Here is a 113,961-nt window from a genome sequence, read left to right as displayed (position 1 = left end):
AACGAGTGGGTCAAGTGGAGCGACCGCACGCCGTCGTCGCCGTTCTACGGCAAGGACCTGCGCAAGATCTGGAAGGACCTGCTCGCCAAGGCCGCCCGCGGTGAGCTGAAGGACTCGAACGGCAACGTCATCACCGCCGAGCGCCTCGGTGCCAACGTGGTCGGCATGGGTTACGGCCCGGCCTTCAAGCCGTTCGCCGACTACATCGCGACGCTCGTTCAGGGTGCGCCGGTGGCCGCCGGTGCGTTCGCGGAGGGTGAGACGTTCGAGAACCCGTTCGCGGGCATCTTCTGCAACGACTACAACCTCCGCGTCAGCTCGTGGGGCGAGTACCAGGCGCTGAACGCCATGGAGAAGCGTGTCGCGCCGGACACCCTCGGCTCGTCGATCGGCCACGGCGCCATGATGGGTTGCGTCGGGTTCCCGAAGGCCACGAACCCCCAGCACCCGCTGAAGATCAAGAACGCGCCGAAGATCCTGCTCACCAACTCCAGGTACGACACGGCGACGGTCTACGAGTGGGCCGTCAACGCGCACAAGCAGTCCCGTGACACCACCGTCTTCGTGACCTACGAGGGCTGGGGCCACGGCGTCTACGACCGCAGCGAGTGCACGCTGAAGATCAACAACGAGTACATGGTGTCGTTGAAGCTGCCGCGCAATGGCACGTCCTGTGCCGCGGTGGAGCCTCCTGTCGAGGCGTCGGTGCTGTCGGCGAAGCCGAAGATCGCTGGACCGTTCTAAGTTCACAGGTCACTGACCCTGCCCCCCGATGTACACGCCGGGGGGCAGGGTCAGTTCGTCGCTAGCACCGTTCGCCCGGGCGCCACTGCCGGTCGCACCACACCCAGTGCCCGTCGGCGCCTGACGCGGGAACGCACCCTCGACGGAGTACACGGTCTCCTTGCTCGCGTCGACCCGCACACGGGTGGCGGTGGGCTCGGCGGGACCGGCGCAGTGGTACAGGTACCGCGCCTTCCGGTACAGGGGTGTGACGGCGTCCACTCGCAGCCGGATCGCGTTGATGACGAGCTGCGGCTGCGGCTGCGGCCGGACTTCCAGGGTCATCCTGGTGCGGCTGGAGTGCGGGACCACCTTCATCGCCCTGAACGGATCGGCGCAGGTGCCGGTCTCCTGCCGGACCTCGCCCACCACCTGCTCTCCCTGCGTGATCACGTCGAATCCGTGCGCGCCCGCGACCGTCACCTTCAGCTCCTGGAACATGTAGACGGCGAACGCGACGAACGCCGAACACGTGACGACGACCAGCGGCACGGCGAAGGCGCGCATCAGCCCACGGTATCCAGCGGGCGTGGGCGGGATGGTCGATTGCCTCGGAAGAGGGACGGCGCGGGCTACAGCTCGTCACCGGGTCGCCGCCGTGAGGTGGCCGAATCGTGACCGTGAACGCCGTGAAACGTGGACGTAACACGTCCAGGTCGACAGTTCACCTGCGCGAAACGTTCCACGTAAGCGGGTGAAACAGGACATCCCGATGCTCCCTGCAACCGACGTGCAGTGGAGGTCGAAGTGGATACAGGGGACACCGCCTGGGTGCTCATCAGCGCCGCCCTGGTGCTGCTGATGACGCCGGGCCTTGCCTTCTTCTACGGAGGTATGGTCCGTTCGAAGAGCGTGCTCAACATGATGATGATGAGCTTGGGCGCGATGGCCGTTGTCGGTGTCCTCTGGGTGCTGTTCGGGTACTCGACGGCATTCGGTGCGGACGTCGGCGCTGGCCTGCTGGGCAAGCCGTTCGAGTTCTTCGGTCTCAGCGGACTGCTGGCGCCCGAGTCGCTCGCGCTGCCCGCCAAGATCCCGAGTACCGTGTTCGTGGCGTTCCAGGCGATGTTCGCGATCATCACGGTCGCGCTGATCTCCGGTGCGATCGCGGACCGCGCCCGGTTCGGCCCGTGGCTGCTGTTCGCCGGCCTGTGGGCGACGGTCGTGTACTTCCCGGTCGCGCACTGGGTCTTCGACTTCGACGGCAAGGACGAGGCCGGCAACGTCGTCGACCCCGGTGGCTGGATCGCCAACAAGCTCCTCGCGATCGACTTCGCCGGTGGTACCGCGGTGCACATCAACGCCGGTGCGGCTGGTCTCGCCCTGGCTCTGGTGCTCGGCAAGCGCGTCGGCTGGCCGAAGGAGCCCATGAAGCCGCACAGCCTGCCGCTGGTCGTGCTCGGCGCCGGTCTGCTGTGGTTCGGCTGGTTCGGCTTCAACGCCGGTTCGGCCCTGGGCGCGAACGCCACCGCCGGTGTCACGTTCATCAACACGCTCGTCGCCACCTGCGCCGCGATGCTCGGCTGGATGCTGACCGAGCGGATCCGTGACGGCAAGGCCACCACGCTCGGTGCGGCCTCAGGTGTCATCGCCGGTCTGGTCGCGATCACGCCCGCCTGTTCCTCGGTCACCCCGATCGGCGCCATCGCGATCGGCGCGATCACCGGTGTGCTGTGCGCGCTGGCCGTGAGCCTCAAGTACCGCCTCGGTTTCGACGACTCGCTCGACGTCGTCGGCGTGCACCTAGTCGGTGGTCTGTCCGGCACGATCCTGATCGGTCTCTTCGCCAGCGACGCGGCCCCGGCCAAGATCAACGGTCTCTTCTACGGCGGCGGCGTCGACCAGCTGTGGCGTCAGGCCGTCGGTGCGTTCGCGGTGCTCGCCTACTCGTTCGTGCTGAGCCTGCTGCTCGGTTACCTGGTGAAGTTCACCGTCGGGTTCCGCGCGTCGGAGGAGGCGGAGGTCGCCAGCATCGACGAGGCTGAGCACGCTGAGCGCGCCTACGAGTACGGCAGCCTCACCAGCGCGCGTGGTACCGGCAAGGCGAGCGTGGCCGCGGGTGCGACCGCGGTTCTCGAGGGGAGCAACAAGAAATGAAGCTGGTCACCGCGATCATCAAGCCGTTCACGCTCGACGACGTGAAGAGCTCCCTGGAACAGCTCGGGGTGCTGGGCATGACCGTCAGCGAGGTGCAGGGCTACGGCCGCCAGAAGGGCCACACCGAGGTCTACCGGGGTGCCGAGTACTCCGTGGACTTCGTCCCCAAGATCAAGGTCGAGGTCGTCGTGGACGACAACGCCGTGGAGAAGGTGCTGGAAGCGGTGGTCGAGGCCGCCCGCACCGGCAAGATCGGCGACGGCAAGGTCTGGGTGACTCCGGTCGACACGGTGGTGCGGGTCCGCACCGGCGAACGTGGATCGGACGCGCTGTAAACAACTGAGGAGACGGCCCGTGGAGAACAACGAAACGGCCGTCGTCACGGCTGACGACCTGGTGCGAGCACGCGAAAGGCTGCTCGCACCAGGTCGTCGTCGCTTGGCCGCCGAACCTCTGCGCGAAGCACTCGTGGACCTGCACGAGTTCTGGTTGACCAAACACGCGGGGGGAGCGGGGATATCCGGATCGGGTATTGCGCTCGTGGCGGTCGGCGGGCTGGGGCGGCGTGAGCTCGTGCCCTACTCCGACCTCGACCTGGTGCTGGTGCACAACGGTGTCAAGAACATCGACCAGATCGCCGAGAAGCTCTGGTACCCGCTGTGGAACTCCGGCATCGGCCTCGACCACTCGGTCCGCACCGTAGGGGAGGCGCTCAGGGTCGCCGCCGGTGACCTGCGGACCGCCTTGGGACTGCTGGACATCCGGCACATCGCCGGCGACCAGGAGGTCTCGCAGAAGCTCGCCGACGGTGCTCGGCAGGCGTGGCGCGGCAACGTGCGCAACCGCCTGGACGAGATCGCCGAGTCGTCGCAGAAGCGCTGGGGCCGCGGTGGCGAGATCGCGCACCGCGTCGAACCCGATCTGAAGCACGGCCGCGGTGGCCTGCGCGATCTCACGATCCTGGACGCGCTGTCGTTGGCACAGCTCGTGGATCGGCCCTCCGCCGACGTCGGCGAGGCCCGCAAACTGCTGCTGGACGTGCGCACCGAACTTCGTCGCGTGGCGCGCAAACCCCGTGATGTGCTGCGGGCGCAGGACGGTGACGAGGTCGCCTCGGCGCTGGGGCTGGCCGACCGGTTCGCTTTGGCCCGTTCGCTTTCTTCTGCCGCACGGACGGTCGTCTACGCGTTCGACGTCGCGATGCGGACGGCTCGTGCCGCCGCGCCGAAGCGCGGGCTCGGCGCGTTCCTGAGAGGACAGCCGCCACGCAGACCGCTGGACGAAGGCGTTGTGCTGCACGGATCCGAGGTCTCTCTCGCCCGTGACGCGGTTCCCAGCCGCGACCCCGCACTGTTGTTGCGCGTGGCCACGGCTGCCGCTCGCAGCAAGCACCCGATCGCGTCCGGCACGCTGACCCGGCTCGCGGACTCGGCGCCGGAGCTGCGCCAGCCGTGGCCGCGTGAGGCCCGTGAGGAGCTGCTGGCGTTGCTGGGCAGCGGAAGCGGGCTCGTGGACGTCGTGGAAGCGTTGGACCGCACGGGGTTGTGGGGCCGGCTGTTCCCCGAGTGGGGCGCGGTCCGGGACCTTCCGCCGCGCGACGCCGCGCACATGTGGACGGTCGACCGGCATCTCGTGCAGACGGTCGCGCACGCCGCCCGGCTGGCGACCACGGTGGCGCGGCCCGACCTGTTGCTGCTGGGCGCGTTGATCCACGACATCGGCAAGGGCCGGCAGCAGGACCACTCCGAGGTGGGTGCCGCGCTGGCGACCCAGATCGGTGAGCGGATCGGGTTGTGGCCGCAGGACGTCGAGACGTTGTCCGCGATGGTCCGGCACCACCTCCTGCTGCCGCACACCGCGACCCGGCGTGACGTCGAGGACGAGGCGACCGTGCACCGGGTGGTGGAGACGCTCGGTGGCGACGCGGTGCTGCTGGAACTGCTGCACGCCTTGGCGGAGTCGGACTCCCTCGCGACCGGACCGGGTGTGTGGACGGACTGGAAGGCCGCGCTGATGGCCGACCTGGTTGCACGCTGCCGCACGGCGATGGCCGGGGAGGCGTTGCCCAAACCGGAACCGCTCGACCCCGCGCACGTGACGATGGCGGAACGTGTCGCGGCGTCGGGGAAGCCGGAAGTGCTGCTGGAGAAGCAGGATCACGCGGCGATCGTGACGGTGCTCGCGCCGGACCGTCCTGGCATGCTGTCCAAGGCGGCCGGCGTGCTCGCGCTGAACTCGCTGGAGGTCCACGCGGCGACGTTGCGCTCGCACGGCGGCGCGACGGTGGACACGTTCACCGTGTCACCGCGCTTCGGCTCGTTGCCGGACGCGAAGCTGCTGCGCGAACAGCTGTCCAGGGCGATCGAGGGCTCGTTGCCGCTGGCGGACAAGCTCGCCGCGAAGGAACGCGACTACGGCGGCCCGCCGCTCGACCCGCCGCCCGCGAAGGTGCTGTGGTTCGACGACGAGGCGACCGGTGCGGTGGTGCTCGAACTGCGTGCGGCCGACCGGATCGGGCTGCTGCACAAGGTGGCCGGTGCGCTGGAGCAGTGCGGTGTCGACGTGCAGTGGGCGCGCGTGTCCACGTTGGGCGCGACCGTCGTCGACTCGTTCAGCATCGCGGGCGCGGAACTGGACCGGCGGCGAATCGAACGGGCCGTGCTCGAGGCGGCCAGGTAGCAGTTGAGTAGCTCTACGCACAACCTCTCCGGGTGCTCACGCTCCTGAGCGGTTCCGGCACGCGGCAGTCTTGTGGTGTCCGGAAAGCGTCCTCGAGGGGTGGAACACTTTCTGGACGGTGGACCCGGCCGGGGCAGGCCGGCGGTGATCGTTCGCGGAGCTGGGGGAGGCACCGTGCAATGACACCGCCGGACTCTCCGGCCGGTGTTTCCCTTCCCCCATGCGGTCCCCTGGCACTGACAACGAGACAGCTTCCTGGACAACGGCGGCGCGGCCGGGGCAGGGTGGCGGGTAGGGGATTCGCGACGCTGGGGGTTGCATCGTGAAGAACAAACTGTCATTGGTCTCGGTCGTGGCCGTCGCCGCGACGTTCCTGACCACTCCTTCCGCTCAAGCCGCCGTGGCGGTCGAGGACCTCGGCACGCTGCCGGGTCATCAGCTGAGCATCGCCACCGACATCAACGAGTTCGGCACCGTCACCGGTGTCTCGATGAGCTCGGACGGCCGTTCGGCGAACGCGGTCCGGTGGGACCGCTACTCACCCATCTCGAAACTCGACGATCTCGGCTTCGGTTCGTGGGCGACCGCGGTCAACGGCGCGAGCAACGTCGTCGGCTATGTCGCCGACTCCACGAACCGCGCACGAGCCGCGCGCTGGGACGACCGCGGCCGGCTGACCGTGCTGACCGTGCCCGGCGCGGACTCCTCGGTCGCCTGGGACATCAACGACAACCGCACCGTCGTCGGCGACGCGACGATCAACGGCGTCAGCCACGCGGTCGTCTGGGACCGCGACGGGGTGGCGTTCGTGGTCGGTGAGGGCCGGGCGTCACACGTGACCAGCGATGACACGGTGATCGGGTACTCGGGGACCGCGCCCGCGCGGTGGACCAACGCCGGCCAGGGCAGCCTTTACGTGTACGACAACGCCGGCGCGCAGCTGCACGGCCACAACCAGGCCGCCGACGCGGTGGGCCGGGTCGGCGACGAAGGTGTGCTGTGGCCGGGCCGCAGGCGCGTGTCGCTGGGTGTGGGCGCCTTCCCGCGCGACATCTCCGACAACGGCTTCGCCGTCGGTACCTCGGGCACGCGGGCGGTCCGCTGGACGGTGACCGAGCCGCCCACCGCCGTACCGCTCGCCCCGTCGCCGTCGGTCGCCGCCGCGATCAACAACGCCGGTGTGGTGGCCGGCACCGCCGGTTCGTGGGCGGTGACGTGGGACGCCGCCGGCGTGCAGACGGCGCTGCCCGTGCTCGCCGGTTCGACCAGCAGCGTCGTGACGGGACTGGCCGAGAACGGACAGATCATCGGCCGCGCGGGTTTCGCGGGCGGCGTGTACCGGGCAGTCGTCTGGCGTTGAACTTCTGTGCATTTCCTCAGAATTCGGACCAAACTGAACGAGAGGGAAGGTCAACACGTCTTCTAGGACATGACCGCCGTGTTGAACACGCAGACCACCGCCGTCCGAGTGCAGCCACGCTCACTCGTCGTCCTCGCCGGCATCCCCGGCGCGGGCAAGACGACGCTGCTCACCCGCCTGGACGCGGAGGAGCCGGTCACCGTGCTCGACTCCGACCAAGTGCGCATGTGGCTCGAACCGCGCATGCCCCTGCCGTACAAGTACTGGCGCGTCTTCGTGCACCTCACGCACCGGCTCCGCGTGTTCTGGGCGGCGTTGTTCCGCACGGGCCTGCTGGTGGTGCACGAGCCGTCCACCCGTCCCGGCACCCGTTTCATGCTGGTCCTGGCCGGTCTGCTGTCGGGGCGTTCCCGCCACTTCCTGTGGCTGGACGCCTCGGCGGCCCAGGCCCTGGACGGCCAGATCGCCCGCCGCCGCGTGGTGCGGACCCACGCCTTCGAACGGCACGTCCGCCGCGGGATGGAGATGCGCGCCCGGTTCGAGGCGGGCTGGGTCCCTGCCGGCTTCGGCAGCGTGACGCTGCTCACCCGTGCGGGAACCTCGGGTGGTCTGCGCATCATTGTGTCGTGATCAAGGCGGTTCTCTTCGACTTCGCAGGCACCCTCTTCGGGCGTCCCACCCACCGATGGCTCTCGCCGGCCCACCTCTCCGTCCTGCGCGCGCCCGCCCCCTACGTGGCACGCATGAACGCCGCCGAACGCGCCGTGTGGGAAGCCAGGGACCTCACGGCGCTGGCGAACCGGTCGGCCTACTGGACCCTGTTCCGGCTGGCGGGCCTCTCCATGCCCGACGACGTGTTCCAGCGGCTGCACAACCCGGCGTTCTGGGTGCCCTATCCCGACGCGCCGGCCGCTCTGGCCGCCGCGCGCCCGTTGAAGGTCGGGGTGCTGAGCAACATCTCGTGGGACATCCGGCCGGTGTTCGCGCGGGAGTCGCTGGTGGTGGACGCCTTCGCGCTGTCGTTCGAGATCGGCTTCGCCAAGCCTTCCGCGCGGGCCTTCGAGGCGGCGTGCGTCCGGCTCGACGTGGAGCCTTCCGAGTGCCTGTACGTGGGCGACGATCCCGTGGCGGACGGGGCGGCGGTGGCGGCCGGTCTGCGGTTCGCGCAGATCTCCACGGCTCCCGTGGGACGGCGGCCACCGGTGCTGCTGGAGGCCTTGGCCAGTCACGGCATCGCGGTTAGCTAGTCTGGACGGCGTGTTCTCCACGCTTTCCGACCGGCTGACCACGGTCCTCCAGGGCCTCCGCGGCAAGGGCAGGCTCAGCGACGCCGACATCGACGCCACCGCGCGCGAGATCAGGGTCGCCCTGCTCGAGGCCGACGTTGCGCTGCCAGTTGTGCGCAACTTCATCGGCAAGGTGAAGGAGCGCGCCAAGGGTGCCGAGGTCCACCAGGCGCTGAACCCGGCGCAGCAGGTCGTGAAGATCGTCAACGAGGAGCTGGTCAACGTCCTCGGTGGCGAGACGCGCCGCCTGAACCTCGCGAAGAACCCGCCGTCGGTGATCATGCTGGCGGGTCTGCAGGGTGCTGGTAAGACGACGCTCGCGGGCAAGCTCGCCAAGTGGCTGAAGGGGCAGGGCCACACGCCGCTGCTCGTCGCGGCCGACCTGCAGCGCCCCAACGCCGTCACGCAGCTCCAGGTCGTCGGTGAGCGCGCGGGCGTGCCCGTCTTCGCTCCCGAGCCGGGCAACGGCGTGGGCGACCCGGTCGCGGTGTCGCGCCGCGGCATCGAGGAAGCCAGGGCGAAGCAGCACGACATCGTCCTCGTCGACACGGCCGGCCGGCTGGGTGTCGACGAGGAGATGATGAAGCAGGCCATCGACATCCGGGCCGCGGTCAACCCGGACGAGGTCCTGTTCGTGGTCGACGCCATGGTCGGTCAGGACGCGGTCAACACGGCCACGGCGTTCCGCGACGGCGTCGGTTTCACCGGCGTGGTGCTGACGAAGCTCGACGGTGACGCCCGCGGTGGTGCCGCGCTGTCGGTCCGCGAGGTCACCGGCCAGCCGATCCTGTTCGCGTCCAACGGCGAGAAGCTCGAGGACTTCGATGTCTTCCACCCCGACCGGATGGCCTCGCGCATCCTCGGCATGGGTGACGTCCTCACGCTGATCGAGCAGGCCGAGCAGCACTTCGACCAGCAGCAGGCCGAGAAGGCCGCGCAGAAGCTGCACTCCGGCCAGCTGACGCTCGAGGACTTCCTGGAGCAGATGCTCGCGATCCGCAAGATGGGCCCGATCGCGAACCTGCTCGGCATGCTCCCCGGTGCCGGTCAGATGAAGGACCAGCTCGCGATGCTGGACGAGAAGCACCTCGACCGCATCCAGGCCATCATCCGCGGCATGACCCCGGCGGAGCGCGACGACCCCAAGATCATCAACGCCTCCCGCCGGCTGCGCATCGCCAACGGTTCGGGCGTCAAGGTCAGCGACGTCAACGACCTGGTCAACCGCTTCTTCGAGGCTCGCAAGATGATGTCGGCCATGGCCGGCCGGATGGGCTTCGGCGGTGGTGGCGGCGGCAAGAAGGGCAAGGGCAAGAAGGGGAAGAAGGGCAAGGGCCGCGGCCCGACGCCGCCCAAGATCAAGGGCGGTTTCCCCGGCATGTTCCCCGGTGGCATGCCCGCCGGCATGCCAGGTATGCCCGGCCTGCCTCCCGGTGGCGGTCTGCCCGACCTCGGCGGCAACCTGAACGAGCTTCCGCCCGGCTTCGACCCGTCGAAGTTCAAGTTCGACGGGGACGACAAGAAGAAGTGACCATGCACCTGCGCGGCGTCGTCCTTCCCGACGGCGAACCGCGAGACCTGTGGGTCGTCAACGGGCGGGTCCGCACCCGGCCGGTGCCGGGTGCTCAGACCGTTGTCGACGGCGGGTTCCTGGTGCCCGGCCTGGTCGACGCGCACTGCCACGTCGGCCTGGGCCCGCAGGGTGGCGTGGAGCTGCCGGAAGCGGTGGAACAGGCAGTGACGGACCGCGACGCGGGCACGTTGCTGATCCGCGACTGCGGTTCGCCGATCGACACGACGCCGCTGCAGGAGCGCCTGGACCTGCCGCGGATCATCCGGGCGGGCCGCCACATCGCCCGCCCGAAGCGCTACCTCCCGCACATCGGCGTGGAGATCGAGTCGGACCTGCCCACCGCGGTCGCCGAGCAGGCCGCGTACGGCGACGGCTGGGTGAAGCTCGTCGGCGACTGGATCGACCGCGGCGTGGGCGACCTCGCTCCACTGTGGACGGACGAGGAGCTGGCCCAGGCGATCAAGGTCGCCCACGACGCTGGTGCGAAGGTGACGGCGCACGTGTTCGGCGAGGACGCGTTGCCCGGCCTGATCAACGCGGGCATCGACTGCATCGAGCACGGCACCGGCCTGACCGACGACACGATCTCGCTGATGGCCGCGCGGGGCACCGCGCTGGTGCCGACGCTGATCAACATCGAGACGTTCCCCGGCATCGCGGACAGGGCGGCCAAGTACCCGGCGTACGCGAACCACATGCGCGCCCTGCACGCCCGCGTCTCCACGACCGTGGCGTCGGCGATCGAGGCCGGTGTGCCGGTCTACGCGGGCACCGACGCGGGCGGCGGCATCCAGCACGGCCGCATCGTCGACGAGATCGCCGCACTGCACCGCGTGGGTATGAGCGCCGCCGACGCCATCGGCGCAGCGTCGTGGAACGCACGCGAGTGGCTCGGTTTCCCCTCGCTGACCGAAGGCGCGGCCGCGGACATCGTGGTCTACGACGAGGACCCTCGCGAGAACCTCGACGTCCTGCGGTCGCCGCGCATGATCATGCTCAGGGGCAGGATCCACTAGCTCTCGAACTGGGCCAGCATCCCGGTCTGGTACGAGCCGCCCTTCTGGTGCGTGATCACGGCCATCCGGTTGGCGGCGTTGATCAGCCCGAGCAGGCAGACGAGCGATGCGACCTGCTCGTCGTCGTAGTGCTTGCGCAGGTTCGCCCAGGTCTCGTCGGTCACGCCCTCGTGCGTGAGCCGCGTGCCCTCTTCCGCGAACGCCAGCGCGGCCTGCTCGGCCTCGGTGAACACGGTCGTCTCGCGCCAGCCGGCGACCAGGTGCAGCCGCAGCGGGTCCTCGCCCGCCGCCACGGCCTCCTTGACGTGCATGTCGATGCAGAAGCCGCAGCCGTTCATCTGGCTGGCCCGCAGGTTGACGAGCTCGGCCGTGATCTTCGGCAGCGGTGACTGGTGCAGCGCCATGCCGAGGCCTGCGAACCGCTTGGCGATCTTGGCGCCGGTTTCGGTGGCGAAGAGGTCGAAGCGCGATTCCATGATTTCCTCCCTCGTGGGCCTTGCCTGACGACCACGAGATGCCGCTCGCTCTTCGGCTGTGACACGGCGGATTTGTGACTCACGCCACTGTCACAAACCCTCGTCGGCCGGTGTCTTGTGGAGAGACCCGTGTCAGGAGGAGACCAATGCCGGACGTCGCGACCGACACGTTCGTGAGCCACCGCAACCTGCTCTTCACGATCGCCTACGAGATGCTCGGCTCCGCCGCCGACGCCGAGGACGTGCTGCAGGAGACGTGGCTCAAGTGGGCCGGCGTCGAGCACGACATCGTCGAGAACCATCGCGCCTACCTGGTCCGCATCGTCACCCGCCAGGCGTTGTCGAGGTTGCGGACCCTGGGCCGTCGCAAGGAGTCCTACGTGGGTTCCTGGCTCCCCGAACCGCTGCTCACCGCGCCGGACGTCGCCGACGACGTGGAACTGGCCGACAGCGTCTCGATGGCGATGATGCTGGTCCTCGAAACGCTCACCCCGACCGAACGCGCCGTCTTCGTCCTGCGCGAGGTCTTCGACCTGGACTACGAGGAGATCGCCTCGGCCGTCGACAAGAACCCCGCCGCCGTCCGCCAGATCGCGCACCGGGCCCGCTCCCACGTGGCCGCCCGCCGCCCGCGCGAGGTGGTGACCCAGGCGGAGACCCGCAAGGTGCTGGCCGCCTTCCAGCGCGCCACCGAAACCGGTGATCTGCAGGCGCTTCTGAACCTGCTGGCGCCGGACGTCGTATTCCTCGGTGACGGTGGCGGTGTGAAGCAGGCGGTCGCACGTCCCGTCGTGGGTGCTTCGAAGGTGGCGCGCATGCTGCTCGGTGGCCTGATGAAGGTGACCGACTGGGAGATGGAGGCGGCCCAGGTCAACGGCTACCCGGCGTTGATCTTCAAGTTCGAGGGCGAGTTGGACACCGTGGTTGCTCTGCGCATCGACAACGGCCTGATCAGCGGGTTGTACGCGGTGCGCAACCCGGCGAAACTCTCGCACATGGCGCAGGAGACGACTCTGCGCCGTTGAGGTTTAGTACCAGCCGTTGTGCGCCGATTCGTTCACCAGGAGAGAGGACATCCGGCGGGGACCCGATCTGACCATCTTTTGGCCAGATGCTTGGCCCGGTTTCCGTCGGTGCCGCACAGTAACCTCGGATTCGGGGGCGGCAGCATTCCCCCAAGGGGGCTCGCGGTCCCCACTCCAAGCGTATCGCGAGGCACCGACAGTGCATCGGTGCTTCACAAGCCGTCGAGCGCGAGGTGAGCCGATCATGAGGGTGTCCCAGGCCGCTGCACAGCCGCGGGTAGTCGCGGCGTGACTAGATTGCAGAGCGTGAGTGAGCCGGAGTCCCTGAAGCCGAAGCGAGGCTTCATCGAGAGCGTGCGGGACATCAGTCGCAACCCGGAGCCCGAGCGGGTCGGCCAGCGCTGGGGCTTCGGCGCGTTCCTGCTGGTGGAAGCCGTCTTCATCCTCAGCGCCGTGTTCATCACCGCGGTGGGGAACAGCTTCGGCGCGACGCTGGAGAGTTCGACCGCGCTGGTGCTGATCGGCTCGCTGGTGCCGATCATGCTCGCGGCCACGCTCGCCGTCGTGATCACCTACGTACGTGGCAACGGGCCCGTCGTGGACCTGAGACTCAAGACCACCAAGGCGGACGTCGTCACCGGTCTCAAGATCGGTGTCGTGGGCCTGGTCTTCACCTACGCCGCCGCAACCGTGTGGGCGAAGATCGTCGGCAAGGAGAACGCCACGAGCTCCGTCGGCGAGCTCTTCAGCCAGGCGAACCTGCCGCTCGCCGCCGCGATTACGATGTTCGTGTACATGAGCTTCATCGGGCCGATCTGCGAGGAGATCATCTTCCGCGGGCTGCTCTGGGGCGCCGTGGAGCGGCAGGGCTGGAGCCGGTGGGCCGCTTTCGTGCTGACCACAGTGATCTTCGCGGTCAGTCACCTCGAACCGCAGCGCACGTGGCTGCTCCTCGTGATCGCCATCCCCATCGGCGTGGCCCGCCTGATCACCCGCAGCCTCGGGGCGAGCATGGTGGCGCACGTGATGAACAACTTCCTCCCCGGACTGTCTCTCCTCCTCCTGTCGGCCGGTGTCATCTGATGGATCTGAACAGCGACCTCGGCGAGGGCTTCGGCATCTGGAAGCTCGGAGACGACGACGCGCTCCTGGGCATCATCACCAGCGCGAACGTCGCGTGCGGCTTCCACGCCGGCGATCCCTCGACGATGCGCAAGGTGTGCGAGGAGGCCGCGAAGAACGGCGTCAAGATCGGCGCGCAGGTCTCCTACCGCGACCTCGCGGGCTTCGGCAGGCGGTTCATCGACGCCGACCCCGTCGAGCTGGCCGACGAGGTCCTGTACCAAATCGGCGCGCTCGACGCGTGCGCACGAGCAGCAGGCACCGAGGTCGTGTACGTGAAGCCGCACGGCGCCCTCTACAACGCCACGGTGCACCACGAGAAGCAGGCGGAAGCCGTGGTCAACGGCGCCAAGGCGTTCAAGGACCTCCCGATCCTCGGCCTGCCCGGCTCCCAGCTGCTGAAGAAGGCCGTGGCAGCGGGCCTGAGGCCCGTTCAGGAGGCGTTCGCCGACCGCGGCTACACCCCGCAGGGCACGCTGGTGCCGCGCAGCGAACCGAACGCCCTGCTCACGAACACCGCGCAGATCGTCGAGCGCGCCACCAGGCTGCGGGACGGCGAGATCGTCGCGGTCGACGGCACGATCATCAAAACCCAGGCGGAGTCGCTGTGCGTGCACGGCGACACGCCTGGCGCGGTCGAGCACGCGCGAGCCGTGAGAGACGCGCTGGGGGCCGTCAGGTCGTTCGTGTAGAGACCCGATTCGGATCCACCAGCCCCCATCTGGCACAATTGCCGTCTGTTCCGCCGCGGTCGGCCCCTCTGCCCGGGCCGCGGCCGTGTGCATCACCAACACAGAGTTCAAGGAGTACCAGGCCAGTGGCCGTCAAGATCAAGCTTCAGCGTCTCGGCAAGATCCGCCAGCCGTACTACCGCATCGTGGTCGCCGACGCGCGCACCCGTCGCGACGGCAAGGCCATCGAGACGATCGGCAAGTACCACCCGAAGGAAGAGCCGTCGTTCATCGCGGTCGACTCGGAGCGCGCGCAGTACTGGCTGGGTGTCGGCGCGCAGCCGACCGAGTCGGTCCAGCGTCTTCTCGAGATCACCGGTGACTGGCAGAAGTTCAAGGGCCTGCCGGGCGCCGAGGGCACCCTGAAGGTCAAGGAGCCGAAGCCGGCGAAGGCCGACCTGTTCGCCGCCGCTCTGGCCGCCGCGAACGAGGAGCCGATGACCGAGGCCACCACGCCGAAGGCGAAGAAGGCCAAGAAGGCCGAAGAGGCCCCCAAGGCTGACGCCGAGGCGCCCAAGGACGAGGCGTGAGTTTGTTGGCTGACGCCCTCGAACACCTCGTTCGCGGCATCGTCGACCACCCGGACGACGTCCGGGTGAATCTCGTCACGACCCGCCGCGGCCGCACCCTCGAGGTCCACGTCCACCCGGACGACCTCGGCAAGGTGATCGGCCGCGGTGGTCGCACCGCGACGGCTCTGCGCACCGTGATGGCCGGCATCGGCGGTCGTGGTGTGCGGGTCGACGTCGTCGACACCGATCGCTGAGAACGAGTTTTCAGGGCAAATGGACGTTGTTGTCGGCCGTGTGGCCAAGGCGCACGGGATCACCGGCGAGCTCGCCGTTGACGTGCGCACTGACTCTCCCGAGATGCGTTTCGCGATCGGGGCGACGATGCAGGCCAGGCTGCGTGACGGCACGTCTCGAAGCCTCACCGTGTCAGCCGCCCGGCCTCATGCCGGGCGGCTGCTCGTGCGTTTCGAGGAAGTCGTCACGCGCGATGTCGCCGAGGCGTTGCGCGGCACGTTGCTGCTGGGCAGCACCGACGACCTGCCGCCGACCGACGATCCCGACGAGTTCTACGACCACGAGCTCGAAGGGCTCACGGCCGAACTGGTCGACGGTACGAAGATCGGCACGGTCAAGGAGATCGTCCACGGTCCCGGTGGCGAGCTGCTCGTGATCATCCGTGATCGCGGGGAGGCGCTGGTGCCGTTCGTGCGCGAGATCGTGCCCACCGTGGACGTGCGCGGCGGCCGTGTCGTGATCGACCCGCCAGAGGGTCTGCTCGATGCGGATTGACGTCGTCACGATCTTCCCGGAGTACCTCACGCCGCTGCGTGCCGCGTTGCTCGGGAAGGCGATCGACAAGGGCCTGATCAGCGTCGGTGTGCACGACCTGCGCGACTGGACGCACGACGTGCACAAGGCCGTCGACGACAGCCCGTACGGCGGTGGGCCCGGCATGGTCATGAAGGCCGACATCTGGGGTCCCGCGCTCGATGACGTGTGCACCGAGCAGACGCGCCTCATCGTGCCGACGCCGGCTGGCCGTCCGTTCACGCAGGCGGTGGCGCACGAGTACGCGTCCGAGTCGCACCTCGTGTTCGCGTGTGGCCGTTACGAGGGCATTGACCAGCGCGTTGTCGATGACGCGTCACGGCGCATGCGCGTCGACGAGGTGTCGATCGGCGACTACGTGCTGGTCGGTGGCGAGGTGGCCGTGCTCGCGATCGTGGAAGCGGTCGCGCGGCTGCTGCCCGGCGTGCTCGGCAACCCGAAGTCGCACGCAGAGGACTCGTTCCAGGACGGGCTGCTCGAAGGCCCGAGCTACACGCGGCCGGAGGTGTGGCGGGATCTCGCCGTGCCGGACGTGCTGCGGTCCGGCAACCACAAGCTGATCAACCGCTGGCGGCGTGACCAATCACTCGTGCGGACCTTCCAGAGGCGCCCTGACCTGCTGGAATCGCTGCCAGAGGACGCGTTCGACAAGCATGACCGTGCACTGCTCGCGCGCCTGCGCGAGGGGGAGCAGTAGGCCCGATTTCTCGTGCACGGACCTGCGTGGCAAAATAGAACAGTTGCCGCAGCCGGTGGTCGTACCGGCGCGCGCTCCAAGCCGACCCCCAACATGTCGTGCACTGTCATGGAACATGCTCTGGGGAGTTCACAGACACACGTGAGGACCACCGATGAACATCCTGGACGCAATTGACGCCCAGTCGCTGCGCTCCGACATCCCGAGCTTCCGCGCGGGTGACACGCTGAAGGTTCACGTCCGCGTCATCGAGGGCTCGCGCGAGCGCGTCCAGGTGTTCCAGGGCGTCGTGATCCGTCGCCAGGGTGGCGGCATCCGTGAGACCTTCACCGTCCGCAAGGTCTCGTTCGGCGTTGGCGTCGAGCGCACCTTCCCGGTGCACTCGCCGAACATCTCCGAGATCGAGGTCGTGACCCGCGGTGATGTGCGTCGCGCCAAGCTGTACTACCTGCGCGACCTGCGCGGCAAGGCTGCGAAGATCAAGGAGAAGCGCGAGGCCAAGCCGGTCTCCTGATCGGTGGCTTCGAGCCCAGAAGACTTCGAGGACGCCTCCGCACCGGACGAACCGGAGCGGGGGCGTACTCCTGTCTGGAGAGAAATCCTCTACGTCGTCGTGACGGCCGTCGTGCTGACGGTGCTGATCCAGGCGTTCGTGGCGCGGGTCTACGTGATCCCCTCGGCGTCGATGGAGCGCACGCTGCACGGCTGCACCGGCTGCGAGAACGACCGCGTGCTGGTCGACAAGGTCGCCTACCGCTTCGGCGACGTCGAGGCGGGTGAGGTGGTCGTGTTCCGCGGCCCCGAGGCGTGGACCACGAACGACTTCCGCGTTGCGCCGTCGACGAACCCCGTCGCGCGCGCTGTGCAGAACATCGGTTCGTTGCTGGGCATCGCGCCCGCGAACGAGCGCGACTTCGTGAAGCGCGTCATCGCGTTGCCTGGTCAGACGGTGATGTGCTGCGACGAACAGCATCGTGTTGTCGTGGACGGCAAACCGCTCGATGAGCCGTACATCTACTGGCAGCCCGGTACTTCGTCGGCGAACCACGAGCCGTTCGCTCCCGTGCGCGTGCCAGAGGGCCGGTTGTTCGTCATGGGGGACAACCGGATGAACTCCACGGACTCGCGCAAACAGGGCGGCGGCGGCGTAGCGGGCACGATCCCGATCGAGAACGTCATCGGGAAGGCGCGGTACATCGTTTTCCCGAAGGATCGTTGGAGTGTTGTGTCGGATCACAACCCGCAGCCCCTAGGCTGATCTCGTGGTTGACGTCGATCCAGAGCAGACCCCGTCCAGCGACGAGCCGACTTCGGACGCTTCGGATGAAACATCGAAGAAGAAGAAAAAGGGCAACTTCTGGAAGGAACTGCCTGTCCTCATCCTGGTCGCGTTCGGCCTCGCGATCGGCATCCAGATCTTCCTCGGCCGCGTCTACATGATCCCGTCGGAGTCGATGGAGACGACGCTGCACGGGTGCACCGACTGCTACGGCGACCGTGTGCTGGTGGACAAGGTCACCTACCGCTTCACCGAACCGTCGCCCGGCGACGTGATCGTGTTCCGGGGGCCGCCGTCGTGGCAGAACGACTTCATCACCGACGAGCCGGCCAACCCGATCTCGCAGGGGCTGTCGTGGCTCGGGTCGCTGATCGGGCTGCCGTCGGCGAACGAGGAGGACTTCGTCAAACGCGTGATCGCCGTCGGCGGGCAGACCGTGAAGTGCTGCGACGAGCAGAACCGCGTGACGGTCGACGGCAAGCCGCTGGACGAGCCGTACAAGCACTTCGACGAGGGCACGCCGGCCGAGCAGGAGTCGTTCGAGGAGCTCAAGATCCCGGACGGCATGCTGTTCGTGCTCGGTGACAACCGCAACCACTCGTGCGACTCGCGGTGCCAGGGCCAGGGCGGGATCAACGGGCTCGTGCCGGTGGACAACGTGATCGGCAAGGCGCGCGTGATCGTGCTGCCTCCGTCGAGGTGGGGCGGGGTGTCGGACCACAACCCCCAGGTCGTTTCGATGGGTGCGCCGGGATGGCAGCAGAGCGTCCCGATGGGCGTGGGTATCGTCGCGGCGTGGCCGCTTCTGCTGCTCGGACGTCGAGTGCGAGACCGATTCCGCCGATGACCATGCTGTTACCGCCTCGCGCGGTGGTGCGGGGCTCGTCGGGGAACTGGGCGCTGCAGAGCACGCTGGAGCGCCGGGGGCTGGGGCCTGTCGCCGGTGTCGACGAGGCAGGACGCGGGCCCTGCGCGGGGCCGTTGGTGATCGCGGCGTGCGTGCTGCGCCCTGGTGACGCGGCGCGGTTCGAGGGCTTGAACGACTCGAAGCTGATGACCGCGCTGGCGCGCGAACGGATGTACGACCTCGTGCTGAAGCGTGCCGTGGATCACTCCGTGGTCGTCGTGTCGCCCGCAGAGATCGACTGGCTGGGCATTCACGTCATGAACATCGAGGGCATGCGGCGAGCGGTCGCGCAGATGTCGACACATCCTGGGTACGTGCTGACCGACGGCTTCAAGGTGCCGGGGATGCCCGCTCCGAGCGTCGCCGTGCTGAAGGGCGACCAGGCGGCGGCGTGCGTGGCGGCGGCATCCGTGCTGGCCAAGGTCACGCGAGACCGGATCATGGCCGATCTGCACTCGCGTTACCCGGAGTACGGGTTCAACGTGCACAAGGGCTACTGCACGCCGGAGCACACCGCGGCGTTGATGGAGCACGGCCCGTGTGCTGAGCATCGCTGGTCGTATGTAAATGTGGCAGCGGCGGCCGCGAAGCACGGTCTCGCCGCGCCGCACAAGGTGGCGCGCGGCACGACTGCCGCGGCCGTGGTCCAGAATGATGCAGCCCCGGTTGACGCCGGGGAGCTCGCGACGAGGGAGGGCGCGGAGCAGATGACCCGCGCGGAGGCGTAATGAGTGCAGAGGATCTCGAGAAGTACGAGACCGAGATGGAGTTGTCGCTGTACAAGGAGTACCGCGACATCGTCAGCCAGTTCTCGTTCGTCGTGGAGACCGAACGGCGTTTTTACCTGGCCAACTCGGTGGATGTGCAGGTGCGCAACGCCGATGGCGAGGTGTACTTCGAGGTGCGCATGTCGGACGCGTGGGTGTGGGACATGTACCGCCCCGCGCGGTTCGTGAAGAACGTCCGTGTCATCACGTTCAAGGACGTGAACGTGGAGGAGCTGGACAAACCGGACCTTCGCCTGCCGGAAAGCGGGCCGTTCCCCACATAGCACACCCCACCGACATTCCCGCCGTTTCAACATCGACAACGGCCGACCTGTCCACAGCCGCCGAGTTGTCCACAGATTCCCGTCAGCCCGGCCACCCACCCCGCCCCACCCTGCAAGGTCGTACCCAACGACCCGCAGGGAGGCGAGGGCAGTGGTGGTACGGGCACTGGTCGAGACCAGGCAGCAGGAGCTGGGCCGTCAGGGTGAGGACCTGGCGTGCAGGTACCTGGAGGGGCAGGGCCTGGTGGTCCTGTCCCGCAACTGGACGTGCCGCGACGGCGAGCTCGACGTCGTGGCCGTGGAGGGCGGCCGCCTGGTCGTCTGCGAGGTCAAAACCCGGTCCGGCCCCGCCTGGGGCCGCCCGGACGAGGCCGTGGACCAGCGCAAGCTCTCCCGCCTGCGCAGAACGGCCCTGCGCTGGCTCGCCGCGCACGGCGTCGGCTGGTGTCAGGTCCGCGTTGACCTGATCTCGGTCACCTGGCCACCAGGCGGAGAACCGCGTCTGCAACACCTGCGGGGAGCCTGACGTGGGCCTGGCGCAGGCGTGGTCCGTCGCGCTCTACGGCGTCGACGGCCTGGCGGTCGAGATCGAGGCCGACGTGGGCGTGGGCCAGCCCCGCATCCACCTCCTGGGCCTGCCCGATGCCTCCTTGCACGAGTCCAAGGAGCGCGTGAAGGCCGCCGTCCGCAACAGCGACGAGGAATGGCCCAAGCAACGCATAGTCCTGGGCCTCTCCCCGGCCAACCTGCCCAAGGGCGGCAGCAGCTACGACCTGGCCATAGCCTGTGCCACCCTGGCCGCCGGCGGCTCGGTGCCGGCCGAGCGCCTGGCCACCACGGTGCTCCTGGGCGAACTGGCCCTGGACGGCCGGGTCCGCCCGGTCCGCGGCGTCCTTCCCGCCCTGCTGGCGGCCCGCAGAGCAGGCCTTCGCACCGCCATCGTGCCGGTGGACGCACTGCCAGAAGCGGCGCTGGTCGACGGCATTGAGGTCCACGGCGCGCTGACGCTCTCCGAAGTCCTCTCCTGGCTGCGCTCCGAAGACGTGACCCTGCAACCACCTCCGGAGTCAGCGCCGCCACGCACGCCGGAGTTCCCGGACCTGGCCGACGTCGTGGGCCAGCCAGAAGCCCGCTGGGCCTTGGAGGTGGCCGCCGCGGGCGCCCACCACCTGCTCCTGACGGGGCCGCCGGGCACGGGCAAGACGATGCTGGCCGAACGCCTGCCAGGCCTGCTCCCACCGCTGACCCGCGAAGACGCCCTGGCGGTGACAGCGGTCCACTCGGTGGCCGGCACGTTGTCCTCCGACTGCCCGCTGGTCGCCAGCCCGCCGTTCGTGGACGTCCACCACACGACGTCGATCGCCGCCCTGATCGGCGGAGGCAGCGGCATGGCCAAACCAGGCGCCGCGTCCCGAGCCCACAAGGGTGTTCTCTTCCTGGACGAGGCCTGCGAGTTCGGCCAGAAGACGATCGACACCCTCCGCACGGCCCTGGAATCCGGCGAAGTCCGCATCCCCCGCCGCGACGGCATAGCCCGCTACCCGGCCCGCTTCCAGCTGATCCTCGCCACCAACCCCTGCCCGTGCGCGCCGCCGAAGGAAATCGACTGCATCTGCACCGCCACAGTCCGCCGCCGCTACCAGGCCCGCCTCTCCGGCCCCTTGCTGGACCGCGTGGACCTCCGCGTCCGAATGAGAGCCACCACCGCCATGACCACCGCCGACGCTGCCCCACCCGAACCCACAGCCACGGTCCGCGAGCGAGTCCTGAAAGCCAGAGCGAGAGCCGCCACCCGCTGGTCCTCCCACGGCCACACCTGGCCGGCCAACGCACTGGTCCCAGGCCCAGCCCTGCGCCGGGAGTTCGCCCTCCCCCGCCAAACCACAACCCTCCTCGACCGAGCCCTGGCCACCGGCGCCCTGACCGGCCGAGGCGCCGACCGCTGCCTGCGCGTCGCCTGGACCCTGGCCGACCTGGCCGAGTCCGACCGCCCCACCGCCGACCACGTAGCAGCAGCCCTCCAATTCCGAGAACGCCGAGCAACCTGACCCCCGCCCGCCGGCCCCCACCCGCCGGCCCTCAATCCGCCGGTCGCGGAGGCCCCAAGCCCCGACTCCGCGACCGGCCCACCCAAGCGGCCGCACCTGCCCACCCCAGCAGGCGCCCCGCCCACCCACTAAGTCCAGCCATCGACCGGCACCTGGCCTAAACAATCCCCAAAGCCGCCAGGCGCGCAGCCACTCCCACCGCTCCGCGCCTGGCACCCAGCCACCGGACGCACCGCCTCGAGCCTCGGCTCGCGTCCGGTCCCCGAGCGGGTCGCCCGCCCCACCCCCAGCGGGCGGCCCGCTCCACCACCCCGAGCCACCGGGCGTGGAGTGCTACTCCGCTCCGCGCCTGGCACCTGACCCCGGATGCGCTGCTTCGAGCCTTGGCTCGCGTCCGGTTCCGGAGTGGGTCGCTCGCCTCATCCCCGGTGGGCGGCCTGCTCCACCACCTCGAATTACTGGGCGTGGAGTGCTACTCCGCTCCGCGCCTGGCACCTGACCACCGGATGCGCTGCTTCGAGCCTTGGCTCGCGTCCGGTTCCGGAGCGGGTCGCCCGCCTCATCCCCGGTGGGCGGCCTGCTCCACCACTCTCGAGCCAGCAGGTGTGGAGCGCTCTACTTCCATTCCGGGCCTGGCACAGCTACCGGGCGCGCTGCCTTGAGCCTTGGCTCGCGTCCGGTCCCGGAGTGGGTCGTCCGCCCCATCCCCAGCGAGCGGCCTGCTCCACCACCTCCGAGATACGGGCATGGAGCGCTACTCCGCTCTGCGCGTGGCACTTGGCTACCGGACGCGCTGCCTCAAGCCTCGGCTCGCGTCCGGTCCCGAGTGGGTCGCCCCCTCTACCCCCAGTGGGCGGCCCACTCGTCCCGAAGCCGTCAGGCGCGGAGCCACTCCCACCGCTCCGTGCCTGGCACCTGGTCACCGGACGCGCTGCCTCAAGCCTCGGCTCGCGTCCGGTCCCGAGTGGGTCGCCCGCTCTACCCCCAGTGGGCGGCCCACTCGTCCCGAAGCCGTCAGGCGCGGAGCCACTCCCACCGCTCCGCGCCTGGCACCCGGCCACCGGATGCACCTCCTCGAGCCTCGGCTCGCGTCCGGTCCAACACCCCTCATCCGAACAGGAGCCCCGACCATGACCCCATTCCTCGCACCAGCCACCTCCACCGCAGCAATGGCCGTGCCCACACTTCTCCAGCTGCCGTGCACAGTCCGAAGGCGAATTTTCGGCGCCAGCCCGCCGAGCCCGTGGCATCCCGAACCCTGGCACCGGTGGCTGCCCTGGTGGTGGTTCCGGTGACCGCGCGACCGACCGACGCCGTCCGCCTCGCGAGGGCCTACCTGTCCCGCGTCGCAGAGCCCTTCCCCGCCGCGCTGGCAGCGCTCGTTGCCGAGGTTGGGCCGATCACCGCGGCCGAGCTGGTGCGCGACGGTGACGTGTCGCCGTCGGTCGCCAGCCAGACTTCGGCTCGGCGGGCCGAGGAGCGGGTCCACGAAGACCTTGAGCTCATCGGCAAGCGCGGTGGGCGGCTGGTGGTTCCCGAGGACGACGAGTGGCCGCGGTGGCCGTTCGTGGCGCTCGGTGGCGCGGCGGCGCAGCGGTGCGGGGGTGAGCCGCTGGCGTTGTGGGTGCGCGGGCCGCACGACCTTGCCGACGTCACGGACAAGGCTGTGGCGATCGTGGGCTCGCGGGCTGCCAGCGGGTACGGCGAGCACGTGGCCGGCGAGTTCGCCTACGGGCTGGCTGAGGCGGGCGTGACCGTCGTATCCGGTGCGGCGTATGGGATTGACGGTGCCGCACATCGCGGAGCTTTGGGCGCCGGCGGGCTGACCGTCGCGGTGCTGGCGTGCGGGGTGGACTTCGCTTATCCCGCTGGGCACCAAGGCTTGCTCGGCAGGATCGCTCGTGAAGGGCTGATCGTCAGCGAGTACCCGCCCGGTATGACGCCTGCGCGGCATCGGTTTCTCACGCGCAACCGGCTCATCGCCGCGTTGGGCGGCGGCACCGTTGTGGTGGAGGCCGGGCGGCGCAGCGGGGCCAAGAACACGGCGGCGATCACGTTGGCGTTGGGGCGGCCGTTGATGGTGGTGCCTGGGCCCGTCACGTCGGCCAGTTCGTCGGGATGCCACGACCTGTTGCGCGACGGGCAGGCGGTTTCGGTCAGTTCGGTGGCCGAGATCGTGGAGTCGGTGGGGCGGTTCGGCGACGACCTCGCCACCGAGCCCGCCGAGAAGGAAAGCGAACTCGGGGCGCCGCAAGGTGAGGCCATGCGGGTGTACGAGGCCTTGGGGAAGCGGTGCGGGGTCAGCGACGAGGTCGTGTCGGTCGAGTCCGGGGTGCCGTTGGAGCGGGTGCGGGCGTTGTTGCCCGAGCTGGAGCTCGCGCGGCTCGCCTCACAGGTCGACGGTGGCTGGCAGAAGCTGGAGGTCCGGTGATCAGTTGCCCTGGATGGCGTCCGCGACCTTCCTGGCCTGGTCGAGGCTCGTGAACGGGCCTGGCAACTGGGCCGTGCCGCCCGTCAGCGGCTGGCGGATCTCGGGGGCGGAGAGCAGTTCGCCGTCGACGAGGAACGCGAGGCGCTTGCCGACGTTCGTCCGCGTCAGGTCTGTCCAGCGTTGCCTGCCCTCGGCGGTGAACTCCAGGCGGATGGCGTAGCCCGTCGTGGTTTGCTCGGCCGCGGCGTCGGCGATGTCCACTGTGGACATCGCTGCCGGCCCCAGAGTCAGCCTTTCGCTCCCGTCAGCGGAGCACCTCACCAGCGGAAGCGTGTTGTCCGTCAATGGTTTTGTGCAGTCGCTCGCGTCCGCGGTCGCTGTTTCCAGCACCGGCCGGAACTCAGCTCGTGCCCGGTTGAGCGGTGCGGTGGAGCGTGTCGTCCACAACGCCGCCAGCACGACCAGCACTGCTGCCGAAGCGAACGCTGCCGGCCGGAGCGTTCGGGTGCGGAGGTGATGCGGGACGACGAGTGTCGCCGCGATGACGAGGAGGGTGAGGATCGACCAGAACGTGAAGCCGAAGTCCGCGGCCACTTTGAGGGCGATGTCGGACTGGGGTGTGGACGACTGGCAGATCGGAGTTGATTTGGCTTCCTCCAGCGGGCAGGCGAGGTGGACGCCGCGCAGCCGGGCCGACCACGTCCACAGGACGGCGAACAACCAGCCGCCGGCCAGGCAGGCCGACGGGACCGCGAACCTGAGGAAGACCGGCATCCGGGAGGCGCTCGGGTCGGACTTGCGCCATGACGTGCTCAGTGCGTCGAGCCACCAGCACAGGCCGGAGGTTCCCAGCGCGAACACCAGAAGCACGGACGGCGCGATCGGAATGCCGATCGGAGCCTGGTCGAAGATCCGGGTGTAGAGCGGGAGGTGGCTGCCGATCACCAGGCCGGCGAGCAGTGCCGCTGCCGTCAGGAGCGGGCGCAAGCGGTTGCGGTCTTCTTGCCAGGAAGCGCGCCACAGGTAGAAGGCGGCGAACAGGGTCAGCGGGATGCCGATCACCACGCCGGTGATGATCGGGGTCGCTCTGTCGTCGGTGCTGCCGCTGAGAAGGAGATCCTGCAACGTTACGAAGGCGGCGCCTGCTGCTGCGCCGCCCAGGAGGACCTGGCCGATCGGTGAGGCCAGCAGGCGCATCGGGTTCGTCAGGGCCTGAGATCGTTCGTCGGCACCGGGGTGGCGGCGCAGCCAGGTGCGGACGACCGAGCGCGTCTGCTCGGTCTGGTGTGCCTGGACGGCCGCCAGGAGGCCTTCCACGCCGAACTCCGCCGCGTGCTGGTCGGCGGCGTGCTCGCGGGCGCGCAGGAAGGCGCGGGCGATCAGCTCGGTCAGCAGGGTCAGCGCTGCCAGGCGCAGCGTGCTCACGAGGAAGGAGGTGATGTCGCCGCGGTCGAGCAGGACGTCCAGCCACAGCACCAGCAGGGCGAAGAAAGCCGTGGAGAGGTTGGCCATCCGCAGCACGGTGGCCAGTTGGTACCACCAGAGGTCGCCTGCGTGCACGTGGGCGAGCTCGTGCCGCACCACGGCGTCGAACACGGCTTTGCGTTGGCCGGGCATCGCGTGCAGCGCCAGGAGTTCCGGGCCGAGCACGATGATCGGCTTGCGCGGCGGGCCCGTCACGTAGGCGCGGCCGCCCAGGCGCTTGCCGAGGCGGACGTCCACGCGGCGAGGCGGGTTGACCTCCAGCACGAGGTCTGCGACGGCCTTGTCGGCCTCGCGGAGGCCGGTCTCGCTGAGCCGTGTGGAGCGGCGGATGCGGATCGCCGCGTAGATGCCGTAGACGGCGAGGCCCGGCGTCAGGAGCATCTGCAGTTTCTGCAGGAAGGTGCCTGCGCCGCCGCGTTCGAGGCCGGACAGCCAGTTCGCGACGAAGAGGACGTTCAGCAGCACCGTCACTGCGAGGAGGAGAAGCAGAAGGATCATTTCGGACGGTAAGGCCCTGGGGCTGACCTGCGGCTTCGGTTCCGTCATCTGGTGGCTTCACCCGGCTCGCGGCCTGTGTCCTGGTCGTTTTCGCGCAGCACGAGGGCGGCGACGACGGCGTCGGCCAGGGCTTCGGCCTTCTGCTGCTTCATGCCGAGCGAGAGGGCGCGCTGCAGGGCGATCTGGCGCACCTCGGCCAGCTGGGCGGCGGTGAGCGGGGTGGACGGCAGTTCCAGCGGCTGTTCGGGCTTGCCGCGGACCTTGCGCCACGCCTTGCGCACGGCGTTGGCGGTGCCGTCGCGCACTGCCCGGCCGACGCTGTCGGAGACCGCGGTGATCACGCTGCCGGAGACGAGCGCGATCACGGGCGTCGCCATGGCCACGATGTCGCCCAGGCCGAAGCCCAGCGGGTCGTCGTGGGCCTGTCGCAGCCTGCGTTCGGCCTGCCTGGGGTTCTCCAGGTACGGGGCAGCGACCAGGTCGAACGAGGGCAGCTCCTCGGGAGCGATCTTGCGCACTACTCGACGGGCTAGTTCATCGGCTGTCCGGACGGTGGTGCTGGCTACCATCGCTACTCCGAAAGGTGATCTGTGCGTGCCGCCAAGTCCCTGGTCGTCACAGGGAGTTGAAACGTTATCGTGCTCGCGATCATGAGAGCGCTCTCAAATGGCGCGAGGGTGTGGCGATACTTGACCAAACGCCCCGACTGGCGCAGCGTCTTGGCCTATGTCCCCGCCGCCGCATGGTCGGACACGCCGTGTCGATCTCGTTCGCCTGCGCGAAAAACTGCCGGCGTCCGTTGCAGACGTGTTGCGGCAGTACGAACGGCACTTGACTTTGGAGCGCGACCTGTCGCCGCACACCGTGCGCGCGTACATCGGTGATGCGGTTGCGCTGCTGGGCCATGTCGCGGGGAATAGCCCGGAAAACGCCGACGTCGGGCGCGTTGACCTGGCGAATTTGCGGTCATGGCTCGCCGCGCAACGCACGGCAGGGGCCAGCCGCACGACGCTTGCCCGACGTGCTGCTGCCGCGCGCACGTTCACCGCGTGGGCGCATCGTGCTGGGCATTTGGCCGCGGATCCGGGGCCGCGCCTCGCCGCGCCGCGACCGCACCGGACGTTGCCGTCCGTGTTGCGCGCGGACCAGGCGAAGGACGCGATGGCCGCCGTATCCTCTGGCGCTTCCGAAGGCGAGCCGGTTGCGCTGCGTGATCAGGCCGTGGTGGAGTTGCTGTACGCCACAGGTATCCGCGTGGCCGAACTCTGTGGTCTTGATCTCGACGACGTGGACTACTCCCTAAGGGTGATTCGAGTTCTGGGCAAAGGTGGACGCGAGCGCAGCACGCCGTTCGGCGTGCCGGCGGAGCGAGCGCTGCGGCGGTGGGTGGAGGAAGGGCGAAACGCCCTGGTAGCACCGGATTCGCCACCGGCCCTGTTCCTCGGTGCCCGCGGTGGCCGGCTGAACCAGCGCGCCGTTCGCACTCTGGTGCACGAGGTGGTCGCGGTGGTACCGGATGCGCCGGACATCGGGCCGCACGGGTTGCGCCACTCCGCTGCGACCCATTTGCTGGAAGGAGGAGCGGACCTGCGCACCGTCCAAGAACTGCTTGGTCACGCTACGCTCGCAACGACTCAGCTTTACACACACGTCACTGTCGAACGGCTGAAGGCGATCCATGACCGAACCCACCCCCGTTCCTGACGCCGCAGGGGGAGGATCGCGTACGGCGACCGTGCCCCCTGAACCCGTCCTGCCCGCACCAGCTTCGAAGCAGGCGAGCAACGGGCACCGTCAGAACGGCGCGCCGCGCACCGAGGCGACCTCCGAGCCCGGTGCCGAGACGCATGTCAACGGCACGCCCGCTGCCGTCCCGACTGCGGTGACGCGCGCGGACGTCAGGTCAGGTGACGACGTCGAGGCCGGCATCGTCGCGCTGTGGCGCAGCTACGGCGAGTCCCGTGAGCAGTGTCAGCGCGATCGTCTGGTGCTGCACTACGCACCGCTGGTCAAGTACGTCGCCGGTCGTGTCGGCACGGGCCTGCCGGCCCACGTGGACGTGGCCGACCTGATCCAGTCCGGCATCTTCGGCCTGGTCGACGCGATCGAGAAGTTCGAGCCGGAACGCGGCCTCAAGTTCGAGACCTACGCCATGCAGCGCATCCGCGGCGCGATCCTCGACGACCTCCGCTCCCAGGACTGGGTGCCGCGCTCGGTCCGCAGCCGCGCCCGCGACGTCGAACGAGCCCTGGAACGCCTCGGCGCCAAGCTGCAGCGCACGCCCACCGACCGCGAGCTCGCCGCAGAGCTCAAGATCGGCCTGGCCGAGCTGCGCGAGCTGTACGGCCAGCTCCAGCTCACCAGCGTCGTCGCCCTGGACGAGCTGATCGCCCCGAACAAGGGCGGCTCCTCCCTGGCCGAGTCACTGCCGGACGACGCCGCGGAAGACCCGGTGGCGAGCCTCGTCGACCAGGACAGCCGCCGTCAGCTGGCCGACGCCATCGCCCAGCTCGCCGAACGCGACCGCGTGGTCGTGACCCTCTACTACTTCGAGAATCTGACCCTCGCCGAGATCGGCAAGGTCCTCGGCGTCACCGAGTCCAGGGTCTGCCAGCTGCACACCCGTGCCGTCCTGCGCCTGCGGACCAAGCTCAACGAGCAGTCCGAGGCCTGACCGCACCTCCTTCCCCGCCCGCAACCCGGCCGTAGCCGGGCTGCCGGACTGCGGTACCGGCACGCCGCCGCACATCCGGATCGCTCCGCGCGGGTGCGTCGAGAAGCCGTACGAGCCTCACGAACATCGCCTCAAACCTCTTTCCGCCCGTTGCCAGGGCTAATTCACTCGAACGGGTGGGTCCTGGAGCTGCTCCAAGCACGCCGCGTACCCGTGGACCAGCGGGCCCGGAGGTGTGCCGGAGTGCGACGCGCGGCTGGCCTCCGACACGTGCAGGCACGTGCCACGTGCCACGGAGACGCGCCGCTGGGCAAGGACGCGCCGCTGGGCAAGCGCGGGAAGAGCCCGTCGGGCCCTGTCGGACCGTCGGGACGGTCCGCTTGCCGCGTGCACGCCGGACGGCGAGGGCAGCTCGACGCGTGCCCGTGGACGGGCGGGCCGGGAGGCGGAGCGGAGGGAGTGGGCGCGTCCGCCTCCCGGCATCTGCAGGGCACCTGCGGCGCGCAACGGGGACGCGCCGCTGCCGGCCGCCGGGGGAGCGGCGGGGAGGGCCCTGCCGAGCCGCTGCGGGCGGGACAGCTCGCCCGCGCGGCGGAGGTTCGGCTGCTAGCCGCCTCGCGGCGGCGCGTTCAGCGGGAGCAGGCGGACGCGGCCCTGCACGACCAGGCGCAGCGGGTCCAGGTACTCGTCACCTCGCCGGACGCCCCAGTGCAGGCAGGGCGAAGGGCAGTGGCCCTCCTGGAGGTGGCCGATCACTTCTCCGCGCCGCACCTGTCGGCCTGCTGCCACGTTCGGTGCCACCGGTTCGTAGGTCGTCCGCAGGCCGTTGCGGTGCTGCACGGAGACCAGCGTGCGAGCTGCCACGGCTCCGGCGTAGACCACCACTCCGTCTCCGGCGGCCAGGACTGCTGTGCCTGCCGGGGCCGCGAGGTCCACGCCGCGGTGGCCGGGGCCGAACGGCGAGGCCGGAGCCTGGAAAGCGCGTACCACCGGGTGCGGTGGCGGCAGGGGCCAGGAGAAGGAGGACGGGGCCAGCAGGGTCGTCAGCACGAGGGCGGTGGAGAGAAGGGGCATGGGTCATACGGTCGGCTAAAGGGGGTCTGGGGGACCACCGGCTAGCTGGGAACTGTGGACAACTCGCCGGTTGTGGACAACTGCCCGCTGCAGGATGGGGGCGATTCGAAGTTTGTCGGGGGTGGGGAGTAGACTTTTGGGTGCGTCCCGTCTGTGCGCGGGACGACTTCGCGTGCCAACGCAGATCCGACCAGCTGATCCCAGCCGGGTCGAGTCACGACGTCCGACGGTCCTGACGGTGGAGAAGTCCTCCGCAGGTGCGGGCGCCGGCATCGGCACCAGGGCACCGAGCCACCCGGCTCGGGGCGTCAACCACCACGACGCGTGAGGCGAGACCGAACGCGTCCGACAGATGAGGTGCGAACCGGCCATGGCCGTCGTAACCATGAAGCAGCTGCTCGACAGCGGCGTGCACTTCGGGCACCAGACTCGGCGCTGGAACCCGAAGATGAAGCGCTACATCTTCACCGAGCGCAACGGCATCTACATCATCGACCTGCAGCAGACGCTGACCTACATCGACCGGGCTTACGAGTTCGTCAAGGAAACGGTCGCGCACGGCGGGTCGATCCTGTTCATCGGCACCAAGAAGCAGGCGCAGGAGGCCATCGCCAACGAGGCCCTCCGCGTCGGCATGCCCTACGTGAACCAGCGCTGGCTGGGCGGCATGCTCACCAACTTCTCGACGGTCCACAAGAGGCTTCAGCGGCTCAAGGAGCTGGAGTCGATGGAGCAGACCGGCGGCTTCCAGGGTTTCACCAAGAAGGAAATCCTGATGATGAACCGCGAGAAGGACAAGCTGGAGCGCACGCTCGGCGGTATCCGCGACATGTCCAAGGTGCCCAGCGCCGTGTGGATCGTGGACACCAAGAAGGAGCACATCGCGGTCGGTGAGGCTCGCAAGCTGAACATCCCGATCGTGGCGATCCTCGACACGAACTGCGACCCGGACGAGGTCGACTACCCGATCCCGGGCAACGACGACGCGATCCGCTCGGCCGCCCTGCTGACCAAGGTCGTGGCCGAGGCCGCCGCCGCCGGTCTCATGCAGCGCTCCGGCGCCCGCCGCGATGCCGCCGAGGGCCAGGACAAGCCCGAGGTCGCCGCTGACGAGCCGCTGGCGGAGTGGGAGCAGGAGCTCCTGACCAACTCGTCGGCCGAGGCCCCGGCCGAGCAGCCCGTCCAGTCCTGATCTCCCCCACGAGGTGCCCGCGACCAGCGGGCACCTCGTGACTCAAGCGCGTACATCGCAGAAGGAAAACGATGGCGAACTACACCACCGCGGACGTCAAGAAGCTCCGCGAGCTGACCGCCGCCGGCATGATGGACTGCAAGAAGGCGCTGGACGAGGCTGACGGCGACTTCGACAAGGCCGTCGAGATCCTGCGCATCAAGGGCGCCAAGGACGTCGGCAAGCGCGCCGAGCGCACCACGTCCAACGGCCTCGTCGCGGTCAAGGACGGCGCGATGGTCGAGCTGCGCTGCGAGACCGACTTCGTGGCCAAGAACGCCGACTTCATCGCCCTCGCGGACGAGATCGTCGCGATCGCCAAGGCCAACAAGGTCGCCGACGTCGACGCCCTCAAGGCCGTCGAGGTCGACGGCAAGACGGTCGACGCGCTGGTCCAGGAGTTCTCCGCCAAGATCGGCGAGAAGCTCGAGCTGGCCAAGGCCGTCGACTTCGACGGCACCGTCTCGACCTACCTGCACAAGCGTGCCGCCGACCTGCCGCCGGCCGTCGGCGTGCTGGTCGAGTACACCGGTGACAACGCCGAGGTCGCCAAGGGCGCTGCCATGCAGATCGCCGCGATGCGTCCGAAGTACGTCACCCGTGAGGACGTCCCGGAGGAGCTCGTCGCGAACGAGCGCCGCATCGCCGAGGAGACCGCTCGCGAGGAGGGCAAGCCGGAAGGCGCGCTGCCCAAGATCGTCGAGGGTCGCGTCAACGGCTTCTTCAAGGACGTCGTGCTCCTCGAGCAGGCTTCCGTGACCGACAGCAAGAAGACGGTCAAGGCTCTTCTGGACGAGGCCGGCGTGACGGTGACCCGTTTCGCTCGGTTCGAGGTCGGCCAGAGCTGATTCGCGTGAGGGCGGGGTTGCAGGTACCAGCGACCCCGCCCTTGGCGTGTCCAAAGAAGTTCCCCAGGCCAAAGGCGCGAGGAGAGGACCTGTGAGCGAAGAAGGTAGCCACGGCTACAACCGGGTGATGCTCAAGCTCGGTGGCGAGATGTTCGGCGGTGGTGGTGTCGGGGTCGATCCCGACGTCGTCCAGACAGTCGCCCGGCAGATCGCGGCCGTCCACAAGTCCGGCGTGCAGGTGGCCGTCGTGATCGGTGGTGGCAACTTCTTCCGCGGGTCGGAGCTCCAGCAACGCGGCATGGACCGCTCGCGTGCCGACTACATGGGCATGCTCGGCACGGTCATGAACTGCTTGGCGCTGCAGGACTTCCTCGAGCGCGAGCACGGCATCGACACCCGCGTGCAGACGTCCATCCAGATGACGCAGGTCGCCGAGTCGTACATCCCCCGCCGCGCGATGCGTCACCTCGAGAAGAAGCGTGTCGTGATCTTCGGCGGCGGTGCGGGGCTCCCGTACTTCTCCACGGACACGACCGCCGCCCAGCGCGCCCTGGAGATCGGCTGCGAGATCGTCCTCATGGCCAAGGCAGTCGACGGCGTCTACACGGCCGACCCCAAGATCGACCCCGACGCGTTGATGTTCGACAACATCACCCACCGCGAGGTGCTGGAGCGAGGCCTCAACGTCGCCGATGCCACAGCCTTCAGCCTCTGCATGGACAACAACATGCCGATACTGGTCTTCAACCTCCTCACCGAGGGGAACATCGCGCGCGCGGTGCGTGGTGAGAAGATCGGCACCCTGGTCAGCACCCCCGGTGGCCGCCCGGCCTTCTAGACCTGCTGGGATCTGACAGGAACCGGGAAGAAGAACACGCAGAGCAAGGAGCAGTCGTGATCGACGAGACCCTCCTCGACGCCGAGGAGAAGATGGAAAAGGCGGTCTCGGTGGCGAAGGAGAACCTCGCCTCCGTTCGGACCGGTCGTGCGACTCCCTCGATGTTCAACCGCATCCACGTCGACTACTACGGGGCGCCGACGCCGTTGAACCAGATGGCGAGCATCTCGGTGCCCGAGGCGCGCATGGCGGTCGTCAAGCCGTACGACGCTAGCCAGCTGAACGCGATCGAGAAGGCCATCCGGGACTCCGACCTGGGCGTCAACCCCGGCAACGACGGCAACATCATCCGCGTCGTCATCCCGCAGCTCTCCGAGGAGCGCCGGCGGGAGATGGTGAAGGTCGCCAAGCAGAAGGGCGAGGACGCGCGCGTCTCCGTCCGCGGTGTCCGCCGCAAGGCGAAGGAAGAGATCGACCGCCTCGTCAAGGACGGCGAGATCGGCGAGGACGACGGCGCGCGTGGTGAGAAGGAGCTCGACGCTCTCACCCACAAGTACACCGCGCAGGTCGACGAGCTCGTGAAGCACAAGGAAGCCGAGCTTCTCGAAGTCTGATGTTCCTGATGGTTTCGCCCGGCCGAGTCGGCGCTGGCGTATTAGCTCTGGCCGGGCGGAGGTCGTGATGGGAGCACAGGTGGCAGGCAGTCCCGCGGACGTGCCCGCGTCGAAACCGTCGCGCGCGGGGCGTGACCTGCGGGCGGCGATCCTGGTCGGCGTCGGGCTCGGCGCTGTGATCATCTTGTCGCTGCTCACCGTGCGGCAGACCTTCATCGGCATCGTCGCGGCTGCCGCGGCGGTGTCGACGTGGGAGCTCGCGCAGGCCTTCAAGAAGGGCGGCATCAACGTCGCCCTGTGGCCCGTGCTCATCGGCGGCCAGGCGATGATCTGGCTTTCCTGGCCGCTGGAACGCTCCGGCATGATGACCGCCTTCGTGATCACCGTCCTGGTGTGCATGATCTGGCGGTTCCGCGCCGGTTCGGACGGTTACCTGCGCGACCTCAGTGCGTCCGTGTTCACGGTCGCGTACGTGCCGCTGTTCGCGTCGTTCGCGGCCATGCTCGTCGTTCCCGAGGACGGCGCGGGCCGCGCGTTCGCGTTCCTCATCGGCGTCGTGCTGTCCGACGTCGGCGGCTACGCGGCCGGTGTCTTCCTCGGCAAGCACCCGATGGCGCCGACGATCAGCCCGAAGAAGTCCTGGGAGGGCTTCGCAGGTTCGCTGGTCGCCGGCATGGTCGGTGGCGCGATCACGGTGACCACGTTCCTCGACGGCCAGTGGTGGCAGGGCGTGCTGTTCGGCGCCGCGCTCGTCGTCACGGCCACGGCGGGCGACCTCGTCGAGTCGCTGATCAAGCGCGACCTCGGCATCAAGGACATGGGCAGCCTGCTGCCGGGCCACGGCGGCCTGATGGACCGGATGGACTCGCTGCTCCCGTCCGCCGTCGCCTCCTGGTTGATGTTGCACCTCTTCGTGCAGTGACGTTTCGCGCGCAACGCCGCAAGTAGTGGTTGTGAGAGACCACGAGACACTGGCGGCGTTCGAGCGGATCTACCGCGACAACGTTGGCGCGATCAGCCGGTTCTTCGCGCGACGGTGCGTGGACCCGCAGCTCGTCGGCGACCTGACCGCGGACACCTTCGTCCGCGCCATCACGTCGTTCGCCACGTTCGACGCCGCCAGGGGTCCGCGTCGAGCTGGTTGTTCGGCATCGCCAGACACACCTTCGCCGCGCACGCCGAGCAGTCCGCGAAGGGCGGCGACGTGGCGCGCAGGGCCGGCGGCAGACGCGAGCTCGACCGCGACGAACTGGCAGAGCTCGAAGCCCGCATCGACGCCGAACGGCCTGGTCGCGCGCTGCTGGAACGGCTCGCGCAACTGCCGGAGCTGGACCGGGAAGCGATCGAGCTCGTGCACCTCGGTGGTCTCTCTCCCAAGGAAGCGGCCGAAGCGCTCGACGTGCCCAAGGGCGCGATGCGCACCAGGTTGTATCGCGCCATGGCACGCCTCCGCAGGGTCGTCGACGACGAAGAGGAGGCACGAGCCGATGAGCAGGTTTGAGGACAACCTCTGGGCCGAGCTGGAACGCGAGCACGCTCCCGCACTGCTGGAGTCCGTTGCCACGCAACGACGTGCGCGCATGCGCCGATGGATGGGCGCAGCAGCAGGTGTGGTCGTACTGGGTGCCGCAGCCGTCATCGCACCCGTTTACTTCGGCGGCACGCCACCCGCTTACGCCGTGGTAGACAACCCGGACGGTTCGGTGACGCTGACGATCCGGGAGGTGCAGCGGTTCAAGGAGGCCACGGCGAAGCTGCGCGAGCGGGGCATCCCTGCGATCGCGGTGCCGTTGCGGACGGGCTGTGTGGAGACGGGGCGCAGGCTCGACGTCCCGGTGGCCGCGGTGGACTTCGAGCTCACCCGCGGGGCGCCCAAGATCACGATCACGCCCGGCCGCGTTCCGGCGGGCACCACGGTCGTGCTCGCGACCGACCGGACCGCCGATGACACCTGGATCGTCACCGGCGGTCTCTATGCGAATGACCAGCGGCCGGCGTGCCTGCCCAACCGCTCGCGCTAGTCGTCGTACGGGTCGTCCGCCTCGATGCGCGGCTCGGTCTCGATCACGCGGGACTGGTCGATCACCGAGAACGCCATTCCCGCGTGGTCCTCGACGACGGTGATGCGCCCGTACGGGGTGTCGTAGGGCTCGACGGTCACCCGGCCGCCGAGCTCCAGCACCCGGTACGCCACCGAGTCGGTGCCGATCTCCGGCGCGGCGTTGAAGTACACCATCCAGTGCGAACGCTCCGCGTACGGGAACTCCCGCCCCATCTTCTGTCGGCCGATCACCTCGGTGCCGTCGACGGACCACGTCGCGTAGTCCAGCCGGTGCCCGTCACCGATCTGCGTGATGTCGTAGTGGCACAACTCACCGAAGAACTCGTCGGCCGCAGCACCGTCCCGGGTGTTGAGCTCGGCCCACGCGTAGGCTCCGTGCCCGCCCATGCCGAAGCGCCAGTCGGGTGGCACGTGCCGGAACCCGACGGCGGCACCGGTCGGGTCGGCGATCACGGTGCTCTGCGTGTGGTCGGCGCCGTCCTCGGGGTTGCGCAGCACGGATCCGCCGAGGTGGAAGGCCTTCTCCGCGGTGGCCCGCGCGTGCGGCGTGACCAGGTACAACCGCCACGGTTCAGGCTCACCCTGCGGCAGTCCGGCGACGGGAACGCCGTCGAGCATCGCCACGGTGTAGCCGCCGTCGTCGGCGTAGTGCCAACCGAAGAGGCCGGTGTAGAACTCGATCGCGGCCTTGAGGTCGTCGACGGTTCTCTCGACCCAGCACGGGCTTCCTCCGAGCAACGGCGCGAGCTGGGGCGTGTTGGGCGCGATGGACACTGCCGCCTCCTGCAGGGAAGAGATGCGGTCACGCTACGCCGTAGTTGAACGAATTCGTACGGTCACCGGGAAATCGAGGCCCTACAGTGTCTTCGTGAGGGGATTCGTGCGGGCGGCGCTCAACGCGGTGCGTCCGGTAGATGTCGTACCAAGCCCGAACATCTGGCATTGGCCTGACGTGTACGAGGTGGAAAACCGCGCACAGGACGCACACGGCGCGATTTGGTTGGCGTTAAGCGAAGAATGTCCGTTTTCTGACGCGGACGTCGTGGACATCGGCTGTGGCGACGGCTTCCACCTGCCGATCTTCGCGTCCTCCGCGCGATCGGTCGTCGGAGTCGAACCGCATCCACCGCTCGTCGTGCGCGCCAAGCACCGGGTGGCGTCTCTGCCGAACGTGCGTGTCGTTTCCGGCCCCGCGCAACGGTTGCCGCTCGACGACGCCTCGTGCGACCTGGTGCACGCGCGCACCGCGTACTTCTTCGGGCCGGGCTGTGAACCGGGGCTGAGGGAGGCGGACCGGGTGCTGCGGCCGGGTGGCGCGCTCGCGATCGTGGACCTGGACGGCGCGGCCGAACCGTACGGGCCGTGGTTGTGCGCCGACGAACCGCGCTACGACCCGCGCGCTGTCGAGAAGTTCTTCGCGGACAACGGTTTCTCGTTGCGGCGCATCACCGCGGAGTGGCGGTTTGAGCGTCGTGAGGATCTGGAAGCGGTGCTGCGGATCGAGTTTTCCGCGAAGGTGGCCGAATGGGCCATTGCATCCATTGATGGGCTGAGCTTTCCGGTGGGGTACCGGTTGCACGTGCGCCGCAAGCCCACCGGTCTCATCCTGTAGGCGACGGGGGAGCCTGGCTCAGGCTCCCCCGTTCTCGTTGGATCAGCGCTTCCTGGGCTTCGGCGAAGGGCCGCCGATGAACTGCTGGGCAGGTGCCGCCGCGGATCGGCTGGCGACACCCGTCGCGGCGCTCGTTTCGAATGCGAAAGTCACCTCGTCGGCGCTGCGGTACATCACCACGATCTTGCCCGTGCTCAGCGCGACCATGGACGGGTCGGTGTCCGAGGGCCACGCGTTGCCGGTGCGCGAGTCGGTGAGCTTGGTCCAGCCGGTGAACGGACCGTCCACAACGGACTGAATGTTGGTGTAGATGAAGCCGTCCACCCCGCGGGCCGCGACCTTGATCTTCCCGTCGCTGATCACCGCAGCGGGCGAACCGACCGTGCTCAGGCCGTCGAGCGCGGTCCACGCCGTTTCGAAGCCAGACGTGGTGTCTCTCAGCGTGTGGACCTTGCCGTCGCTGCGACGGGCGAAGAGCTGCACCTTGTCGTTCTTCATCACACCTGCGGGATTCCCCGTGACGTGGCCTGCCTGCACCCCTCGAACGTTCGTGAGCACGCCGTTCACATACCTCGAGGTCACGACCAGCCCATCGGCGTAGGTCACCACCACTTCGAGGTCGTTGCCAACGGGCAGTGCGGTCACCTGGCCACCGAGGCCGGAGAAGCCGATCGTCCACCACGGCGATACGTGAGAGCCCACCGTCTCCTGGCTGCGGGCCATCAGCGCGCCCTGCGCGTTGATGGTGAAGAACTGCATCCGGTTGTCCGCGTACTTGACGGCCTCGGTCGGGCTGATGGACCACCCACCGAACGATGACGGCACAGGCCAGGTGACACCGTTGAGGGCACGGGTGGTCTCATAGGTGACCGTGTCCGTGCCGAGTGCGAAGACGTTCGGTCGGCCGTCCTGAGACATCAATGCGCTCGGTGTTGTGCTGATCTGCGAGGGGGTGTCGATCGCTGCGATGTCGAGGAAGTCGATCGGGGAGCCCTCGCGTTGGGTGGCGCTCTTCAACGTGCCCCAGGAGTCGACGTAGAAGCCTTGAACCAGACCGTTGCTGCTCTCGATCAGCTCGCTTCTCTCGAGCTCCATCACCGGTCGGGGTCCGGGACGCGTCGGCGCGGGGAGTCCGCTCAACGAGCAGGCATCGGTCATGGCGCCGACCTGCCAGTCCGTCTGCCATCCCGAGCCGACGGCAGTCGGTGTGCTCCAACTGCTGGTGCTGTCCGCCCAGCGATACCACCACAACGTGCCGTTAGGCTCGATCGCGTACAGCACATCACCGCCGGGGGAGAACACCCTGTGGTGCATGTTCCAGCCCGCCTCGCCCACGAGCTTCAGGTATTGCATCCACTGTTGGGAATCAGCGTGGTACTGGAACCGGTAGAGGGCGCCGTTGGCGATACCGGCGTCACGCGCGTAGAACACGCCCTTGTCGGCCGCGATGATCGTGTTGAATCTAGAGAATCCGGTGGCCAGCACCCGCTTCGACCATTTCGAGGCCTGTTCGTCATAGCGCGACCACGTGAGTTTTCCGGCGCTGTCGATGGCGTAGATGTCGCCCAGGGAATCGACGGTGATGCGGTTGATGTAGGCGGGGTCTCGCCATTGTCCCCATCCCGTGTCGATGGTCGTGTGCCAGCCGCCGCCAGGGCGCTCCCATTCGATTCCGTTATGACGGAAGCGGCGTAGTTCGCCATTATTGGGAATTTGGTAGACGCGGCCGTCTGCGCCGGTGATGATGGTCACCTGAGACCATTCGTGTCCGATTGTGCGCTGCGGCTTCCAGTCGTATGTTCCAGATTCTGGAGTGTTGTGAAAGTATTCGAGCAACGTCCCGCTGCCGGTGGCGGCATAAATTGAAACCGACTCGCGGCACTGGATCTGCTCGGCCGCCGCAGCGTGCTGATCTGGCAGTACGAGTGTGGCAACGGTCGCTGCGACCGCCACCACGGCGACATTGCGCAGGCTGGATCTACCGAATCTCTTCGGCTTCTGGTACACGCTGTTCCCCCCAAAGGTCGTGGCTGTGGCAGGGCCTTCCATCGCGGAGAGGCTGGCGAACGTTACCCCCTCCGTGGTCACTTGTTGTGTTGTCCTCAACCCCTTGCGTAATCGTTGTCCATGGCTCACTCTGGGGCGCCGCATGAGCGAAGGGAGTCGTCTCATGTGGGCTGGAGACTCTTGTGGGGGAAGCTGTGCCAAAAAATCGGGGGACCAGTCTGCCCTGCGTAGGAGTGGGCAGGCGTGCTTCGGTCCTGTTGGCCGTCATCATCGTGGCGGTCGGATTGTTCGGACCTGCGGCATCGCAGCTGATGCCACAGATGGCGGGTCTGCGCGAACTCGCGGAGGCGATGGAGCAGTCGCCCCGGCAGCAGTGGGGCAGCGCCGATGGCCTGTCACACGAGACGACCGACAACTTTCCGAACCAGGACAAGCCGGCGTCCCTCCAGAGCAAGTACCCCCGCATCGACGGCCAGCAGGCGGGTGCGGCGCGCAACGACGCCGAGGTCAAGTCCACGTTGGCGGACGTGCGCGGCTTCGACACCGCCACCAGCAAGGAAGTGCCTGAACAGCGCCGTGAACGGGAGCGCACGTATCGCAATGCCGACGGCACGCTGACCACTGAGTTCAGCCAGAGCGCCATCAACTACCGCAAGACGGACGGCAGCTGGGCGCCGATCGACACCACGTTCGTCGGCACGCCCGACGGCTGGCGCAACGCGGCTGACCAGGTCGACCTGCGCCTGTCCAGCCGAGCCAACCCGAACTCGTTGGTACGGCTCAAGTTCGACGACCAGCACGAGGTCGCGTTCGGCCTCCAGGGAACCGCAGCGTCGACCGGGGTCGCGAATGGCAGCTCGGTCACGTACGCGAAGGTGCTACCCGGCGTCGACCTGAGGTTCGAGGCACAGCCGGGTGGCGTCAAGGAAGTCATGGTCCTGGAGTCGGCCGACGCGCCGAACTCGTGGACTTTCCCGTTGCACCTCAAGGGATTGACCGCCAAGGTCATGGACGAGCAGGTAGTGCTCTCCGACCGCGACGGCAAGGAGCGCGGCCGCTTCCCGCGCGGCTTCATGACCGACTCGAACGTCGATCCGCGCACCGGTGACCCGGCGATCTCCTACGGCGTGAAGTACCGGATCGACGGTCAGAACCTGATCGTCGAGGCAGATTCGACGTGGTTGCGTGATCCTGCGCGCAAGTATCCAGTGCTGGTCGACCCCACGATCGAGAACCGCGGCACCTCGGACGCCCGCTTCTACCAGGGCTCCTGGAACACCTATGCGGGCTCGGACCTGAAGGTCGGCAACAGCGGTGGTCTGAACTCCGCTGGTTATCTGGCGTTCGCGGGCGTCGAGAGCGCCCTGCAGAACCACAAGATTCACGGCGCCGCGCTGTCGATCACCAACTACTGGTCCTGGTCGTGCAGCCCGCGTCCGGTCAGCGTGCATGCAGTGCTGTCGCCATGGGGCGGAGGTGGCTATCCCGGTCCCGCCATCAGTGGAGCGCTCAGCGAGTCGAGGTTTGCGCACGGTTACATCGCCCCTGGTCAAACGCGCTCCAATTGCCCGACTGCGGTGGAGCAGATCAACCTCGGTACCGCCGGCCGCGACCTGATCCAGCGCTGGGTGACCGGTGCGCAGGCGAACCACGGCCTCAGTGTGCGCGCGTCGGAATCCGACAACTACGGATGGAAGAAGTTCACCGGCCGCGACACCGCGAACCCACCGCGCCTCTACATCACGCACACCCCGTACGACGCGGAGTACCGCATCGATCGCGGTGTCCCGGAACCTCCTGTGCACGCACAGCAGGGCGGCAAGGTCAAGATCACGGTGACCAACCGCGGTGCGCAGACCTGGACGCCGTCGACGTTCGCGTTGGGCTACCGGGCCTTCACCGACCGGGGCAGTCCGGTCCGGACCGTCGAGGCAGCTCAGTTGCCGCACGACGTGCCACGCGGCTCTTCGGTGACGCTGGACGTGCAGATCGACCCGCTCGGCGCCGGTGCCTACCTGCTCGACTTCTCCATGCTGCGCAAGGGCGGCTCCTGGTTCACCGACGAGCAGATCCCGCCGGCCAGGTTGTCGTTCCGCGTCTACGACATCCCGCCGGTGGTCAAGGCCCAGTATCCGCCGAACGGCTACTCCTCGCCGACGCTTAGGCCACAACTGTGGGTGGAGGCGGTCGACATCGACTCGCCGCCGAACCAGGCGCTGCAGTACCGGTTCCAGATCTGCGAGTTCGCCAACGGTACGGAGACGAACTGCTTCGACTCCGGGTACGTCAACACTCGCATGTGGACGGTTCCGGCCGACAAGCTGTACTGGGGCCGTGACTACGTCTGGCGTTCGTTCGCCTACGACGGCAAGTCGGAGAACCCGGCGTTGCCGTGGAGCCACCTGCTGACCTCGGTTCCGCAGCCGAGCATCACCACGCATCTCGCAAACGCCCCCTACAACGGCGCCAACGCCGCGTTCGACCCGCAGAACGGCAACTACTTCTCCAGCGCGATCGACGTCTCGCTGGCTGGCGCCGGCCCAGAGCTCTCAGTCGCCCGCACCTACAACAGCCTCGACCCACGCCGTGATCTCGTGTTCGGTGCCGGCTGGTCGACCCGCTGGGACATGAAGGTGACGCCGGACAACGACGGATCCGGCAACGTCCTCGTCACCTACCCGGACGGGCAGCAGGTGCGGTTCGGTCGCAACCCGGGTGGTGGATTCGCGCCGGCACCGGGTAGGCAAGCCGACTTGAGCGCCCAGCCCGCGGAGTTCGGCGGCGGCTGGATCATGGTCGACACCAGTTCCACGTCCTACCGGTTCACGCCGGACGGCAAGCTGACCAGGATCGCGGATCAGACCGGCCAGCACCTCGAGGTCAAGTACGACCAGGCGACGGGCAGGCTGGCGGAGGTCATCAACCCGCGAAACGAGCGCAAGCTGAGCTTCGCCTGGGCCGACGCGCAGTCACCCGAGCACAAGCCGCACGTGCGGTCCGTGACGGTCGACGCGGGCAACAACCAGCTGCTCACGTGGAACTACGAGTACACCGGCGACAAGCTGACGAAGGTGTGCGACCCGAAGTCCGGGTGCACGCAGTACCAGTACGACCAGGGCTCGCACTACCGCAGCGCGGTGATCGACTCGAACCCCGGCTCGTACTGGCGTCTCGGCGACCCGGCCGGAGCCAAGATCGAGAGTCAGGTCCGCACCAACCTCGGCAAGGACGACGGCATCGCGAACGACGTGACCTGGGTACCAGGTGCCGTCGCGGGATCTCCCGATGGTGCACGCCAGTTCAACGGCTCATCGTCGTACGTGAAGCTGCCGGGCGGCTTGATCAAGAAGAACCGCGATCTCGCCGTGGAGATGTGGTTCAAGACCACGTCGAGCGGTCCGTTGCTCGGCATGCAGCACTACGAGTTCGCGCAGGACGCCACCCCGTCGGCGCCGCACCTGCCGGTGCTGTGGGTGGGCACGGACGGCAAGCTGCGAGGCAACTTCTGGAACAACAAGGTCGAACCGATCACGACGGCCGGCACGGTCAACAACGACCTCTGGCACCACGTCGTGCTGTCCGGATCCGTCGGGACGCAGTCGTTGTTCCTCGACGGTGAGCTCGTCGGCACCACGCACGGCGAGATCGACCACCTCACCATGACGCACAACCAGATCGGTGCGGCCAGTTCGGAGGGCTGGCCGGGTCTGGCGGCCGGCAAGCAGTACTTCTCCGGTGCGATCGACGAGGTGGCGTTCTACGAGCACGCCATCGGCTCCACCTCGGCCAAACAGCACTTCGACATGGTCAAGGCAGCTGACCAGCTCACGAAGATCACGCTGCCGAGCGGCCGAGTCGCCGCGACGATGAGCTACGACGTGGTCAACGACCGGCTGCGCGAGTACACCGACCGCAACGGCGGACTGTGGAAGATCGCCGCGCCCGCCGTGACCGGCACCGAACAGAACCTGGTGCGCACCACCATGGTCACGGATCCGGGAAACCGGTTCCACTACGCCGATTACGACCCCTCGCGTGGTCGCATCCTGCGCTCCCTGACGCCGCTCGGCCAGGGCGTGCGGCCAGAGGACATGGCCATCGGCGGCCCGGTGCCACCTGGCGGCGATCCCTGGAGCGGCGGCCCGAACCGCGGTCAGGGCGTGCGGACGTTCGACTACGACGACCGCGGCTTCCTGAACAAGATCACGGACGAGAACGGCAACCAGGTCCACCTGACCAACGACTCCCGTGGCAACCCGGTGTCGCGCAAGACCTGCCGCACGTCCTCCACGGATTGTCAGACCTCGTACTTCACCTACTACAACAACCCGAGCGATCTCACCGACCCGCGCAATGGCAAGCTGCTCACGTCGGCGGACGGCCGCTCGTCCGGTCCGGACGACACCACGTACCGCACGACCAACACCTACACGGGCGTCGGTCTGCGCGGATTGTTCGAATCGCAGAGCCTGCCGGACGGCTCGATCGTCCGGCACACGTACACGACGTCGTCCTCAGTCGCCCCTCCCGGCTTGGTGGAGACCACGACCGACGGCCGTGGCGCCAAGACGACTTACACCTACTACCGGTCCGGCGATCTGGAGTCGGTGAGGAACGCAGCCGGTCTGCTCACGCGGTTCACGTACGACAAGCTCGGCCGCAAGATCACTCAGACTGAGCTGTCCCCGGCGTACCCGCAAGGCCTCGCGACGAGGTTCACCTACGACGAGCTCTCGAGGCAGAAGACGATCACGCGCCCGGCGACCACGAACAAGGTCACCGGTGTCAAACACACGCAGCAGACCGAGTACTCCTACGACGCGGACGGCAACATCACCACGGCCAAGGTCAGCGACCTGACCGGCGGCGACCAGCCGCGTCAGGTGACGACCGAGTACGACGGCCACGGCCGGGCGGCACGGATAACCGACGCCGAGGGCAACGCGACCACCAACGGTTACGACAACTTCGGCAACCTCGCGTGGACTGTCGACGCGGTCGGCACCAAGCACGAGTTCCTGTACACGGCCCGCAACAAGATCGCCGAGGTGCGCCTGCGCTCCTGGCACGGTGACCCGATAGGTCCCGGTGGACCCGGTGGTGACGACGAGGGCGACCGCACCGTGCTCGACACGCTGGTCCTGAAGTCGTACGCCTACGACGTCGCGGGCAGGTTGACCCGCGAGACCGATGCGATGGGCCGCGCCAAGCGGTACGAGTACTACAAGGACGACTCGCTCCGCCGGGTCATCGCTTCGAAGATCCGCGACCCGTTCGACCCTTCCGGCGCGACTCGCGACCTGGTGCTGCAGGAGCACTTCTACGACAACGCGGGCAACGTGATCCGCACTGTCAACGCGGGCGGCCTCGTCGTCGAGAAGACCTATGACGTTCTCAACCGGGTCAAGACGGAGAAGGCCGACCCTGCCGGCCTCGCACGCGCCACGTCGTACGACTACGACGCAGGTGGCAACGTCACCCGTGTCGCGATCACCGGCAAGCCGTCGAACAACGTGCACCAGGAGGTGTCGCGCACATTCGCCGTCGAGTACGGCTACGACGCCGCGGGTCGCCGCACCAGTGAGACCTCCTTCAACGGCACTGAACGCCTGACCACGTCGAGCGTCTTCGACCAGCGCGGCCTGCTGAACTCGATCACCGACCCGCGCGGCACCGCTGCTGGCGCCGATCCAGTCGCGTTCACGACCAACTACACCTACGACGAGGCCGGCCGGCTGGTTTCCGTTGCCGCGCCCACGGTTCAAGTGGAGACGAACGGCGTCGCGGTCTCCTCACGGCCGATCGTCCACACCGGATTCGACACGTTCGGTGGTGTGACCGAGCACAAGGACGCCAACGGCAACATCAGCAAGCAGGCGTACGACAAGCTCGGTCGCACGATCCGGGTGGAGTCGCCCGAGTACACCAAGCCGGGTTCTTCGTCGGCTTCGCGCGCCGTCACGCTGACCGAGTACACCCCGCTCGGTGACGTCCGCAAGATCACCAATCCGCGTGGCGCTGTCACGGAGTTCAGCTACGACCAACAGCGCCGTCTGCTCGCCGCCTACCAGGCCGATGCCTCCGTCGCCGGCCGCACGTCCGGCTCGTGGCTCTACAGCTACACCCGCACCGGTGAGCGCCTCTCGGTCACCGACCCGACCGGTGCCCGCGTGGAGACGACCTACGACGACCTCGGTCGCGCCGTCACCTCCACGCAGCTGGAGCGTTACCCGACGCCGTCCGCCTTCACGACGAAGATGACCTACGACGACGGCGGCCGTCTCACGACGGTGACCTCGCCGTCGAACGAGGTCACGACGTTCGGCTACGACACGCTCGGCCAGCGGGTCTCCTCGACCGACCCGGCAGGCGTCGTCACGAAGCTCGGCTATGACAGCATCGGCCGCCAGAACCGCGTGTCCGATGGTTTGAACCGCACCACGTTCCAGACCTTCGACACGGCCGGCCGTCCGGCCACCCAGTACTCACTCGACGCGAGCGAAACGCTGCTGCGCTCGACTCGCAACCACTACGACCGCGCGGGCAACGTCGTGAAGACGACCGACCCGCTCAACCGGGCCACGACCTTCACCTACGACGCCATGAACCGCGTCATCGGCCAGGTCGAACCGGTCGCCGAAGGTCGTTCGATCACCACGTCGTTCGGCTACGACGCCATGGGCAACCTGAGCCGGTTCACCGACGGCCGTGGCAACGCGATGACCTACCGGACAAACAGCCTCGGCCTGCCCGAATCCGTGATCGAGCCGCCGACCGAGGCACACCCGGATGCCGCCGACCGCACCTGGACGACGGCGTACGACCTGGCTGGCAACGCGGAGCGCGTGGTGCAGCCGGGTGGTGTCACCCGCACGCTCACCTATGACTATCTCAACCGCGTGACCGCGGAGACCGGTGAGGGCGCGGAGGCCTCGACGGCGTCGAAAGCGCTCGGCTACGACGCGGCAGGGAGGCTGACAAGCTTCAACGCACCGGGGGGCACCAACACCCTCACGTACAACGACCGTGGCGCACTGCTCTCTGCCACGGGCCCGTCCGGCGGCTCCCAGTTCGTCTACGACGAGACAGGACGCCTGACCCAGCAGGTGGACGCGTCCGGCACCGCCAGATACACCTACCACCAGGGCAGACTCGCAACCGTCCAGGATGGACTGACGGGCGCCGCTCAGGCTTTCGGCTACAACGAGGCCGGTCAGGTGAAGACCGTCACCTTCGCCGGCAAGGTGCGCTCGTACGAGTACGACGTTTATGGCAGGCAGGCCTCTGACGTTCTGCGTGACGGTGCCACCACGCTGTCGTCCATCACTTACGGCTACGAGCTCAACGACCTGATCAAGTCGAAGACGATGACCGGGCTCGCGGGCTCGGGTGAACACACCTACGGCTACGACTATGCGGGCCGGATGACGTCCTGGACTTACGGCGGCAAGGCGACGTCGTACGAATGGGACGACACGGGCAACCGCGTGAAGGCCGACGGCAAGGTTTCGATCTACGACGCCCGCAACCGCCTGACGTCCGACGGCGACAAGTCCTACAGCTGGTCCGCACGTGGAACCCTGCAGACCGCCGGCTCCGACCGTTATGAGTTCGACGCGTTCGGCCGCGCAGTGAAGCGCGGTGCCAACACCTACGCCTACGACGCCTTGGACCGCATGGTGACCCGCGGCGCACGGACGTTCTCCTACGTGGGTGCCGGACTGGACCTGGCATCGGACGGTAGCGAGAAGTTCAGCCGTGGACCTGGCGGCGAGCTGCTCGCCACGCAGCGAGGCCTGGTGATGGCCGACCAGCGAGGCGACGTCCTCGCCGAGTTCTCTCCGTCTGGTCAGAACGCAGGTGCCACTACGACGTACGACCCGTTCGGCAAGGTCCTGGCGGGGGCGCGCACGGGAGTCGGTTACCAGGGCGACTGGACGGATCCGGATTCCGGTGAAGTCGACATGGGCGCACGCTGGTACTCACCGTCGACTGGTGGATTCACAGCTCGCGACAGCATTCCGCTGCCGACGAGCCCGTCCGGCCTCGCCAACCGGTATGCCTACGGTCGCGGCGCTCCCACGACCTACGTCGATCCAGATGGTCATGAGAACACCAGCGTCCTCGCACCGGGCAATGACCGGTACGTCAGGGACAAGGAGATTCAGCGCCAGAGTCGGATCGTCCGAGGCTTCGGCACCACGGCGATGCGGTTCGGCAAGATCGTCCCTGGCATCGGGTGGATTGCCTCAGGCGCGGACATCGTCATGGGCTTCTCCGAGAAGCCCGAAATGCATGCGACGGAAAACGTCCCGAGGGTTCAGCGTCCTAGCCAGACGACGACCGCGGGCAACCCGGTTTCGTTCTCCAACCTGCTTCGCGGCTTGTACAACCAGCTCGTCAGTCTCGGGCTTCAGCTGCGTGACCTGCTCGCCAGCATCAGATGGCCCGGTGGCTACGGGGTGGTCAACAGTCCTCAGCCGGTCTGGGATCCGTCGATCGTCGCGAGGGCGGAGGCGGAGAAGGCCGCCAAGAACGTCGCGCTGAGTCCGCCGCTCGCGGCGACGCAGCCGATCGTCGAGGGTGGGGTTGTCTCGAGCAATCCCCAGACGCCCGCGTCGAGGGTTGCTGTCGAGCTGGGTAACGTCCAGGACGCGAACGAGGTCGTCCGCAAGGTGCGAGATGCCGTGCTGGGCACCGACAACCCGGTGATCCAGAACGTTGCCGAGCAGGACCCGTCCGGGCTGTCGGGCTCGAGTAGCAGCACGAACGTCTACACCGAGGAGGGAATATTCCGGGTTAAGCGCGATGACAACGGTGTGTCGACCCAGGTTCATCAGATTACTTGGACCCGCCCTGGCAGTGAACTCAGCGAGTCGAGCGACAACGGTATATCCTTACTCAAGGGTAGCGGGCCCACACCTGGCGTCCTGGAAGTGAGTTCGCGTGTGAAATCAATTCGTGCGTTTCGCAACTACTCTCCGAGTGGACGCCTTGGTATCGAGTATGTCTTTGACCCGATTAGGGAAATTATGCTCGTAGGGGTTCCGCGGAGTGATTTATTCCCGCTCGGGAGTCCGCATCAGCGCCTTGCTCGGTCTGGCGGGATGGATGAGCGAGTGGTCCTTGGCGGCATGTTCAGTCGCGGCCCGGATGGCACTGCTTCGTTCAATGAGCACAGCGGGCACTATGGTGAACGGTGGACGCGTGAAACACAGAAACAGTTCGACAGATTCCTTGCTAGGCACAATATTGAGTTCGACTACACGAAGTGGAATGATTAGTCGTGTGGAAGCCTCTGATTCAACGTTGCGATGACGACTGGATTGGCGTTGCCGATCGGCCTGGAATATGGGTTGGCGGAGTAGACGGACCGAGGTCTGTGGTGAACATGGCCAATCCGGTGTGGCTATGGCCTTTGCTGGAGAGAAGCTTTCAGTCAGTGCACGAGGAGCTTGAAGAGGCCTGGTCGGATATCTCGGAATCTGCAGGGCTCGGAGAAGTGGATGAGTTTATCTGTCTGGTGGTTGCGTCGGCGTTGTCGAGTGGGCGAGAGTACTGGATGTCGCTTGCTCTCGATTGGGTTGACCAGATAGGAGAGGGCGAGCTGCACGTCAAGGAGTCCGTGCGTTCTGCGATCATGCGGGCCTCTCAAGACAGAGGTATCTCACAAAGTCTTTCTCATCGGTTGAGAAGGATGGCGAAGGACATTCGTCGTGGTGATTGATCTCGCGGTTTGAGTTGAACTAAATGTATGCAGTGGCGGCTGCTCGGTCGGCACTTCCGCTGAAGTGACGGTGGTGGACGACGCGCGTAGTTCCAGAGAGGGCTTCGCGCACCTCTAAGGTGGAGGCTCCCGTCGAGTGCCTCGAGTTGCTTCGTCTTACTGATGGCCCGAGCTTCGGGGGCATCGTCGTGTACGACGTCAAGCGGTTCGAGAAGAACCAGTTCTACGCCGACGATGATGATGGGGGCTCCGGTTCGGCTTGGCGTGACTTGTGGTTCTGCTTCGGTAAGATCAACGAGGATCCGCTCTTCATTAATCGTCAGGATGGAACCATCTGGGGGTTTACCGACCAGGGAATCGTCTGACAGGACAGCGACGTGTTCGAAAAGTTCGCCGACAGCCTCGGTGAGGTCCTCGAGCGATACGCTCTGGGATCGGAGTACCGACCTCTCTCGGGTGCCAATGAAGACGATCAGTGGTGGCGGCTGCTGATGCACATCGGACGTGTCTGACCGGTGGCCCGCGTAGGCTCTGGTTCGTGGAGAAGCGAATCGCAGGCAGGTTGAACCGCCAGGTCGGCGTCGTGGGGCTGGGTTGCTGGCAGCTCGGCGCCGACTGGGGCGAGGTGGATGAGAGCGACGCGCTCGCGTTGCTGCACGCCGCGGCTGACACGGGTGTCGACTTCTTCGACACCGCGGACGTGTACGGCGACGGTCGCAGTGAGACGCTCGTCGGACGGTTCCTCAAGGAGCGCAAGGACGACGGCGTGTTCGTCGCCACGAAGATGGGGCGGCGGCTGCCGGCGCAGACCACGGAGGGGTACAACCGGGAGAACTTCCTCGCGTGGAACGACCGGAGCCGCCGCAATCTGGGTGTCGACACGTTGGATCTCGTGCAGCTGCACTGCCCGCCCACTGCGGTGTACAGCCGTGACGAGGTGTACGACACCTTGGACGAGATGGTTGAGCAGCAACGGATCGCTGCTTATGGCGTGTCGGTGGAGAAGGTCGAGGAGGCGCTGGAGGCGATCAAGCGTCCGCACGTGGCCAGCGTGCAGATCATCCTCAACGCGTTCCGGCTCAAGCCCCTCGAGGACGTGCTGCCGGCAGCGGCGGAGGCCGGGGTCGCGATCGTCGCGCGGGTGCCGCTCGCGTCCGGGTTGTTGTCCGGGAAGTACGACAAGGCAACGACTTTCGGTGCTGACGACCACCGCAACTACAACCGCAACGGCGAGGCGTTCGACGTCGGCGAGACCTTCTCCGGGGTCCCCTACGAGGTCGGCCTGGAGGCCGTCGAGCGGTTGCGGCCGTTGGTTCCCGAGGGTGCCACGATGGCGCAGTTCGCACTCAGGTGGATCATCGACCAGCCCGGTGTCACGGTGGTGATTCCCGGTGCTCGCAACGTGGAGCAGGCTCGGGCCAACTCAGGGGCCGCTGATCTGCAGCCGGTGGACGGGAAGGCCGTCGCGGCGGTGTACGACGAGCTGATCCGGCCGCACGTGCACGACCGGTGGTAGGTCACTCCTCGGCGAGGATGGCGTAGAGCTTGCGCCGCAGCTCGTTGTAGAGCTCGACGGCTCGGGCCTTCTGCTCCGGCGTGCCCGCGTGGGAGATCTGCTCCATCGCGCTGCCGAGCAGCCGGATCGCCGAGCGCAGTTCGCCGTCGACCGGGTCGAGCTGGATGTTGATGTCGCGCCAGGGCGGGGCCGTGTGCTCCGTCCTGCCGTGGTCGGTGAGCGTGAACAACTTCTTGCCTCCTTCTTCCTCCGGGGAGATGAGGCCTTCGTCGGCGAGCATCTGCAGCGTCGGGTAGACCGAGCCGGGGCTCGGGCTCCACGCGCCGCCGGTGCGCCTGGCGATCTCCTGAATGATCTCGTAGCCGTGCATCGGCCGTTCTGCCAGCAAGGACAGAACCGCCGCGCGGACGTTGCCGCGCCGTTGGCGGCCGCCCCTGCCACCGCCCCCGAAGGGGCCGTGGCGATGCCTGTGGTGGTGGTTCCTGTGGTGTGGTTTCATCATCATGTCGTTAACGATATATCGGAATCTATCGCGATGCAACGGTCTTGTGGACGCTGAGTTCGTGGGACACTAGATGTGCTATGACCTCGCTTCCCCTTGTCTTCGACGCGCCCAAACGCGGCCTGCCGCCGCGTCACCTGGTCGACCTCACGCCCGCGCAGCGCGCGGAAGCCGTTGCGGCGCTTGGCGAGAAGCCGTTCCGCGCCAAGCAGCTGTCGAACCACTACTTCGGCCGCCTGACCGTCGACCCCGCCGAGATGACCGACATCCCGGCCGCCACGCGCGACAAGCTGGTGGCCGACCTGATGCCGCCGTTGTTCACGGTCGTGCGCAAGGTCACAACGGACGAGGGGACCACCGCCAAGACTCTGCTGCGGGCGCACGACGGCACGCTCATCGAGAGCGTCCTGATGCGCTACCCGGACCGCGCGACGCTGTGCATCTCGTCGCAGGCCGGCTGCGGCATGGCGTGCCCGTTCTGCGCGACCGGCCAGGGCGGCCTGCAGCGCAACCTGTCGACCGCGGAGATCGTGGACCAGGTGCGCCTGGGTGCGGCGGCCATGCGCGACGGCGAGCTGCCTGGCGGTCCCGGTCGCCTGTCGAACATCGTCTTCATGGGCATGGGCGAGCCGCTCGCGAACTACAAGCGCGTGATCGAGGCCGTGCACCGCATCACCGCGCCGGCGCCGGACGGGCTGGGGATCTCGCAGCGCACCGTCACGGTGTCGACGGTCGGGCTGGTGCCGGCGATTCGCAAGCTGACCGAGGAGAAGCTGCAGGTGCGGCTGGCGGTGTCGCTGCACACGCCGGACGACGAGCTGCGGAACACGCTGGTGCCGGTGAACACACGGTGGGACGTCTCCGAGGTGCTGGAGGCGGCGCGGGGTTACGCGGACCAGACCGGGCGGCGGGTGTCGATCGAGTACGCGCTGATCCGGGACATCAACGACCAGGGCTGGCGTGCGGATCTGCTGGGCAAGAAGCTGCGCAAGCACCTCGGGCAGCTCGTGCACGTGAACCTGATCCCGTTGAACCCGACGCCGGGCAGCAAGTGGGACGCGTCGCCGAAGCCGGTGGAGCGGGAGTTCGTGCGGCGGGTGCGGGAGCAGGGTGTCGAGTGCACCGTGCGGGACACGCGTGGGCAGGAGATCGCGGCCGCCTGTGGTCAGCTCGCCGCCGAGGGCTGAAATCGGTCGCTGAAGCCGGTCGGCGACCTCTACCGTTCCCCGCGATGAAGCTGGAAGGGGAACGCTGGCGCACGCTCGTCAGCACCGTGCGGCTGGGCCGTGACGAGTACCGGGTGGTGCAGCCGGCCCGGCCGCTGTCGCACGCGCCGCTGTACGAGGGGTACCTGGGCGTCGAGGCGTGCGTGGACAAAGCATCCGCGCTTGGCATTGCCATGGCGTGGGAGTTCGGCATGCGGTCACCGCGTACGTTGGTGTACTTGCCGTTGCGGCAGAGCGATTCCGCGTGCCGTTGGAGCGACGGGCCGGTGCTGGATCTGGTGCTGTTGCACCACAGCCTCGGGTTTCGGCTCTCGACGTGGAAGCAGGTGCGCGCCAGGCTGCGGGGTGTGGGGCGGCCGCACACCGTGGTCTGCCGGGGGCTCCAGGAGGAGCCCGACTACGAGCGGCTGCGCCACCGGGACAACCGGGATCTGCTGCGGGGCGAGATCGTGGCCGACACCGTGTTCGTCGTGGGGAGCAGGCCCGCGTTCCAGGTTGGGGGACAGGCGTTGCGGGAGCTGGTCGAGGACTGTCCCCGGCACATGCACGAGAGCCCCGGCACGCACTGCTGCGCTGAGATCACCGAAGATCAGTGGCACTGGAAGTGGCTGCACGTCGTGTACTGCGACGACCACCGGGTCGGCAACAGGTGAAAGGCCCCCGCTCAGACGCGAGCGAGGGCCGGTACGTCTAGAGCTGCCAGTTCTGGTTCGCACCGCTCGTGCACGTCCAGATCACCAGCCGGGTGCCGTCAGCTGACGAACCACCGGACGCGGCCAGGCACTTGCCGGACTGGGGATTTCGCATCGTCGTCCCCACACGAGACCACACCTGGGCGCCGGTGCCGTTGCAAGTCCACAGTTGCACGACGGTTCCGTCAGCGGTGCCGGAGTTGTTGACGTCCATGCACTTTCCCAAGGCGCGCAACGTGTCCCCGGTGCGTGACCACTGCTGGGCGCCCGTGCCGTTGCAACCCCACAGCTGCACTGCCGTGCCGTCGGCGGTGCCGGCACCGTTGACGTCAACGCACTTCCCGCCGATGCCCACGATGGCGCCAGAACCGGACGACACCAGGTACTGGCTGCGCGCGACGTTCCAGTGCGTTGCCAGGTAGGAACCCGCGGGCGGGTTGGTGTGGAAGTAGTCGTCGCCGCCGCAGTCGAGCTGGTTCTCGGGTGCGCCGGGGCACACGTTCACCAGGCCGCCTGGCGGGTTCGGGATGCCGCCGTCGTTGTAACACATGATGTCCTGGTCGTCCCAGCAATGGCCGTGCAGAGTCGCGTGCGGTGCGGAACGTTGCACGGCGCCCAGGGTGTGCAGCAGTTCGTGGGCGCTGGCTTGCCACGTCCAGCAGCCGGTACCCATTGCGGCGTAAGAAGGTCCGGAGTTGTAGCCGTTGTCGGCGCCTGGGCGGTCGTCGCCCGGTGCGCCCCAGGCCAGGCCGCAGCCGGCGGAGTCGTGCCAGAACAGGTACTTGCGGTCGGTCCGGTTGTAGCCCCTCGAAGCGAGCTGGTCGGCGATGGCTGAGGGGGAGGACATGGCCGACTGCGGCACGACAACGTTGTCCACGGTTGCGCGGCACGCCGAGTTGGTCACGAAGCGGACGTGCCGGACGCCGCCGCCGAGCCTGGAGGCCGCCTCGACGAAGGCGTTGTCGATCTGGTCGGCGAAGGTCTGGAACTGGGCCACGAGCTGCGGGTACCGGTCCGCGGACTGGTCGCCGCGCACGTAGACGGCCTGCACTCGTTTGCCGCTCACGCCGTCGCCGTCGCACACCACCGACTGGATCGACGCCTCGGCGGAAGGGCGCCGGAATTCGTCGGGCAGGTCGTCCACATGCGGGCTGAGCAGGGATAACGCCGCTAGCAAAACGCCAAGAGACATGACTGACCGCCTTGCTGGTGAAGAACAGGGAAGCGGTCTAGACCAATGACGACGGTAGCGAAACGGGCACGCTCTGTCAGCGGACAGAACCGGACAGAAAACCGGCCGATGCGACCGTCCGGCTACCATGCCGCGTCGTGGGGGAACCGACGAGGCTGGTCGCGGGCAGATACGCGACGATCAGGGAGCTCGGCCGGGGCGGCATGGGGGTCGTCTGGCTGGCGGAGGACCGGGTCATCGGACGCCAGGTCGCGCTCAAGGAGCTGCGGACCACCGAGACCGAGCGCGTGCTGCGCGAAGCTCGCACGGCAGGGCGCCTGAACAGCCCGAACGTCGTCGGCCTCTACGACGTCATCGTCGAGCACGGCGTCACGTACCTGGTGATGGAGCTCGTCGAGGCGCCGACGCTGTCCGAGGTCATGACCCGCGGGTCGCTCAGCGAGGACGAGGTCGCGGACATCGGCCTGCAGACCCTCAGCGCGCTGGAGGCGGCGCACGCGGCGGGCATCGTGCACCGGGACGTCAAGCCCAGCAACATCATGGTGCTGCCCGACGGACGCGTGAAGCTCGCCGACTTCGGCATCGCCCGTGCGATGGACGACCCCGGTCTGACGGCAACGGGCGGCATCATGGGCTCGCCCGGTTACATGGCGCCGGAGCTGTTCGCCGGCAAGCCTCCCTCGCCCGCGAGCGACCTGTGGGCGTTGGGCGCCACCATGTTCCACGCGATCGAGGGCCGGGCACCGTTCCAGCGCGACACGACCGCGGCCACCATGCATGCGATCATGTACGAGGAGCCGGTGCTGCAACGCACCACTGGCCCGCTCGCCGCCGCGATCATGGCGTTGCTCACCCACGACGACATCCAGCGCCCCACCGCGGCCCAGCTGCGAGCACGGCTCAGTGACCGCACCAAGCAGGTGGCTGCTCCGCCGTCCGAGCAGACCGTCGTCATCGAACCCGTCACCACGTACGTCGCGCCTCAGACCGTCACGCGTGAGGAGTGGGACGACGAGAAGCCCAAGTCGCGCAAGAAGATCGGCGTCTTCGCCGGTGTGGCGGCAGCCGTCGTGGTGATCGCTCTCGCCGCCGTCTTCCTGATCAAGCCGCAGACGCCGGGCATGGCAGCGGCGCAGCAGGGCGCGAGCAACGAGCAGCCGGCGTCGCAGACCAGCAGCACCGCCTCCAGTGCGCCGAGCAGCAGCAGTGCGGCGCCGAGCAGCAGCACGGCCCCCAGCAGCAGTCAGGTTGCGAGCAGCCAGAAGCCGACGCAGGCCACGCAACCGAACCAGCCGCAGGCCACCACTGCGCAGCCGAAGCCCCCGAGGGAGACGCTCGCGTTCTCCCGCTACATCAGCGGCAGCGGCTGGCACTACAGCGGCACTTCGCGTCTTCCTGTGCCCGCGGGGTTCACCCAGGAGAAGCCCGGCTACCTCGGAAAGCTGCTCGCGAACCCGGAGTCGAACACGAAGCCGGTGTACTCCTGCAAGATCAACAACTCCGAAGACCGCATGACCTCCTCCGCGGCCAACTGCGAGGGTCAGACGATCTACGACAACGGCCTGCTCGGTTACGTCTTCACCGCGCCGCCAATGGACGTGCACACGGTGAAGCTGTACCGCTGCAACGCCGGTGGCCACCACTTCGACTCGCTGCACGAGGGCTGCGAGGGCTACAAAACGGAGTTCACGCAGGGGTGGGTGATCCCGTGATCGCCGGCCGGGTCCTCACCGGGCCGTGGCGGGCTCCAGTCCGAGCGGCTCGGAGGAGTCGAACGTCTCCCGCGCCTCGGCGACCGACTCGTAGTTCTGCTGCGCCCACGACCGCAACGCGGCCAGAGGCTCGGTGACACTGCGCCCGAGCTCCGTCAGCTCGTACTCGACGCGCAACGGCACCGAGGGGTAGACCGTGCGCGTGACGAGCCCGTCGCGCTCCAACGTGCGCAACGTCTGCGTGAGCATCTTCTGGCTGATGCCGTCCAACCGGCGCTTCAGCTCACCGAATCGCCTCGGCCCGTCTTCCAGCGCACCGATGACCAGCGCCGTCCACTTCGACGCGACCATGTCCAGCAGGTCGCGGCACGGGCACATCTTCATGTAAACGTCCCTGATCACACCTAGTTTCTACCAGGTACCTAGTGCACAAAGTAGTGCCTGATTGCCAACAGAGACCAGATCTCCGAGGCTGGTGCGCATGCGAGCGATCACCCAGAACGAGTTCGGCGGACCGGAAATTCTCACCCTCACCGACCTGCCCAAGCCAGCCCCGCTGCCGACGGAGGTGCTGGTCAGGGTGCACGCGGCCGGAGTCAACCCGGTCGACTGGAAGACCCGCGCGGGCGGCGGCATGGCCGGTCTGCAGACCATGCCGCTCGTCCTCGGCTGGGACGTCTCCGGTGTCGTCGAGGAGGTGGGCTTCGGTGTGACGACGCTCAAGCCCGGCGACGAGGTCTACGGCATGCCCCGCTTCCCGCACGCCGCGAGCGCCTACGCCGAGTACGTCACCGCGCCGTCCCGCCACTTCGCGAAGAAGCCGGAGAGTCTCACCCACGTCGAGGCGGCCGCTCTGCCGCTGGCCGCGCTCACCGCGTGGCAGATCCTGAAAGACACGGCTGACGTGCAGCCGGGGCAGAAAGTGCTGATCACAGCCGCGGCGGGCGGCGTCGGCCACCTCGCGGTCCAGATCGCGAAGGCCCGCGGCGCGTACGTCATCGGCACCGCGCGCGAGCCCAAGCACGCGTTCCTGAAGGACCTCGGCGCCGACGATGTGATCGACTACACGAAGGGCGTCTACGCGGGTACCGACGTCGACGTGCTGGTCGACCTGGTCGGCGGCGCGTCACCGGCCCCGGTGCGCGGAGGGGGCCTGTTCGTCGGCGTCCCGTCCGGAGTGGACAGCGCGATCCGCGACGACATCAGGACGAGCCCGATCCTGGTCGAGCCCGACCGGGCGGGACTGGAGGCGATCGCCGCGCTCGTCGAATCCGGTGAGCTCAGGGTTCACGTCGACGCGACGTTCCCGCTCGAAGAGGCCGGAAAAGCACATGCCCTGGGCGAGACGGGCCGCACCCAGGGCAAGATCGTGCTCGAAACGCTCTAGCGGCGCCAGGACGTCTTGCGACGGGCGGCGTCCCACACCAGCAGCGCGATGATGACCACACCGGTGACGACGAGGTAGATGTTCTCGGTCTGACCGTGGTGGTTGCCGATCAGCATCAGGAAGCAGAAGATCGCGGAGAGCCAGCCGGCGATCCGGGTGCCCTTGGGCAGCGTGCCGTGCCAGCCCCACTCGTGCGACGGCTCCTCGTGAGGGTCGACGGCAGGACGCTTGTCCAGTTCCGAGGACGAAGCCACGGTTTCCTCCACTGCTCATCCGGATTACGAGGTCATCGTCGCACATGTGAGTGAGCACGGATGTGTGAGGTCGCGCGCGCACGACTTACCGGCGGGGTCGTGCGGCGTCTACGCTCGGCGCGGACACACCCATCCGATCTCTGAAGGCGCCTCGACTTGACCGGCTTCTCTCCCGCTGAGGCCTCCACCCCGGACACGTTCGCCCCCGTCGAGATCGGTCTCCACGGGGTGCGCAAGCGCTTCTCCGACCAGGTGGCGGTCGACGGCGTCTCGCTCAACGTCCACGAGGGCGAGTTCTTCTCGGTGCTCGGCCCGTCCGGCTGCGGCAAGACCACGATCCTGCGCATGATCGCCGGCTTCGTCGACCCCGACGAGGGCCGCATCGAGCTCGACGGCAACGACATGGTGGGCGTCCCTCCGTACCGGCGGGACGTCAACACCGTCTTCCAGTCGTACGCGCTGTTCCCGCACATGTCGGTGTGGGACAACGTTGCCTACGGGCTCAAGCGCAAGAAGATCCGCGGCGACGAGCTGAAGAAGCGCGTCGGGGAGCACCTCGAGCTCGTGCGGCTGTCCCAGTTCGCCAAACGCAGGCCTGCGCAGCTTTCGGGTGGTCAGCAGCAGCGTGTCGCCATCGCCCGTGCGCTCGCCGCCGGGCCGCAGCTGCTCCTGCTGGACGAACCGCTGGGCGCCCTCGACGCCAAGCTCCGCAAGGAGCTGCAGATCGAGCTGATGCGCATCCAGCGCGAGGTCGGCACGACGTTCCTCTACGTCACGCACGACCAGGAAGAGGCGCTGGTCCTCTCGCACCGCATCGCCGTGATGAACGCGGGCAAGATCGAGCAGGTCGGCTACCCGGAGGACGTCTACGAGCGGCCGGCCACCCGGTTCGTCGCCGGCTTCATCGGCACGTCCAACATCCTGGACGTCGAGGTGTCCGGTGTGGACGGTGAGTTCGCCGCGCTGACGGCTCCCGGCGCCACGAACCTGCGCGCGAAGTTCTCCGGCAGTGTCAGCCACGGCCAGAAGGTTTCCGCCACCGTGCGCCCGGAGAAGGTGCATCTCTTCAACGAGACCGCTGAGCCGCCCACGGGCTGGTGCGTGCTGCAGGGCGTGGTCCACGACGTGGTTTACACGGGTGTGTCGACCCAGTTCGTCGTGGATACCCCGGGTGGCGAGCTGGTGGCGTTCGTGCAGAACGCCCAGCGCATCGACGACGCGGGCGCGCCGGGGCAGCCGGTGCGGATGGCGTGGGATCCCGAGTTCACCGTGCTGCTGGAGAAGGCTGATGACTGACGAGAAGGTTCGGATCGCCCGGCTGTGGGACGTCGACAGCCCGCGGGTGACCCGGCGCACGATGCTGGGCTCGATGACGTTCTTCGCGCTCGCCGCCTGCGGCGTCGGTGAGGCGCCGACGAACAGCGGTGGCTCCTCGACCGCCGCGAAGGCCACGAACCTGAAGAACGAGCCCAAGCTCAACTTCTACAACTGGACCGACTACATCGCGCCGGAGACGTTGCCGGGCTTCAAGGCCGCGACCGGCATCGAGGTCACCTACGACAACTTCTCCACCAACGACGAGATGGAAGCCAAGATCGCGTCCGGCCAGGCGGGCTACGACCTGGTCGTGCCGAGCGACAACTTCCTGCGCCGGTTCCTGCGCAGCGGCCTGCTGCAGCCGCTCGACCACTCGTCGATCCCGAACCTCAAGAACCTGGAGAAGCGGTTCGTCGAGGCCGACTACGACGCCGGCAACAGGTACTCGGTGCCGTGGGCCTGGGGCACCACGGGGCTCGCGTACTCGAAGTCGCAGATCGGCGGCGACGTCACCGGGTTCTCCGCCTACGACCTGCCGAACGCCCAGGGGCGCAGCACGATCCTCGACGAGGCACGCGACGGCATGGCGCTCGGTCTGCTCAAGCTCGGCCACGACCCGAACACCACCGACCCGAAGCAGATCGACGACGCGGCGAACTTCCTGCTGTCGTTGAAGAAGAAGCTCGGGCAAATCACCTCCGACGTGATCGAGCCGCTCACCTCGGGCCAGGTGCGGCTGGCGCAGGCGTACTCCGGCGACGCGTTCCAGGCCCGCGAGACCAACGACGACGTCGCCTACGCCATCCCCACCGAGGGCGGACTGTCCTACGTGGACCTCCTCGTCATCCCGAAGGACGCGCCGCACGCCGAGAACGCGCACCGGTTCATCGACTTCATCCTCGGTGCGGAAACGGGTGCGGCGCTGTCCAACGCGGTGCGGTACGGCAGCCCCAACGCCGCCGCCAAGCCGTTGATCGACAAGGAGCTGCTGGACGATCCGCTGGTCTATCCCTCGGACGACCAGCTGAAGAAGCTCCCGATCACCAAGGACCTCGGCGGCGACGTCGAGGCGAAGTACGCCGACGCCTGGACGAAGGTCAAGACCGGCTGACCGGCAGGGACGCGAAGCCCCTGATCGTCGTGGAGTCGCGGAACGTGGCCGCCGCCGTTTGCGTGATGCGCGGCCACTTCCGTGCCAGCACGCGGAAGACGACGTCACCCTCCATCCGGGCGAGCGACGCACCGAGGCAGTAGTGGATGCCGCTGGAGAATGCGAGGTGCTCGGGCTGCCCGGTCCTGGTGATGTCGAACCGGTGCGGGTCGGGGTAGACGTCCGGATCGCGGTTGCCCGCCGCGAGGACCAGGTAGATCCCGTTGTCCCGCTTCAACCTGCGGTGGACGTCCGGCACGTCCTGGTGCGCCACGCGGCCGGTGTAGTGCACCGGTGGCGCCCAGCGCAGCACCTCCTCGACCGCCGCGGGTGCCAGGTCGGGGTTGCGCTTGAGCAGGTCCCACTGGTCCGGGTGGTCCAGGAACGCCATGGTGCCGTTGCCGATCAGGTTCACCGTCGTCTCGAACCCGGCGACCAGCAGCAACAACAGCGTGCCCATCAGCTCCCGCACGGTGAGCTTCTGCTCGCCCTCGGACGCGACCAGCGAGCTGATCACGTCGTCCCCCGGCCCGCGCCTGCGTTCGTCGATCAGCCGCTCGAACAACGCCGTGATCCGCCCGGTCGCCTGGTTGAGCGGCCCGGGCGACTGCGCGGTGTCGCTGCTCGCGACGAGCATCCCGTACTCGGCGAACGACCTCGTGTCCTTGTCAGGGATTCCGAGCAGATCGCTGATGACCATGATGGGCAACGGCGTCGCGAACCCCTCGATGAGATCCATGGAGTCGTTGTCCAGCAACGACTCCGCGAGCTTCTCGACGCGCGGCCGGTAGGAGTCGATCATCTTCGGGCTGAACGCCGGCGCGGCCAGCCTGCGCAGCCGCGTGTGGTCGGGCGGGTCCGACTCGAGGAACGACGGCGGCGCCAGGCCGACGCTGTTCATCGCCGGCAGGGAACCGTCGCTGAACCGCACCCCGAACCGGCGGTCCCGCAGGACCTTGTTGCACACCGCGTGCGACGTCGTGATGAACATGCCGCCGTCTTCCGCGATGGCCCCCTTCGCGCGAATCGCCTCGTAGACCGGATACGGGTCATCTTGGCCGGTCAGATGCACGATCGACATCACTTACCCCCTCGAACAGCGTGGACAGCACGAACCGGGGAGCGTCGAGCGGTGCCAGCCGACCCGCGTCGATCGACTCCCAGGCGAGGTAGAGCCCGGCGTAGAGGCTGTGCAGGATCCACCACGCGGGCAGGTCGCGGCGCAGGCGCGTGCCCTGCAGCCGGGTGATCAGGTCGAGCAGCGGCGGGTCCATCGCGAGGAGCCGGACGGCCAGCTCCTCGTCCCGCTCCAGTCCGGGAAAGCGCATCAGGAACTCGATCCGCGGGCCGAGTGCGAGAAGCCGCGTCACCAGGTCCTCGATCGCGTCGTCCGCTTCGAAGTCCACCTGGGACATCACGGACTCGACGAGGTCCAGCGCGTCGTTGGCGAGTGCGCGGATCAGTGCCGTGCGGGTGGGAAAGCGCTTGTGGAGTGTGGTCCTGCCGACACCTGCCGCCTTCGCGACGTCACCCAGCGACGCCGTCGGGTCCTTCAGCAGCACTGACGTCGCCGTTTGCAGGAGGTGAACACTCATGTTCGCAACGGTACATGAATGTTCACATGGCATCATCTGCGTTTGTGTCACGACGCTGGCTGAAGGCCAACGCCCTGCTCACGCCCACCGGGCTGTGGCTGGGGATTTTCCTGATCGCGCCGCTCGCGATCGTCGTCCAGTTCAGCTTCGCCACGCGGGACACCGGCGTCGCCCGCGCGGTGCTGCCGTGGACGACGCAGGCCTACCTGACGGCGCTCGACCCGGCGTTCCTGCCGATCTTCGGCCGGACCCTGGTCTACGCCGGCGCGACGACGATCGCCTGTCTGCTGCTGGGATTCCCGCTGGCGTGGTTCATCGCGCGGCACGGCGGCCGCTACCGGACCGTGCTGCTCGCGGCGGTGCTGATCCCGTTCTGGTCGAGCTACCTCGCGCGGATCTACGCGTGGAAGGCGCTGCTGGACGGCGAGGGCCTGGTCAACACGATGCTCGGATGGGTGGGCCTGGACCGCGATGGCGGGTTCCTGCTCACGCACGGCGCCGTGATCCTCGGGCTCACCTACGGCTTCCTGCCGTTCATGGTCCTGCCGCTGTACGTGGCGTGCGAGCGGTTCGACTTCCGGCTCGTGGAGGCGTCGTACGACCTCGGTCACGGGCGCACGTCGACGTTCTTCCGCGTGGTGCTGCCCGGTGTGCTCACCGGCGTGCTGGCCGGTTCGTTGCTGGTGCTCGTGCCCGCGGCAGGTGACTTCGTGACGCCGAAGCTGCTCGGCGGGGTCGACCAGTCGACGTTCGGTTCGGTGATCGACGACCAGTTCCGCAGCGGCAACAACTGGCCGCTGGGCTCGGCGATGGCCGTGCTGCTGCTCGTGCTGGTGGTGCTCGTGCTGATCCTGCGCGGGCGGCGTGGGGAGGACGTGCTGTGAACCGCCGCCCGTGGGCCCTCGGGCTCGTTGCCGCCCTGGTCTTCGTGTTCCTGTACGCGCCGATCGCGTGGCTGGCGATCGCGTCGTTCAACTCGTCGCGGTCGCTCAGCCGGATCAGCGGCCTGTCGACGCAGTGGTACGCCGAGCTGTTCGAGGACACACGCGTGCTGGAGTCGTTGCGGTTGACGCTGCAGCTGGCGCTGGCGTCCGCCGTGATCTCGACGGTGATCGGGACGCTGGCGGCGTTCGGGCTGCGCAGGGCGTTTCCCGGTCGCGGGGTCTGGACGGTGCTGCTGTCGCTGCCGCTCGTGGTGCCCGAGGTCGTCATGGGTGTGGCGATGCTGGGGTTCTTCGTGAAGATCGCCGGGATTCCACTCGGGTTCGGCGCGTTGCTCTTCGCGCACGTGGCCTTCTCGCTGAGCTTCGTGGTCGTCGTGGTGCGGTCGCGGGTGTCCGGAATGGACGTTCGGATGGAGGAGGCCGCCGCGGATCTCGGAGCTTCGCCGTCCGTCGCTTTCCGCACCGTCACGCTGCCGTTGGTGGCCCCCGCGGTGGTGGCCGGTGCGGCGTTCGCGTTCCTGCTGTCGTTCGACGACGTGGTGATCTCCTCGTACCTGACCGGTGTCGGGTCGACGACGTTGCCGGTGTTCGTCTACGCGCAGGCCTCTAAGCGAGGTGTCTCGCCGGAGATCGTCGCGCTGTCGACGTTGATGGTGACGGCGACCGCGCTGCTGTTGATCATCGGCGTGATGGTCGCGTCCTGGCGCGCGCGTAAGGCGGGATCCGTCGCGCAGCTGGCGTAACTTCGAGCCAGGGCGGTATCTCCGTCCCCGGCCGGTCGACTTCCGAGGTGTGACACCGGCAGCTCTTGGGGGGCGACATGCCGCAGTTGCGCATTCACTTCACCGACCTGGACATCGCACGCACCCGCATCAAACTGGAAACCGATCTGATGTGGGAGATCGTCAGCAGCGCCCAGATCCTGCAGCACAAAGACGGTGACCTGTTCTTCGCTCCGTGGCGCCGCCACGTTCGCGAGCTCGCCGGTCACGACGCGGACTTGAGGACGGCGTTGCGCACGCTTCTGACGGTGGCGCCGCACGCCGCCTATTTCCCCGATCTCCTCACACCGCCAGAGGACACGTCCGGCATCGACGAGTGCACCGACGCGGTTCTTTCCACGCCGCCACGACGTCTGCGTGAGGAGATCGACCGGATCCGTCCCGCGGACGGTCCGGGGGCGAGCTGGCTGGACGACCTCGCCAGAGGAAGATCCGCCGCGCTCCGGCAGCTCCGCGACGCTCTCCGCGTCTACTTCAGGTCCGTCATCGAGCCGCACCTGCCGACGATCGAGGAAGGGCTGTGCACCGATGTGGCGCCCTGGATCCAGCAGTACCTGAACGGTGGCCCGGAAGCGCTGCTGGGCGCGCTCGGCCCGGCGGCCCGGTGGGATCCGCCCGTGCTGGCCGTCGACTACCCGCACGATCGCGATCTGCGTCTCGACGGCAGGGGACTGGTGCTGATCCCCTGCTACTTCGCCCTGCACCACCCGGTGGCGCTCGCGGATCCGCGGTTGCGCCCGGTGCTGGCGTTTCCGATCCGGACCGAGTCCCGGCTCCTGTCCGGCGGGCGTGCGGGAGGTGACCACGTGACGGCGTTGCTGGGCGCCACCAGGGCTTCGATCCTGCGGTCCGTGGTCGGCGGGAGCACCACCACCAGGCTGGCGAAGCAGGTGGGGGTGGCCCCCGCCACGGTGAGCCACCACACCGGCGTGCTGCGCGACGCGGGTCTCATCGCCACCGAGCGCGAGGAGAACTTCGCGCGGCATCTGATCACGCCGCTGGGGTTGCGGGTGCTCGCCGCCGATCGGTGAACGCGGTCAGCACGTGCTGGTGACCCACCGGTGGGAGCGGACGATCACGCCCGCCGGCCAGGTGACGGCCTGGCGCGGAGGGATGAAATGGACGGTGTCGCCTCGGTAGTACGTGCCCGAATAGAGGCACACCCCGACATATCTCGAGTCGGTCTTGTTGTTGTAGGCGGCCATCACCCGCCTCGACGACGACCACGAACACCTGACCGGGCCGCTGCCCCAGTCGGGGCTGTTCTCCGCCCAGGTGCAGCGGTTGCTGCTGCCGTCGGCGACCGGCCACACGCACAGGTTGCCGGCGGCGCAGGACAAAGCCTGAGCAGAGACTGGCGGTTCCGCCGACGCGGTACCCGCCGACGACAGTGCGAAGGCGGCGGCCAACAGCACACTCAACGCTTTTCTCATGTTTTCCCCTGGAAGACGAATGCGGCTGAGGGCCACCGCGGCAGTGTCCGATCAGGACACCGCCGGATGGCCCTCAGTCGTCAGCTGATCACCAGCAGGTGGTGCCGGTGACCCACTTGTGGGAGCGGATGATCACGTTCGGCCAGTTCGTGAGCTGCTGGCCCCGGTAGACGTAGTAGGCGACGCTGCCGGTGTAGTTCGCGCCCGGGTACAGGCACACCCTGGTGTAGGACGTGTTCTGCCCGTTGTTGTAAGCGGCGCGCACGGCGCGGGAGTTCGACCATGAACACCTGACGGATCCGCCCCACCAGTCGGGGTCGGCGCTGCCCCAGCTGCAGCGGCTGCTGCTGCCGTCGGCGACCGGCCACACGCACAGGTTGCCGGCACCGCACGACAAGGCCAGAGCCGACGCGTCGTGCTGCGCCGATGCCCCCACCTCGACGGGGCTGCCCAGGTTGATCTCGGTCGGCTTCGCGTCCGCCGCCGACGCGCTCCCCAGCAACGTCAACATCGCCATGACGGTCGCGAACAACACACACAACGCTTTTCTCATTTTTCCCCCTGAGAGAAATTGATGTGCAGGGCGCGAAGTATGCCGAGACGATCATGGGCCGGGAGGGTCCTTCGAACCTGGTCGAAACGCTTCCACGTGGCTGGGGATCAACCGCTGAGGTGGTCCAGCCGTCAACTTTCGTCGCGCGAGTTCGATACTCCAGCGTGCCGCGCGGACATCGGACGTCTCGTAGTTTGAGAGCGTGATTACTGCTGTGCGGACCAGGGCCGAGGCGCTCGTCGCCGACACCCTGGCCCGGCTCAAGGCGTTGACCCCGGTGCGGGTCATCGGCGACGTGATCGTCATGATCGCCACGATCCTGCTGGACCTGTGGCCCGGGCCGTGGGCCGAGCACAAGACCTCAGGCTGGGCGCTCGTCGGGTTCGCCGCCGTGTACCTGGTGCTGCTGCCGCTGCGGCACGTGCTGCCGGCGACCGTCATGATCGGGGGCGCGGCGATCCCGTTCCTCGGGCCCGCGCTGATGGTCGTGCTGAGCTACACCGCGGGGCGGCGGATCACGTCGTGGGTCAAGGCCGTGGTGTCGACGACGCTCACGTTCGTCGTCGTGGTGCTCGCGTGGGACTGGGACGCGCGGCCGATCGACATCGAACCCGCCTACGGCATGCTCATCCTGATCACGATCTTCGGCGTGGGCGTGGCGCTGCCGTTCCTCGTCGGCCGGTACCTGGCGCAACGCGAGGCGCTGGTGCAGGCGATGCAGGACCGCGAAGCCCGGATGCGGATCGAGCACCGGATGATCTCCCGGCAGGTGCGGCTCCGTGAACGCAGCCGCATCGCCCAGGACATGCACGACAGCCTCGGCCACCGGCTGTCGTTGATCTCCGTGCACGCCGGTGTGCTGGCGATGGACCCGTCACTGGGGGACAAGCAGCGCGAGGCGATCGGGGTGCTGCGCTCGGCCGCGTTGACCGGCATGGAAGAGCTGCGGGCGATCATCGGGGTGCTGCGGGCCGAGGACGGTCCTGACGACGACCCCGCGACACGGACCGTGGAGTCCATCGACTCGTTGGTGAGTGACGCGCGGAAGGCCGGTGTGCTGGTCAGTCTGGTTCGTGGCGGGCAGTCGCACCCGTTGCCGTCACGTGTGTCGCACGCGGCTTATCGCGTCGCGCAGGAGGGGCTGACCAACGCGGCCAAGCACTCACCGGGCGCCGCCGTGCAGGTGACGGTGAAGTACGAGCCGGACGCGCTGGTGGTGGAGGTGCGGAACAACCCGTCGCGCAACGGCTCGCCCACCGGTGAGCCCGGCGTCGGCCTGATCGGGCTCTCCGAACGCGTGCGCGTGGCGGGCGGCATCCTGCACGTCGGCGCGCTGCCGTCGGGCGGCTTCCGGATCGCCGCGGTGCTGCCGTACGAGGAGACGGCGCTGCCCGAACCGGAGGACGAGCAGGAGGAGGCCGAGCCGAGGCGGCAGATCCGCAAGTGGGCGGGCGTCGGGTCGATCGCGGGCGCGTCGATCGTGCTGACGCTCATCATCGGCGGCTTCACGGTGCTCGGCGCCCAGCCGGTGACCGAGGTCGTGACGCAGCAGAACCTCGACCGGATCCAGGAGGGACAGCCGGAGGCCGAGGTGATGGCGCTGCTGCCGTCCGGCGACGAACCCCTGGTGGGCGACGGTGAACGGAAGTCCCACGCCGCACCGGAGCCGCCGGGCGCGCGTTGCGTCTACCACATCACCGACGAGCAGTCCTACCGCGACGAGGGCACACGGGTGGTGCGTTTCTGCTTCCGAGACGGCAAGCTGGTCGAGAAGAAGATCCACGTGCAGAGGACTGGTTAATGATCCGGGTGCTCATCGCCGACGACGAGCCGCTCATGCGGGCCGGCATCAAGGCCATTCTCGGCACCGCCGACGACATCGAGCTGGTGGCGGAGGCGGGCGACGGCCGCGAGGCGCTGCAGATCGTGCGCGAGCGCCGCGTCGACGTGGCGGTGCTGGACATCCGCATGCCGCGGATGGACGGCCTGGCGTGCGCCAAGGAGCTGCGAGTCGTCGCGCCTTCCGTGCGGGTCGTGATGCTGACGACGTTCGGCGAGGACGAGAACATCGTGCGAGCCCTGTCCGACGGCGCGGCCGGGTTCCTGCTCAAGGACTCCGCGCCCGAGGAGCTGTTGCGTGCCGTGCGCGCGGTGAACAACGGCGAGGCGTATCTGTCGCCGATGGTCACGTCGCGCGTGGTCGGCATGGTCGCCACGTCCGGGCAGCCGAAGCGGCAGGAGGCGCAGAAGGCCGTCGCCGGGCTCACCGAGCGCGAGGTGGAGGTGCTCGCGCTGCTCGGGCAGGGCATGTCGAACGCGGACATCGGCGCGAAGCTGCACATGTCCGAGGCGACGGTGAAGACGTACGTGTCGCGGTTGCTCGCGAAGCTGGGGCTGACGAACCGGGTGCAGGCGGCGTTGCTCGCCCGGGACGCGGGGATCGCCAGCTAGTCATCGCAACGTGAGAGGCCGTCCGGGTGACACCCGAACGGCCTCAAACGTCTCACTGGACTAGGTATGTGCCCTCCGGCCTGTTACCAGGCGGTAGATGCCGAGCAGGATCAGCGATCCGACGATGGCCAGCAGCCACGTCCTCAGGTCGAAGAAGGACCCGAGATCGGTCCCGAAGAGCGCGGATCCGATGAATCCGCCCAGAATCGCACCCACGATGCCGAGCAGCATCGTGATGATGAAACCGCCGGGGTCGTTACCAGGCATGATGGCCTTGGCGATGGCGCCGGCCAGCAGACCGAGCACGATCCATCCCAGGATGCCCACGGAGAGTCTCCTTCCATCAGCTGTCGAGGAAGGAATGCCCCCGAAGTGGCGACTTCACGCCTCCAAAACCACTCCGTTATCAAAGTAACGGGCTGTGCCGGGCTCTCAGGCACTCTCCGGAACAATGAGGGGCGATGAGTACTCCACGCACTGTCCTGATCCTGGGATCGACCGGCTCCATCGGCACCCAGGCGCTCGACGTCATCCGGCGCAACCGCGACCGCTTCCGCGTCGTCGGGCTCGGCGCCGGTGGGCGTCAGCTGGACCTGCTCAAGCAGCAGGCAGCCGAGTTCGACGTACCGGTGGTCGCCGTGGCCAACGGCACCGAGGTGCCCGGCGTCAAGACGCTGACCAGCATGGTCGACCTGATCGAGGCCTGCCCCGCGGACGTCGTGCTCAACGGCATGGACGGGTCCAGGGGGCTCGAGCCGTCGCTGAAGACGCTGGAGAGCGGCGCCACGCTCGCGCTCGCCAACAAGGAGTCGCTCATCGCGGGCGGGCCGCTCGTGCTGAAGGCGGCCAAGCCCGACCAGATCGTGCCGGTCGACTCGGAGCACTCGGCGCTCGCGCAGTGCCTGCGCGGTGGCGCGCCGCACGAGGTGCACAAGCTGGTGCTGACGGCGTCCGGCGGGCCGTTCCGCGGCAGGACGCGCGCGGACCTCGCCGACATCACGGTCGAACAGGCCATGGCGCACCCGACGTGGTCGATGGGCCAGGTCGTCACCATCAACTCGGCGAACCTGGTGAACAAGGGCCTCGAGCTGATCGAGGCGCACCTGCTGTTCGGGGTGCCGTACGACCGCATCGACGTCGTGGTGCACCCGCAGTCCATCATTCACTCGATGGTGACGTTCACCGATGGCTCGACGCTCGCGCAGGCGTCGCCGCCGGACATGCGCCTGCCGATCTCGCTGGGCCTCGGGTGGCCCGAGCGCGTAGCCGGTGCGGCGGCCGCCTGTACCTTTGACACCGCCACCTCGTGGACGTTCGAACCGGTGGACAGCGTCACGTTCCCGGCGGTCGAGCTAGCACGGCAGGCGGGCAGCGGCGGTGGCTGTCTCCCCGCGGTGTACAACGCGGCGAACGAGGAGGCACTCGCTGCTTTCGTCGCGGGCAAGACGTCGTTCCTGTCGATCGTGGACACCATCGGCCAGGTTCTCGGCGAGGCGAATGACTGGCGGAGCGACCCCGCGGACGTCGCGGAGGTGCTCGCCGCCGAGGACTGGGCACGTGCACGTGCCCGCGAGCTGGTTGGAAGGAACTGAGCTCCGTGAACACATTCATCAACATCCTCGGGGTGCTGCTGTTCGCGTTCGGCATCGCGGTGTCGATCGCGCTGCACGAGCTCGGGCACCTGGCGACCGCCAAGGCCTTCGGCATGAAGGTCACCCGCTACTTCATCGGCTTCGGCCCGAAGCTCTACTCGTTCCGCAAGGGCGAGACCGAGTACGGCCTGAAGGCGATCCCGGCCGGCGGCTTCTGCGAGATCACCGGCATGACCGCCCTCGAGGACGTGCACCCGGACGACCGCAAGCGCGCCTTCTACAACCAGAAGGTGTGGAAGCGCGTCGTCGTGCTCTCCGCGGGCTCGATCACGCACTTCATCCTCGGCTTCATCATCCTGCTGATCCTCGCGATGTCGCTGGGCCTGCCGAACAACAAGGACCTCCCGGTGCTCGCGGAGGTCTCGAACTGCGTGCAGAACCACACGGTCGCCTACGACGCGCCGTGCCCCGCGGGCGCCCCGGCCCCGGCGAAGAACGCCGGGCTCAGGCCCGGCGACGAGATCGTCTCGATCGCGGGCAAGCCGATTGCGACCTGGTCGGACATGCAGAAGGTCACCCGCGACCTCAGCGGCCCGAACGAGTTCAAGGTGCTGCGCGACGGCAAGGAGATCACCCTCACCGTCGACGTGCCCAAGGTCACGCGCCAGATCTCCGACGGCAAGGGCGGCGTCGAGGTCAAGGAGGTGGGCGCGATCGGCGTGATCGTCCAGCAGTCCTTCACCTACGGCCCGATCGACGCGATCCCGGCCGCCGTGTCCTTCACCGGTGACATGTTCGTGAACACCTGGAAGGGTCTCCTGCGCTTCCCGGAGCGCATCCCGGCAGTGGTCAAGGCCATCGGCGGCGGCGAGCGCGACCTCGACACCCCGATCTCGGTGGTGGGCGCCTCCCGCCTGGGCGGCGACGCGGCGGAACGAGGCCTCTGGGCGTTCTTCATCCTGATGCTCGCGGGCCTGAACTTCTTCGTGGGTGTGTTCAACCTCCTGCCGCTGCTCCCGCTTGACGGTGGTCACATCGCCGTCAACCTCTACGAACGGGTGCGAGACTGGATCAGGAAGCTGCGCGGGAAGCCCGCCGGCGCCCCGGTCAACTACATGCGCCTGTTGCCGCTCACCTACGTGGTCATCTTCATCGGCGGCGCCATCACGCTGCTGACCGTGACCGCCGACATCGTCAACCCGATCAGGTTGCAGTGATTTACGAAAGGTGCAAAACCCATGAGTGACGGCGTGATGCTCGGAATGCCGGCACTGCCGCCGCCGGTGCTGTCGGAACGCCGCAAGACCCGGCAGCTGATGGTGGGCAACGTCGGTGTCGGCAGCGAGTTCCCCGTCTCCGTCCAGTCGATGACGACGACCCTGACGTCGGACGTCAACGCGACGCTGCAGCAGATCGCGGAACTCACCGCGGCCGGCTGCGACATCGTCCGGGTCGCCTGCCCGTCGCAGGACGACGCGGACGCCCTGCCGGCGATCGCGCGCAAGTCGCAGATCCCGGTGATCGCGGACATCCACTTCCAGCCGAAGTACGTCTTCGCCGCCATCGAAGCCGGCTGCGCGGCCGTCCGCGTGAACCCCGGCAACATCAAGAAGTTCGACGACAAGGTCAAGGAGATCGCCCAGGCGGCCCGCGACCACAACACCCCGATCCGCATCGGCGTCAACGCGGGCTCCCTGGACCCGCGCCTGATGGCCAAGTACGGCAAGGCCACGCCGGAAGCCCTGGCCGAGTCGGCCCTGTGGGAGGCCTCGCTCTTCGCCGAGCACGACTTCCACGACATCAAGATCTCGGTCAAGCACAACGACCCGGTGATCATGGTCCGCGCCTACGAGATCCTCGCCGAACAGTGCGACTACCCGCTGCACCTCGGCGTCACGGAAGCCGGTCCCGCCTTCCAGGGCACCATCAAGTCGGCCGTGGCCTTCGGCGCCCTCCTCCGCCAGGGCATCGGCGACACCATCCGGGTGTCGCTGAGCGCCCCGCCGGTGGAGGAGATCAAGGTCGGCCACCAGATCCTCCAGTCCCTCAACCTGCGCCCGCGCAAGCTGGAGATCGTGTCCTGCCCGTCCTGCGGCCGCGCCCAGGTGGACGTGTACACGCTCGCCGAGCAGGTCACCGCAGGCCTGGAGGGCATGGAGGTCCCGCTCCGCGTAGCCGTCATGGGTTGCGTCGTGAACGGCCCCGGCGAGGCCCGCGAGGCCGACCTGGGCGTGGCGAGCGGCAACGGCAAGGGCCAGATCTTCGTGAAGGGCAAGGTCATCAAGACCGTGCCCGAGCACGCGATCGTCGAAACCCTGATCGAAGAGGCGATGCGCCTCGCCGAGGAGATGGAGCCGGTGGAGGGGGGAGCCCCCGCCGTCACCGTCGGCTGACGCTCAACACGAGCCTTGAGGGGCGCTTCCCGCCGGGGAACGCGCCCCTCAGCGCATGTTGGCGGTAGTTGCAGGCGTTTTGATCATGCGTTGGTAGTACTTGCAGACGCCACCACGCCCCGGCCGCCAGCACCACATGAGCACGGCACCCGACCACCTGCGGACCCCGTGCGCACCGTCACCGCCCTCCGCACGGTTGGCTGATGCCACCCACCCATCCAATCTGGCACGCTAGGTGACGTGCTGAGGCTGGCCGGAGCGCGCGTACTCGACGAGCGCGACCTGATCGACGTGCGCGGGGTCTTCGACAACGACCCCGTAGCCGCGTGCATGGTCGCCGCAAGGGTGGAAGTCGCCGGCCTGGACCCCTGGCGCCTTGGCGGCGAGATGTGGGGCTCGGACTCCAGGCCGATCAAGGGCAAAGTGGACGGCCTCTGCTTCTCAGGCCCCAACCTGATCCCCCTGAAAGGCACCCCGAGCGCCATGCGCATGTTCGCCGACCGCGCACGCCGCCGAGGTCGCATGTGCTCCAGCCTCGTGGGCCCAGCCGAACAGGTCTTAACCCTCTGGGAAGAGCTGCAACCGGACTGGGGCCCGGCCAGGGAAGTACGAGGAGACCAGCCCCTGATGGCGATCTCCAGCCCTCCGAAGGTCACCCCGGACCCACTGGTCCGTCAGGTCCGCCCGAGCGAACTGTCCCGCTACCTCCCCGCGGCGATCTCGATGTTCATCGAGGAGGTCGGCATCGACCCGTGCGCGGAAGACGGCGGCGCGGGTTACCGAGCCAGGGTCTCCGAGCTGATCGCAGCAGGCCGAGCCTTCGCGAGGTTCGAGAACGGCGAGGTCGTCTTCAAGGCGGAGATCGGCGCGATGTCGTCCAAAGTGGGCCAGATCCAGGGCGTCTGGGTTCGCCCGGACCGCAGGGGCGAGGGCATCGGCACCGCGGGAACAGCCGCCGTGGCCGACCGCCTCGTCCGCGTCCTCAACCGCACGGCGAGCCTCTACGTGAACGGCTACAACCACGTCGCCCAGGCCGCCTACCGCAGAATCGGCTTCGAACAGGTGGGTCAGTACGCGACTGTCCTGTTCTGAACGGGCATACTCGCGCGGGTGCGCCTTCTCGCGACGATCACGGTGACGATCACGGCCCTGACGATCACGCTGAGCGGCTGCGGGCTGTTCAAGTCAGAACCCGGAGCGCCGGAGATCACCAACGACTTCCTGGCGAAGCTCGCGTCCGGTGACGTGCAGGGTGCGGCCGGGCTGACAGACAACCCGAACGAGGCCAAGGAGACCCTGGAGAAGTTCCGGGGTGCGCTGAAGCCGGAGGGGCTCAGCAGCAAGGTCGACCAGATGCGCAAGAACGGTGAGACCGCGTCCGAGGCGAGCGTCTCGCTCGACTGGGATCTCGGCAAGAACCGGCACTGGACCTACCCGACGAAGTTCGACGTGCGCCAGGAGGGCGACTTCTGGAAGGTGCACTGGGCGTCGTCGGTGGTGCATCCGAAGCTCGCGCCGCAGCATTCCATCAAGGTCACCGAGCTCAAGCCCGACCCCGCCCCGGTGCTGGACCGCGAGGGCACGCCGCTGCTCGCCCCCGAACGCGTCGTCTCCGTGCTGCTCGTCGCGAAGGAGGCGGGTGACGTCGGCGCCGTCACGAAGGCGCTCGCCGACGCGCTGAACCCGCTGGACAAGGGCATCACCCAGCAGTCGATCGCCGAAGGCGTCGGCAAGACCCCGGAGGGGCAGGCCTACCAGGTCGCGGCGCTGCGGGATCCCGACTACCAGTCGGTGAAGCCGAAGATCTACGAGCTGCCCGGCGTGCGGTTCACCACGCAGACGTCGCTGCTGGCACCGAGCCGCAACTTCGGTTCGCAGGTGCTGCCCGCGGTGCGCAAGCTGGTCGAGAACGACATCGCCGGTCAGTCCGGCTTCCGCATCGCCACGATCGACGCGCAGGGCACTGAGATCGACGAGCTGTTCTCGAAGGCGCCCGAGCCCGCCAAGGCCGTGAACATCGCGCTGTCCCGCGCGATCCAGGCCGCCGCGGAGGACGCCGTCGAGCCCGTCCAGCAGCCCACGGTGCTCGTCGCGATCCAGCCGTCGACCGGCGACATCCTGGCCGTCGCGCAGAACGACCCCGCCGACGCCCAGGGCGCCATCTCGCTGACCGGCCGGTTCCCGCCGGGCTCCACGATGAAGGCGGTGTCCGCGCTCGCCGCGATCCAGTCCGGCAAGGTCAACGCCGAAACGCCGCTGCCCTGCCCCGGCAAGACCACCATCGACGGGCGGCGGATCGTGCCGAACTCCAGCGAGTTCGACAAGGGCACGATCCCGCTGCGGTCGGCGTTCGCGTTCTCCTGCAACACCACGTTCGCGCAGCTCGCGGTCGACATGCCGGCCGACCTGCTGACGAACACCGCTCTGTCGCTCGGCCTCGGTGCCGACTTCGACATCCCCGGCCTGACCACGATCACCGGTTCCGTGCCGCCCGCGACCGACGTCGTGGAACGGGCGGAGGACGCGTTCGGCCAGGGCAAGGTGCTGGCGTCGCCGTTCGGGATGGCGCTGGTCGGGGCGTCCATCGCGAAGGGCTCGATGCCGGTGCCGCAGCTGGTGCGCGGCAAGGAGACCAAAGCGGACAAACAGCCCACCGCTCCCGCCGCTGCCTCGCTCGACCCGGTGCGGCAGATGATGCGCGAGGTCGTCGACTACGGCACCGCGCCACAGCTCAAGCCGTACGGGGACGTGCGCGGCAAGACCGGTACCGCGCAGTTCGGCGACGGCGTGCACTCGCACGGGTGGTTCATGGGCTACCGGGGCGATCTCGCGTTCGCGACGCTCGTGCTCAGCGGAGAGACCTCGACGCCGGCCGTGGAGGTGGCGGCGAGGTTCCTCAAGGCGGTGCCGTGATGAGCGTCGCGCCGGGGACCAGGCTCAAGGCCGGCGACGCGCGCACGGCTAATCTGGAGAGCATGGCTGTTCGTGCTCCATTGCAACCCGGCGTCCAGTCGCCGCGGCGTCAGGTGCCGTCTCGCATCGTGCGTCCCGAGTACGTGGACAAGCCCGCGCCGCAGCGCGGCACCGACTCGTGGGTGCAGACGCCGGAGATCATCGAGGCCATGCGCGTCGCCGGCCGTCTCGCCGCCCAGGCACTGCAGGAAGCCGGCAAGGTCGTCGTGCCCGGCGTGACGACGGACGAGATCGACGCGGTGGCGCACGAGTTCCTGTGCGACAACGGCGCGTACCCGTCGACGCTGGGCTACCGCGGCTTCCCGAAGTCGTGCTGCACCTCGCTGAACGAGGTGATCTGCCACGGCATCCCGGACTCCACGGTCGTCGAGGACGGCGACATCGTGAACATCGACGTGACGGCGTTCATCGGCGGCGTGCACGGCGACACGAACGCCACCTTCCTCGCGGGCAACGTCGCCGAGGAGAACAAGCTGCTGGTCGAGCGCACGCACGAGGCCACGATGCGCGCGATCAGGGCCGTGAAGCCCGGCCGCGAGATCAACGTCATCGGCCGCGTCATCGAGGCCTATGCCAAGCGGTTCGGCTACGGCGTCGTGCGCGACTTCACCGGCCACGGCATCGGCCGCCAGTTCCACAGCGGGCTCGTGGTCCTGCACTACGACGAGCCGTCGATGAAGACGGTGCTGGAACCCGGCATGACGTTCACGATCGAACCGATGATCACGCTCGGGGACTACGAGCACGACATGTGGGACGACGGCTGGACCGTCACCACGAAGGACAAGAGCTGGACCGCCCAGTTCGAGCACACCATCGTCGTCACCGACGACGGCGCGGAGATCCTCACAGTCTGCTGATCACGGACCGCAGCGCGGCCGCGACCGCCGAAGGCGACGTGGCGGCCGCCAGGTGGTGCGACTCGACGCGCTCCACCGGCCAGCCGAGCGCCTCTGCCCGTGCGGCCGCCTCCTCGTAGACCGGCGACAGCAGCACGTACCCGCACGCCCCGGACCACTCGACGACGGGGCGCTGCTCCTTCAGGAACTCCCACGGCACCTCGGGGGCCTCGTCCCGCATCTCCTCGCGCAGCCCGGCGGGCACGAGCCGCAGCGGGTCGGTGTCGAACCAGCGGTCCCAGCGCGGCAGCCTGCCGTCCCGCACCGACGCCTTGACCTGGCGGACCAGGGCGGGATCGACGGTCTCGCGCCACGCCTTGCCCGGCGTCGGCAGGTCGGAGTCCAGGAACACCAGGCCCGCCACCTCGAGCTCCAGGGCGTCGGCGAAGCCGGGCAGCAGCGGCCCGGCGCCGCTGTGGCCCACCAGCACCAGTGGTCCCGTGACTCCCGCGTCTTCCAGGGCGTCGGCGAACGCGCCGATCAGCCGCTGGTGCACCGGGGCCTCGTTGACGGTCATCTGCAGGTCCACCAGCAGCACGGCCACCCCGTCGGAGGCCAGTTCGTCGGCGAGCGGGCGCATGCTCGACGGGCCGAGGAACGGGCTGTGCATGAGCACGACGGTGAGCATGCTGGTGATGATGGCAGCATTGGCGTCCATGCGGGGCTCGATGTTGATCTGTGGGACGACCTCGGACGCGGGCAAGAGCGTCCTGGTCGCGGGTTTGTGCCGCTTTCTGGCACGCCAGGGCGTTGACGTCGTCCCCTTCAAGGCGCAGAACATGTCGAACAACTCGTTCGTCACACTCGACGGCGGTGAGATCGGCAGGGCCCAGGCGCTGCAGGCACGGGCGGCGTTCAAGGAGCCCAGTGTGCGGTTCAACCCCGTGCTGCTGAAGCCGGGCAGCGACCGCACGTCCCAGGTCGTCCTGCACGGCAAGGCGGTGGGCGACGTCTCGGCGATGAGCTACCGCGAACGCAAGGCGCAGCTGCTGGACGAGGTTCTCTCCACTTTGGACGGACTGCGGCGCGACCACGAGGTCGTCATCTGCGAGGGTGCCGGTTCGCCTGCCGAGATCAACCTGCGCGCCAACGACATCGCGAACATGGGCCTCGCGACCCGTGCCGGTCTCCCGACGCTCGTCGTCGGCGACATCGACCGCGGCGGTGTCTTCGCGCACCTCTTCGGGACGCTCGCGGTGCTGGACGCCGCCGACCAGGCGCTGATCTCCGGTTTCGTGGTCAACAAGTTCCGGGGCGACCCCCGCCTGCTCGAACCGGGACTGCGGCAGATCAACCAGCTCACCGGGCGGCCGGTGCTGGGCGTGCTGCCGTGGCGGGAGGAGCTCTGGCTCGATGCGGAGGATTCCTTGTCCTACAACGCGGACGGCGTGATCGGCCGGCCGCGGCCGGCGCTGAAGGACTGGCTCCGGGTCGCGGTGATCCGGTTGCCGCGCATCTCCAACGCCACCGATGCCGAGGCGCTGGCGTGTGAACCCGGTGTCTCCGTGCGGTTCGTCACCGAGCCTTCACGGCTGGCGGACGCGGATCTCGTGGTGCTGCCCGGTTCCAAGGCCACCGTCGACGACCTCGGCTGGTTGCGCGAAACCGGCCTGGCGCAGGCCATCACGCGGTTCGACGGCCCGGTTCTCGGTATCTGCGGCGGTTTCCAGATGCTGTCCCGGCGCATCGAGGACGACGTGGAGTCCCGGCACGGCACCGTCGACGGTCTGGGCCTGCTCGACGTCGACATCCGCTTCCAGCCGCGCAAGACCCTGGCCACGCCGGAAAGCGTCGCCTGGGGCGAACGCGTGACGGGCTACGAGATCCACCACGGCCAGGTCGTCCGCAGCACCGAGCAGCCGCTGGTCGGCGACGAGGGCGCCCAGACCGACCGCGTCCTCGGCACGCATTGGCACGGTCTGCTGGAGAACGACGGTTTCCGACGCAGGTTCCTGCGTTGGGCCGCCGAGCGCGCCGGCCGGGACTTCGAACCGGCGGAGGTGAGCTTCTCCGCCGCCCGCGAGGCCCAGCTGGACCTGCTCGGCGACCTGGTCGCGGAGAACATGGACACCAAGGCCGTCATCGACCTGCTGGAACGAGGGGCTCCAGCTGGACTTCCGTTCGTGCCGCCCGGCGCCCCGCCAGCTGCGGAATAGCCAGTCCCAGCAACACGACTCCGCCGGCGGCCACCCGCAGCACGGTCAGGTCCTCGCCGAGGAACGCCCACGCCGAGAACATCCCGAACACCGGCACCAGCAGCGCGAACGGCGCCACCGCCGACCCCTCGTACCTGCGCAGCAGGAAGCCCCAGATGCCGAACCCGAGCAGCGTCGAGACCCACGAGACATAACCGAGGGCGCCCACTCCGGTCCAGTTCAGCCGCCCGAGCGCCGACACGTCCTCGGTCAGGAAGGACAGTGCGAACAGCGGGAGCACCGCCACGGCGCTCACCCAGACCATGAACCGCAGAGTGTCCGACGGCCTCGCGCACCTCATCAACACGTTCGACGCGCCGAAGCACACCGCCGCCGCGATCACGAGCAGGAACCCCAGCAGCGGTGAGGTCGACCCGTAGTCCCACGCGATCACGCCGATTCCGGCCACCGCCAGCGCTGTCCCGGTTATCTGCGCCGGCCGCGGCCGTTCCCTCAGCACCAGTGCGGCGAACACGACCGTGAAGATCACCTGGCTCTGCAGCACCAGCGACGACAACCCGGCAGGCATGCCCACGCTGAGGGCGATGAACATGAAGCTGAACTTCGCGACGCCCAGCACCAGCCCGACCGCGATGATCCAGCGCCAGGCGACCGTCGGCCGGCCCACGAAGAAGATCGCGGGCACCGCCGCGGCGAGGAAGCGCAGGGCGGAGAACAGGAGCGGCGGGAACTCGCCCAAGCCGATCTTCAGCACGACGAAGTTGAAGCCCCAGATGGCGGCGACGAGCACGGCGAGCAAGGCGTGGCGGGGACTCATGCGTCCAAGCTTGCGTGGGCTAACTATTAAGCACCAGTTCCGTTTTCTAAGCTCATGGGTTTAGCATTGCTACATGCTTGATCTGGGTAGGCTGAAGGCACTGCACGCCGTGGCTGCATACGGCACGGTCGGCGCCGCGGCGGATGTGCTCGGCTACACCCCGTCCGCGGTCTCTCAGCAGATCGCCAAGCTGGAACGCGAGACCCGCACCACGCTGCTGGAACGGCAAGGCCGCGGTGTCCGCCTCACTGATGCCGCGCTCCTGCTCGCCGACACGGCGGGGCAGGTCCTCAAGCTGGTCGAAGAGGCCGAGGTGGCCCTGGAGGAACAACGCGGCACCGCGATCGGCCGCTTGTGCGTCGGTTCGTTCGCCACGGCCGCGCGAGGCCTGCTGCCGGACGTCCTGGTCGGCCTGGGTGAGCAGCACCCGGCGTTGGACGTCCGGCTGACGGAGCTCGACCCACCCGAAGCAACCGAGGCGGTGGCGCGCGGTGAACTCGACCTCGCGATCGTCCACGACTGGCAGAACACGCCGTTGCCGGTACCGGAGTCGTTGTCGCGCATGGCCATCTGCGAGGACATCGCGGATGTGCTCATCCCCGAGGTGAACCCCTTGTCGCAGCGGGAGTTCCTGGAGCCAGCGGACCTGGCCGGTGCGCGGTGGATGTGCCAGCCGGAGGGGTCGATCTGTCACGACTGGCTGGTGCGGACGTTCCACGCGGCGGGGATCGAGCCGGAGCTGGCGTACCGGATCAACGAGTACCGCACGCAGTTCGCGTTGCTGGCCAACGGGATCGGGGTCGCGCTGATCCCGCGGCTGGGCAGGGGAGAGGTGCCGGACAACGTCCGGGCCGTGCCGTTGCGGCCGACCCCGACGCGGCGGTTGTACGCGGTGTGGCGGACTCAGGCGTCGCGGCGGCCGGCGATCACCGCCGCTCTGGACGTGATCAGGCAGGTCGACCTCGCACGCTGAGCGAGGACGCACTAAGGGGCGGCGATCACGTGCTCCTTCTTGGGCACCATCACCTTCAGCACCGCCTTGGCCTCGCGGACCACGCCCTTCATGTTCTTGGCCGAGGTCCTGAAGTAGGGCTCGATCGTCAGCGTCGCGGTGTCCTTGGTCTCGGCGATCGACCAGGTGCCGCGCACGAACCCGTCGACGAGGAACGTCGGCGGGAAGACCCCGTTGCGGACGGCGCCCCACCGCGACCGCGCCTCCTCGTTCATGATCCGGGTCCGATCGGCGTGCCCGAGCAGCACGTTGTCGAACGAGGGCAGCAACCGTGCCGGCGCAGGGGTGTCCTCGGAAACGATCACGCCGTCCGGCACGTCGAGCAGCACCTTGCCCGCCTCGTTGCGGTACTCCACGAGATCCAGGCCTGCCGCGTGCGCCTTCAACCCGGTCAGCCGCGACCACGCCTGCATGTCCGCGAGCGTCGCCGGCCCGAACGCCCGCAGGTACCGCTCGACCAGCTCCGGCACCGCGGCCTCGGCCGGCAGGTCCCGGCCGAGCCAGGTGGCCATCGCGACGTTCTGCGGAACCCCGCCCACGCCCCAGATCCCGCGCGGCGGCACCTGGACCATCGGCACCAGCATCTGCGCCTGCGTTGACAGCTCGCGCGCCTTCGCCTCGGGGAAGTGCTCCGCCAGGAACGCGCCGATCTCCGCGACCGTGCGGGGTTCGGTGTCGACGTATTCGCGGGTGATGCGCGCGAGCTTGTCCAGGTCGATCTCGACTCGGCCGGCCGGTGGCACCGCGACCTTCGCCCACTTGTTCAGCTCCGGCTGCAACGCCGTGCGCATCAGGTGGACGTCGGACGCCGAGATCAGGTGCAAAGTGCCGCGCCACAACGTCATCCGCACCAGCGAGCGGTCGAGGACGAGCTTGCTCAGCGCGTCGAACGAGAACGGCTTGAGCCGCGTCCAGAGTGCGAGGTACGGCGGCACGGGCGCCTGGGCCTGGAGACCGCCGAGGTGCTCGACGGCCTCCACGACGGGCATCGCCGTCCGCTCCAGCAGCATCTGCCGCGCCAGGAGCGTCCGGTTGAGAGTGCGGTTCGAAAGTGTGATCACAGCGACCCGAAGAACTTCCTGATGTCTTGGACCAGCAGGTCCGGCTCCTCCATCGCGGCGAAGTGGCCGCCGCGGTCGAACTCCGTCCAGTGCACGATCGTGGGGATCATCTTCTCCGCCAGTGACCGCACGGGCGCGCTGAGGTCGTGCGGGAACACCGCCACGCCGGTCGGTACCGTCGTCGGCTGCTGCTGACCCCACGACGCGGACTGTTCCTTGTACAGCGCCGCCGACGAGCCCGCCGTGCCGGTGAACCAGTACACGGACACGTTGGTCAGCATTTGGTCGCGGTCCACGGCGTCCTCGGGCATGCCCTCGTTGTCCGTCCAGTCGTGGAACTTCTCCGCGATCCACGCCAGCTGCCCGACAGGCGAGTCCGTCAGCCCGTAGGCGAGCGTGCGCGGCCGGGTGCGCTGGACGTGCATGTAGCCGGAGAGCTCCTTCTGGTAGCGGTCCAGCGACTCCAGCGCCTTGAGCTCTTCCGGCGTGAGGTCGTTGACCCCCTGCGGCCGGAACGTCTGCAGCATGTTCACGTGCACGCCCACGACCTGCTCGGGGAACACCCGGCCGATCTCCTGCGCGATGCCGGAACCCCAGTCGCCGCCCTGCGTGCCGTACCGCTCGTAGCCCAGGCCCTCCATGAGCTTCGCGAACGCCCACGCGATGCGCAGGACGTTCCACCCCGTCTTCCGCACCGGACCCGAGAAGCCGAAGCCGGGAAGCGACGGGATGACCAGGTGGAAGTCCTCCGACAGCGGCCCGATCACGTTCAGGAACTCGACGAACGAGCCCGGCCAGCCGTGGATCAGCAGCAACGGCAAGGCGTCGGGCTTGCGCGACCGCACGTGCAGGAAGTGGACGCGCTGGCCGCTGATCTCGGTCGTGAACTGCGGAAAGGAGTTGATCCGCGTCTCCTGTGCGCGCCAGTCGAACCCGTCCGCCCAGTACTCGGCGAGCGGGCGCAGGTAGGTCAGCGGGATGCCGTAGGACCAGCCGACACCCGGCAGGTCCTCCTCCGGCCACCGCGTGTTGCTCACGCGTGCGCGGAGATCGTCGACCTCGGCCTGCGGGATCTCGATGCGGAACGGCGTGATCTCCATGGCCCCCACGCTATGAGCTCATGCGGACAGGCTCAGTCCGCGATCAGCAGAATTTCTCGATCAGCTCCTCGAAGAACCCGCCCGCCTCGATCGCCGCCTTCTCCTGGTCGCCGTCCCGCACCGCGTGCAGCAGCCCGGTGTGCGACACCTGGTCACGTCCAGGCTGGCTGGTGTCGACAGATGCCGCCACCGAAGCTTTGACCGCCTCGGTCAAGCCCTGGTAGAGCTCGGCCAGAAGCGTGTTGTGCGAGCACTGGACGAGCAGCACGTGGAACGCGGTGTCGTGCTCGATCACCTCGGCCCACCGCTCGGCCTCCATCGCCGCGTCGCGCTTGTGCAGCAGCTCGGTGAGGCGCGCCAGCTCGGCGTCGGTGCGGTGCTTGGCGGCCAGGCGCGCGCCCTCCATCTCCAGGGTGCGCCGGACCTCGAGCACCTCCTTGAGCTCCGTCCCGCACATGCGGCGGACCGCGCCGGAGATCTCGCTGGTCGCGCGGACGAACGTGCCGTCGCCCTGGCGCACCTCCAGCAGGCCGGCGTGCGACAGCGCCCGCACGGCCTCGCGAACCGTGTTCCGACCCACCCCGAGCGCGGTGACCAGCTCGGGCTCGGGCGGGATGCGCTGCCCGACGGGCCATTCGCCGCTGGTGATCGCGCCCCTCATCTGCTCGATCACCTGGTCGACGAGGCCTGCTCGCCGGGTAGTGGCCAACGGCACAGCGTCATCCTTTCATCCGAACATCCTACGTCTGCGATAGTGGTGCCCGTGACGATTCGACAGACGACTGTTGCCGCACAGACTGCCACCGATCGAGGTCGCAGGGTGACGGTCGTCAAGAATCGTCACGTTCCGCTGGTCGGGTCCACGCTGCTCGCGATCGGGGTCGCCCTCGCGGCGGCGAATCTCCGCCCTGCGGTGACCAGTCTGGCCTCGGTGCTCGGTGATGTCCGCGCCGCCCTTGGGGTTTCGGCCGCTTGGACCAGCGCGTTGACGGCCGTTCCGGCGCTTTGCTTCGGCTTCGCGGCGTTCGCGGCCCCCTGGCTGGGTCGCCGCCTCGGCATGGCCCGTGCGATCGGACTGTCCTTGGGGGTGCTCACGCTCGGCCTGGTGCTGCGCGTGATCGACGGTCCGTGGGTCGTGCTGGGCGGCACCTTCATCGCGTGTGCGGGCATCGCGGTGTCCAACGTGCTGATCCCCGTGGTGGTGAAGGCGTCCTTCCCCACCAAGGTCGGTCTGATCACCGGTGTCTACACGGGAACGCTCGCCGCGGGTGCCGCGCTGGCCGCCGCTCTCACGCCGCGGCTGGAGGACATGCTCGGCTCGTGGCGCCTCGCTGTCGGTGCCTGGGCGCTGCTGTCGCTGGGCGCGATCGTCGTGTGGTTCGCCGGCGCCCGCCACGGGGCCGAGTCGACGGTCGTCCGTTCGGTTGCTCCCGCCGGGAAGCGGTCGTTGCTGCGCAGCCCGCTCGCCTGGGTGATCACCGTGTTCTTCGGCCTGCAGTCGCTGTTCGCCTACACCGTCATGGGCTGGCTGCCCGCCATGCTCGTGGACTCCGGGGTGGACCGGAACACCGCAGGCATGCTGCTCGCCGTCTCGATGCTGCTCAGCGTCCCGGTCAGCCTGTTCGTGCCGCCGATCGCCGCGCGCTTCTCCAGCCAGGGGCCGATGGTGCTGGCGCTGGGCGTGCTGTCGTTTGCGGGCATGCTCGGGATGCTGGTGGCGCCGGCTTCTGCACCTGGCCTGTGGGTGGTGCTGATCGGGTTCGGCATGGGGATGTTCCCCTTGGCACTGCTCGTGATGTCGCTGCGCACGAAGTCCACTTCGGACACCGCGCGGCTCTCGGCCATGGCGCAGAGCCTCGGTTACCTGATCGCGGCCACGGGGCCGTTCGCGTTCGGCCTGCTGCGTGACGCCACGGGTTCGTGGACGGTTTCACTCGTGCTGCAGCTCGTGCTGCTCGCCGCGCTGACCGGACTGGGCATGATCGCCGGCCGGCCGCGGTACATCTAGTGGTGTGGCCCGGAACGTTGCCGGGGGAATTCGCGGTCAGACGGGTGCATCGGTGCCGCGAGGTGCCCTGCCGAGCGTGAATCACCTCGCCAACGTTCCGGGACGCGCCACTGGTCAGGAATCGAGAAGCGTCACATCTGCGCTGGTCCTAGCGTTGTCGGCATGGACATCAACATTCACGCCACGTTCCTCCCGCACACCGACCCCGACGCCTCGCTGGCGTTCTACCGCGACCTGCTCGGCTGGGAGGTCCGCGGCGACGTCGGCAAGGGCACGATGCGCTGGATCACGGTCGCCCCGGCCGGATCGAGCTCTTCCGTCGTGCTGGAACCGCCGGCGATGGCCGAGGGCCTCACGGACACGCAGAAGACCGCCATCGCCGAGATGATCGAAGGCGGCTCGTACGGCTACATCCAGCTGTCCACGCCTGACATCGAGGGCGTGTTCGACAAGCTGCAGGCGGGCGGCGGCGACGTCGTGCAGGAGCCGACCGATCAGCCGTGGGGTGCGCGTGACTGCGTGTTCCGCGACCCGGCCGGCAACAACGTCCGCATCATCCAGGTCTAGTTGGAGGCGAAACCGCGGTGCAGCACCGTGAGCTGATCGGCGAGGTAGCGGGCCCATGCCTTCGCCCGGTTCCAGTCCGGTGCCGCACCGTCGAAGCTCACCGGCCCGTTGGCCCCCAGCTTCCGCACCATGCGGGTGACATCGTTCGGTACGGGCGGAATGCCGCGATGGAACAACCACACGGGTGTGTGTCTGAGGGAAACCTTGTGCCGCCGCACGAACCGATGAGCATCGTGTGCGGCGGCGTCGCCCATGATCACGGCACCGAACCCGTGCAGCGTGTCGGCGGCGGCGACGGAGAGCACGGTGACTCTCAGCCCGCAGCCGGCGAGTTCGGTGCCGATGATCTGGGCGATCTCGTCGGTGGCGGCGATCTTCGAGGTGTGCGCGACGAGGACTCTGTCGGTCATCGCTGCATCCTGCTCGGTCAGCGAGACCGGCGGCAGCGGCGGAAGTCCCTGCCGAGCAAGGCCTTTCAGTCCAGCGGCAGGTTGAGCAGAGCGTTCTCGACCAGTTCCGGCATGGCCGGATGGATCCAGTACTGCCCACGTGCCATGGACTTCGCGTCCAGCCCGAAGCTCATCGCCTGGATGAGCGGCTGGATCACCGTCGACGCCTGCGGCCCGATGATGTGCGCACCCAGCAGCTGTCCGGTGGCGGGATCCGCGAGCAGCTTCGCGAAACCGGTCGTGTCCTCCATCGCCCAGCCGTACGCGATGGACGCGTAGGCCTGGCTGGCGGTGACGTACCGGATTCCCTTCGCCTTGGCCTGTTCCTCGGTCAGCCCGACGCTCGCGATCTGCGGGCTCGAGAACACCGCGGCCGGCACGAACCGGTGGTCGCTCTTGATCTGGTCGTCCGGGTTGAGCAGGTTGTGCTGCACCACGCGCGCCTCGTGGTTCGCGACGTGCTTGAGCTGGTGGTCCGAGCTGATGTCGCCCAGCGCCAGGATGTGCTGCTGGCTGGTCCGCTGGAACTCGTCGACCTTGACGCGGCCGTCGTCGTGCAGCTCGACACCGGCCTTGGCCACGTCGAGCAGGTCCGTGTTGGGCTGCCTGCCGATCGCGACGAGAAGCTGGTCCGCCTCAACGGATTCCGCACCGTCCGGGCCCTCCATGTGCAGGCGCACACCGGTTTCGGTCTTCTCCGCGCGGATCGTCTTGCGCTGCAGGCGGACGTCCCACTTCGTCCTCGCGACGTCGGTGAACCGCTGGGCGATCTCCAGGTCCTCGTGCCGCAGCAGCAGGCCGGAGCGCGCGATCATGGTGACCTTCACGCCGAAGCTGCTGAACACGTGCGCGAACTCGGCGGCGATGAACCCGCTGCCCAGGATGACCAGGCTCTCCGGCAGCTCGTCGAGCCGCATGATCGAGTCGCTGGTGTGGAAGCCGGTCGTCTCGATGTCGGCGATCTCGGGGATCGTCGGCCTGCTGCCCGCCGCCACGACGATCCGGTCGGCGGTGATGGTCTCGCCGGTTCCGGTGTCGATCGTGTGCGCGTCGATGAACTTCGCCGTGCCCTCGTAGACCGTGACGTTCGCGTTCTCGTTGGCGCGCCAGTTGCGGCCACCCTCGGCGATCGGGTCGATGCGGCCGAAGATGCGGTCGCGGATCTGCGGCCAGTGGACCGCGTCGAGGTGGGCGTCCACGCCGAGCTTCTTCGCGCCCGCAGGCGCCGCGGCCTGGTCGGCGGTGTGGACGAACATCTTGGTGGGGATGCAGCCCACGTTCAGGCAGGTGCCGCCGAACGTCCCCTTCTCGAGGATGGCGATCTCCCAGTCCGCCATCGCCTCGTTCGGGATGGAGTTGCCGGAGCCGGTACCGATGATGACCAGGTCGAAGTGCCTCACGTGTCGATCCAACCACCTCGGGCGCGGCGGTGTTCCCGGACGAGGTGTTACGCGGGCCTTACGAGCGGCCCGGCGCAGCGGGGCAGGTGCGCCGGACCGGCCCGCTCAGTGCTGGTAGGTCGGCGTGATGATCGCGCGCGCCAGCGTGTGGAACGCCAGGTTGAAGCTGACGACCGCCGGTGAGGCGTCGCCGTCCACGTCGAGCTTGTCGACGTCGACCGCGTGCACCACGAAGTAGTAGCGGTGCGGGTGGTCGCCCTTGGGCGGTGCAGCGCCGCCGAACGCGCGCGTGCCGTAGTCGGAGCGCACGTGGAAGGCGTCACCCGGAAGTGTCGCGTCGGAGGCGCCCGCACCGGTGTCCAATGAGGTGGTGGTGACGGGGAGGTTCACGGCCACCCAGTGCCAGAAGCCGGAGGGGGTGGGAGCGTCGGGGTCGAAGCAGGTGACCACGAAACTGCGCGTCTCGGCGGGGAAGCCGGACCACGAGAGCTGGGGTGAGGTGTTCCCGCCCTCGAAGACCTGGGCGTCGGGGAGCTGTTCGCCGTCGCGCACGTCCGCCGAGGTGACGTCGAAGGTGCCGACCTTCGGGAGCAGCTGGTAGGGGTCGGGAGCGACTGGGCGCTCGAGGCTCATCGGATCTCCTCCTCTTTGTGATCAGTTCGAGCCTATCCCCGTGCAACCTTGCAGACCTGCGCGACGTCTTCCGCGTGGAGGGGGAATTCGATGTCCAGGTTGCGGCTCTTTGCTGCGTTTGTGCTGGTTGCCGGGCTGGTGTCATGTGGGCAGCCGGCCGGTGAGCAACCGGGCGGGCCCGTTCTCACGACGTCCTCGCCGGTGCCCACGACCACGTCCGAGAAGCCGAAGCGGATGTTCGAGCCGCCGTACACCTACGGCACGGTGCAGGCCCACGCGCCCGCGACCGTCGACGGCATGGTGCCCGTGGTCACGCGCATTCCAACCGACAAGCCGTACGTGTTCATCACGATCGACGACGGCGCGGTGCAGCACCCGAAGGCGCGCGAGCTGATGATCAACGCGGGCGTGTGGCCGTCGCTGTTCCTCAACACGAAGTACGCCGAGGGGCACAAGGACTACTTCAAGGAACTGCCGGCCACGATCCACAGCCACACGTCCACTCACCCGAACATGCAGGGCAAGCCGTTCGAGTTCCAGAAGCACGAGATCTGCGGCAACGCCGACTTCATCGCCGCCGACTACGGCAGGCGCCCGACGCTGTTCCGGCCGCCGTTCGGCAACTACGACGAGAACACCCGCAAGGCCGCCGCGAGCTGCGGGTTCAAGGCGCTGGTCAACTGGACGGCCGCGGTCAACGACGGGCGCGTGCAGTTCCAGCAGGGCGACAAGCTCAAGCTGGGCGACATCGTGCTGATGCACTTCCGCACGACTTTCGTCGAGGATTTCACCGCGTTCCTGAACCGTGCCAAGCAAGATGGACTGACTCCAGTGCCACTGGAGGACTTTCTGGGGTAGCAGGACCGTGAAGTGGGGGATCTTCATGAAGCGAATCGCAGCAGCGCTCATCGCCGCGGGGATGGCGTTGAGCGTCGTTCCGGCGGCATCAGCGGCCGACCACGCACAGCTGACCAACGTCCGGACGGAGCGCCAGCCGACGTTCGACCGCGTGGTGTTCGACCTGACGGGCGGCAAGCCGCAGGACAGCGTCCAGCCCATCGCCGAGCCGGTGAGCTGCGGCTCCGGCAAGCCGATCGCGGCGAAGGGCGTGGAGTTCCTGGAGGTGCGGCTGCAGCCGGCCGACGGGCACTCCTACACGGGGCCGCGCAACATCACGACGGGACTGGGGACCGCGCAGAGCGTCGTGTTCACGTGCGACTTCGAGGCGGACCTGTCGATCGCGATCGGTGTGGGGCACCGGAACGCGACCTACGAGGCCTACTTCCTGGACAACCCCCTCCGGTACGTGGTCGACATCAAGCACTGACGCAACTGTGTTCCGAGTCACGTCCAATTGAGTGTCAAGGAGCCCTGAGAGGGCGCACGAAGATGAACAGACGTCTGGTCGCGGTGTTGGTGGCAGTGCTGACGGTCTTCACGTTCGTCCCGCTGGCGTCGGCGCAGAGCACGCCCACGCTGTCGAACATCAGGACCGGCCAGCACCCCGGCTTCAGCCGGGTGGTGCTGGACCTGTCCGGCCTGCCGACGGAACACCGGGTCCGCGAGGTCACCAGTGTCGCGAACTGCGGTTCCGGCAACCCGGTCGACATGCCGGGCAGCACGGAGATCCTCGCGGTCACCCTCATCGGCGCCGCCGCGCACGACGACAACGGCAACCCGACCTACACCGGGTCGCGGAACTTCGCGACGCCCAACCTCAACCCCGTCAACAGGGTCGCGCTCACGTGCGACTTCGAGGCCACGCTGGGCATCGCCGTCGGCTACACCAATGCCAACGCCTGGCACCGGGTCTTCACGCTGACGAACCCGAACAGGCTCGTCATCGACGTCGGCCTGTAAGCGGAAAAGCCTCGTGGGGCAGTAGTCGCCGCTACTGCCCCACGAGGGGTTCCAGCTGGAAACCGTTACGCCGCAACGGTGGCAACGACCTCCTTCGAGAGCGCGTGCTCCAGCACCTCGGCCACGTCCGAGACGAAGTGCACGGTCAGCTGCTCCCGCACCGACTCCGGCACGTCCTCCAGGTCCGGCTCGTTGCGCTGGGGCAGCAGCACCGTCGTGATGCCCGCGCGGTGGGCGGCGAGCAGCTTCTGCTTGACGCCACCGATCGGCAGCACCCGGCCGGTCAGCGAGATCTCACCCGTCATCGCCACGTCCGAGCGCACCGGGCGGCCCGACAGCAGCGACGCCAGCGCCGTCGTCATCGTGACGCCGGCCGACGGACCGTCCTTCGGCACCGCGCCCGCCGGCACGTGGATGTGCACTCCACGGCCTTCCAGGGCCGCCGCCTTGTCGTCGTGCGAACGCAGGTACGACAACGCGATCTGCGCGGACTCCTTCATCACGTCGCCCAGCTGGCCGGTCAGCGTGACGCCGGACGCGCCGGTGTCCTTGGGGGCCAGCGAGGCTTCGATGAACAGCACGTCGCCACCGACACCCGTGACGGCCAGACCCGTTGCCACACCGGGAACCGAGGTGCGCTCGGCCGGCTCCGGCGTGTTCTTCGGGCTGCCGAGGTACGACTTCAGCGACGGCTGGTCGACCGTGACGGGCAGCTCCGAGTCACCCAGCGCGACCTTCGCGGTGACCTTGCGCAGGATCCGCGCGAGGGCCCGTTCCAGTTGCCGCACACCGGCTTCCCGCGTGTACTCGCTCGCCAGCTGGTGCAGCGCGGGCTTGTCGAACGTGACGTCCTCGGGTTCGAGGCCGGCGCGTTCGATCTGCCGCGGCAGCAGGTGCTCGCTGGCGATCGTGACCTTCTCGTCCTCGGTGTAGCCGTCGAGCTGCACCAGTTCCATGCGGTCGAGCAACGGCGCCGGGATCGACTCCAGCACGTTCGCGGTCGCGAGGAACACCACGTCCGAGAGGTCGAGCTCGACCTCCAGGTAGTGGTCGCGGAACGTGTGGTTCTGCGCCGGGTCCAGCACCTCGAGCAACGCCGCCGTGGGGTCGCCGCGGTAGTCGGAGCCGACCTTGTCGATCTCGTCGAGCAGCACGACCGGGTTCATCGAACCGGCCTCGCTGATCGCACGGACGATCCGGCCCGGCAGCGCGCCGACGTACGTGCGGCGGTGACCGCGGATCTCGGCCTCGTCACGCACGCCACCGAGCGCCACGCGGACGAACTTGCGGCCCATCGCCCGTGCCACGGACTCGCCGAGCGACGTCTTGCCGACGCCGGGAGGGCCGACGAGAGCCAGCACGGCGCCGGAACGACGTCCGCCGACGACGCCCATGCCGCGGTCGGCACGACGCTTGCGCACGGCCAGGTACTCGGTGATGCGCTGCTTCACGTCGTCCAGACCGGAGTGGTCCGCGTCGAGCACCTCACGCGCGGCCTTGATGTCGTAGGAGTCCTCGGTCCGCTCGTTCCACGGCATCTCGAGAACGGTGTCGAGCCACGTCCGGATCCAGCCCACCTCGGGCGACTGCTCGGAGGTGCGCTCCAGCTTGTCGACCTCGGCCAGCGCGGCCTTCTCGACCTTCTCCGGCAGGCTCGCGGCCTCGACGCGCGCCCGGTAGTCCTCCTGCTCGGAGGCCGGCTTGCCGTCGAGCTCGGCCAGCTCCTTGCGGATCGCGGCCATCTGCTGGCGCAGCAGGAACTCCCGCTGCTGCTTCTCGACGCCTTCCTTGACGTCCTTGGCGATCGTCTCGTTGACGTCGAGTTCGGTCAGGTGCGCCTGACCCCACTCGACGAGCTTCTCCAGCCGGGTGGTGACGTCGCTCGTCTCCAGCAGCCAGATCTTCTGCTTCTCGTCGAGGTAGGAGGCGTAACCGGCGAGGTCGGCCAGCGCCGACGGGTCGCTGATCTGCTGCACCGAGTCGACCATCTGCCAGGCGCCACGCGTCTGCAGGATGTTCGTCACGAGCGCGCGGTACTGCTTCGCGAGCTCCCGCGTCCGGTCGGTGATCGGGGACTCGTCCGCGATCGTCGAGTTCACCCACAGCGCCGCGCCCGGCCCCGTCGTGCCCGTGCCGATGCGCACGCGCTTGGTGCCGCGCACGACGGCGGCGCGCTCGCCGCCGGGCAGGCGTCCCACCTGCTCGATCTCGGCCAGTGTGCCGACCGAGGCGTACTTCCCGTCCAGACGCGGGACCAGGAGCACTTGATGATTTGCCGCGGTCGTGGCCGCGTCGACGGCCGCGCGGGCCTCGGCGCTGGCGTCCGCACCGGAGATGCGGATCGGCACCACCATGCCGGGGAGCACCACAACGTCGTCGAGCGGCAGCACCGGCAGGGCCAACGTCTCGCCCATCACATCACCCTCCAAAGTTGAGTCTGTACCGCTCAACCAACTGGAGCGTGGTGGTGTTCCCTTCAGGTGTTCGCTGTCAGCGAGCAGCCAGGACACGATCCGTGCACACTCGGCTGGCGGTGGACACCCGTGTGCACACGAGCGAGGATGCGCCCGTGATGGAAGAGCTGAAGTGGGTCCCGGCCACGGTCGACGTCACACGTCCGAGCGTGGCGCGGATGTACGACTACTACCTGGGCGGCTCGCACAACTTCGAAGCCGACCGTGCTGCCGCCAAGCAGGTGGAGCAGATCTTCCCGGGCGTCGCGCAGAGCGCGCAGGCGAACCGCTCGTTCCTGCGCAGGGTCGTCCGCCACCTCGTCGCCGAGGGAATCGACCAGTTCCTCGACCTGGGCTCCGGCATCCCCACCGTGGGCAACGTCCACGAGATCGCCCAGCAGGACAACCCGTCGGCCCGCGTCGTGTACGTCGACGTCGAGCCGGTCGCCGTCTCGCACAGCAACGCCCTGCTGGCCGACAACGACCACGCCACCGCGCTCCTCGCCGACCTGCGCGCGACGTCCACGGTGCTGGCCGGAGCCCGCGAGCACCTCGACTTCTCGCGCCCGGTCGGCGTGCTGATCATCGCGGCACTGCACTTCGTTCCGGACGAGGACGATCCGTACGGCAAGGTCGCCGAGTACATGGCCGCGCTGCCGTCCGGCTCGTACCTGGCGATCACGCACGCCACCTGGGACACCCTGAGCGATGAGGAGAGGGCGGAGGCCCGCGAGATCGCCAAGATCTACAGCAGCTCCGACAACAAGCTCGCCATCCGCACGCACGCCGAGGTGAGCAGGTTCTTCGACGGGCTCGAACTGCTGGAACCGGGCGTCGTGCCGGTGAACGACTGGCGCCCGGACTCCTTCGAGGACCACACGGCCATCTACGGCGCTGTCGCCCGCAAGCCCTGAAGCAGGCGGTCCCGCATCTTGTTCGTCTCGCGGTCGGTGAGGGTGCGTTCCGGCGCCCTCATCGTCACGCGGATGAGCACGTTCTTCTGGCCAGGCCTGGCTTCCAGCCGTCGCTGGACGTGTTCCGGCAGGTCTTCCGTCCGCGTCTCGCCGAGGATCGTGATCTCCTCGATGACGTCCTCCGGTACCAGCGCGCGGATCCGGTCGCCGAGCGTCTCGATGTCCTCGCTCTCGTGCGCCATGATCGAGATGTCCCTGATCGCGGCCGGATGCCGTGAGATCGGGCGGTACTCGGCCAGGTCCAGCATCTGCGACGCGATGCGCGGGTCACCGTTGCGCAGCAGGCGGATGTCCGGGATTCCCTTGCGCAGCATGAGGATCCGGTCCAGCCCGAGACCCATCGCCAGGCCGTGCGGGTGGTGTTTCAGGACGTGACGCGCGGCCAGCCCGCACTCGCCGACCTCGACCCACTGGCCGTCGTGCCACACGTCGATCTGCTTGCCGTGCGTGGTGTACGGGTGTTGGGCGTCGATCGTGCGATATCGCTTGCCGGGCAACAACGTTGTGACGACCGTGTCGATGAGGTCTTCCAACCGTTCCTCGTTGTGCGAGATCCGCCAGACGTCGAGCTGATGCGGTGTGCCGGTGTGCAGGCGGTCGACCGTGTCGCGGCGGTAGACGAGGCCCGGACAGAGCAGCGTGACGTCCGGAACGGCGGTGCGCAGTGCCGGCGGGATCATCGCCGTGGTGTGGCTGCGCAGCATGCACGTTTCGCTGACGTACCTGGTGTAGCGGGCGTCCCTGGTGACCGCGTCGGCGGGATAACCGAGGTGCTCGTAGTTGTGCTCCACCGGAACGAGCGGGTGGTGGCGGACTTCCTCGGGGTTGTCCAGCGCGGTCTTGAGATCGGCGATCAGCAGCTGCATCGCGTGCGGGCCCTGCGCGGGGTCGGTGAGGTCGCGGACGTTCAGGGCGTGCACGAGTTCATCGGTGCGGTACATGGGTTTCCCGTTCTGCGTGGTCGGATGGGTTGCGGAGTCCCCCGACCAACGGGAAGGTTCTAGGCGCGCGCCACCGCCGCGGGTCGGGGGTGGCTGAATCGCGTCATGAACTCAGGCTAACCCGCCTACTCGGGCGGTGTCAGCCGCAAATCCGGATCCACGGGCGGTACGCCGTCGAACGGTCCGTCGTCCTTCAGCCTGCCGACGTCGTCCAGGGCGAGCTCGATCTCCGCCCGGTACGGGTCACCGCCGGCCGGGGGAGTGCGGAACCACTCGTGCAGCGCCTCCGGGATCTGGAACCGCGCGAGCAGCTCGGAGTACATCGCCTCGCGGTCCTCGGCCTGCGCGCCGAGCTCCTGGTACTCGCGCAGGGCCAGGCGCAGCCGGATCCAGCGGTAGCGGTCGGTGTTGTGCTGCTGCTCGAACCGTTCGCGCAGCAGGTCACCGGCACGCTGGCCGCGCAGCGCCAGCTTCTTGATCGTGGCCGGCGGCATGAACAGGTTCGTGCCGCCCTCGTCGTCGGCCTGCCGCACGTGCGCGATCCGACCGCGGTAGCCGGGCAGCCCGGACTGCATGGTGTCCCGCCAGTCCAGGAACGTGTCCAGGATGGACAGCAGGAAGCGCGGCATTGACGTCAACGACGCGTAGCGCGTGCCCTTGGTCGACGCGTCCTGCTCCGGCAGCCACACCTCGGCCGTGTCGCCGTTCGGGTAGGACTGCAGGCTAAGGCCGAACGTGGGCCAGCGCGGCAGCAGCGAGTCGAAGAAGTGGATGGGGAAGTTGCTGGTAATGCCGCCGTCGGAGAACCAGTGCACGCGCCCGTCCCGGCACAGCGGCACGGCGGCGATCAGGCCGGGGAACGACAGGCTCATCCGCACGGCCAGCACGACCGGCAGCTGGTCCCGTGCGGGCAGCGACCGCAACGGCATGCGCTCGTGCAGCGGGCAGTTCGAGTCCGCCTCGGCGCCGTTCATCTGCTCGACGACCCGGCGCGGCAGCACGTACCCGAGACACTCCTCGCAGTACTGCCAGCTTTCCTTGAACGGCAACCGGTACGGCCGCCCCTGAGACAGATCGGTCGTCATCAGGACGAGGTTGATGTCGCCGAGATCGCCGAACGTCAACGCGTGCGAGGTGCCGGCCAGCGCGTCGAGCTGGTCGGCGATCCAGTCGGCGAGCGGCGGAACCCCCGTCGACTTCGGCACACCCGCCAGCCGGTCGAGCCAGGACGGCGTGAAGTCACCGGTGCCGGGTACGAGTCCGAAGTGGATGGACCGCGCGTTGTTCTTCAGGTACCGCTGCATGGCATACCCGTAGGTGACCGTCAGCGCGCTGACCGCCGCCAGCGTCAGCACCAGCCACACCAGCAGCACGACCGCCGCCGTCGCGTAGTGCCGGGAGAACGCCAGCCCGAGCACGAGCGGCACCGCGACGAACACCCACCCGATCCACGGCAGACTGCCCCGCAACGGCCACAGCGCGAACACGATGCACGCCAACGCGAGCAGCACGACCAGCGTCGCGAGCCACGACGGATAAGCCTTGGGCGCGAGCCACGCCGACCACAGCACCGGCCCGCCCAGCCACAGCAACGCCATCAGCGCCAGCACGGTCTTCGCGCGCATCCCCACGGCACCCAGCAACGCGAAGAACAGGCACGAGATCGCACTGCGCCCCGTCGTCTCGCGCTTCTGCATCGTCGCCACGACGATCCGGTACAGCGCCCGCGTTTTGTCGGTGGGCTGGAACAACTGCGCCAGCCGCCACCGGTCCGCACCCGAGCCGGACGTGAACCAGTCGATCAGCGCCGCCAGCTTCTCGAAGCCACCGGACGCACGACCTCGTTCGGCGGCAGCGGTGAAACCCGCGGCGATCGCGCCCGCGGACGCGCCACCGATCTGCTTGAACTCGTAGTGGCGCGCCAGTGACGCGACAGCCAGTGGATACACGACGCCGCTGGTCGTGCCGCCGCGCATGGTCAGGTCGCAGTAGCGGTCGTACTCCATGTGCCGATGATCGCGCGATCAGCGGCGTCCGTCGCGAAAGTTCACTCGGACGCCATCGAATCGATCTCCGACCTTGAGCCGCTTGGGAGCCGCCACCAGGTAGCTCTCCACGAGCAGCTCTTCGACCTCTTCCCAGTCGGTGTCGTCGTCGAGCACCAGCCCGACGACGTTCGCCGCCCACCGAGGACTGAAGAACGGGTGCGGCGCGTTGCTCAACGCCGCCAGTTCCGGGCCCGCCGCCCGGAACGTCAGCACGCTGCCGTCCGACTTGCCGGAGGCCTCCGCGTAGGACGGTGGCCTACCGGCCTCTACCTCCAGCACGTGCGCGAACGCCCGCTGGCCGACCCGCCAGCGGGTGCCCCGCCAGGCCCTCTCCTCGACCACCTCGGGCAGGGCCCCGCACACCACCCGCAGACGCTCCACGATCTCGTCCGGGACCTCCGCGTAGCCGGTCACGGCGCCGAGGCTAACCGGTCGGAAGTCGTTCCGCGGCAAGCCACCACGAGATCACGTCCTGGGCCACCTCGGCCACGGGCTGGTCGGCGGCGACCACGAAGTCCTCGACCCAGGCCGATGCGAAGAGCTTCTCCAGCTCCGCGGCGCGGTTCACGTGCCACCCCAGATCGGAGTCGTGCTGGTGCCGCGAGACGAGTCGCTTCCGGATCACCGTCAGGTCCGCCTTCAACCGGCACACGGTGAGCTTCGCCCCGATCGCCTCGGCGTACCGCGCGCGATCGGCTCTGCTCTCCAGCACTCCCGCCAGCACCAGGCGTTGTACGCCCGCGTCCACGTAGTTGCGTGCCACCGCGCTCAGGTTCCGCAGCTCCAGTTCGAGGTGGAACGGGTCGTCCGCCGGGCTGGGCCGGCAGTGCCTCAGCCAGTCGAGGTCGATGACGGCGTGCGGGACCCCGGCCTGGACGAGCCTGGCGCCGACGGCCTCGGCCACCGTCGTCTTGCCGACCCCGACCGGCCCGGTGATGAGCAGGGCCTTCACTCCGCGGCTTCCGCGAGATCGGCCGGCGTCCCCGACATGATCACGCGGACGTGCTCGGTGACCTTCTCCACCGGCCAGTCCCACCACGCGATGCGTTCCAGCAGCTCGATTTCCTCGTCGCTGTACCGCTTCTTCAGCAGCTTGGCCGGGTTGCCGCCGACCACGCCGTACGCCGGCACGTCCGACACCACCACCGACCCCGACGCGATGATCGCCCCGTTCCCGATGCGCACGCCCGGCATGATCAACGCCTGGTAGCCGATCCAGACGTCGTTGCCCACCACCGTGTCCCCGCGAGAAGGCGCCCCCAGCGCGATGTCGAGCGTCTTCTCGCCCCACAGCCCGCCGAAGATCGTGAACGGGAACGTCGACACGCCGTCGGTCCGGTGGTTGCCGCCGGACATGATGAACCGGACGCCCTCGGCCAGCGCGCAGTAGCGGCCGATCACCAGCTTCTCCGTGCCGAAGTTGTAGAGCACGTTGCGCCGCTCGAACTCCTCGGCGTGAAAAGGGTCGTCGTAGTAGGTGTACTCGCCGATCTCAATCTGCGGGTTCTTCACCAACGGCTTGAGCAGCACCGTGCGGGCGATGTCGGGCAACGGGTAGAGGTTGTCGGGCGAGGGAATGGTCACGGCGCTCCGATCGGCTCTTCACTGAACTGCGTGCGGTACAACTTGGCGTAGTGGCCTTCGAGGGCCAGCAACTCCTCGTGCGTACCACGTTCGACGATCTGCCCGCGATCCACGACGAGAATCTGGTTCGCCGCCCGGATCGTCGACAGCCGGTGCGCGATCACCAGCGACGTCCGGCCGGCCAGCGCCTCGACCAGCGCCTCCTGCACCGCCGCCTCCGATCGCGAGTCCAGGTGCGCGGTGGCCTCGTCGAGGATCACCACGCGCGGCTTGGCCAGCAGCAGCCGGGCGATCGTGAGTCGTTGCCGCTCACCACCGGACAGACGGTAGCCGCGTTCGCCCACCACCGTGTCCAACTGGTCCGGCAGCGACGACACCAGGTCCGCCAGCCGCGCCCGCCGCAGCGCGTCCCACAGCTCCTCGTCCGTGGCCGCGGGAGCCGCCAGCCGCAGGTTCGCCCCGATCGACTCGTGGAACAGGTGCCCGTCCTGCGTCACCATGCCCACGGTCTCGCGGATCGAGTCGAACGACAGATCGCGAACGTCCACACCGGACAGTCGCACCGACCCGGAGTCCGCGTCGTACAGGCGGGGCACCAGCGACGCGATCGTCGACTTGCCCGCACCCGACGCGCCCACGAGCGCGATCAGCGAACCGGGCTCGGCGACGAACGAGACCCCGCCGAGGATCTCCTCGCCACCGCGGGTGTCGAGCGCAGCGACCTCTTCCAGCGAGGCCAGCGAGACCTTGTCCGCGGACGGGTAGGCGAACTTCACGTCCGAGAACTCCACCGACACCGGCCCGTCGGGCACCGCGACGGCGTCCGGCTTCTCCTTGATCAACGGAGGCAGGTCCAGCACCTCGAAGACCCGCTCGAACGACACCAGCGCGGTCATCACGTCCACCCGTGCACCGGCCAACGCCGTCAACGGCCCGTACAACCGCGTCAGCAGCAGCGCCAGCGTCACGATCGTGCCCGGCGCCATCTGGCCGGCGATCGCGAAGTACCCGCCCAGCCCGTAGACCAGTGCCAGCGCCAGCGACGAGACGAGCGTCAACGCCACGAGGAACAGCCACTGCGCCACCGCGGTCCGCACGCCGATGTCGCGCACCCGCCGCGCCCGCGCCCCGAACTCGGCGCTCTCCAGCGACGGCCGGCCGAACAGTTTGATCAAGGTCGCACCCGGCGCGGAGAACCGCTCGGTCATCTGCGTGGTCATCGCCGAGTCGAGGTTCGCCGCCTCGCGGTGCATCGACGCGAGCCGCTTGCCCATCCGCCGCGCCGGGATCAGGAAGATCGGCAGCAGCAGCATCGCGAGCACCGTGACCTGCCACGACAGCGTGAGCATCACGGCCAGGGTCAGCACCAGCGCGATGACGTTCGTGACGACACCGGAGATCGTCTCGGAGAACGCCCGCTGCGCCGCGATCACGTCGTTGTTCAGCCGCGAGACCAGCGCGCCGGTCCTCGTGCGGGTGAAGAACGCGATCGGCATCCGTTGCACGTGGTCGAAGACGGCCTGGCGCAGCCGCAGGATCAGGTCCTCGCCGACCCGTGCCGACTGCCACCGCTCGGCCAGCGAGAACCCGGCCTCCAGCACCGCCACGCCGGCGATCGCCAGCGCGAGCCACACGACCAGCCCGAGATCACGGCCACCGACGATCTGGTCGACCACGCGTCCTGCCAGCACCGGTGAGGCCACCGCGAGCACCGCCGCGACCGAGCTGATCGCCAGCAGCACGTACACGGAACGCCGCTGCGGCCGGGCGAACCGGGCGACGCGCTTCAACGTCGCCCGGCTGACGCGACGATTTTTCTCGTCCTGCATCGCGCTTTCGAGCGCGTACCAGGCGTTGAAGTCGATGTTCATGACGACCAGTCTCGAACTTCGACCTATGAGGAGGTCAAGTCGTTTTGAGGAACTCGTCGACCTCGGCCAGAGCCGCCGCACGCACCGGCTCAGGCGACAGGAACAGGTCGTGCATGCCCGCCTTGATCTCGACGACCTTGACGGATGATCCGATCTTCGGACCCCACTTCTTCATGCCCTCGACGTCCAGCACCGCGTCGGCCCTGGACACGTCCTCACTCCACTCGCGCGCGTTGAGCATGCTCTTGTCGGAGTGCATCACGAGCACCGGCACGCGCACGTCGAGACCTTTGTGGACCTTCTCCTGCGCGATCAGGATCGCCCGGATCCACCCGGCCAGCACCGGGAAGCCCGCGAGCGGCTTCCACGTCAGGTCGAAGTCCCACTCGCCGTTGCGCGAGCTGTGGATCGCCGCGCCGTACGCCTCGCCGAGGTTCGCGCGGATCTTCACCTTGGGCGCGACCCGCCCGATCACCTTCACGACCTGGCGGATGAACGGCGGCTCGACGACGTCCAGCCACGGGCTGTTCAGCACCAGCGCGTTGATCAAGTCGCTGGCACGCCGTTCATGCGCCCACAACGACGTGGTGAGCCCACCGGTCGAGTGACCCATCAGCACCACCCGCGAGTGCTCTTCGCGAACCTTCGCGATGGCGGCGTCGATCTCCTCGAAGTACACGGCCATGTCGGTCGTGTAGTTCGGCAGCTCGCCGTCGCGCAGCGACCGGCCGTATCCGCGCAGGTCGACCGCGTAGAAGTCGTAGCCTTGGGCCGTGTAGTGCCCGGCGACGTGCTCCTGGAAGAAGTAGTCCGCGAACCCGTGCACGTAGAGGATCGCGCCGCGGTCGTTGGCCGCGGCCCGCCGGCGCACGAGGGTCGCGGTGGCTCCACCGCGCAACGGCAGAACCGTGGTGTCTTCGTCGCTGCTCACCGCGCAAGTTTGCAACGGTCCGGAGCCGATTCCGTGCACCCTTGTCCGGATCGTGTCTAACCTGGGTGACGTGACGGGGGATATTGAGCAGTCATCGAGGGTGCGCTTTCCGGGGATCAGCCCGCGCGCCTACGAACATCCGGCCGACCGGGGCGCGCTCGCCGTGCTCCGCGCCGTGCCAGCCGTGGCGCCGATCATCAAGGCGGTCGCGGCGGCGTTCTCCGAGCGCGGTGAACGCCTGATCCAGGTCGCCTCGTCGGTTCGCGTCGGCCCGAAGCAGTACCCGCAGCTCGACCGGATTCGCAACGAGGTCGCGGCCACGTTCGACCTCGAGGAGCCACCAGAGCTCTTCGTGCGGCGTTCGCCGGTCGTCATGGGCGAGACGATCGGCATCGACAAGCCGTTCATCGTGCTGACCACGGGCATGGTCGACCTGTTCGACCCGGAGATGATGCGCTGGGTCATCGGCCACGAGACCGGCCACGCCATGTCCGGCCACGGGCTCTACAACACCATCCTCGCCCGTTTGCTCAACCTCCAGTTCGCGCTGGGCTGGATGCCGGCGGGTGCGTTCGCCATGCGTGCTGTCATCGCGGCACTGTTCGAGTGGCAGCGCAAGACCGAGCTGTCCTGCGACCGGGCCGGCCTGCTGGCCTGCCAGGACCCGCAGGCGGCGCTGCGGGCCCACCTCGCGTTCGCGGGTGACCTCGGCGGCCAGGTCGACATCGCCGAGTTCCTCGCCCAGGCCAAGGAGTACGAGGAGGTCGAGGACATCCGTGACAGCGTCCTCAAGCTCCTGCACACCGAACGCCGCACGCACCCGATGGCCGTGATCCGTGCCGCGGAGCTGCAGCGCTGGGCGGCGACCGAGGAGTACCGCGAGATCCTCACCGGCACCTACCTGCGTCGTGAGGACGACCGGCCGGCGAACAACCTCACGGACGACGTGAAGGCCGCCGCCCGCTCGTACAAGGAGTCCATGACCAACTCCGCCGACCCGCTGATCAAGACGATCAACGACATCGGCGAGGCCGTCATGGGTGCCGCGGGCAAGGTCTGGAGCAAAGTTGCTCCGAACGGTCCAGCGGAGTAGCTACCATGTGGAGTCATGCGACGACTCCTGGTGCTGGTTCTCTGCGCGGTGATGGCTTCGACAGGCACCGCTGCCGCCGGTGAGCAGGTCATCGGCGGCGAGCGGGCCTCGATCGAGGCCAACCCGTGGGCCGTTTACCTGACCGACGACCACGGCCTCCAGTTCTGCGGTGGCACCATCGTCGCGCCGACGAAGGTGCTCACCGCGGCGCACTGCGCGCTGGGTCGTGCGCCGCATGACCTGCGCGTTGTCGCCGGTCGCGAGGACAAGCAGGACCGCGATGCCGGAGTGACCGTCACGCCTGCGGACATCTGGATCCACAAGCAGTACGTCTCGGCCGACGAGGGCGAGGACGTGGCCGTCCTGACGCTCAGGAACCCGCTGTCGTACACCCCGCTGCCCCTGGCCGAGCCGGCCGATCGGGAGCTCTACCAGCCGGGTACGCAGCTGCGCGCCCTCGGCTGGGGCCGGACCAGCGAGAACGGCAAGACGTCGCGCTACCTCCTGCAGGCCACGCTGCCGGTGCTGCCGGACGCCTACTGCGCCGACGCCTACCCGCAGTTCGTGCGGGCCGACATGTTCTGCGCGGGCTTCGAGGGCGGCAGGATCGACACCTGCCAGGGCGACTCGGGCGGTCCGGTCGTCGCGGACGGCAAGCTCGTCGGTGTCACTTCGTGGGGCGAGGGCTGTGCGCGCAGGGGCAAGCCGGGCGTGTACGTCCGGATCTCCCGCTACGCCAAGGATCTTCACCCGGTCGTGGATGCTTTGCCGCCTGGAGTTGTCGACCCGTAGACCCCTGGGTTCAGTGGGGTGCATGCGTCTGCTGGCAGCGGTTCTGGCCCTGATCGTGATCGCGGTGACCCCGGCACACGCTGCCCCCAGGATCGTCGGCGGTGTCGTGGTGGACGACGCCGCCGAGGCGCCGTGGATGGTCGCCCTGACCACGTCGTCCGGCTACCAGTTCTGCGGAGGCGCGCTGGTCGGGCCGGGTCTGGTCGCCACGGCCGCGCACTGCGTGTACGGGCGCAAACCCAGCTCGATCACCGTGGTCGGCGGCAGGCTGGACCTGCGCACCGACGGCGGCAGCACGTCCGTCGTGAAGCACTACCAGATCGCGAAGGGCTATTCGACGCCCTCGCGCGGCAAGGACATCGCGTTGCTGACGCTCGTGCAGCCGATGCCGTACCAAGTGCTGCCGCTTGCTGCCACGAGCGCCGTGTACGCGGCGCGCAACGTCGGTGTCGTGTACGGCTGGGGACGGCAGGCGGAGGGCGACACGAACAAGAGCCCGTTGCTGCACAAGGCCTCGATTCCGATCATGGCGGACGCGCAGTGCTCGGGGGCTTACGCGCGTTATGACGCGACGGCGATGTTCTGCGCGGGCTATCCGGAGGGCGGGGTCGACGCGTGCATCGACGACTCCGGCGGCCCGTTCGTGGTCGACGGCCGGCTCGCCGGGATCGTCTCGTGGGGCATCGGGTGCGCCCGTCCGAACACGCCCGGCGTCTACACGCGCGTCAGGACATACCTGAGCTGAGCTCGCGGAAGAGGTTCGCGCGGTAACGCAGGCCCGCGCTCTCCGCTCGTTCGATGGCCTTGTCGTACAACGCCTTGTCCTTCAGCAACGCGGCTTTGCCCGCCAGTGCGCGCACCTCGATGATGCGGAACTCGGCGTCGATCGCCCGGCGCAGCACCTCGTCGTACTCGGCGACCGACCGGTTCACCTCGGCGAGCACCAGGCCGGCGTCGATCTCGATGAAGAGGTCGTCGGCTCCGGCCAGTTCGAGCGCTCGTGCGGCGTGCTCGCGTGCCTCGTCGCGCCGGTCGGTCGCGATGAGCAGTTCCGCGTACTCGACCCGCGCGGACATCTCGACCGGCCGCATTCCGTGCTTCTGCGAGAGCTCCAGCGCCTCGCGGAACGCCTCCTCGGCCTCGGTGTGCTTGTGCTGTGCCGCCAGCACGACACCGAGGTTGTTGAGGCCGTTCGACGTGTGCTGCACGTCGTCGATCTCGCGGGCGAGGCGGACCGATCTCCTGAGCGCCTCTTCGCCGGAGTCGAGCCTGCCGAGCTCCAGCTCCACCAGTCCGAGGTTGCCGAGACCGCCGATGAGCTGGGCGTGCATGCCGTTCGGCCCGTAGAGTTCGAGTGCCGCGCTGAGGTGCTCGCGGGCGAGGCCGAGCTCACCGATGTCGTGGTAGATCCCGGCGAGGATGTTGAGCGCCGTCGCCTGCTCGGCCTGCCTGCCGGCGGCTTCGAACTCGGCGATCGCCCGCTCGCAGTGCGCGATCGCCGTCCGGTGCTCGCCGAACCGCCAGTCGAGGTAGGCGAGGCAGACCCGCATCGCCGCGGCCCGCTGCCCGGTCTCGCCGCCGGCCAGCGCGGCACCGGCGATCGTCCGCAGCTCGCCGTAGTAACCGGACAGCAGGAGGTACGCGCGCATCCCCGCCACCAGCGCGGCGTCGGGACGGTCCTGGGCGAGCGCGACCAGGTTCAGCCTCTCCGTCTCGAACCACGTCATCGCGGCCTCGCGGTCCGGGAACGGGATCCGGTCGGCCGAGGGCGGCAGCAGCCGGGTGTAGCCGGCGTTCAGCTCGGCGTCGGCGCCGTCCACGCGCGCCAGGTACCACTCGAAGACCGCCTGCCGATCCGCCGCGGTGGCCCGTTCGTGGGCGTACAGGCGCAGCAGGTCGTGCAGCTGGTGGCGATCACCGTTCTGCTGCACCAGGTTGGCCGAGACCAGCTCGCCGATCGCGTCGCCGGCGAGACCGGCCGGGATGTCCGGGCCGGGTACCGCGCCGAGGAAGTCGAACGTCCGGCGCGCCCGCGGGGACAGCTTCCGGTACGAGAGGTCGAACGCGGCCTGCACGGCCGTGTCGTCGTCCTCGATCTCCAACGCCCTGAGCCGGTGCTCGCGCAGCTCCTCGACGTAGTCCGGCAGGTGCCGCCCGGCGAGGTTGGCGCCCGCGATTCGCAGCGCGAGCGGCAACCGTGCGCAGAGACTGATCAGCTCGCTCGTGTCCCCGTCGATCCGCATGCCCTTGAGCAGCTCGTGCGCCTCCTGCTCGGTCAGCACACCGAGCTTGACCTGTGCGAACTGCGGCAGGTCCTGCCTGCTCGTGACCACCGCGGCGCAGCCGGGCGTGGCGGGCAGCAGCGGTTCGATCACGTCCGCGGTCGCGTTGTCGAGCACGACCAGCACGCGCCGGTTCCTGAGCAGCTCGCGGTAGTCGTCCTCCGGCCCGCCGCCCAGCGCCTTCACGAACCGCGCCAGCGCCTGCTGGACCGTCATCGGCGGCCCGGTGGAGAACCCGCGCAGGTTGACGTAGAGCTGTCCGTCGGGGAATCGCTCGCGCAGCCGGTGGGCCTCCCTGATCGCGAGCACGGTCTTGCCGACACCGGGCAGCCCGGTGATCGCCACCACCGGCGCGTCGATCAGCTCCAGCCGTGCGATCTCCTCCCTCCTGCCGACGAAGTCCGGCAGGTCGGCCGGCAGCTGACACGGCGCGGGAGGGCGGGGGACGAGCCGGTACCCGGTCGGTTCTGTGATCACCTGCTCGGTGGCGCGCAGCCTGCTGACCAGCGTGCGCAACGCGGCTCGCGGGTGCATCGGCAGCTCGTCCGGCCACACCTCCGCGGCCAGCGCGTCGAACGGCACGGCATCGCCGGGACGCGCGGCCAGCGCGTCGCGCAGAGCCTCCAGCCGATCCGCCACGAAACCGATCGTAGAGATCTCTCTGGCGGGGGAGCCCGGCGCGATGGTGACACCGGGGCCGCGCGTCACGTCGCGCGGGAGCTGAGCCCTTCCAGCTGCTCGACACCCTCCGCGCCGAGCACGACGTTCCCGGCGCCACGCTCGCCGTGCTGGTCGACGGGGAGATCCACGAGTTCGCCGGCGGCGTGCTGAACACCGGCACCGGGGTGGAGGTGACCACCGACTCGGTCTTCCAGCTCGGTTCGGTCGCGAAGATCTACACGGCGACGCTGGTGATGTCGCTGGTCGAGGAGGGCCTGCTCGACCTCGACGCGCGGGTGGCCGACGTGCTGCCGGACTTCCGCGTCGCCGACCCCGACGCGACGAGCGAGATCACCGTGCGGCAGCTGCTCAGCCACACCAGCGGGCTGAGCGGCGACTTCCAGCCCGACACCGGCCGCGGCGACGACTGCATCGAGCGCTACGTCGAGGCGTGCGTGAAGCTCGGCCAGGACGTGCCGCCCGGCTCGACCGTCTCCTACAGCGGCGCCGGCTACGTCGTCCTCGGCCGGATCGTCGAGGTGCTCACCGGCACGACGTGGAACAAGGCCCTCGCCGATCGCGTGCTCACCCCGCTCGGCCTCACGCACACCATGACGCTGCCGGAGGAGGTGCTGCGGTTCCGCGCCGCGGTCGGGCACTTCAACGGCGAGCCCACGCCGGTCTGGGACCTGATGCCGCGTGCCGCCGGCCCCGGCGCCGCCGTGTTCGCCAGCGCCGGTGACGTCGTCCGGTTGGTGCGGGCGCACCTCGACGGGTCGGCGCTGAAGCCGGAAACCGTTGCCCTGATGCAGGAACGGCAGGTCGACGTGCCGGACAGGTGGACCGTGGGCGCGGACGGCTGGGGTCTCGGCTGGACGCTGTACGACTTCACCGGCACGCCCGGCATCGGCCACGACGGTGCCGCCACCGGCCAGTACGCCTACCTGCGGGTGATCCCAGAGCAGGGCATCGCCATCGCGTTGCTGACCAACGGCGGCGGCGCGCGTCCGTTGTCGTCGGCGATCCTGCGTTCGTTGCTCGGCCGGTTCGGCGTCGAGATGCCGCCGCCGTTCGCGCCGCCCGCCGAGCCCTTCGACGTCGACATGACGCCCTACAACGGTGTCTACAAGCGCGAAGGCGTGGTCATCACGATCAACGACCGCAGGGCGCGTTACGAGTTCGTGGACGACATGGCCATCTACCCGTCCATGGACATGGACCTGATCCCCGTGTCGCACAACGTCTTCGCGGCCACCGGCGCCGGTTCGTCGTTCCAGGACGACTTCATGCCGGTCGTCTTCGCGAACGGCTACTGCTACATCGGAATGCGCGCCGCTCCCAAGATCAGCTGACTACCCTGCAGAGGTATGACTGGTAGATCATTGGGTGTCGCCGCCGCCATCGCGGCCGCGATCACCCTGGGGGCAATGACCACGGTTCCCGCGAGCGCCGAGCCCGCCGGGAACACGATCATCGAGTTGAAGAACGTGGCACGGGGCCAGTGCATGACGGCGAGCACGATCGACCCGTTCCTGGTCGAGATGGCCGGCTGCACCGGTGCGGCGAACCAGCGGTGGGAGCGGGTACCCGCGGCGGGCAACCAGTTCTTCCTGCGCAACGTCGCCGACCGGAAGTGCATCCGCGGCGAAGGGTCCCTGACCGGCGAGGAGTGCGACGACACCGACCGGTACCAGCGCTGGGAGCTGGCGCCGGACCCGTCCGGGGCGGTGAAGCTGAAGGTGGCCGTCGCATGGCCCTGGTACGCCGACACGTCCTGGTACGACAGCGAGTTCAACTTCGGGATCATCACAGAGGACTCGCAGGACAGTGACCATCAGCGGTGGCTGGTGGCCGAGGCAGGCCGCATGCCGGTCCTGCCCGACACCACCGGCGCCCTGGTGACGCTGGAGAGCTCGCAGAAGTTCGGGCGCTGCCCCAACGGCGTCGCGACGGGTGACTGCCCAGGCTCGGCGTTCCAGCGGGTCGAGCTCGGCGGTGGCGTGATCGGGCTGCGCACCCCGACGGGCTGTCTGCGTGCGGCGCCGGACCAGCACTACGACAACGTGGTCGACCTGCGCGGGGACTGCGCCGCGGCCGACACGGCGCAGCAGTGGCGGCTGGAAGGGCCCGACGCGTTCGGCGGGTACCGGCTTCGCAACGTCGACAGGGGCAAGTACCTCATGCCCCTCGTCGACCGCATCGGGCACTTCCCGGAGGGACTCTTCGGCAAGGCGCCGCAGATGAGCAGGTGGATCTTCCACCTCGCCTGAGGCTCAGACCACGAGCCCGACCGACATGGTGAGGAAGACGGCCGCGCACACCGCGTCGAGCGCGGTCGTCACACCAGGTCGCTTGAGCCGGCCCGCCACGCGCGAGGCCGCCAGCACGATCATCAGCTCCCACACCGCCGCGAGCGCGAGGAACAGCACGGCCAGCATCGCGAGCTGCGGTGCCGGTTCACCCGATCCGATGAACTGTGGCAGGAACGCCAGCGAGAACAGGATCATCTTCGGGTTCGTGATGTTGGTCAGGAAGCCCTGGCGGAACGGCCGGTCGCTCATGACCTCCTCCGGCTCGTCGCCGGAGCGCCGCAGCAGCCCGCGTGTGATGGAAACCGCCAGGTAGAGCAGGTAGGCGGCACCGATCCAGCGCAGCGCCGTGAGCACCACCGGGTACTGCGCGAGCACCACGCCGAGACCCGAGATCACCAGCGCGACCTGGACGGCCGCCGCCGAGTGGATGCCCGCCAGCGCGAGCAGGCCGGAGCGGGTGCCGGACCGCAGTGACGTGCGCAGCAACAGGAACGCGTCAACACCGGGGGTCACGATGACGACCGCGCACGCGATGAGGAAGGCCGGAACCTGGCCGAAGTCGAACAACACCGTACATACCCCCGTGATCTACGCCACTGGCCGCAAAATCTCCGGCCAGATTGGACACTAACACGAGAATCTCCGGTTTTGACGTCGTCCTAGCGTGGTCGCTACGGTTGGTGACCAATCGTCCACCTGGTGCAACGGGGAGTGGTCCGTGAGGGGTAAGCGGTTTGCCGTGCTCGCGGCGGTGATCGCGCTGGTCAGCGGTGCGTCGACGGCTGATGCGATCGTCGGGGGGACACCCGCGCGGGTGGCGGACACCCCGTGGGTTGTGGCGATCACCACCCCTGATGGTCAGCTGATCTGCGGCGGCGCGCTCGTGGCCGCGGACAAGGTCGTGACGGCCGCGCACTGCGCGACGCTGAAGGGCGTGATGGGCAGGAACCAGCGCCCGGCCGAGCAGCTGCGCGTGGTCGCCGGCCGCACGGACCTGCGGGTGAAGACCGACGGCACCGAGGCCGCGGTGGCGGGCGTGTGGCGGCACCCCGGCTTCCGCGAGGTCACGAAGGGCGACGACGTGGCGGTGCTGACGCTCGCCCGCCCGTTGCCGTACCGGACGATCGCGCTCGGCGACGCCGGTGACGAGGGCACGGTGCTCGGCTGGGGCCGCACGGCCGAGAACACCCCGCCCGCCATGACGCTGCGCAAGGTGACGGTGCCGATCCTGTCCGACTCCGAGTGCGTCCTGAAGGAGCCGGACTACCGGCCGGGCGGGATGCTCTGCGCCGGCCGCGGCGGCCGGGACGCGTGCACCGGCGACTCGGGCGGGCCGCTGGTCGTGCGCGGCAGGCTCGCGGGCGTCGTGTCGTTCGGACGCGGGTGCGCACGGGCAGATGAACCCGGTGTCTACACCCGTCTCGCTCACTACCGGTCGACGCTGGGCTTCTGATATCCAAGGTCTGGTGCGAACCACACCGTTTTCGGCGACACTGCGCCGGCAGTGGGGACTCGACCTGAGTCCCTCCCAGCTCTACGCGATCCTGCGGCTGCGTCAGGACGTGTTCGTCGTGGAGCAGAACTCGGTCTACTGCGACGTGGACGGCCGCGACCTCGACCAGGGCACGCGGCACTTCTGGCTGGAAGCTGAAGGGTCGCACGATCCGATCGCGTACCTGCGGCTGCTCGAGGAGCCCGATGGGACGTTCCGCATCGGACGCGTCGCCACCGCACGCATGGCACGTGGCCGTGGCTTCAGCCGCAGGCTCATGCATGCGGCGTTGGTCGACGTCGGCAACGCGCCGTGTGTGCTCGACGCGCAGACGTACGTCGTGGACTTCTACGCGTCGTTCGGTTTCGTGCCCGAAGGTGCGGAGTTCATCGAGGACGGGATTCCACACCTGCGGATGCGGCGCACTCCCTGATCACGCGCACCGCGCGTTCGATGTCGGCCTCGGTCAGATCGGCGCGCGCGGTGAGCCGCAGCCTGCTGATCTGGTCCGGCACCGACGGCGGCCGGAAGCAGCCGACGATCACGCCGTTGGTGCGGCAGTTCTCGGCCCACTGGAAGGCCTGGTCCGGGCTCGGTGCCCGCACGCTGACGACGGCCGCCGTGGGCGTGCTGACCTGGAAACCGGCTTCCTTCAGGCGGTTGCTCAGCTCATGCGCCACGGTGAGCGCGCGCTCGGGGCGGTCCGGTTCCTCGCGCAGGACCTTGATGGCCGCCAGCGCCGCCGCCGCACTGCTCGGCGCGAGGCCGGTGTCGAAGATGAACGTGCGCGCGGTGTCGATCAGGTGCCTGATCACCCGGCTCGGGCCGAGCACCGCTCCGCCCTGAGCGCCGAGCGACTTGCTCAGCGTCAGCGTCGTGATCACGTCCGGCGCTTTGATGATGCCCGCCTCCGCGACCGCGCCGCGGCCGCCGGGCCCGACCACGCCGAGGCCGTGCGCGTCGTCCACGACGAGCGCGGCACCGGTCGCGCGGCAGGCTTCGTGCAGTTCGCCGAGCGGCGCGATGTCGCCGTCGACGCTGAAGACCGAGTCCGTGACGACGATCGCGCGCCGCTTGCCGCGGGTCTCGAGCGCGTGGCGGACCTTGCCGACGTCGCAGTGGTCCGCGACGACGACGTCCGCCTTGGACAGGCGCGTGCCGTCGATGAGCGACGCGTGGATGTGCTGGTCGGCGACGATCGCCGTGCCGGGGCCGGTGAGCGCGGTGATCGCGCCGAGGTTCGCCGCGTACCCGCTGCTGAACACCAGTGCCGACTGCGCGCCGCAGAAGTTCGCGAGCTCGTACTCCAGCTCGGCGTGCAGCTCGGTGGAGCCCGTGACCAGGCGCGAGCCCGTCGAGCCCGCACCCCACTTGAGCGTGGCGGCGGCCGCGGCACCCGCGACGCGCTTGTCCTTGGCGAGGCCCAGGTAGTCGTTGCTGGCGAGGTCGAGGTCCGTCGAGCCGGCCTGGCGCGGACGCACCCGCCGGGTCAGGCCTGCCTTGGCACGCGCCTCAGAGCGGACGTCGATCCAGTCGAACGTCGACTCACCACCACTGGAAATCGCCTCAGTTGTGCTCACCGTCACCGGCTGAGTCTCCCATCCGCCGACTAGCGTGCCGCTCGTGGACCTGTTCACCTTCACGCGTGCCGAGCTCACCTCGCCGGTGCAGTTCTGCGACGGTCGCTGGGTGGTGTCGGACTACGACGACGTGCGCGCGGTTCTCGCCGATCCCGTTACGTTTCTGCCTGACAACGCCCTGACCGCGGTGACCCCGGTCGCGCCCGCCGCGTTGCGCGCCCTCGTGAGGGCCCGCTTCTCGTTGCCGCCGACCCTCGCGAACAACGGGTCGGCGTCGCACGCGGGTCTGCGGCGCCTGGTCGCGTCGTTCTTCACGCCCGCCCGTGTCGCCGCTGCGGAGCCTCGCATCCGTGCCCTGGTTTTGGAACGGCTGGGTGGCTCAGATCTCAGGCGAAATGATCTTGTCGGCGACCTCGCGTGGGATCTGCCGGCCATCGTGCTGATGGAGCTGCTCGGCCTGGAGAACGTCGACATCCCGACGTTGAAGCGGTGGAGTTCGGGGTCGCTGGAGTTCTTCTGGGGCAACATCTCCCGTGAGCGGCAGCTGGAGCTGGTCGACGACGTCGGCGACTTCCACCAGTGGCTGATCAAGCGCTACCACGCGCGGGACGGCGAGCTGTTCTGCGCGCTCGCCGACGCCGGCGTGTCCGCGGAGGACTCCGCGGGCCTCTGCTACTTCCTGCTGATCGCGGGCCAGGAGACGACGACCCAGCTGCTCTCCACGGCTCTGCGGCGTGCGTTGCAGGACCGTTCGCTGTGGGCCCGGCTGCCGGAGCCCGGCGTCGCCGAGTCGTTCGTCGAGGACGTGCTGCGGACCGACACGCCCGTGGTGACCTGGCGGCGGCTCACCGCTCGTGAGGTGGTGCTGTCCGGGGTGCGCGTGCCTGCCGGTGCCGAGCTCGTGTTGTTGTTGAGCGGCAAGGAGAGCGATCCGCGGCACCTGGCTTTCGGCTACGGCCGCCACTTCTGCCTCGGCGCCGGGCTGGCTCGGCTGGAGGCGGCGGTGGTGCTGCGGACCGTCGCTGCTCACGAGCCTTCGCTGCGGCTGACCGGCGAGGATCCCGAGTGGCTCAACCTGCTGTCGTTCCGGGCGCCGAAGTCGGTCACGGTCGCGCGATGAGCTTGCCCTTCGTGGTGCGGGCTTCGAGCGCCCTGTGCGCTTCGGCGATCTCGTCGAGCCGGTAGACGTCCCCGAGGACCGGCTTCAGGTTCAGCCCGAGCACCTCCTCGGGCGTGGTGTTCCGGGGCAGCCCCATCACCGCGACGCCCTTGCGGAAGATGTCGCTCGCCGTGACGTCCAGCGGCTCGCCACTGGCGTACCCGAACACGACCATCCGCCCGACGCCGTCCTTGAGCAGCTCGAACGCGCGTCTGCCGACCTCGCCGCCGATCGACTCGAACACCACGTCCACCGGCTCCAGGCCGTCCCAGTCGTAGCCGATGCCACCCTTGCTGGACGCCTGCAGCACCGTCGCTCCCGCCCGTTCCGCGAGCTGCACCAGCAGCGTGCCGACACCGCCGGACGCCGCCTCCACCAGCACCCGGTCACCGGGCTGGATTCGCACCGCCTTGGTCGCGGCCACCGCGGTGGTGCCCTGCAGCAGGAGGGCGAGGGCCTCGTGGTCGCTGACGTCGCCGGGCACGTCGATCGGGTTCTCGATCACCGCTTTCGTGGCGTAGGCGCCGTCGCGCGGCACGCCCATGACCCGGCGGCCGTCCTCCGTGACGCCGACGACCTCCGAGCCCAGGACCGCGGGCAGGCTCGGTCCCGGATACCACGGGAACAGCTCACGCCCCTTGCCGCGCCGGATGACGGTCTCGCCGTAGTTGAGCCCGATCGCGGTGACGTCGACCAGCGTGTCGCCTGCGGGGTCCGGCACCTCCTCGACCCGCAACACCTCGGGGCCGCCGAACTCGTGGAACCGCACTGCCTTCATCGTCTTCCTCCCCAATAAGCGGACCGTCGGTCCGGTTGCTACTGTACGGACTACCGGTCCGCTTAAGTCAAGGAGAACCGTTGGAACGCGCCGACGCCGCCCGCAACCGAGCCGCGCTCCTGGCGGCCGCCACCGAGCTGATCCGCGAGCGCGGCATCGACGCCGTCTCGATCGACGACGTGGCGGCGGCAGCCGGTGTCGGAAAGGGCACGGTGTTCCGCAGGTTCGGCGACAAGGCGGGCCTGACCCAGGCCGTGGTGGACTCCACGGCGGCGTCGTGGATCAAGGTCGCCTCGCTGGAGTGCCGCACCGCCGCGGAGTTCGCCGGCCAGCTGTTCGATCACGTGCTGGCGTCGTTGCCGCTGGTCATCGCCGTCGAACGGACTTCGGTGCGCAGCTGCGAGGGCAACTTCCGGCTCACCGTGGACCGCCTGGCCCGGCTGGTCGGTTCCACCTTCAACGCGCACGCGCTGCTGGCCGTGCTTCGCGGCGAGCAGATCGCGTTCCTGCTCGACCAGGGCATGACCGCGGCCGAGATCCGGGCGGGTGTTGTCTCACTCGCGGACACGCTGGCCGCTGAGGTTTGATGCCCTGGTGTTGAACCGTCAGCTCTCCGGAGTCCGCAAGCGAACCCTGCTGGAAGAGCTCGGCCCGGTACCGGACGTCGAGCCCGACCGCTACGGCGACGGAGGCCCGGTGGCGGCGCTGGAGGAGCGGGTCGCGCAACTGCTGGGCACCGAGGCCGCGCTGTTCGTGCCGACCGGCACGATGGCCCAGCAGATCGCGCTGAAGTGCTGGGCCGACCGCACGCACAACCCGATCGTGGCGATGCACCCGCAGGCGCACCCGCTGAACCACGAGGACGACGCGCTGACGGTCCTCTCGGGCCTGCGCCCGATCAAAGTGCCGAACTCCGAGGTGGCCACCTGCCCGGAGCCCTACGGGACGCTGCTGCTGGAGGTGCCGGACCGCGAGGCCGGTTTCATCCTGCCCACCTGGGACGAGCTGACCACGCTGGTGGACCAGGCGCGCGAACGGGACGCGGTCGTCACCTCGACGGCGCCCGCCTGTGGGAGAGCACCTTCGGCCTCGGCAAGCCGCTACCGGAGATCGCCGGCCTGTTCGACTCGGTCTACGTCTCGTTCTACAAGTCGCTCGAAGGCATGTCCGGCGCCGCGCTGGCGGGAACCCAGGACTTCGTCGACCAGGCGCGCGTCTGGCGGCACCGCTACGGAGGCATGCTGTTCCAGCAGTGGCCGGCCGCCTTGTCGGCCATGCACGGCCTGGACACCGTGCTTCCGAAGCTCGGCGCGCAGGTCGCTCACGCCAAGGTGGTCGCGGAGGCGATGGGCCTGCCGGAGCCGCACACCCACCAGTTCGCGTTCCACCTGCCGGGTGACCCGGCCAGGTTGACGGAGCTGAGCGGGAAGTTCCTCGGCTCGTTCTGGCAGGACGGGAGCCTCGCGAAGACCGAGGTCACCGTTGCCGGGCCGGCGATGGAGTGGACGGCGGACGAGGTGCGGGAGGCTTGGGCGGAGTTTCAGAGCCTGCTCTGACCGTCGCTCCCGCCGCGTGCCGGCAGCCGGATGTACTTGGCGGCGGATGCAAGCGTTTGCTGATCACCCCATCCACTGCCGACCCGGCGATCGGGGCCGAAACCCGGCCCGTCCGCCTGCCGGAGTCACTTCTCGGGGCGACGTAACTCACCTGGCTGTTGGACCGGCAGGTGCGAAGTGCGACGATGCCGGGGCTGTGAGGGGAGCGCGAGGAAGCCGGTGCGAATCCGGCGCCGTGCCCGCGACTGTGACCGGACCCCGCTCCGGGAGTCAGGAACTCGTCCCCCTCTTCAACCACCGACCACGGGCGTGGACACCCGAGGAAGGACTTTGCCGAGCATGTTCCCCTTTTCGGCTGTCGTCGGACATGACGACCTCCGGCTGGCCCTGCTGCTGAACGCCGTGCACCCCGGCATCGGCGGTGTTCTCGTCCGCGGCGAGAAGGGGACCGCGAAGTCGACGATCGTGCGTGCCCTGGCCGCGCTGCTGCCGGAGCTGGACGTGTCGAGGAACTGCCGTTTCGGCTGCGTTCCCGGCACCACCGACTGCCCCGACGCGCCGCACGACGGTGGCGAGCGGCGGCCCGCGAGGCTCGTCGAGCTGCCCGTCGGTGCCACCGAGGACCGGCTGGTCGGCTCGCTCGACCTGGAGAAGGCGCTGACCGAGGGCGTGCGGGCGTTCCAGCCCGGTCTGCTCGCGGCCGCGCACCGGGGCGTGCTCTACGTCGACGAGGTCAACCTGCTGCACGACCACCTCGTCGACCTGCTGCTCGACGCCGCCGCGATGGGGCGTGCGCACGTCGAGCGCGAAGGCGTGTCCGTGTCGCACCCGTCCCAGTTCCTGCTGGTCGGCACCATGAACCCCGAGGAGGGGGAGCTGCGGCCGCAGCTGCTCGACCGGTTCGGGCTGACGGTGGCGGTGAAGGCGGCGCGGGACGTCGGCGTCCGCACCGAGGTGATCAGGCGCCGGCTCGCCTACGAGGCCGACCCCGTGACGTTCGCGGCCAGGTGGGCGCAGGAGGACGTCCAGCTCAAGCGGCGGATCACCGACGCGCGCGCCAAGCTGCCCCTGGTGTCCCTTCCGGACGGTGAGCTGCGCCGGATCGCCGCCGTCTGCGCGGCTTTCGAGGTCGACGGCATGCGCGCGGACCTCGTCGTCGCCCGTGCCGCCACTGCGCACGCGGCGTGGCGCGGCTCCGAGGAGGTCGAGGAAGCGGACGTCGAGGTCGCCGTCCGGCTCGCCCTGCCGCACCGGCGCC

110 protein-coding genes, 1 pseudogene and 1 riboswitch (2 of these 112 cut by a window edge) are annotated in these 113,961 nt (G+C 68.5%); of the genes and pseudogenes, 75 read left to right on the top strand and 36 right to left on the bottom strand.

All coding sequences use genetic code 11. The features are described 5' to 3' along the window. Positions 1-744, top strand: the end of a protein-coding gene (locus tag ABFX45_RS16905) for an alpha/beta fold hydrolase (RefSeq protein WP_346130918.1). Its footprint begins 765 nt before the window's first position; only the last 744 of its 1,509 coding nucleotides appear in the window; its start codon lies off the left edge, out of view; its stop codon occupies positions 742-744. Positions 745-753: 9 nt separating this feature from the next. On the opposite strand, the gene ABFX45_RS16900 is transcribed toward ABFX45_RS16905, so the two are convergent. Continuing rightward, positions 754-1,290: a hypothetical protein gene (locus ABFX45_RS16900; protein WP_346130916.1), complete on the bottom strand. Its 537-nt coding sequence runs from the start codon at positions 1,288-1,290 to the stop codon at positions 754-756. Between the two features lie 240 nt (positions 1,291-1,530). Between ABFX45_RS16900 and ABFX45_RS16895 the strand changes: the two genes are divergently transcribed. The 8 genes from ABFX45_RS16895 to ABFX45_RS16860 all read left to right on the top strand — a co-directional run bounded on the left by ABFX45_RS16895 (position 1,531) and on the right by ABFX45_RS16860 (position 10,794). Then, entirely contained in the window at positions 1,531-2,880 is a 1,350-nt protein-coding gene (locus tag ABFX45_RS16895) for an ammonium transporter (protein ID WP_109635211.1), read from the top strand. Then, positions 2,877-3,215 carry a P-II family nitrogen regulator gene (locus ABFX45_RS16890; protein WP_109634076.1) on the top strand — a complete coding sequence of 113 codons (339 nt, stop codon included), beginning with the start codon at positions 2,877-2,879 and terminating at the stop codon, positions 3,213-3,215. The genes ABFX45_RS16895 and ABFX45_RS16890 overlap by 4 nt, the downstream gene beginning before the upstream one ends. A gap of 19 nt (positions 3,216-3,234) precedes the next feature. Beyond that, positions 3,235-5,559 (top strand): [protein-PII] uridylyltransferase, encoded by a 2,325-nt coding sequence (locus ABFX45_RS16885; RefSeq protein WP_112229947.1) that lies wholly within the window; start codon positions 3,235-3,237, stop codon positions 5,557-5,559. Between the two features lie 322 nt (positions 5,560-5,881). Then, positions 5,882-6,919 carry a hypothetical protein gene (locus ABFX45_RS16880; RefSeq protein ID WP_346130913.1) on the top strand — a complete coding sequence of 346 codons (1,038 nt, stop codon included), beginning with the start codon at positions 5,882-5,884 and terminating at the stop codon, positions 6,917-6,919. Positions 6,920-6,988: 69 nt separating this feature from the next. After that, a complete protein-coding gene (locus tag ABFX45_RS16875) occupies positions 6,989-7,549 on the top strand; it encodes an AAA family ATPase (RefSeq protein WP_170154820.1) in 561 nt (186 codons plus the stop codon). After that, complete coding sequence (locus ABFX45_RS16870) at positions 7,546-8,166, top strand: HAD family hydrolase (protein ID WP_346130910.1); 621 nt, start codon at positions 7,546-7,548, stop codon at positions 8,164-8,166. The genes ABFX45_RS16875 and ABFX45_RS16870 overlap by 4 nt, the downstream gene beginning before the upstream one ends. 10 nt (positions 8,167-8,176) lie before the next feature. Further along, positions 8,177-9,736, top strand: a complete 1,560-nt coding sequence (ffh, locus tag ABFX45_RS16865; RefSeq protein WP_112229945.1) for a signal recognition particle protein — start codon at positions 8,177-8,179, stop codon at positions 9,734-9,736. A gap of 2 nt (positions 9,737-9,738) precedes the next feature. Beyond that, entirely contained in the window at positions 9,739-10,794 is a 1,056-nt protein-coding gene (locus tag ABFX45_RS16860) for an amidohydrolase family protein (RefSeq protein WP_346131025.1), read from the top strand. Here the strand turns inward: ABFX45_RS16860 and ABFX45_RS16855 are convergent. Further along, entirely contained in the window at positions 10,791-11,270 is a 480-nt protein-coding gene (locus ABFX45_RS16855) for a carboxymuconolactone decarboxylase family protein (protein WP_109634066.1), read from the bottom strand. The genes ABFX45_RS16860 and ABFX45_RS16855 overlap by 4 nt on opposite strands. 146 nt (positions 11,271-11,416) lie before the next feature. Here ABFX45_RS16855 and ABFX45_RS16850 point away from each other — a divergent pair, with 146 nt between their 5' ends. From ABFX45_RS16850 to dprA, 15 genes are all read left to right on the top strand, one after another. Next, entirely contained in the window at positions 11,417-12,295 is an 879-nt protein-coding gene (locus ABFX45_RS16850; protein ID WP_346130907.1) for an RNA polymerase sigma-70 factor, read from the top strand. Between the two features lie 306 nt (positions 12,296-12,601). Next, positions 12,602-13,378, top strand: coding sequence for a type II CAAX endopeptidase family protein (locus ABFX45_RS16845; RefSeq protein WP_109634062.1), 777 nt, complete (start codon positions 12,602-12,604; stop codon positions 13,376-13,378). Further along, complete coding sequence (locus ABFX45_RS16840) at positions 13,378-14,109, top strand: LamB/YcsF family protein (protein WP_346130905.1); 732 nt, start codon at positions 13,378-13,380, stop codon at positions 14,107-14,109. The genes ABFX45_RS16845 and ABFX45_RS16840 overlap by 1 nt, the downstream gene beginning before the upstream one ends. A gap of 125 nt (positions 14,110-14,234) precedes the next feature. Then, complete coding sequence (rpsP, locus tag ABFX45_RS16835; RefSeq protein ID WP_109634058.1) at positions 14,235-14,678, top strand: 30S ribosomal protein S16; 444 nt, start codon at positions 14,235-14,237, stop codon at positions 14,676-14,678. Next, positions 14,675-14,914 carry an RNA-binding protein gene (locus ABFX45_RS16830; protein ID WP_030468017.1) on the top strand — a complete coding sequence of 80 codons (240 nt, stop codon included), beginning with the start codon at positions 14,675-14,677 and terminating at the stop codon, positions 14,912-14,914. Before rpsP ends, ABFX45_RS16830 begins: the two co-directional genes overlap by 4 nt. Positions 14,915-14,933: 19 nt before the next feature. Next, on the top strand, positions 14,934-15,449 hold the full coding sequence (gene rimM, locus ABFX45_RS16825) for a ribosome maturation factor RimM (RefSeq protein ID WP_109634056.1): 516 nt from the start codon (positions 14,934-14,936) through the stop codon (positions 15,447-15,449). Further along, the gene (gene trmD / locus ABFX45_RS16820) at positions 15,439-16,185 is read left to right on the top strand and encodes a tRNA (guanosine(37)-N1)-methyltransferase TrmD (protein ID WP_112229939.1); all 747 of its coding nucleotides are present in this window, start codon (positions 15,439-15,441) and stop codon (positions 16,183-16,185) included. Before rimM ends, trmD begins: the two co-directional genes overlap by 11 nt. Positions 16,186-16,339: 154 nt before the next feature. Beyond that, complete coding sequence (rplS, locus tag ABFX45_RS16815) at positions 16,340-16,699, top strand: 50S ribosomal protein L19 (protein ID WP_109634051.1); 360 nt, start codon at positions 16,340-16,342, stop codon at positions 16,697-16,699. A 3-nt stretch (positions 16,700-16,702) separates the two neighbouring features. Further along, positions 16,703-17,443 (top strand): signal peptidase I, encoded by a 741-nt coding sequence (gene lepB / locus ABFX45_RS16810; protein ID WP_346130901.1) that lies wholly within the window; start codon positions 16,703-16,705, stop codon positions 17,441-17,443. Positions 17,444-17,447: 4 nt separating this feature from the next. Further along, positions 17,448-18,311 (top strand): signal peptidase I, encoded by an 864-nt coding sequence (gene lepB, locus ABFX45_RS16805; protein WP_112229937.1) that lies wholly within the window; start codon positions 17,448-17,450, stop codon positions 18,309-18,311. Continuing rightward, positions 18,308-19,099: a ribonuclease HII gene (locus ABFX45_RS16800; RefSeq protein ID WP_346130899.1), complete on the top strand. Its 792-nt coding sequence runs from the start codon at positions 18,308-18,310 to the stop codon at positions 19,097-19,099. Before lepB (ABFX45_RS16805) ends, ABFX45_RS16800 begins: the two co-directional genes overlap by 4 nt. Next, positions 19,099-19,422, top strand: coding sequence for a DUF2469 domain-containing protein (locus ABFX45_RS16795; protein ID WP_030468024.1), 324 nt, complete (start codon positions 19,099-19,101; stop codon positions 19,420-19,422). The genes ABFX45_RS16800 and ABFX45_RS16795 overlap by 1 nt, the downstream gene beginning before the upstream one ends. Before the next feature lie 151 nt (positions 19,423-19,573). Continuing rightward, positions 19,574-19,948 (top strand): YraN family protein, encoded by a 375-nt coding sequence (locus ABFX45_RS16790; protein ID WP_346130897.1) that lies wholly within the window; start codon positions 19,574-19,576, stop codon positions 19,946-19,948. Between the two features lies 1 nt (position 19,949). Continuing rightward, entirely contained in the window at positions 19,950-21,470 is a 1,521-nt protein-coding gene (locus tag ABFX45_RS16785) for a YifB family Mg chelatase-like AAA ATPase (protein ID WP_346130895.1), read from the top strand. Between the two features lie 1,291 nt (positions 21,471-22,761). Further along, complete coding sequence (dprA, locus tag ABFX45_RS16780) at positions 22,762-23,901, top strand: DNA-processing protein DprA (RefSeq protein ID WP_346130893.1); 1,140 nt, start codon at positions 22,762-22,764, stop codon at positions 23,899-23,901. Here the strand turns inward: dprA and ABFX45_RS16775 are convergent, their stop codons facing one another. Both ABFX45_RS16775 and ABFX45_RS16770 read right to left on the bottom strand, forming a co-directional pair. Next, positions 23,902-25,884, bottom strand: coding sequence for a SecDF P1 head subdomain-containing protein (locus tag ABFX45_RS16775; protein ID WP_170154817.1), 1,983 nt, complete (start codon positions 25,882-25,884; stop codon positions 23,902-23,904). 44 nt (positions 25,885-25,928) lie between these two features. Beyond that, a complete protein-coding gene (locus ABFX45_RS16770; protein WP_109634037.1) occupies positions 25,929-26,402 on the bottom strand; it encodes a hypothetical protein in 474 nt (157 codons plus the stop codon). A gap of 208 nt (positions 26,403-26,610) precedes the next feature. Between ABFX45_RS16770 and ABFX45_RS16765 the strand changes: the two genes are divergently transcribed. Next, the gene (locus tag ABFX45_RS16765) at positions 26,611-27,588 is read left to right on the top strand and encodes a tyrosine recombinase XerC (protein ID WP_346130890.1); all 978 of its coding nucleotides are present in this window, start codon (positions 26,611-26,613) and stop codon (positions 27,586-27,588) included. Continuing rightward, complete coding sequence (locus ABFX45_RS16760; protein ID WP_109634033.1) at positions 27,563-28,558, top strand: FliA/WhiG family RNA polymerase sigma factor; 996 nt, start codon at positions 27,563-27,565, stop codon at positions 28,556-28,558. The genes ABFX45_RS16765 and ABFX45_RS16760 overlap by 26 nt, the downstream gene beginning before the upstream one ends. 606 nt (positions 28,559-29,164) lie before the next feature. Here the strand turns inward: ABFX45_RS16760 and ABFX45_RS16755 are convergent. After that, the gene (locus ABFX45_RS16755) at positions 29,165-29,632 is read right to left on the bottom strand and encodes a M23 family metallopeptidase (RefSeq protein WP_346130888.1); all 468 of its coding nucleotides are present in this window, start codon (positions 29,630-29,632) and stop codon (positions 29,165-29,167) included. A 370-nt stretch (positions 29,633-30,002) separates the two neighbouring features. On the opposite strand from ABFX45_RS16755, the gene rpsB reads away from it, so the two are divergent. The 7 genes from rpsB to ABFX45_RS16720 all read left to right on the top strand — a co-directional run bounded on the left by rpsB (position 30,003) and on the right by ABFX45_RS16720 (position 35,184). Then, positions 30,003-30,824, top strand: a complete 822-nt coding sequence (rpsB, locus tag ABFX45_RS16750) for a 30S ribosomal protein S2 (protein WP_109634029.1) — start codon at positions 30,003-30,005, stop codon at positions 30,822-30,824. Between the two features lie 71 nt (positions 30,825-30,895). Next, entirely contained in the window at positions 30,896-31,711 is an 816-nt protein-coding gene (gene tsf / locus ABFX45_RS16745; protein WP_109634027.1) for a translation elongation factor Ts, read from the top strand. Between the two features lie 127 nt (positions 31,712-31,838). Continuing rightward, positions 31,839-32,549 (top strand): UMP kinase, encoded by a 711-nt coding sequence (gene pyrH, locus ABFX45_RS16740; protein ID WP_301325822.1) that lies wholly within the window; start codon positions 31,839-31,841, stop codon positions 32,547-32,549. Between the two features lie 56 nt (positions 32,550-32,605). Further along, positions 32,606-33,163: a ribosome recycling factor gene (gene frr / locus ABFX45_RS16735; RefSeq protein WP_109634022.1), complete on the top strand. Its 558-nt coding sequence runs from the start codon at positions 32,606-32,608 to the stop codon at positions 33,161-33,163. Between the two features lie 67 nt (positions 33,164-33,230). Then, on the top strand, positions 33,231-34,085 hold the full coding sequence (locus tag ABFX45_RS16730) for a phosphatidate cytidylyltransferase (RefSeq protein ID WP_109634020.1): 855 nt from the start codon (positions 33,231-33,233) through the stop codon (positions 34,083-34,085). A gap of 219 nt (positions 34,086-34,304) precedes the next feature. After that, a complete protein-coding gene (locus ABFX45_RS16725; protein WP_346130884.1) occupies positions 34,305-34,664 on the top strand; it encodes an RNA polymerase sigma factor in 360 nt (119 codons plus the stop codon). After that, entirely contained in the window at positions 34,651-35,184 is a 534-nt protein-coding gene (locus tag ABFX45_RS16720) for a hypothetical protein (RefSeq protein ID WP_346130882.1), read from the top strand. Before ABFX45_RS16725 ends, ABFX45_RS16720 begins: the two co-directional genes overlap by 14 nt. Here ABFX45_RS16720 and ABFX45_RS16715 read toward each other — a convergent pair. Then, positions 35,181-35,999, bottom strand: a complete 819-nt coding sequence (locus ABFX45_RS16715; protein ID WP_346130880.1) for a VOC family protein — start codon at positions 35,997-35,999, stop codon at positions 35,181-35,183. The two genes, ABFX45_RS16720 and ABFX45_RS16715, sit on opposite strands and share 4 nt — an antisense overlap. Between ABFX45_RS16715 and ABFX45_RS16710 the strand changes: the two genes are divergently transcribed. Next, complete coding sequence (locus tag ABFX45_RS16710; RefSeq protein WP_346130878.1) at positions 35,983-36,837, top strand: class I SAM-dependent methyltransferase; 855 nt, start codon at positions 35,983-35,985, stop codon at positions 36,835-36,837. The two genes, ABFX45_RS16715 and ABFX45_RS16710, sit on opposite strands and share 17 nt — an antisense overlap. Positions 36,838-36,879: 42 nt before the next feature. Here the strand turns inward: ABFX45_RS16710 and ABFX45_RS16705 are convergent, their stop codons facing one another. After that, positions 36,880-38,844 carry a tachylectin-related carbohydrate-binding protein gene (locus ABFX45_RS16705; RefSeq protein ID WP_346130876.1) on the bottom strand — a complete coding sequence of 655 codons (1,965 nt, stop codon included), beginning with the start codon at positions 38,842-38,844 and terminating at the stop codon, positions 36,880-36,882. 272 nt (positions 38,845-39,116) lie between these two features. On the opposite strand from ABFX45_RS16705, the gene ABFX45_RS16700 reads away from it, so the two are divergent. The 4 genes from ABFX45_RS16700 to ABFX45_RS16685 all read left to right on the top strand — a co-directional run bounded on the left by ABFX45_RS16700 (position 39,117) and on the right by ABFX45_RS16685 (position 50,087). After that, complete coding sequence (locus tag ABFX45_RS16700; protein WP_346130874.1) at positions 39,117-48,128, top strand: LamG-like jellyroll fold domain-containing protein; 9,012 nt, start codon at positions 39,117-39,119, stop codon at positions 48,126-48,128. 107 nt (positions 48,129-48,235) lie between these two features. Continuing rightward, positions 48,236-48,571 (top strand): hypothetical protein, encoded by a 336-nt coding sequence (locus ABFX45_RS16695; RefSeq protein WP_346130872.1) that lies wholly within the window; start codon positions 48,236-48,238, stop codon positions 48,569-48,571. A 188-nt stretch (positions 48,572-48,759) separates the two neighbouring features. Beyond that, on the top strand, positions 48,760-48,936 hold the full coding sequence (locus ABFX45_RS16690; RefSeq protein WP_346130870.1) for a hypothetical protein: 177 nt from the start codon (positions 48,760-48,762) through the stop codon (positions 48,934-48,936). A gap of 173 nt (positions 48,937-49,109) precedes the next feature. After that, on the top strand, positions 49,110-50,087 hold the full coding sequence (locus tag ABFX45_RS16685) for an aldo/keto reductase (protein ID WP_346130868.1): 978 nt from the start codon (positions 49,110-49,112) through the stop codon (positions 50,085-50,087). Position 50,088: 1 nt separating this feature from the next. Here the strand turns inward: ABFX45_RS16685 and ABFX45_RS16680 are convergent, their stop codons facing one another. Next, entirely contained in the window at positions 50,089-50,592 is a 504-nt protein-coding gene (locus tag ABFX45_RS16680) for a PadR family transcriptional regulator (RefSeq protein ID WP_346130866.1), read from the bottom strand. 77 nt (positions 50,593-50,669) lie between these two features. Between ABFX45_RS16680 and rlmN the strand changes: the two genes are divergently transcribed. Next, entirely contained in the window at positions 50,670-51,776 is a 1,107-nt protein-coding gene (gene rlmN / locus ABFX45_RS16675) for a dual-specificity RNA methyltransferase RlmN (RefSeq protein ID WP_109633995.1), read from the top strand. Between the two features lie 44 nt (positions 51,777-51,820). Next, positions 51,821-52,468 (top strand): hypothetical protein, encoded by a 648-nt coding sequence (locus ABFX45_RS16670; RefSeq protein ID WP_346130864.1) that lies wholly within the window; start codon positions 51,821-51,823, stop codon positions 52,466-52,468. A 37-nt stretch (positions 52,469-52,505) separates the two neighbouring features. Here the strand turns inward: ABFX45_RS16670 and ABFX45_RS16665 are convergent, their stop codons facing one another. Continuing rightward, positions 52,506-53,699: a ricin-type beta-trefoil lectin domain protein gene (locus ABFX45_RS16665; RefSeq protein ID WP_346130862.1), complete on the bottom strand. Its 1,194-nt coding sequence runs from the start codon at positions 53,697-53,699 to the stop codon at positions 52,506-52,508. Positions 53,700-53,836: 137 nt separating this feature from the next. Here ABFX45_RS16665 and ABFX45_RS16660 point away from each other — a divergent pair, with 137 nt between their 5' ends. Beyond that, on the top strand, positions 53,837-55,411 hold the full coding sequence (locus ABFX45_RS16660) for a serine/threonine-protein kinase (RefSeq protein WP_346130860.1): 1,575 nt from the start codon (positions 53,837-53,839) through the stop codon (positions 55,409-55,411). Positions 55,412-55,426: 15 nt separating this feature from the next. Here ABFX45_RS16660 and ABFX45_RS16655 read toward each other — a convergent pair whose 3' ends face one another. Continuing rightward, a complete protein-coding gene (locus tag ABFX45_RS16655; RefSeq protein WP_109635200.1) occupies positions 55,427-55,795 on the bottom strand; it encodes a winged helix-turn-helix transcriptional regulator in 369 nt (122 codons plus the stop codon). Between the two features lie 97 nt (positions 55,796-55,892). Here ABFX45_RS16655 and ABFX45_RS16650 point away from each other — a divergent pair, with 97 nt between their 5' ends. Next, positions 55,893-56,798 carry an NADP-dependent oxidoreductase gene (locus tag ABFX45_RS16650; protein WP_346130858.1) on the top strand — a complete coding sequence of 302 codons (906 nt, stop codon included), beginning with the start codon at positions 55,893-55,895 and terminating at the stop codon, positions 56,796-56,798. On the opposite strand, the gene ABFX45_RS16645 is transcribed toward ABFX45_RS16650, so the two are convergent. Beyond that, positions 56,795-57,052, bottom strand: a complete 258-nt coding sequence (locus ABFX45_RS16645; protein ID WP_109635199.1) for a DUF2631 domain-containing protein — start codon at positions 57,050-57,052, stop codon at positions 56,795-56,797. The two genes, ABFX45_RS16650 and ABFX45_RS16645, sit on opposite strands and share 4 nt — an antisense overlap. Positions 57,053-57,208: 156 nt before the next feature. On the opposite strand from ABFX45_RS16645, the gene ABFX45_RS16640 reads away from it, so the two are divergent. Together ABFX45_RS16640 and ABFX45_RS16635 are read left to right on the top strand one after the other, a co-directional pair. Next, complete coding sequence (locus ABFX45_RS16640; protein WP_346130855.1) at positions 57,209-58,348, top strand: ABC transporter ATP-binding protein; 1,140 nt, start codon at positions 57,209-57,211, stop codon at positions 58,346-58,348. After that, positions 58,341-59,480 (top strand): polyamine ABC transporter substrate-binding protein, encoded by a 1,140-nt coding sequence (locus ABFX45_RS16635; RefSeq protein ID WP_346130853.1) that lies wholly within the window; start codon positions 58,341-58,343, stop codon positions 59,478-59,480. The genes ABFX45_RS16640 and ABFX45_RS16635 overlap by 8 nt, the downstream gene beginning before the upstream one ends. Here the strand turns inward: ABFX45_RS16635 and ABFX45_RS16630 are convergent. Both ABFX45_RS16630 and ABFX45_RS16625 read right to left on the bottom strand, forming a co-directional pair. Beyond that, complete coding sequence (locus ABFX45_RS16630; protein WP_346130851.1) at positions 59,467-60,600, bottom strand: cytochrome P450; 1,134 nt, start codon at positions 60,598-60,600, stop codon at positions 59,467-59,469. The genes ABFX45_RS16635 and ABFX45_RS16630 overlap by 14 nt on opposite strands. Beyond that, positions 60,569-61,114 carry a TetR/AcrR family transcriptional regulator gene (locus ABFX45_RS16625; protein WP_109633980.1) on the bottom strand — a complete coding sequence of 182 codons (546 nt, stop codon included), beginning with the start codon at positions 61,112-61,114 and terminating at the stop codon, positions 60,569-60,571. The genes ABFX45_RS16630 and ABFX45_RS16625 overlap by 32 nt, the downstream gene beginning before the upstream one ends. A gap of 44 nt (positions 61,115-61,158) precedes the next feature. On the opposite strand from ABFX45_RS16625, the gene ABFX45_RS16620 reads away from it, so the two are divergent. From ABFX45_RS16620 to ABFX45_RS16610, 3 genes are all read left to right on the top strand, one after another. After that, positions 61,159-61,998, top strand: coding sequence for an ABC transporter permease (locus ABFX45_RS16620; RefSeq protein ID WP_346130849.1), 840 nt, complete (start codon positions 61,159-61,161; stop codon positions 61,996-61,998). Then, on the top strand, positions 61,995-62,801 hold the full coding sequence (locus ABFX45_RS16615; protein ID WP_109633975.1) for an ABC transporter permease: 807 nt from the start codon (positions 61,995-61,997) through the stop codon (positions 62,799-62,801). The genes ABFX45_RS16620 and ABFX45_RS16615 overlap by 4 nt, the downstream gene beginning before the upstream one ends. Positions 62,802-62,878: 77 nt before the next feature. Beyond that, positions 62,879-63,871 (top strand): ArsR/SmtB family transcription factor, encoded by a 993-nt coding sequence (locus ABFX45_RS16610; RefSeq protein ID WP_109633973.1) that lies wholly within the window; start codon positions 62,879-62,881, stop codon positions 63,869-63,871. A gap of 6 nt (positions 63,872-63,877) precedes the next feature. Here the strand turns inward: ABFX45_RS16610 and ABFX45_RS16605 are convergent, their stop codons facing one another. Beyond that, positions 63,878-64,273: a peptidase inhibitor family I36 protein gene (locus tag ABFX45_RS16605; protein ID WP_109633971.1), complete on the bottom strand. Its 396-nt coding sequence runs from the start codon at positions 64,271-64,273 to the stop codon at positions 63,878-63,880. Between the two features lie 88 nt (positions 64,274-64,361). Continuing rightward, a complete protein-coding gene (locus ABFX45_RS16600; RefSeq protein ID WP_109633968.1) occupies positions 64,362-64,826 on the bottom strand; it encodes a peptidase inhibitor family I36 protein in 465 nt (154 codons plus the stop codon). 202 nt (positions 64,827-65,028) lie between these two features. Between ABFX45_RS16600 and ABFX45_RS16595 the strand changes: the two genes are divergently transcribed. Together ABFX45_RS16595 and ABFX45_RS16590 are read left to right on the top strand one after the other, a co-directional pair. Continuing rightward, entirely contained in the window at positions 65,029-66,627 is a 1,599-nt protein-coding gene (locus tag ABFX45_RS16595; protein ID WP_346130845.1) for a sensor histidine kinase, read from the top strand. Then, the gene (locus ABFX45_RS16590) at positions 66,627-67,277 is read left to right on the top strand and encodes a response regulator (protein WP_109633964.1); all 651 of its coding nucleotides are present in this window, start codon (positions 66,627-66,629) and stop codon (positions 67,275-67,277) included. Before ABFX45_RS16595 ends, ABFX45_RS16590 begins: the two co-directional genes overlap by 1 nt. Before the next feature lie 60 nt (positions 67,278-67,337). On the opposite strand, the gene ABFX45_RS16585 is transcribed toward ABFX45_RS16590, so the two are convergent. Beyond that, complete coding sequence (locus tag ABFX45_RS16585; protein WP_109633961.1) at positions 67,338-67,604, bottom strand: GlsB/YeaQ/YmgE family stress response membrane protein; 267 nt, start codon at positions 67,602-67,604, stop codon at positions 67,338-67,340. Between the two features lie 134 nt (positions 67,605-67,738). Here ABFX45_RS16585 and dxr point away from each other — a divergent pair, with 134 nt between their 5' ends. The 6 genes from dxr (at position 67,739) to map (ending at position 75,095) form a co-directional block, all read left to right on the top strand. Next, on the top strand, positions 67,739-68,869 hold the full coding sequence (dxr, locus tag ABFX45_RS16580) for a 1-deoxy-D-xylulose-5-phosphate reductoisomerase (protein WP_109633959.1): 1,131 nt from the start codon (positions 67,739-67,741) through the stop codon (positions 68,867-68,869). A 5-nt stretch (positions 68,870-68,874) separates the two neighbouring features. Beyond that, positions 68,875-70,086, top strand: a complete 1,212-nt coding sequence (locus ABFX45_RS16575) for a M50 family metallopeptidase (protein WP_346130842.1) — start codon at positions 68,875-68,877, stop codon at positions 70,084-70,086. A 45-nt stretch (positions 70,087-70,131) separates the two neighbouring features. Continuing rightward, entirely contained in the window at positions 70,132-71,262 is a 1,131-nt protein-coding gene (ispG, locus tag ABFX45_RS16570) for a flavodoxin-dependent (E)-4-hydroxy-3-methylbut-2-enyl-diphosphate synthase (protein ID WP_109635194.1), read from the top strand. A gap of 240 nt (positions 71,263-71,502) precedes the next feature. Next, complete coding sequence (locus tag ABFX45_RS16565) at positions 71,503-72,354, top strand: GNAT family N-acetyltransferase (RefSeq protein ID WP_346130840.1); 852 nt, start codon at positions 71,503-71,505, stop codon at positions 72,352-72,354. A gap of 18 nt (positions 72,355-72,372) precedes the next feature. Then, entirely contained in the window at positions 72,373-74,175 is a 1,803-nt protein-coding gene (locus ABFX45_RS16560; protein ID WP_346130837.1) for a penicillin-binding transpeptidase domain-containing protein, read from the top strand. A gap of 62 nt (positions 74,176-74,237) precedes the next feature. Further along, complete coding sequence (map, locus tag ABFX45_RS16555) at positions 74,238-75,095, top strand: type I methionyl aminopeptidase (RefSeq protein ID WP_109635186.1); 858 nt, start codon at positions 74,238-74,240, stop codon at positions 75,093-75,095. Here the strand turns inward: map and ABFX45_RS16550 are convergent. Beyond that, positions 75,082-75,762: an alpha/beta fold hydrolase gene (locus tag ABFX45_RS16550; RefSeq protein ID WP_233439314.1), complete on the bottom strand. Its 681-nt coding sequence runs from the start codon at positions 75,760-75,762 to the stop codon at positions 75,082-75,084. The genes map and ABFX45_RS16550 overlap by 14 nt on opposite strands. Positions 75,763-75,790: 28 nt before the next feature. Here ABFX45_RS16550 and ABFX45_RS16545 point away from each other — a divergent pair, with 28 nt between their 5' ends. Then, positions 75,791-77,290 carry a cobyric acid synthase gene (locus tag ABFX45_RS16545; RefSeq protein ID WP_346131022.1) on the top strand — a complete coding sequence of 500 codons (1,500 nt, stop codon included), beginning with the start codon at positions 75,791-75,793 and terminating at the stop codon, positions 77,288-77,290. Here ABFX45_RS16545 and ABFX45_RS16540 read toward each other — a convergent pair. Continuing rightward, the gene (locus ABFX45_RS16540) at positions 77,214-78,107 is read right to left on the bottom strand and encodes an EamA family transporter (RefSeq protein WP_109633951.1); all 894 of its coding nucleotides are present in this window, start codon (positions 78,105-78,107) and stop codon (positions 77,214-77,216) included. The two genes, ABFX45_RS16545 and ABFX45_RS16540, sit on opposite strands and share 77 nt — an antisense overlap. A 73-nt stretch (positions 78,108-78,180) precedes the next feature. Between ABFX45_RS16540 and ABFX45_RS16535 the strand changes: the two genes are divergently transcribed. Beyond that, positions 78,181-79,080 carry a LysR family transcriptional regulator gene (locus ABFX45_RS16535; RefSeq protein ID WP_109633949.1) on the top strand — a complete coding sequence of 300 codons (900 nt, stop codon included), beginning with the start codon at positions 78,181-78,183 and terminating at the stop codon, positions 79,078-79,080. 11 nt (positions 79,081-79,091) lie between these two features. On the opposite strand, the gene ABFX45_RS16530 is transcribed toward ABFX45_RS16535, so the two are convergent. The 3 genes from ABFX45_RS16530 to ABFX45_RS16520 are packed head-to-tail and all read right to left on the bottom strand — an operon-like array spanning position 79,092 to position 81,995. After that, on the bottom strand, positions 79,092-80,180 hold the full coding sequence (locus tag ABFX45_RS16530; RefSeq protein ID WP_346130833.1) for a winged helix DNA-binding domain-containing protein: 1,089 nt from the start codon (positions 80,178-80,180) through the stop codon (positions 79,092-79,094). Continuing rightward, on the bottom strand, positions 80,177-81,280 hold the full coding sequence (locus ABFX45_RS16525; protein ID WP_346130831.1) for an epoxide hydrolase family protein: 1,104 nt from the start codon (positions 81,278-81,280) through the stop codon (positions 80,177-80,179). Before ABFX45_RS16525 ends, ABFX45_RS16530 begins: the two co-directional genes overlap by 4 nt. A 43-nt stretch (positions 81,281-81,323) precedes the next feature. Then, on the bottom strand, positions 81,324-81,995 hold the full coding sequence (locus ABFX45_RS16520; protein WP_109635182.1) for a FadR/GntR family transcriptional regulator: 672 nt from the start codon (positions 81,993-81,995) through the stop codon (positions 81,324-81,326). A 105-nt stretch (positions 81,996-82,100) separates the two neighbouring features. On the opposite strand from ABFX45_RS16520, the gene ABFX45_RS16515 reads away from it, so the two are divergent. Together ABFX45_RS16515 and ABFX45_RS16510 are read left to right on the top strand one after the other, a co-directional pair. After that, positions 82,101-83,288 (top strand): MFS transporter, encoded by a 1,188-nt coding sequence (locus ABFX45_RS16515; protein WP_233439312.1) that lies wholly within the window; start codon positions 82,101-82,103, stop codon positions 83,286-83,288. A 162-nt stretch (positions 83,289-83,450) separates the two neighbouring features. Then, positions 83,451-83,855, top strand: a complete 405-nt coding sequence (locus tag ABFX45_RS16510) for a VOC family protein (protein WP_346130828.1) — start codon at positions 83,451-83,453, stop codon at positions 83,853-83,855. Here the strand turns inward: ABFX45_RS16510 and ABFX45_RS16505 are convergent. The 3 genes from ABFX45_RS16505 to ABFX45_RS16495 form a co-directional block, all read right to left on the bottom strand. Continuing rightward, positions 83,852-84,265 (bottom strand): hypothetical protein, encoded by a 414-nt coding sequence (locus ABFX45_RS16505; RefSeq protein WP_346130826.1) that lies wholly within the window; start codon positions 84,263-84,265, stop codon positions 83,852-83,854. The two genes, ABFX45_RS16510 and ABFX45_RS16505, sit on opposite strands and share 4 nt — an antisense overlap. A 65-nt stretch (positions 84,266-84,330) precedes the next feature. Further along, positions 84,331-85,704, bottom strand: coding sequence for a mycothione reductase (locus tag ABFX45_RS16500; RefSeq protein ID WP_346130824.1), 1,374 nt, complete (start codon positions 85,702-85,704; stop codon positions 84,331-84,333). Between the two features lie 105 nt (positions 85,705-85,809). After that, entirely contained in the window at positions 85,810-86,337 is a 528-nt protein-coding gene (locus ABFX45_RS16495; RefSeq protein WP_112229886.1) for a YbhB/YbcL family Raf kinase inhibitor-like protein, read from the bottom strand. A 201-nt stretch (positions 86,338-86,538) separates the two neighbouring features. On the opposite strand from ABFX45_RS16495, the gene ABFX45_RS16490 reads away from it, so the two are divergent. From ABFX45_RS16490 to ABFX45_RS16480, 3 genes are all read left to right on the top strand, one after another. Beyond that, complete coding sequence (locus ABFX45_RS16490) at positions 86,539-87,195, top strand: polysaccharide deacetylase family protein (protein ID WP_428834155.1); 657 nt, start codon at positions 86,539-86,541, stop codon at positions 87,193-87,195. A gap of 25 nt (positions 87,196-87,220) precedes the next feature. Then, positions 87,221-87,664, top strand: coding sequence for an AMIN-like domain-containing (lipo)protein (locus ABFX45_RS16485; RefSeq protein ID WP_346130821.1), 444 nt, complete (start codon positions 87,221-87,223; stop codon positions 87,662-87,664). Positions 87,665-87,726: 62 nt separating this feature from the next. After that, positions 87,727-88,197: an AMIN-like domain-containing (lipo)protein gene (locus ABFX45_RS16480; RefSeq protein WP_112229882.1), complete on the top strand. Its 471-nt coding sequence runs from the start codon at positions 87,727-87,729 to the stop codon at positions 88,195-88,197. A gap of 65 nt (positions 88,198-88,262) precedes the next feature. Here the strand turns inward: ABFX45_RS16480 and lon are convergent, their stop codons facing one another. Continuing rightward, the gene (lon, locus tag ABFX45_RS16475) at positions 88,263-90,611 is read right to left on the bottom strand and encodes an endopeptidase La (RefSeq protein ID WP_346130819.1); all 2,349 of its coding nucleotides are present in this window, start codon (positions 90,609-90,611) and stop codon (positions 88,263-88,265) included. A 101-nt stretch (positions 90,612-90,712) separates the two neighbouring features. Between lon and ABFX45_RS16470 the strand changes: the two genes are divergently transcribed. Further along, complete coding sequence (locus tag ABFX45_RS16470; protein ID WP_325049741.1) at positions 90,713-91,564, top strand: SAM-dependent methyltransferase; 852 nt, start codon at positions 90,713-90,715, stop codon at positions 91,562-91,564. On the opposite strand, the gene srmL is transcribed toward ABFX45_RS16470, so the two are convergent. The 7 genes from srmL to ABFX45_RS16435 all read right to left on the bottom strand — a co-directional run bounded on the left by srmL (position 91,537) and on the right by ABFX45_RS16435 (position 98,999). Beyond that, complete coding sequence (gene srmL / locus ABFX45_RS16465) at positions 91,537-92,565, bottom strand: PheS-related mystery ligase SrmL (protein WP_346130816.1); 1,029 nt, start codon at positions 92,563-92,565, stop codon at positions 91,537-91,539. The genes ABFX45_RS16470 and srmL overlap by 28 nt on opposite strands. A 125-nt stretch (positions 92,566-92,690) precedes the next feature. Next, complete coding sequence (locus tag ABFX45_RS16460) at positions 92,691-94,571, bottom strand: patatin-like phospholipase domain-containing protein (RefSeq protein WP_346130814.1); 1,881 nt, start codon at positions 94,569-94,571, stop codon at positions 92,691-92,693. 18 nt (positions 94,572-94,589) lie between these two features. After that, on the bottom strand, positions 94,590-95,027 hold the full coding sequence (locus ABFX45_RS16455) for an MmcQ/YjbR family DNA-binding protein (protein ID WP_346130812.1): 438 nt from the start codon (positions 95,025-95,027) through the stop codon (positions 94,590-94,592). Positions 95,028-95,037: 10 nt separating this feature from the next. Next, positions 95,038-95,565 carry an AAA family ATPase gene (locus ABFX45_RS16450; RefSeq protein WP_346130810.1) on the bottom strand — a complete coding sequence of 176 codons (528 nt, stop codon included), beginning with the start codon at positions 95,563-95,565 and terminating at the stop codon, positions 95,038-95,040. Further along, positions 95,562-96,197, bottom strand: a complete 636-nt coding sequence (locus ABFX45_RS16445; RefSeq protein ID WP_346130807.1) for a CatB-related O-acetyltransferase — start codon at positions 96,195-96,197, stop codon at positions 95,562-95,564. The genes ABFX45_RS16450 and ABFX45_RS16445 overlap by 4 nt, the downstream gene beginning before the upstream one ends. Further along, the gene (locus tag ABFX45_RS16440; protein ID WP_346130805.1) at positions 96,194-98,068 is read right to left on the bottom strand and encodes an ABC transporter ATP-binding protein; all 1,875 of its coding nucleotides are present in this window, start codon (positions 98,066-98,068) and stop codon (positions 96,194-96,196) included. The genes ABFX45_RS16445 and ABFX45_RS16440 overlap by 4 nt, the downstream gene beginning before the upstream one ends. Positions 98,069-98,102: 34 nt before the next feature. Then, positions 98,103-98,999 carry an alpha/beta hydrolase gene (locus ABFX45_RS16435; protein WP_215732573.1) on the bottom strand — a complete coding sequence of 299 codons (897 nt, stop codon included), beginning with the start codon at positions 98,997-98,999 and terminating at the stop codon, positions 98,103-98,105. A gap of 70 nt (positions 99,000-99,069) precedes the next feature. Here ABFX45_RS16435 and ABFX45_RS16430 point away from each other — a divergent pair, with 70 nt between their 5' ends. Genes ABFX45_RS16430 through ABFX45_RS16420 form a run of 3 tightly spaced genes read left to right on the top strand, consistent with a single transcriptional unit; the run spans position 99,070 to position 101,629 of the window. Next, the gene (locus ABFX45_RS16430) at positions 99,070-100,092 is read left to right on the top strand and encodes a M48 family metallopeptidase (RefSeq protein ID WP_346130802.1); all 1,023 of its coding nucleotides are present in this window, start codon (positions 99,070-99,072) and stop codon (positions 100,090-100,092) included. Positions 100,093-100,107: 15 nt separating this feature from the next. Further along, positions 100,108-100,884 carry a S1 family peptidase gene (locus tag ABFX45_RS16425; RefSeq protein WP_346130800.1) on the top strand — a complete coding sequence of 259 codons (777 nt, stop codon included), beginning with the start codon at positions 100,108-100,110 and terminating at the stop codon, positions 100,882-100,884. A gap of 22 nt (positions 100,885-100,906) precedes the next feature. Continuing rightward, a complete protein-coding gene (locus ABFX45_RS16420; RefSeq protein WP_346130798.1) occupies positions 100,907-101,629 on the top strand; it encodes a S1 family peptidase in 723 nt (240 codons plus the stop codon). Here ABFX45_RS16420 and ABFX45_RS16415 read toward each other — a convergent pair. Next, positions 101,610-103,805, bottom strand: coding sequence for a tetratricopeptide repeat protein (locus tag ABFX45_RS16415; protein WP_346130796.1), 2,196 nt, complete (start codon positions 103,803-103,805; stop codon positions 101,610-101,612). The genes ABFX45_RS16420 and ABFX45_RS16415 overlap by 20 nt on opposite strands. 95 nt (positions 103,806-103,900) lie before the next feature. Here ABFX45_RS16415 and ABFX45_RS16410 point away from each other — a divergent pair, with 95 nt between their 5' ends. Together ABFX45_RS16410 and ABFX45_RS16405 are read left to right on the top strand one after the other, a co-directional pair. Beyond that, a complete protein-coding gene (locus ABFX45_RS16410; protein ID WP_346131017.1) occupies positions 103,901-105,178 on the top strand; it encodes a serine hydrolase domain-containing protein in 1,278 nt (425 codons plus the stop codon). 15 nt (positions 105,179-105,193) lie between these two features. Next, positions 105,194-106,096: a hypothetical protein gene (locus ABFX45_RS16405; protein WP_146231446.1), complete on the top strand. Its 903-nt coding sequence runs from the start codon at positions 105,194-105,196 to the stop codon at positions 106,094-106,096. 3 nt (positions 106,097-106,099) lie between these two features. Here the strand turns inward: ABFX45_RS16405 and ABFX45_RS16400 are convergent, their stop codons facing one another. After that, a complete protein-coding gene (locus ABFX45_RS16400; protein WP_346130794.1) occupies positions 106,100-106,708 on the bottom strand; it encodes a LysE family translocator in 609 nt (202 codons plus the stop codon). A 148-nt stretch (positions 106,709-106,856) separates the two neighbouring features. Here ABFX45_RS16400 and ABFX45_RS16395 point away from each other — a divergent pair, with 148 nt between their 5' ends. Next, on the top strand, positions 106,857-107,591 hold the full coding sequence (locus ABFX45_RS16395; protein ID WP_233439305.1) for a serine protease: 735 nt from the start codon (positions 106,857-106,859) through the stop codon (positions 107,589-107,591). Positions 107,592-107,604: 13 nt separating this feature from the next. Then, the gene (locus ABFX45_RS16390) at positions 107,605-108,063 is read left to right on the top strand and encodes a GNAT family N-acetyltransferase (RefSeq protein ID WP_346130792.1); all 459 of its coding nucleotides are present in this window, start codon (positions 107,605-107,607) and stop codon (positions 108,061-108,063) included. On the opposite strand, the gene ABFX45_RS16385 is transcribed toward ABFX45_RS16390, so the two are convergent. Further along, on the bottom strand, positions 108,017-109,216 hold the full coding sequence (locus ABFX45_RS16385) for an 8-amino-7-oxononanoate synthase (protein ID WP_233439302.1): 1,200 nt from the start codon (positions 109,214-109,216) through the stop codon (positions 108,017-108,019). The genes ABFX45_RS16390 and ABFX45_RS16385 overlap by 47 nt on opposite strands. A 37-nt stretch (positions 109,217-109,253) precedes the next feature. Between ABFX45_RS16385 and ABFX45_RS16380 the strand changes: the two genes are divergently transcribed. Continuing rightward, positions 109,254-110,330 (top strand): cytochrome P450 family protein, encoded by a 1,077-nt coding sequence (locus tag ABFX45_RS16380; RefSeq protein ID WP_346130789.1) that lies wholly within the window; start codon positions 109,254-109,256, stop codon positions 110,328-110,330. Here the strand turns inward: ABFX45_RS16380 and ABFX45_RS16375 are convergent. Beyond that, positions 110,314-111,147, bottom strand: a complete 834-nt coding sequence (locus tag ABFX45_RS16375; RefSeq protein ID WP_346130787.1) for a quinone oxidoreductase family protein — start codon at positions 111,145-111,147, stop codon at positions 110,314-110,316. The genes ABFX45_RS16380 and ABFX45_RS16375 overlap by 17 nt on opposite strands. Before the next feature lie 80 nt (positions 111,148-111,227). On the opposite strand from ABFX45_RS16375, the gene ABFX45_RS16370 reads away from it, so the two are divergent. From ABFX45_RS16370 to ABFX45_RS16355, 4 genes and pseudogenes are all read left to right on the top strand, one after another. Then, complete coding sequence (locus tag ABFX45_RS16370) at positions 111,228-111,734, top strand: TetR/AcrR family transcriptional regulator (protein WP_346130785.1); 507 nt, start codon at positions 111,228-111,230, stop codon at positions 111,732-111,734. Then, positions 111,694-112,008, top strand: a pseudogene (locus tag ABFX45_RS16365) (beta-eliminating lyase-related protein); the annotation flags it as partial. The gene ABFX45_RS16370 and the pseudogene ABFX45_RS16365, both read left to right, overlap by 41 nt. After that, a complete protein-coding gene (locus ABFX45_RS16360) occupies positions 111,939-112,703 on the top strand; it encodes a beta-eliminating lyase-related protein (RefSeq protein WP_346130783.1) in 765 nt (254 codons plus the stop codon). The pseudogene ABFX45_RS16365 and the gene ABFX45_RS16360, both read left to right, overlap by 70 nt. Positions 112,704-112,912: 209 nt before the next feature. Next, positions 112,913-112,983: riboswitch (cobalamin riboswitch) on the top strand. 59 nt (positions 112,984-113,042) lie between these two features. Continuing rightward, positions 113,043-113,961, top strand: partial view of a putative cobaltochelatase gene (locus ABFX45_RS16355; RefSeq protein ID WP_346130781.1) — the 5' end (the start) only. It continues 983 nt past the right edge of the window; 919 of the gene's 1,902 nt are visible here — the first part of the coding sequence; its start codon is at positions 113,043-113,045; the stop codon falls past the right edge of the window.

The organism is Lentzea roselyniae, from assembly GCF_039537795.1.
In the GTDB taxonomy this organism is placed as follows: Bacteria; Actinomycetota; Actinomycetes; order Mycobacteriales; family Pseudonocardiaceae; genus Lentzea; species Lentzea atacamensis.
Note: the sequence above shows the minus strand (reverse complement) of the source record. Positions and strands in the feature narration are given on the sequence as shown.

What these genes read in the sequence shown, in the direction of transcription:
- ABFX45_RS16900 (WP_346130916.1), bottom strand. Translation starts at nt 1,290, where the DNA reads ATGCGCGCCTTCGCCGTGCCGCTGGTCGTCGTCACGTGTTCGGCGTTC.
- ABFX45_RS16890 (WP_109634076.1), top strand. Translation starts at nt 2,877, where the DNA reads ATGAAGCTGGTCACCGCGATCATCAAGCCGTTCACGCTCGACGACGTG.
- ABFX45_RS16875 (WP_170154820.1), top strand. Translation starts at nt 6,989, where the DNA reads ATGACCGCCGTGTTGAACACGCAGACCACCGCCGTCCGAGTGCAGCCA.
- ABFX45_RS16860 (WP_346131025.1), top strand. Translation starts at nt 9,739, where the DNA reads ATGCACCTGCGCGGCGTCGTCCTTCCCGACGGCGAACCGCGAGACCTG.
- ABFX45_RS16855 (WP_109634066.1), bottom strand. Translation starts at nt 11,270, where the DNA reads ATGGAATCGCGCTTCGACCTCTTCGCCACCGAAACCGGCGCCAAGATC.
- ABFX45_RS16850 (WP_346130907.1), top strand. Translation starts at nt 11,417, where the DNA reads ATGCCGGACGTCGCGACCGACACGTTCGTGAGCCACCGCAACCTGCTC.
- ABFX45_RS16840 (WP_346130905.1), top strand. Translation starts at nt 13,378, where the DNA reads ATGGATCTGAACAGCGACCTCGGCGAGGGCTTCGGCATCTGGAAGCTC.
- rimM (WP_109634056.1), top strand. Translation starts at nt 14,934, where the DNA reads ATGGACGTTGTTGTCGGCCGTGTGGCCAAGGCGCACGGGATCACCGGC.
- trmD (WP_112229939.1), top strand. Translation starts at nt 15,439, where the DNA reads ATGCGGATTGACGTCGTCACGATCTTCCCGGAGTACCTCACGCCGCTG.
- rplS (WP_109634051.1), top strand. Translation starts at nt 16,340, where the DNA reads ATGAACATCCTGGACGCAATTGACGCCCAGTCGCTGCGCTCCGACATC.
- ABFX45_RS16800 (WP_346130899.1), top strand. Translation starts at nt 18,308, where the DNA reads ATGACCATGCTGTTACCGCCTCGCGCGGTGGTGCGGGGCTCGTCGGGG.
- ABFX45_RS16795 (WP_030468024.1), top strand. Translation starts at nt 19,099, where the DNA reads ATGAGTGCAGAGGATCTCGAGAAGTACGAGACCGAGATGGAGTTGTCG.
- ABFX45_RS16775 (WP_170154817.1), bottom strand. Translation starts at nt 25,884, where the DNA reads ATGATCCTTCTGCTTCTCCTCCTCGCAGTGACGGTGCTGCTGAACGTC.
- ABFX45_RS16765 (WP_346130890.1), top strand. Translation starts at nt 26,611, where the DNA reads ATGTCCCCGCCGCCGCATGGTCGGACACGCCGTGTCGATCTCGTTCGC.
- ABFX45_RS16760 (WP_109634033.1), top strand. Translation starts at nt 27,563, where the DNA reads ATGACCGAACCCACCCCCGTTCCTGACGCCGCAGGGGGAGGATCGCGT.
- ABFX45_RS16755 (WP_346130888.1), bottom strand. Translation starts at nt 29,632, where the DNA reads ATGCCCCTTCTCTCCACCGCCCTCGTGCTGACGACCCTGCTGGCCCCG.
- rpsB (WP_109634029.1), top strand. Translation starts at nt 30,003, where the DNA reads ATGGCCGTCGTAACCATGAAGCAGCTGCTCGACAGCGGCGTGCACTTC.
- tsf (WP_109634027.1), top strand. Translation starts at nt 30,896, where the DNA reads ATGGCGAACTACACCACCGCGGACGTCAAGAAGCTCCGCGAGCTGACC.
- pyrH (WP_301325822.1), top strand. Translation starts at nt 31,839, where the DNA reads ATGCTCAAGCTCGGTGGCGAGATGTTCGGCGGTGGTGGTGTCGGGGTC.
- ABFX45_RS16730 (WP_109634020.1), top strand. Translation starts at nt 33,231, where the DNA reads ATGGGAGCACAGGTGGCAGGCAGTCCCGCGGACGTGCCCGCGTCGAAA.
- ABFX45_RS16720 (WP_346130882.1), top strand. Translation starts at nt 34,651, where the DNA reads ATGAGCAGGTTTGAGGACAACCTCTGGGCCGAGCTGGAACGCGAGCAC.
- ABFX45_RS16695 (WP_346130872.1), top strand. Translation starts at nt 48,236, where the DNA reads ATGGCCAATCCGGTGTGGCTATGGCCTTTGCTGGAGAGAAGCTTTCAG.
- ABFX45_RS16680 (WP_346130866.1), bottom strand. Translation starts at nt 50,592, where the DNA reads ATGATGATGAAACCACACCACAGGAACCACCACCACAGGCATCGCCAC.
- rlmN (WP_109633995.1), top strand. Translation starts at nt 50,670, where the DNA reads ATGACCTCGCTTCCCCTTGTCTTCGACGCGCCCAAACGCGGCCTGCCG.
- ABFX45_RS16670 (WP_346130864.1), top strand. Translation starts at nt 51,821, where the DNA reads ATGAAGCTGGAAGGGGAACGCTGGCGCACGCTCGTCAGCACCGTGCGG.
- ABFX45_RS16665 (WP_346130862.1), bottom strand. Translation starts at nt 53,699, where the DNA reads ATGTCTCTTGGCGTTTTGCTAGCGGCGTTATCCCTGCTCAGCCCGCAT.
- ABFX45_RS16655 (WP_109635200.1), bottom strand. Translation starts at nt 55,795, where the DNA reads ATGAAGATGTGCCCGTGCCGCGACCTGCTGGACATGGTCGCGTCGAAG.
- ABFX45_RS16650 (WP_346130858.1), top strand. Translation starts at nt 55,893, where the DNA reads ATGCGAGCGATCACCCAGAACGAGTTCGGCGGACCGGAAATTCTCACC.
- ABFX45_RS16635 (WP_346130853.1), top strand. Translation starts at nt 58,341, where the DNA reads ATGACTGACGAGAAGGTTCGGATCGCCCGGCTGTGGGACGTCGACAGC.
- ABFX45_RS16630 (WP_346130851.1), bottom strand. Translation starts at nt 60,600, where the DNA reads ATGTCGATCGTGCATCTGACCGGCCAAGATGACCCGTATCCGGTCTAC.
- ABFX45_RS16625 (WP_109633980.1), bottom strand. Translation starts at nt 61,114, where the DNA reads ATGAGTGTTCACCTCCTGCAAACGGCGACGTCAGTGCTGCTGAAGGAC.
- ABFX45_RS16610 (WP_109633973.1), top strand. Translation starts at nt 62,879, where the DNA reads ATGCCGCAGTTGCGCATTCACTTCACCGACCTGGACATCGCACGCACC.
- ABFX45_RS16605 (WP_109633971.1), bottom strand. Translation starts at nt 64,273, where the DNA reads ATGAGAAAAGCGTTGAGTGTGCTGTTGGCCGCCGCCTTCGCACTGTCG.
- ABFX45_RS16600 (WP_109633968.1), bottom strand. Translation starts at nt 64,826, where the DNA reads ATGAGAAAAGCGTTGTGTGTGTTGTTCGCGACCGTCATGGCGATGTTG.
- ABFX45_RS16590 (WP_109633964.1), top strand. Translation starts at nt 66,627, where the DNA reads ATGATCCGGGTGCTCATCGCCGACGACGAGCCGCTCATGCGGGCCGGC.
- dxr (WP_109633959.1), top strand. Translation starts at nt 67,739, where the DNA reads ATGAGTACTCCACGCACTGTCCTGATCCTGGGATCGACCGGCTCCATC.
- ispG (WP_109635194.1), top strand. Translation starts at nt 70,132, where the DNA reads ATGCCGGCACTGCCGCCGCCGGTGCTGTCGGAACGCCGCAAGACCCGG.
- map (WP_109635186.1), top strand. Translation starts at nt 74,238, where the DNA reads ATGGCTGTTCGTGCTCCATTGCAACCCGGCGTCCAGTCGCCGCGGCGT.
- ABFX45_RS16550 (WP_233439314.1), bottom strand. Translation starts at nt 75,762, where the DNA reads ATGCTCACCGTCGTGCTCATGCACAGCCCGTTCCTCGGCCCGTCGAGC.
- ABFX45_RS16545 (WP_346131022.1), top strand. Translation starts at nt 75,791, where the DNA reads ATGCGGGGCTCGATGTTGATCTGTGGGACGACCTCGGACGCGGGCAAG.
- ABFX45_RS16540 (WP_109633951.1), bottom strand. Translation starts at nt 78,107, where the DNA reads ATGAGTCCCCGCCACGCCTTGCTCGCCGTGCTCGTCGCCGCCATCTGG.
- ABFX45_RS16535 (WP_109633949.1), top strand. Translation starts at nt 78,181, where the DNA reads ATGCTTGATCTGGGTAGGCTGAAGGCACTGCACGCCGTGGCTGCATAC.
- ABFX45_RS16525 (WP_346130831.1), bottom strand. Translation starts at nt 81,280, where the DNA reads ATGGAGATCACGCCGTTCCGCATCGAGATCCCGCAGGCCGAGGTCGAC.
- ABFX45_RS16510 (WP_346130828.1), top strand. Translation starts at nt 83,451, where the DNA reads ATGGACATCAACATTCACGCCACGTTCCTCCCGCACACCGACCCCGAC.
- ABFX45_RS16505 (WP_346130826.1), bottom strand. Translation starts at nt 84,265, where the DNA reads ATGACCGACAGAGTCCTCGTCGCGCACACCTCGAAGATCGCCGCCACC.
- ABFX45_RS16495 (WP_112229886.1), bottom strand. Translation starts at nt 86,337, where the DNA reads ATGAGCCTCGAGCGCCCAGTCGCTCCCGACCCCTACCAGCTGCTCCCG.
- ABFX45_RS16485 (WP_346130821.1), top strand. Translation starts at nt 87,221, where the DNA reads ATGAAGCGAATCGCAGCAGCGCTCATCGCCGCGGGGATGGCGTTGAGC.
- ABFX45_RS16480 (WP_112229882.1), top strand. Translation starts at nt 87,727, where the DNA reads ATGAACAGACGTCTGGTCGCGGTGTTGGTGGCAGTGCTGACGGTCTTC.
- lon (WP_346130819.1), bottom strand. Translation starts at nt 90,611, where the DNA reads ATGGGCGAGACGTTGGCCCTGCCGGTGCTGCCGCTCGACGACGTTGTG.
- srmL (WP_346130816.1), bottom strand. Translation starts at nt 92,565, where the DNA reads ATGTACCGCACCGATGAACTCGTGCACGCCCTGAACGTCCGCGACCTC.
- ABFX45_RS16460 (WP_346130814.1), bottom strand. Translation starts at nt 94,571, where the DNA reads ATGGAGTACGACCGCTACTGCGACCTGACCATGCGCGGCGGCACGACC.
- ABFX45_RS16440 (WP_346130805.1), bottom strand. Translation starts at nt 98,068, where the DNA reads ATGAACATCGACTTCAACGCCTGGTACGCGCTCGAAAGCGCGATGCAG.
- ABFX45_RS16425 (WP_346130800.1), top strand. Translation starts at nt 100,108, where the DNA reads ATGCGACGACTCCTGGTGCTGGTTCTCTGCGCGGTGATGGCTTCGACA.
- ABFX45_RS16420 (WP_346130798.1), top strand. Translation starts at nt 100,907, where the DNA reads ATGCGTCTGCTGGCAGCGGTTCTGGCCCTGATCGTGATCGCGGTGACC.
- ABFX45_RS16405 (WP_146231446.1), top strand. Translation starts at nt 105,194, where the DNA reads ATGACTGGTAGATCATTGGGTGTCGCCGCCGCCATCGCGGCCGCGATC.
- ABFX45_RS16375 (WP_346130787.1), bottom strand. Translation starts at nt 111,147, where the DNA reads ATGAAGGCAGTGCGGTTCCACGAGTTCGGCGGCCCCGAGGTGTTGCGG.